Source organism: Aporhodopirellula aestuarii (assembly GCF_023701485.1).
Lineage (GTDB): Bacteria > Planctomycetota > Planctomycetia > Pirellulales > Pirellulaceae > Rhodopirellula > Rhodopirellula aestuarii.
On the sequence record NZ_JAMQBK010000065.1, the window covers coordinates 1 to 84,225 of the forward strand.

The following is an 84,225-nucleotide window of genomic DNA, read 5'->3' on the forward strand; positions in this document are numbered from 1 at the left end:
TCGCCGTTTTCTTCGATGGTCGCGTTTGGATCAAAATCCTCGTCTTCGACCACGGTGGCATGCGGATCGATACCGGGGTGTTCCTCAATGGTCGCGCCGGGATCGAAGTCGCGGATCTCTTCCACGGTCGCATTGGGATCGTCGCCGTTTTCTTCGATGGTTGCGTTTGGATCGAAGTCCTCGTCTTCAACCACGGTGGCATGCGGGTCGATACCGGGGTGTTCCTCGATGGTCGCGTCAGGATCGAAGTCGCGGTTTTCTTCTACTGTGGCGTTGGGATCGGATGCGAGCGGTTCTTCAATCGTGGCATCAAGTGCGAAGTCGCTGATGTCGTCAACAGTGGCATCCGGATCAGTCGCATGTAGCCCGTCAAGATGCGTTTGATCATCGTTTAGGGGCGCAGCGGGCAGCAACGAATCGGAATCGTTTGACGATTGCGGAGGTTCCTGCGGATGTTCGTCACCGGCGGGTTCTTGATCACGGTTCATGATCCACTCCGCTCGGTTGTGTCTCGGACAACGGGGCCTCGCTGAAATCTTCGCCCTCGATCAGTTCGAGTTCCATCGAACCGGTTTCAAGTTCCTCGCTCAGGATGACAGCGCGGCCTCCACGCAGATCCACTCGCAGAATCGTGCGTTGATCGCTTTCGCCGATGACGTACTGAATCTCATAACTGCCATCGGGCAATTCAGCGAACAGATCGCTCAACTGATCCTCCGACATGATGTTGTCTGGTAGTCGGATCGGTTCGATCTGATCATCGCCTTGTGGGTCAGGGGATAAGGTGCGGAGCTGAAAGTATTCTTCCCGAATACTCAGCGGTGACGCGGACGCTTCGGCGGTTTCAAAGGTGACGTTGGAAAGTTCGATCGTCGAGGTCAAGATGATCGGTGGTGGTGGATCGATGGGGTCGGGAATCACATTGCGAACTGCGAAGAACGCGGGGGGTAAATCGACACGAGGGATGACAAAGAAGGCACGCCCGCTTTCAAGATCAGGCACGTTCGCATCTTCAAAGTTCGTCGTTGTCCTCGGATCATCCGTGGATGAAATCAACTCGCCGGGAACATCTTCCCGCAGCGATGCTCCGCCCGCCGTGACAACTTCCCCCGGTGCAACGGTTTGTTGGATGGAATTACCATTGATCACAATCGAATCGTGATGTGAGACGGCAAAGCGGACGGCCAGGGGATCGGTGGCGCTGGGGCGGCCGTTGAGTCTTGAGTTGAGAATGTCCGACTCTAGATAGACGTGTGAGACGTCGACGCGGGTGTGATCGCCGGGAAGGTCCTCAAGCCGTTGGAACCGGTTGGACTGGCCACCCCAATCGATTGAGAGGGTCAATCCGTTCTCGCCGACAACGCCGATCTCAACGGAAAACACGCCTTTGGCATCGTTCGCGTTCGCCTGAGTCAGAATGTCGGTCATGATCGATTCGACATCGTAAAAAGCAGTTTCGATCTTTACGAAATCAGGATCGGTCGGGTCCGTGATGACACCCGGGGGCACTTCTTTGATAACCCCTGGCTCCACCACGATCAGTTCGGGGCGTGGCCCGAAGCGACGAGCGACGCCGATCCCGTTGCCGGTGTTGATTTCGAAGTCGTCCCCAAGCTCGACACTCGGTGCGTTGATTGTCACCGCTCCATCGGAAATCTGGCGGGCATGGATCTGAACGGAATCGCCCGCGATCCACGCTTGCCCGGCTGACATGGCGATGCGTCCCTGCTCGCCTCCGGCGATGATCTCGTGATTCGCGTCAACGTCCAGGTCGTTGTTGTTGGAAACGAAATCGCTGATCCGAATTTGGTCGCTCGCGTTAACGTTGATCTGGCCATTCGCCGTTGCGAGGACCGTGTCACTGGTGGGATCAGACGAGATGAGATCGACAGAACCTACGACGGTGATCGAGATATCACCCCGCACGTTGTCATTGAGCGTTTCAATGTCGTGGACGATCATCGTGTCGTTGGGCAGGCCGGTCGCGTCGCTATGCAGGACGACGTTTCCCTGGCTGGTGATTTCATCAACGACGGCGATCGAGTTAGTTGTTTGTGAAAGATTGATACCCGAGTCGGTGTGAACTTCCAATCGACCAACACTAATGTTCGTTCCGGGGGCCTGAGTGACGTTGCCGGTTAGCGGATCACCGCTTTCGCCGATTTGCAGTCCGCCCTGGGTGACGGATACGTCGCCGAGCGTTACCGCGTTTGCGTCCTCAATCACGATCGAACCATTGACGGCCGAAGAATTCAACGTACTGGTACTTAAGTCGATGGTGTCGTCGCCTCCATCGATGTTGATCGTCTCGGCGGAAATATTGAGGGTGTTGTCGGACACCTCCGCCGCGTCCGCGTTGAGCGAAATGTTCACGGAATCGTTGCCGAGATCGTCGACGACCGTGACGCTGAGATCGACGGGCACGTCAACGAGGAGGGTGTCGTCTCCCCCTCCAAGGTCGACGCTCAAGCGTCCGGTTACGATCTCGCTAGGGTCAAGGGAATCGACAAAGATTGGGGCGCCAGCATTATCGGTACCCACGCGGATGGGGATGACCGCGGCGTTGGCGTCAAAAATTTCAATCCGGCCCGACGCGTTGATAGACACATCCACAAAATCATCGGCGGCGTCGCCCGAAATGACCAAGTCGCCCAGGGCAGCAAGCTCCGCGGTCGCGTTAAGGACGATCCGGGGCTCCAGCGACCGCACCCGAGGCACCCACGGTCCTTGGACGCGATTGGGGACCCGCTGACCGTCACCACGCACCCATCGCCCCAACAAAGCGTCGAGAATCGATCGAAAATGTCGCGGTGATCCAATGTTCATAAGTGGCGGCGTGCCGATGGAGAAAGAAGGTGCTTTATTCTACTCAAGAGCATCGTCATGAGTGCTGTTTCCCGGGGACAAGCCCGTAATCGCTGTTCTGGGGAATGTGAAGATATCGGGGTCCTGCGGGTTGTTACGAAGATCCCGGTTGTGCGAATCAGCTTAGGAATGCGGACAAGACGAACGGGGCTCGCGGTCAACCGATTCGGGTAACGATATAAAGGATGCGTATGCACGCATCCAAATCTCTAGCCAATATTCGCAATGACTCGTTTGATCGTTTCTCTGAATCTGCTTGTCCTCGCAGCGTCGCTGTCGCCGGCGAGTGCGGATTCACCCCACGATCCTCGACTTTCGGCGGAAAACTCGGGTGTGCGGGTGGCCTTCGCGTCGCCAGATGACGGTGACGACTTACGATTGATGTTGATGGGCGATGACCCCGTCATCGATGGCAATCCCGCTGATGATGAGGAATCGGCCGACAACGGGGACCCGTCGTCCATTCCAAGCTTGGGAAGCGACCGCGAAGACGGATTTGATCCAGCGAACGAGCGACGTGATCGAAATCGGGTGGCCGAGCGCGAAAGCACCCGCGAGAAAGCGAACCAACTCCAAGCCGACGAGGCCCAGCGGTTGGCCCGGCGGATTGCGATTCTGAATAAATCGCCGCGTGAACTTCGCCTTGCCCCTCACCCAGCTGGCGAGAATGAGGTGCCGGTCAATCAAGCGGCGATCGTCTTGGACGACGACCCACAGTGGATCGTGGGCGGCAACCGCATGCCGCCGCGGGCCGCTCGCGTGCACATACGCTTTTGTCATCAGCCTACGTACTACCAGGAGATGAACCTCGAGCGTTGTGGCCAAGTCGACTGCGATCGATTCGGTTGCCTGCAGAACGGCTATTCGAGTTTCTGGTTTCTCGCTAATACGGCCATGCTGCCCTACCGGGTCGCGTCCGAGCCTCACTGCCGGTGTGTCACCGGTTATGGCGATTGCCCTACCTGCCAGCAATATGATTGCTCGATCGAGCCGTTGCACTGCGGCGAAACGTGCTGCCAGACGAGCGGTGGGCTGTTGAGCGAATCCGCCGCGATTGCTGGCTTCGCTTTTTTGTTGCTCTAGGAACCGGTCGCCGCGGCCGGCGACTCTGGTTTACCTCGATGCCCGCAGTTGTCCGCGTGCACGCAGGACTGCGGTTTCCTTAATTTGACTCTGCTCGGGCGTTTCGCTGGGCATCTCAAGTGCTTCGGCGAGCGACTTGGTCGCTTCGTCGGTATTGAGCAGATCAACGGGAATCGCACGTGCTGTTAGCACGTTGACCACGTCTGATTCGACCTGCGCGAACCCACCGTCAACGAAGAATCGTTGAGGGCCGGCCGTGGTCTGCAGACGTAGCACGCCATAACCGAGGCGGCCGATCATCGGAGCACGCCCGCCTTGGACCCCGAGTTCACCGTCGAACATCGGCAGCGCGACAAAGTCCGCTTCCTTATCCAGTTCGGTTCGCTCGGGCGTAACAACAACACATCGAATGGCCATCGTTTACTTCGACTCCATCTTCTTGGCTTGTGCTTCGGCTTGCTCAATCGCACCGACGTACATAAAGGCTTGCTCGGGCAGATGATCCCACTTGCCGTCGCAGATTTCTTCGAAGCTGCGAATCGTGTCTTCCAGCGACGTGATTTCACCGGGCTTACCGATGAAGACTTCCGCCACGAGGAACGGCTGCGACAGGAATCGCTCGATCCGACGTGCACGGTGCACGATCGTCTTGTCGTCTTCGCTGAGTTCGTCGACACCGAGAATCGCGATGATGTCTTGGAGTTCGCGGTAACGCTGAAGGATCGTTTGGACGCGACGGGCGATCGTGTAGTGACGGTCGCCGACGTACTGCGGGTCAAGAATCCGCGAGTTCGATGCCAGAGGATCGATCGCGGGATAGATCCCTTTTTCAGAAATCGAACGCTCGAGATAGATAAACGCATCGAGCTGGCCGAACGCCGTCGCGGGAGCAGGGTCAGTCGGGTCGTCAGCAGGGACGTAAACGGCTTGCACCGATGTAATAGCCCCTTGCTTGGTCGACGTAATCCGTTCTTGCAACGCACCCATTTCGGTTGCGAGTGTTGGCTGGTAACCCACCGCCGAAGGCATCCGGCCGAGGAGTGCCGACACTTCCGAACCGGCTTGCGAGAACCGGAAAATGTTGTCGACGAAGAGCAGCGTGTCAGCGCCAGTCGTGTCACGGAAGTATTCCGCCATGGTCAGAGCAGACAGTGCGACGCGAAGACGCGAGCCTGGTGGTTCGTTCATTTGGCCGAACACCATGCAGGTTTGTTCGATAACCTTGCGACCGGTGCTACCGATCTCGGTTTCTTGCATTTCCAACCAAAGGTCGGTGCCTTCACGGGTTCGCTCACCAACGCCGGCGAACACCGAGTAACCACCGTGGCTGCTCGCGATCCGGGCGATCAGTTCGGTCAAAATAACCGTTTTGCCCAGTCCAGCACCACCGAACAAGCCGGCTTTACCACCGCGGACGAAGGGGGTCAGCAGGTCGACCACTTTGATACCGGTTTCGAACAATTCGGTGTTCGTGGACAGTTCGTTGAGCGGTGGAGCTTGGCGGTGGATGGGCCAGTAGTCTTCGGCTTGAACGTCACCCCGTTTGTCGATCGGTTGACCGAGCACGTTGAACACACGGCCGAGGGTTTGCTGTCCGACAGGAACCGAAACCGGTTTGCCGGTATCAACGACTTCCATGCCTCGCATCATGCCCTCGGTGCTACCCAGCGCGATCGCCCGCACGCGGCTGCCACCGAGGTGCTGTTGGACTTCACCAACGAGGTTGATCGTCACACCCTTGTGCTCGCTCTGGATCGTCAGAGCGTTGTAGATTTTGGGCAGCTGGCCTTCAGGGAATTCGGCGTCGAAAGTCGATCCGATGATCTGAGAAACACGACCGACGGCATTGGTTGCGGTAGACATTGAATTAGCTCTTAGCTTCTAGCGACTAGCTTCTAGCTTGGTGGGAAGGTGTTGATGAATAGGTTGTAAAGGCAACGGCTGCTAGCTGGACGCTAGAAGCCACGTCTTGTCGGCGTTAGCCTCCAAGGGCTTCGACGCCACCGATGATTTCCATGATCTCGCCCGTGATCTGGCTTTGGCGAGCACGGTTGTAGGTCATCGAGAGCTGCTTGATCATGTCGCCCGCACTCTCAGTAGCGCCCTTCATCGCAATCATCCGAGCAACTTGTTCGGAGACGGCTGAATCCAGGAAGCACTTGAATAATTTGACTTTGAAACTCGTCGGAACGACTTCCTCAAGAATGCTTTCGGCGGAAGGCAAAAACTCGTATTGCGAGTTTTCATCGCTGCCGGCACCCGGGCCGCTGCCTTCGGCGTCGCCCCCGAGCGAACCGAGAGGCAACAGCGTCTCGATCATCGGGATTTGTTTCGAAGTGCTGATGAATTTGGTGTAGATCACATCGAGACGGTCGATCTTGCCGGTGATGTACTGAGCCAAATAGTCGTTGGCGATCTTTTCGACTTCGTCGTACGCCGGTTGATCTTCAAATTGCAGATACTTGTTGTCCGTGTTGATGCCACGGAACTTCAAGCCGTTGACGCCTCGTTTGCCCGATACGTCGACGGTCACGTTGGCGATTTCGTCTTTAACTTGCTTGATGTGAGGCATCGCGGTTCGCAAGATCGATGCGTTGTATCCGCCACACAGCCCTCGGTTACTCGCCAAAACGAGCACTCGAGACGAACGGATCTTTTCACGTTGCTCGAGCAGCGGATGTTGAACGTCGGTTCCCGCATCGGCCAATTGGCTGACGATCTTGGTGATTTGATCGGTGTACGCGGTCGCCGCCGCAGCCCGATCCATCGCCTTCTTGTAGCGAGCGGTTGCAATCAATTCCATCGTCCGCGTGATCTTGCGGATGTTTCGAATCGACTTGCGTCGTTTGTCGAGAGCACGTGCGTTGGCCATGGCTTATCTGAAGTAAAAGGTTGCAGGTAACGGAAGGGAGGAACGGAACTGTTACCCGTTTCCGATTACCTTTCGCCTCCCTTATAGACAGCTTTGAATTCGGTGACCGCTTTAACGATTCGCTCGACGATTTCGTCGGTCAGTTCAGGCTTGGCCGTCATGTCGCTGACCAACGACGAGTGCTTGTCATTCACGAACTGCAGCATTTCTTTTTCGAACTGTTGCACTTCTTTGACCGGCACGTCATCGAGCATGCCGTTGGTACCGGCGTAGATACTGATGACTTGTTCGGCGACCGACAGTGGTTGGTACTGGGGTTGTTTGAGCAACTCGACCATGCGGTAACCGCGGTCGAGTTCCTTTTGCGTGGCGGGGTCAAGGTCGGTACCGAGTTGCGCGAACGCTTCGAGGGCACGGAAGGCGGCGAGTTGCAGACGCAAACCACCGGAGACCTTCTTCATCGCCTTGGTTTGAGCGGCACCACCGACGCGGGAAACACTAATCCCGGGGTTCATCGCCGGGCGAACACCCGAGAAGAACAAGTCGGGTTGAACGTAAATCTGACCGTCGGTGATCGAAATCACGTTGGTTGGAATGTACGCGGAAACTTCGCCTTCGAGCGTCTCGATGATCGGCAGGCTCGTGATCGAACCACCACCAAGGTCGTCCGACAATTTCGACGAACGTTCGAGCAAACGGCTGTGACAGTAGAAAACGTCCCCAGGATAAGCTTCGCGGCCTGGTGGGCGACGCATCAACAAACTCATCTGACGATACGCAGTTGCTTGTTTTGACAAATCGTCATAAACGACCAGTGCGTGTCCGCCGTTGAACATGAAGTGTTCAGCCATCGCGGTACCGGCGTACGGAGCGATGTATTGCAGAGGTGCTGGTGACGATGCACCTGCGGCGATGACGGTCGTGTATTCCATCGCGCCGTATCGTTCGAGCACATCGATGATCGAGGCGACGGCGGAGTCTTTCTGACCGATGGCGACGTAGAAGCATTTTACGCCCTGACCTTTTTGGTTCAGGATCGCATCGATCGCAATTGCGGTCTTACCGGTCTTGCGGTCACCAATGATCAGTTCGCGTTGGCCGCGTCCGATCGGCGTCATCGCGTCGATGGCTTTGATACCCGTTTGCAGCGGTTCGGTAACCGGTTTGCGTTCAGCAACGCCGGTCGCGATGATTTCGACGGGGCGTGTCACGTCGGATTGAACCGGGCCTTTGCCGTCGAGCGGGTTGCCCAACGGGTCGAGCACGCGGCCCATGACGGCGTCGCCGGCGGGAACCGACAACAGGGTTCCGAGAGCTTTGACTTCGTCGCCTTCTTCGATCGTCAGGTAGTCACCGAGAATGATGACCCCGACGCTGTTTTCTTCGAGGTTAAACGCAAGGCCGATGGATCCGTTAGGAAACTCGACCATTTCGCCGGCCATGACGCCCGAGAGCCCGTAAACCCGAGCGATCCCGTCACCGACTTCCAAGACCGTACCGACTTCGCGGACATCGATCTTGCTATCAAACTGTTCGATCTCGGCTTGCAAGACCGATGCGATTTCATCGCTGTTGAATTTCACTGGACCGTACCGTTATTTCTTCAAAGAAAAGGCGTTGAATGGAATGTATTGTTGTGGGGCAATCGGCGACTAGGTGCCGATAAATTGGTCTGATTTTTCGATCAATCGGCGGGCAAAACCGGCCGCTGCGGCGCGTCCGACTTTGTCGAGTCGACTCGATACGGAAGAATCAAACACGGTGTCACCGACACGGATGACCATGCCGCCGATGACCGACGGGTCGACCGCTTCTCGCAATCGAACTTCTTTGCTGAAGTGCACGTTGAGCTGATGAGTGACTTTGCCACGCAGTTCGTCGGTCAACGGGACCGCGGTGCGAACTTCGACGAGCAAACGACCGGTCGCCTCGTCGTGGAGTTTGACCACCGCATCACGAACGGCACTGACGTACGCGAGTCGGTGACGTCCGGCCATGACCTTGAGGAATTTCAACAAGGTCGGATGGGCGGAGTCGCCGAGCAGTCGATCGAGTACTCGACATTTCTCGTTAGCGTCGATCCGCGGTGAGGCGAATGCCGCACGCAACTGCTCGCTGTTGGCGAGCGCGTCATCGCACAACTCGTCGAGTTGTTGGATGACTTGATCGGTCGAGCCCTCGGACTGCGTCGCACCCAACAAAGCTCGGGCATAAGTCTTGCCGAGTTGTTCGGCGCCGACGTCGAGCGCGGTTGGCTGGGAAACAGATTCGGACACTTCGGGGATCTCGGCGGGAGGACGGCGAAAAAATTGAGACTGCAAGGCCCTGAGGCCTGGTATCTTCAGCGGCACCGGCGATTCGCAATCAATCGAAGAATCACTTTGTCCGCCTCAGAAACACGGCTGAATCACGGCACGCATGATCGTGCCACGATCCGGTTAGTTCTGGCTGGGCAATCGCTGCATTGCTTGCTGTATCAAATCGGCATGATCGTCCGCGGACAGTTCACGACCGACGACACCGCGAGCAACTTGCATTGCCATTTCTGAGGTTCGCGAGGCGATTTCGGCCATCGCTACTTTCTTCGCATTTTCGATATCTGCGACCGCACGTTCTCGTTGGGCCGCAGCCTCAGTTTTGGCTTGTTCGACGATCTTTTGCCCGTTCGCTTCGGCGTCACGTCGAGCTTCCGCGAGCATGGCTTGCGTCTGCTTCGCCGCTTCGTCGAGTTTTGACTGATAGCCAGCCAAAATCGCTTGGGCTTCCGCGTTGGCTCGTTCAGCCGACTCTAGGTCTTCGCGAATCTTATCTTCGCGAGACTGCAAGCCGCCCAGAACGTTGGGCCAAACAAAGATCGACAGAACCGCCAGCACACAAACGAAAATCACCAAGTTCCAAAACGCCGATCCGAAGTCGAATGACAAAATCGGGGTCTTGGCTTCGTCTGAATGATCGCCGTGCTCCGACGACGCTTCTTCGTCGTGTAACGCGGCATCGTCATCATGCTCGTGATCGTTGAGGTCGTCAGCAAGTTCGACGTCGGCATAAGCCGTCGTCGGTGCCGAAACCATGGCAACCCCGGCGACGCCTGCCACAACCGGCAAAATTGCCGGCGCTGGAAGGCTCAAACAGGTCATCAGACAAAGGGCGAGAAGGCGTTTCATCTATCAGCTCGGTGACAAACTTCGTTGCGAAAAGCGAATCGGGAGTGAGAACATCACACGCGACACGGGGAGTATCAGCGTCGAGTCGCGACGATTAACCGGCACGACAGAGCAGGATGAACACGAGTGCGATAACGGTCGCACCTTCGATCAGTGCCGCCGCGATAATCATGGCGGTCTGGATGCGTCCACCGGCTTCCGGTTGACGTGACATCGCGTCAACGGCACTGCCGCCGATACGACCAATACCGAGTCCGGCACCGACGATGATCAAACCGATACCGATACCGAGACCCATGCGTCCGAAGTCGTTCGCGACAGCCTGGGCCAATAACATTGCCATTTCCAACATCTTCTAAGAGCTCCGTAAATTTTGAGCGGGTAAACAGGGGGTGAATGGTCAGGTAATCGATCGGAAAACATCCGTTGCCGACGAAGAATACGAAGGATACTTCGGTCGGCCTGAGGTGGAAGCCCCGCCCGAGATTCATGAGGGGGCAAAGCATAAGGAAATTCAGTGTGAATCGTCGATGGGGCAAGCCTCACTAAAATGGCAATAACGCACATTTTTTGGCTTGGAAAGGCCTGTCGCGACAAAATGCCACGCCTCAGGCCCAGAGTGTACCGGGTCGCCGAAGCCGTGTCAGATACCCAACCGGGTGTTAGAGCATTTTTTTGGCGATGCAAAGAAGGAATCACACGCTTCCGGAGCGATCGTAGGTCACCGGTAAGTGGAACGTGTGTGTTCCATTTCAACGAATGGGCCGATTCTCACGCGGCGGCCGTCGACTCGGCATCGACGTTCTCAGCGGATCCATGGTCGCGGATCACAGGCCACAGATTAGCGACCGCAGATTAACGGCTGGGGATCGAGCGGAAGGCACGGATCCGGGCGCGGGGTGCCAATCCACGCGTGTCGATCGGTTCTTCGAGCACATAACCACCGACGTTGCCCGCCTGATCGGTCGCGTCGATCCGCAGGTAGATTTGACGAGGCAGTTGCGGGTCGGCGGGCCACACATAATCTCCGATGTTGCGGAGTCCCGCGGCGATCGTGGTCCACGGACCAGTCGGAGAATCGCTGAACGCAAGCGTGATCGGGCGTGAGGTCAAGTATCGATCTTCGCAGTGATAGGCGATTACGAGGGAACCGGCCCGGTCGCCTTCGCCGTACTTTGCTCCCGAAATTCCAACTTCGGGCTCCGTCTGGTCAACGACCACCACGATATCGGGAACGTCGCCGGCGAGCGGTCGTGGGCTCATCAAGCCATTGGACGCGACCACGACGATTTGGAATCCGAAGATGCCTTCGCCATTGGTTTCGATATCGAATGGGCTCACCCTGTCGGGGTCACTGCCCCATTTTTTCCAGGTTTGGCCGCCATCGGTGGTTCCGTAGAGTTCGATTTCGTCCACTCCCCGACCGCCGATCGCTTCAATTTCGTAGTCCAAGCTGAATTGATTGCTGTTGCTGTGACGAACGACGGCCCGTTGCGCCAATCGCTCGAGGTCGAGCGGATCGGTTGAGGAGACCGGAACGCGGCGTTGCTCACGCGGGGCGGTGGACTCTCGCGATGCCAACGGCAGTTCGCCGGGGGTTACCGGACGCGGCGTCGGCTTGGTACTGAACTCGCGACTCGGGTTGCGTGTGCGGCTGGAGTCGATCGGTGACCAAGGCGAGGGAACGGGACCATTGTCCGGCTCGTTCTCGTCAATTTCGGGCAGCGCCGGTTGGTTGAGCTGGGTGGGTGCCGGCCGATGTCCTGAGGGTGCCGGAATCGCTTCGGTGACGAACGGCGTTTGCGGTGCGACGTTGTCGGTTGCGGTGGAGGTTACCGAGCGATCGACCGGTCGCTGAACCGATGTGGGTGCCGGTGGCACCGATCTTGGTGCCGGTGCGGGGGCAGTGTGCGTTGGGGTTCGAGGTTCGGCTGGGGGCTGAGGCTGCGACGGCAGCAGTGCGGAGGCGTCGAGCGGACGCATCGCTTCGGCGGGCGTTTGGGCGTCCGCAGCCGGCGCGGGCACCAGTTCGGTTCCGGAATCGCTCGAGTTGGGTAGCATCTCGATCGCGGGCATTTGCCGCCCGAAATCTTGGCTGATCTGGTCCGCCGTGGACGGAGGCGGCAATGCCGGTGAGTTGCCGGCGATGTTGATTGCGGCCGGGGATCCCGGTTGCATGCCCCCGTAGTTGGGCGTCGCGGCGGCGTTGCCGTAGTTCATTGGATTGCCGAAGCCGAGCGGTCCGGAGGCAAAACGGGTGGAACCGGCCACGGCGACGCGAGGTTTCTGCAAGCGTTTTGTGATGATGGATTCATTGCCGGCGCCGTCGAGCACACGCAGCCGCAGCGACAATTGCTGCCACTGATCGGTCGGTTCAAACGCGAACCGTCCGCCGTCCGCGGTGCGTTCCACCCGAGCCGTCTGCCACTGCTGGAGTGTGTCGGTCACGTAATGCACCGTGATCTGCGAGGCACCGGTCGCGTCGTCGACGGTGAAGTTCGCGGTGACTTTGCCGTCGGCGTCCGCGTCGGCAATGAGGTCAACGGCCGGCTGCGTCGTGTCGACGGTCACCTTCAGTTCCGGATCGATCGGACCCGGCGGATGAGGCCTGCCGCTGGCATCGATCGTTCGCGTGGCGAACCAAAACGTTCCGTCGGGCGTTTGTGAAACTTGAAATTGTCCGACGCTCGGTAATTGGCGATCGAGTAACCGCCACTCACCCGGAGCAATCGGGGGCGGACCCATGTCGTTCGAGGCATCGGCGCCGGTTGAGGCCACGTTGACCGCCGGAGCCATGTACAAATGGACTTCGCGCGGTTGCGACCCGCCGGCAGCGATGTTGAATGGGATTTGGAACGAACCGGAACCCAGCACCACGTCCGTCACACCTTGCGCCACGCCACACTGCGGTGCCATCGCCAGGGCAGCCGAGATTGCGTAGGCGACCAATCGTCTTCGACCGGTGACGGCGAAACCGCAATTTCGCTTTAGATTCACGGTCTCGGCACTTCGGTGCTGTTCAAATCGCATGGTTTGGTCAAAATCGAAGGTAGACGGACACCTGAACCGTTTCGGCGACGAAACGGCTTGTTACGGTTATCGGCACTTCCTCCTTGCGGACTTCAGCATTTGAATCGCGCTCATCCTCAAAATCGTTACGACTATGACGTTGTCGTCATCGGCGCAGGCCATGCCGGTACGGAAGCGGCTGCGGCCGCGGCTCGCCTCGGCGCCAAAACCGCCCTGCTGACGACGAATCTCGACACTGTCGGACAGATGTCGTGCAATCCTGCGATCGGCGGCGTCGCTAAAGGTCAAATCGTGCGCGAGGTCGATGCCCTCGGCGGATTGATGGGCGAAGCCATCGACGCCACCGGCATCCAGTTTCGAATGCTGAATCGTCGCAAGGGCCCGGCGATGCACAGCCCGCGGGCTCAAGCCGACAAGAAGGCCTACCAAAACCACATCAAATGGCAGATCGAGTCCCAGCCCAATCTCGATTTGCGCCAGGAAACCGTCGAGGACCTGATCACCGAATCCATCCCCGCCAGCGATTCCGATGGCTTGGCGACGCAGCGGATTGTGGGCGTCGCGGTTCGTGGGGACGCGGTGTATTACGCCAAGTCCGTCGTATTGACCACGGGCACGTTCTTGCAAGCGATCATGCACACCGGTGAAGCCAAGAGCGCCGGCGGACGGGCGGGCGAAGGCACGACGGCCGGTATCAGTGGCGCGTTACAGCGATTGAACTTCCAGCTCGATCGTTTCAAGACTGGCACCCCACCACGGCTCAACGCACGCACGATCGATTTCTCGGTGCTCGAAGAACAGCCGGGCGACGACAATCCGCAAGCGTTCAGTTACCTGACGCGGTCACTCCCCGGCGAGCAGTTGCCCTGCCATATCGCGCACACCAATGAAGCCGTTCACGAACTGATTCGGCAGAACCTCTCGCGTGCGCCGATGTACAGCGGCCAGATCGATTCGCGTGGACCTAGGTACTGCCCGTCGATCGAAGACAAAGTCGTGCGGTTTGCGGACAAGTCGAGCCATCAATTGTTCCTCGAACCCGAAGGCCGGCAAACACACGAGGTGTACGTCAACGGGATCTCAACCAGCCTGCCGCGAGACGTTCAGGACGGGATGTTCCGTTTGATCCCGGGGCTCGAGAACGCGTCGATCATGCGATACGGATACGCCGTCGAGTATGATTACTGTCCCCCTACTCAGTTGTGGCCTCACCTCGAGGCTAAGACTGTTTCGGGGTTGTTCTTCGCCGGCCAAATCAACGGCACGACGGGCTACGAAGAAGCGGCGGGTCAGGGATTGGTTGCTGGGTTGAATGCGGCACGCACCGTCGCCGGGCTTTCGACGTGGGTTCCCTCCCGTCAAGACGCGTATCTAGGCGTGCTCGTTGACGACCTCGTCACCGCTGGCACGGATGAGCCGTACCGCATGTTCACGAGCCGCGCCGAATACCGGCTGCTGCTGCGTCAAGACAACGCCGATCGTCGCCTGACACCGATGGCGGACGAGCTCGGTTTGATCTCTGCCGAGCGGCGTGAACGGTTTGCGAGCAAGCTCGAACAGATCCGTTTGGGCCGGGAAATGCTCGCCGCCGCACGCGTCGACCAGACACCCGCTGACGTTTATCTCCGTCGCCCGGAAGTCACGTGGGAAGTTATTCGGGAACTCGTTCCCCAATTGCAATCCATTGCACCGGAGGCGGCCGAGCAATGCTGTATCGACATCAAATACGCCGGTTATATCGACCGACAACAGATGGACGTCGACAAGCAGCAGCGGATGAGCGAGAAACGGATTCCGGTTTCGTTCGACTATGACCGGATCGGACCGCTGCGAAGTGAGGCACGTGAGAAATTCATGAAGGTTCGGCCGCTCAACTTGGCCCAAGCCAAACGAATCAGCGGAATCACCCCCGCGGACATCGCGCTGGTGTTAGCGCACCTGGAACGATAGTCCGCTGCGAAACACGGCATGTCGCTGGTAGCGGAAAACGTGGGGATTTCGACGATCCCTGAGCGTGCGATTGATTTCTAAGAGCACGGCACGCGATCGCGTGCGTGTCAGTTCATGGTCAAAGTTTCGAAACCCCTGTTCCGCCAGCGGGGTCGGTTTGATTGTTGCTTAGTTGCCACGCATGGTGTCGGCGAAAGTGTTCACGCTCAATCGCAAGGCTGACAGGCAACGGGAAAAGACGGGGTGGAAGTCGTCGGGTTCGGCGAGGAATAGGCTGACCATCGCCCACGTGTTCTTGTCGGTCAAAAAGACCTTCGCGACTTTGGTGTCTTTGGTCGCTTTGAGGGCAGCGACCTGGGCTCGTTGACGCTCGTCTTCGTTTTCGAGTGACCAGAAGTTCGGGTAGGCCAACCGCATCAGGTTGGGATCGTCTTCGGCGATGAGCAGGTAGTAGGTTCGTCCTTCGAACTTGAACGCCACGTCGCCGTCTTCATCGACCCGCGGTGAGTACCCTTCGCTCTTCAAGAACTCCATGTGGCTCTGTTGGAGTGCTTCCTTGGTCCAGGTGACCGGCTTTTCGCTGCTCAAGGCTGCTTTGTCTTGAGCACGGCAGGGACTTGCGATGAAGGCGAGGAGCATCGCGAACGTGACGGCTGTCATTGTGCAGGTTTTGAACATGGAAGGCATTTCGCTGTCCTCGCAATCGGGATTGGATCGGATCAATACCGCAGTGCACCGGAGCCCGCGGTCGGTTGTTTTCATCGTACCCCTTGCATGCAAAAGGATGGGGCGCAGCGGTCAGTTCCAGAGGAACTTTCTGCGAAAGCTTCACTTCGACGATTTTTTGCTCAGGATCCAATCGGCGAGTTTTGGCGAGACCGCGTTGATTGCCATCAAGAGTCTCGTTTTGCCGGGCATGATGATTTCGATTTCGCGTTTCTCGATGCATCGCAGGACCGCGTCAGCGACATCGACCGGATCGAGCAACTTCAGTTTCGCTCCGCCACCCGGTGCTGCCGCGTCGGCGGGCAGCTTGGATTTCGCGTCGACGCCGTAGCGATTGGGTGCGTGATCGCCCGCGATCGGCCCCGGGCAAACGAGCCCGACGTGGACACCGTCGGCTTCACATTCCATTCGCATTTGCCGGCTCATCCCGGCCAACGCGTGTTTGACGATCACGTATCCGCCGAGGAATCGGGGTGCGACTCGGGCGGCGAGTGAACCGATATTGACGATCGTTCCGCGTGTTTTTCGCAGAGCGGGCAAGCAAGCCTGGCTGCACTGCAATGCACTGATCACGTTGGCCTCGAACAATTCTCGCAGCGTTTGAGCGTCCAAGTCTTCGATCCGGCCTCGATCGCTGCGTCCGACCACATTCACGAGCACGTCGAGTCGCTCGAACGCGTTCAGGTGAGCTTCGACTGCTCGTTTGGCATCGTCCGGCGACGTCGCGTCGGCCGTGACCGCGATCAGATCGGCCGAATCGTTGTTGTCACCCGCGAGTTCAACGCGGGCATTTTCCAAGCGTCCGGCATCACGTCCTAGAATCGAGACGCAGTAGCCTCGGGCGAGCAATCGTCGCGCGATGACGAGTCCCAACCCTGACGAACCTCCGCTGACCATGGCGGCGGGTCGGTTTTTGGGGGCCGTCGCTGTCGGGGGTTTCTCGGGCGTCATTGTCGGTGATTCCTCTCTTGCTTAGCAAACAAAGCGGCATCGGCTACATTCCTGTCTTGGATGCCTTCATTCGGTGCCAGTGTTCGGCGCCTCATTTTTTGGAAAGCCTGTTGTATGCCACGCCCACGATTGAACGAAGCCCGTACGAAAATTGTGGCCACGGTTGGCCCCGCCTGTGACAGCGTCGAACAGCTCGCCGACCTGATCGAAGCCGGCGTCGATGTTTTCCGCATCAACAGCGCCCACGGCACGATCGAACAGCACGCGGAGAAACTCGCGAACATCCGCGAAGCGTCCAAGCGGACCGGATTTCCGGTCGGTGTGCTGATGGATTTGGCCGGTCCCAAGATTCGATTGGGCACGCTCCTCGAGGAGCCGATGGTTTGTTCGCTCGGCGAGAAAATCACCTTCGTCCGCGGTACGCAGATCGAAACCAAAGGTGAGCTGACAAGCACCTACGCACGTCTAATCGACGAACTTCAGCCGGGTGATCGCGTGATGTTGGCCGACGGCACGGTAGCTTTGCAGGTGCAATCGGTGACTTCCTCGCGGGCCGAATGTGTGGTGGTCGCCGCAGGCGAAATTCGCAGCCGCCAGGGCATCAACCTACCCGGTGTGAAATTGTCCGTCGCGGCGATGTTGCCGATCGATATCGAAACCGCAATCTGGGCGGCTCAAAACGAAATCGATTTCATCAGCCTCTCGTTCGTTCGCACGCACGAGGACGTTCGTAGCCTCAAAGATCTGCTCAACAGCTACGAATGCCGGGCACTCGTGATCGCCAAAATCGAAAAGCCCGAAGCCCTCAATAATCTCGACCGGATCGTGCAAGAAGCCGACGGCATCATGGTCGCCCGCGGAGACCTCGGCGTGGAAATCGATGTCGCCGAAACGCCCGTGGCACAAAAACGGATCATTGCCACGTGCAAACGATTTATGAAACCCGTCATCGTTGCGACCCAGATGCTCGAGTCGATGCATCACAGCCAACGTCCGACGCGTGCGGAGGCGTCGGATGTTGCCAACGCCGTGATCGACGGAACGGATGCCTGCATGCTCAGTGGCGAGACCGCCATCGGTGATTTCCCGCAAAAAAGCGTTGAGATGATGAATCGGATCATGCTCAAAACCGAAGAGGCATGTCTCAACGCACAGTCGACACCTTTTTGTAACGTGGATGAAACTTTCCGCGTTACCCAGGCCGCCACGCGAGCGGGGATCGAAGTCGCGGAGGCCATCGGCAGCAAACTGATCGCGATCGCGACGCACAGCGGTGGCACCGCGTGGGTCAAAAGTAACACACGTTCGCTGATCCCGACTGTCGCCATTAGTGATCATTTGGCTTCGGTTCGCCGCATGAATCTGTTTTGGGGGATCGAACCGATCTACTGCGAGGACATCGAGGAAACTTCACGGTTGATCGAACATGTGTCTCGCTGGGCACGCGACCAAACCGAGAATGGTGAAGCTTTGATTCGCCCCGGTGACACGATGGTCGTCGTCAGCGGAAACGATATCGTTGAAGGCGCCGACAATGTGATTTCGATACACACATTGTCGTAACCATCACGGGGCGGACACGCAAAATCGTTGTGATTGAAAACACCCGCGTGAGTCGCGTTCGTTTATGCCGTTCGTCGCCGTCTGCGGAACCATAACGCCGTGCCGACGCAGGCCAGTGGCAGACCGATGATGCCGATCGCTTGGGTCCAGGCGCTCATCAACACGATTTTGTGAACCAGCGAGTTGTGATCGTCAGCCGTGACGGGCATTTGCCCGGTGTACTGAGCCACGTGATGCAGCAGGCTTACCGCGAGCGATTGCGTCGGGATCTCTTGATGACAAGACAAGCAAGCCCCATGGCGACTCATTCTTGCCCGCTCGTCGTTGTTAAGCGGTCGAGAAAGCTTGAAGTGGTGGCCGATCGTTTGTAATTGATTGCCTTCTTCGTCAACGATGCGTGACCAATCGTTGGCGAGGTTTTCAATCGGTTCCATTTGCGGTTTGGTTCGCTCGGGAATGATTTCGCCATCAATCGTTTCGAGATCGACGATGACGCGTTCGTTCGGCGGTCTCGTCGACCGGCCACCATCGATGCCGTAGCCGAGGGCTTTTTCGGAGGTGTGGCACGATTCGCAACTGCGAGCATTCTTTGTCATCGTGTGCGGCTGTGTCGGGGACATGTCGATTGCGAGTTGTCCCCCTTCGCCGCCGCCTTCGGTGCCTTCGGGTGTCTTGAAAATATGGTTGGTCAGGATCGGTTTGCCGTCGGCTCCGATGATCGTGACGCTGGGTTGGCAACCGGGTGCCAGTGGCGTGACGCGGCCCTCGCCATTGACGCCGAGCATCGGTTGTTCCCATCTCAGGTAACTGCGTTGCTCGGTGATCTTTCCTGGGATCATCAGATCTTTGTAATCGGATTCACCGCGATCGGTGCGGTGTTCGGGATCCATGTGTCGGCGTCCTGCGGCGACCCAGTCAAAGTTTTCTTTTGACTCGTTGCACTCGGGGCATTTGTCTTTTTGACTGAAGTCGATTTTGACGTGGCAGCCATAACACTGCGGCGTCCAGGAGGCGTGGCAACTGTAGCACTCCATCTCCTGCAAGTGGCTGGCGATGCCACTCATCGCGACGAGACCGTTTTGGCTGAGTTTGCCTTCGTCCTTGAGTTTCTTAAGAGTCGGCGTGCGGAGGTCCTTGCCGTTAGCGGTGTGGACGATGATGTCATCGCCATCGCGAACGACGTTGCCATAGGGATTGCCGCGAACGGTGAGCAGGTATCCATCGCCAGGAGGATAAATCGTGCCTTGGAGGGTGTGCGATTCGAGTTGTGTGGTGAGGCCGCGAGGCTCGCCCGTGGCCGCTTCGTCTTCGAATTCGTCCATGAATCCGAGCGGCAGATCCCACGGGTAAACGTCAGGCGTGCCGTGGCAATCACTGCACTCGATCTGCACGGCCGCGAGGTTTGCCGCGGCAAGAAATCCATCGCCGTGCACATCGATCGACGTGTGACAGTCCTGGCAAGTCATCCCTTTTTGATAGTGGATGTCTTGCTCCATCGCGATGTAGTGTTTGGTGTGCAGTTTGGGTTGTCCGCTGCCATCGGCTGCGAACGGTGACTCGTAGGGTGTTTCCATCAGCCCTTGAAACGAGACACCAATGCGTTTGCCGCGGTCATGGCATGTTGTGCACGTTTCGACAGGAATGCCCGAGTATGTTTTGTCGTGCACGGTCACTTTGGCTTCGCGGGTTCCCTGGATGCTGTGGACGAGCATGTGTCCAGGGGCTTCGCGATCGATCGTTTGGTCATCGCCTTCGTAGAAACCTTCGTTGCCGTACGGGACGTGGCAAGAACTGCATCCCATGCCGCGGTAGTCGCCGCGAGTTTGTCGCCCTTTGACGGCGTGATGGCAGCGTTGGCATTCCTGACGGATGTACGTGAACGCGGCTAAGGTGGGATCTTCGTCGAGGCGATCGAGTTCATCAAACCCGAGAGCATCGGGCAGCGGTTCGTGACGATCGACGAAAACCTGTGGCTCCATTTTCTTGAGTCGCTGCATGTAGGCTTTGTATGCATCCGTACCGAGCCGATCGTCGGGGTTCTCAGGGTTTTCGACCGCGTAATTGCCGAACTTGTGTTCGTAGCCCGTCAATCCACCGAACGCCCAACACACGCCTTGGATCTTTCCCGCCTCGGTCATCATCAAACTCTTCCACTGCACCTCAACGTGTTTCGGGTGACAGGTGCCACAGGTTTGATCGTTGACCCAGGGTGAACCGGGGTCGAGGTAGAACGAATCAGGATCATCTCTACCATGCGCGACCTGCTTGTCCTTGGTTTCGCTGGGGTCGCCGCCATGGCAGACCACACAGCCGGCGGGGTCACCGAGCTCGGTGCCCAGAGCGATGATCTGCTGCATCATCTCGCTGCCCGATTCGCGGATCAGTTCGATTTCGCCGTGACAGGCCATGCACCCGCTCGACGCCGATTGCGGGAAGGCGTCGATCATCCGTTCGGCGGCGCCGAGTGATGCGGTTTCACCTAAAACGACGCAAAGAATGACCAGCACCGAGGCGAACGAGGTGATTCGGGCGGCTAGGTGCATGACGGAGCGACAATCGTGACGGCGTTGGACAAGGTGCGTGAACGAGGGCGTGCAGCTTACCCGCTTTTCCACTCCGTCCGGAGATTGATTGTGCTCGGTTGGCGGTTTCGCCAAAGAAAACCCGTGCAAACGCTCAGGAATCAGCCACCCGGCGAGGGGCTCGCGATTGAGCGAGTCCCACCGGGATGCGGTCGGTTTTCGTTCGCGGAACTCGCCGCGAACGAACCTTTTCTTGATCGCCAAACCTATTCGTCTGTGACGCAGCCTTCGGATGCGCTCTTCACACACTTGATGTATTTGAAGAGTGTTCCGCGAGTGGCTTTGAGTGGCGGTGCGGTCCAAGCCTTGCGGCGAGTTTCGAGTTCCGCAGCGTCGATATCGACATCGAGCGAATTGGTTTCCGCATCGATCGTCACGATGTCGCCATCGCGAATCAGGCCGACGGGGCCACCTTCCTGAGCTTCGGGGGTGATGTGTCCGACGATAAAACCGTGGCTGCCGCCGCTGAATCGTCCATCCGTCAACAAAGCCACGTCGCCGCCCAATCCTGCTCCCATGATGGCACTGGTTGGGGTCAACATTTCAGGCATGCCCGGTCCGCCTTTCGGGCCTTCGTAACGAATCACGACGACGTCGCCTTTTTGGATCTCGCTGCGTTCGAGTGCCGCGAGCATGTCCTCTTCGCTGTCGTAAACACGTGCCGGCCCCGAGAAACGGAGGCCTTCTTTGCCGGTGATTTTTGCCACCGCGCCCTCGGGTGCGAGCGAACCACGAAGGATTCGGATGTGACCGGATTTCTTGATCGGCGCATCGATCTTCGCAACAATCTTTTGTCCTTCTTTGAGCGAAGGCACTTCCTTCAAATTTTCAGCCAATGTCTTGCCGGTGACCGTCATGTGTCCGCCGCGAATCAATCCTTCTTCGAGCAGGTACTTCATGACCGCGGGGGTTCCGCCGACGCTGTGCAAGTCTTCTTGCACAAACTTACCGCTCGGCTTTAAGTCGGCGAGATAAGGCGTGCGGTCGCTGACGCTTTGGAAATCGTCGATGGTCAGCGGCACGTCGACGGCGCGGGCCATCGCGATTAGGTGCAGCACGGCGTTGGTGCTGCCACCGAGTGCCATTAACGTCACCATCGCGTCTTCAAAAGCTTCGCGAGTCATGATGTCGCGAGGTTTGATGTCTTTTTCGAGCAGGTGCAAGATCGCTTTGCCGGCGCGGTGGCACTCATCAATCTTCTCTTCATTTTCGGCCGGGATGCTAGCCGAATACGGCAGTGCCATGCCGAGGGCTTCGATCGCTGTGGCCATCGTGTTGGCCGTGTACATCCCGCCGCACGCACCCGCACCCGGACAACTGCGGCGGACGATTTCGGTTCGTTCTTCTTCGCTGATTTGTCCGGCGATGAATTGACCGTAACACTGGAACGCACTGACAATGTCGAGTTTTTCATTTTTGAATGAGCCGGGTTTGATCGTTCCGCCATAGACCATGATCGCGGGGCGGTTCAGCCGTCCCATCGCGATCAAACAGCCAGGCATGTTTTTGTCGCAGCCCGGTAGCGCGATCAATGCGTCGTACCACTGCGCGCCCATGATCGTTTCGATCGAGTCGGCGATCAGGTCACGGCTTTGCAGCGAGAAGCTCATACCGTCGGTCCCCATCGAGATGCCGTCGCTGACACCGATGGTGTTGAACCGCATGCCGACCATGCCCGCTTCGACGACACCCTTGCGCACTTCGGCGGCGAGGTCGAGCAGGTGCATGTTGCAACTGTTGCCCTCATACCACATGCTGCCGATACCGACTTGCGGTTTGTTCATGTCTTCGGGGGTCATGCCGGTTGCGTACAACATCGCCTGAGACGCACCTTGGCTCTTCGGCTGGGTCACTTGACGGCTGTATTTGTTCAGAACGCGCTGGTCGGTTTCGGTGGAGGTGCTCATGTCGAGATCGGCGGTTTCGTTTTTTCGAAATGGGGAAACGTTAGATAGGTAGCCCGAGAGTATGATCGGTAAATCGTTATCAACAAAGATGAGGCAAAAATGACGCGTTTCACTGGCCCGTTCGCCCTTCCCGCCGCAGTTTTCCTGACATTCGCCCCGGCGGTGTTTGCTCAGACGCCATCCGCCTCGATCGAAGAGACCGCTCCGGCGGCGAGATCCACGATCACGGATGTTTCCGACAAAGAATTCAATCTCAGGTCCCGTCCGCTGTTCGACGGCGTGGTTTTGGCGGGCTGGGAAGGCAACGCGTATTGGTTTCATACCGAAGGCAACGCCGTCGTAGCCGGACGTCTGGAAAAACGGATTCCTGAGAATCAATTCCTGTGTACGACGGAGACTTTTGATGACTTCGATTTGCGGATGGAGGTTCGCATGCGGGGCGCAAATCCCAACGCGGGCGTGCAGTTTCGCTCGCGTCGGCCGCTCAGCAGCGATAAGGTGCCTGCAAACGAAGTGATCGGGTACCAGGCCGACATGGGGAACGCGTGGGGCCGCTCGGTGTGGGGCGCCCTGTACGATGAATCCCGCCGCCGCAAAATGCTTGCCGAACCCGAGGTGCCGTTTGATGTCGAGTGGAAAAACGCCGGTTTAGGAAACGGTGATTCGGAGCCTGGTCAGGGTGGAGGCGAGGCGGCAGCGGAAACGTCCGATTCGGAAGTTTCTGTTCCCGAATCGGCTTGGGTGCGGATGCGGATCGTTTGCAAGGGCGACGACATCGAGATTTTTCTCAACGAGACGTTGACGGTCCGGTACACCGAAACCGATCCCGCGATTCCCCGCTCGGGTGTGATCGGGCTGCAAATCCACAGCGGTCCGCCCGCTGAAGCTTGGTACCGGAACATCCGTATCCTGTCGTTGTGATTGGGTATCGCATCAGCCGTGCATTTCGGCCGCGATTGAGCCGACATTCTGGAATTTCACGGAGGTTTTTGTCTCGTACAAGTAACTTTCGCCCCGACGAAGGGTTTCATTGCCTCGAGACCAACGTTTGACGATCGCACCAGCACGCTGAACACGGCACCGCCCTTTCTTCCCGGAACTCCTCGAGGCCCATTGATGCAAATCCGCTCCCCACGCCTGGCTCTCGGGCTTTTTCTCTCAGTCGCGATGTCGGCCTCTTCATTCGCAGATGATCTGTATCTGACGATTGGAGGTGGCTACGCACCGTCGGAAAACCAAGCCTCGCTTGAACGCAACGTCCTGTTTTCGCAGCGTGTTCTCGCCGAGAAAAAAATCTCGCCCAAATTGCAGAGCGTATTTTTTGCTGATGGCGATGCGTCGGGGGCCGACTTGCAGGTCATTGATCGTAAAGCGATCCCTACCGCGAACCAGTTGATGGCGGAATTCTTCGGTAGCCAAACGGATCTCGGGTTGTCGTATCGCAATCACCGCGTGCCTCACATTCAAGGCGGAACCAGCCTTTCGAACATTCGGCGATGGTTCAAAACGGTGGGACCGACGATGCAAAGCGGCGATCGACTGTTTCTGTATGTGACGTCACATGGCAGCGCCAGTAACTCCCGCAGCCAACCTTACAACACCTCGATTTCACTCTGGAATAACGAGCGTCTTGATGTCGTTGAGCTGGTCAAATTGCTCGACGGGTTACCCGAAGGTGTGAGCGTTGTTGCGGTGATGGTTCAGTGTCACGCCGGCGGGTTCGCGAGATTCATTTACAACGAAGGTAATCCCGAACGCGGACTTTCGACCCAGCCGCGTTGTGGTTTTTTCGCGACCGTACACGATCGACCGGCTGCAGGTTGCACGCCCGATGTGGATGAAGCGACGTATGTGGAATACAGCACTTATTTTTGGGAAGCGATCGCCGGGCACAACCGTTTGAATCAACCCGTCGAGTCGCCCGATTACAACGGCGACGGCAAAGTCTCGTTCGATGAAGCTCACGCGTACACGCTGCTTTCTAGCGATACGATCGATTTGCCGATCAGCACGTCGAGTGAATTCTTGTCGATCGAAAGTCGTTTTCAAAGCGATCAAGATCCTGAATTGCTGCCGCGAGATTTGGACTACGACGAAGTGCTTGAATTGGCAACGCCGTCGGATCGAGCGGTGCTCGAAGGGTTATCGGAACAACTCGATCTCAGCGGCCAAGAACGATTGGCACAGGCCGAGCGATTGAAGAATGACCGCCGTTCACAACGCCGAGGACGCTATCGGGGACGTCCGGAAGACCCGGCGTCACGATTGCGAAGACAAATCGCGGGTGACTTGAAGAAACGATGGCCCGAGCTAGCCAATTTGATGAATCCCGTGTCCATTGAATTATTGACCACGCGGAGTGAAGATTTCGTTCATGCCGTTGAAGTTCATCCCGAATATTCGCGGTACCGCGAACTCACCGAGTCGGAAACCAATGAACTCGACGCACGCGAACAACTGGTCAAGGTGGAAAGGTTTATCCTGGCAACGGAAAACGTTATTCTGCGTGAGAACCTTGTTCGAATCGGCGATGTCGACGCGATCTCTCATTTTCAGAGAATCGTCGAAAATGAAAGCTGCGTCCTCGGCAATTAGAAGCTCACGGATCACCCGTTCGAATTCCTCGGTGGAACGTTCATTTGTTGTCGGAACTGTTGATGGCCTCTCGGGCGAAGACCGCGATCGCTACGCCGCGACTAAGCCATGACGAAAAGCTGGCCACCGAGAATTTGGGTTCGCGCGGGTTGGAGACGCGGGAAGCGAAAGCGGACGAGGGCGGCGTCCCAGGTTGGTTTGCGTTTGTTCCCGCTTCGGTCGGCCGCTCACAATATGCGTTGCTGCTGTTTGGTGTCATCTGCCAACTCGTGACGATTGGGATCACGTGGCCGCTTTGGCAAATCCGCATTTCGCCGCCACACCTGCCGACATGGGATCTGCCGCAATGGCCGTTCGGTTGGCTCATGGTCGCATCGCTCGTCTTGGTAGCCGCCAAACCGCGTTGGGGAGTCCCGGTCCATTGGGGCGTTTTGATCGTCGCATGCGTTTGGGATCAGTTTCGCATGCAGCCTCAGTTCTTTTCGATTGCGGTCTTGATGACGGCGTGTGTTTGGGACGCCGGGCGGCGCGTCGCACGATGGACGCTCGTGTCGACGTGGTTGTGGGCGGGATTGCACAAGTTATTGTCGCCCGATTGGTTCGGGTACGCCTCACACTGGGTTGTTGCACGCAGCGGATTTGATGCGGACTCGACTTATTTCGGCTTCGCCCTCGGCGTGGCGGTTGTTGAACTTGCCGTAGGTTTGCTCGCGATCTTTCGACCGAAGTGGGCCGCGCCGGCGTGCCTGGTCATGCATGTCGGGATCGCGCTGATGATCTCACCCGTCGTACTGAACTGGAACGAGAGTGTCCTGCCATGGAATCTTTCGGTCGCGGTGATTGGTACGTGGGTGATGCGGACAACCGAAACGTGGCGACCGGATCAAGCATGGGAGAAAGTGGTCTGCACGATCTGTTTATTCGCACCGATCGGGTTCTATGGTGGTTATCTCGATCACGGGTTCTCGGGAGTATTGTACTCAGGCTCTCTTCCTCAAGGTCTGATCACTACCAAACGTGGCTTGCAGCCGATCGAGGGTTGGGGCGAGCTGGCGGTGCCGTTTCCGAGCGAGCGACGGACGCTGCGGATCTACTTCGAGCAGGTCGCCGAGCCGGGCGCCAAACTGCATCTCGCCGATCCACGCCCATGGCTGGATGATGCGTTCTACGTGCTCGACTCGGATCATCATGCTAGACCGATCGATTCGGATGCCTTCTTCGCGGGCGTCCCGGTTTTTGATGACAGTCCGGCCGATGGCTTTGATCAGATAGACTCATCCGCACCTTATGAGATCAGCGGCGTGGGGCTCGATAGCCGGCGATCGAAATTTGAGTTGCAGAGAGCGGGGGTGCGGATGGTTCGCCGAGCGGCGGATGAACCGATCTACGCGGTGGCGTTCACCAAAGATTCGTTTGATCGGGAGTTGCTCAACTACCTCCCAGGACTTCCCAACCTGATGCAAATCCAATTCGCAGGCACAGCGATCCAAGATGACGATTTGAGGAAGCTTCTCCGGTGCCGGTTGCTCACAGGCATCGGCCTCGATCACACCGCCATCACCGACGCCGGGCTTGGGCATCTCAAAACACTGCCGTACCTCCAGTACATCGAATGCGAAGGCACTGAGATTACGCCCGAAGGTTTGCAATCGGTCATCAATGACCCACTCGGATCGCTCGAGTAATAAAGCAATAAGAGGTGTGACCCCAAACGCCACTGCTCTGGGCGTTTCCCGCATCAAGCTCTTGCTGCTCGACAACACGACGAAGGCGACGTGAACTTCCGCCGGGGGCGTTATGCGGAACTAAAAAGACTAACGCTGCCCCTCTTTGGGTGGGTGTGTTGGGGCCGGCGCCACCACGACACGCGTCGACCACACCTTGGGTAGACGCGGGCCTGGCTCCCGAACCTCTCGCCGCCTCAAATCTCCGACCTGGAGGCAGCGATCGCCTGGAAGGCAGGGCAATCACGCCATTTGCGTGAATTTCATGCGTGAATTTCATGCGTGAATTCATCGGTCGTCCCTACGCGCAAATTTCTACCTAGCCCAGATTCCCCGCTCTTGAGTCCACTACGGCTACACTGTTGCAATATGTTTGGACCAAGGAAACGGATCGGGTTTCCTACCTGGGCATCATTTCGCATCCAAATTCGGTGAATCTGGATGCGTTTTCGTGGAGCGTCGGAATCGGGCGCGTTAAGTTCAATCATAAACACTAGCGAACCACTTCCATTTCCCAAGGAAACACGGCATGTCTGATCATGATTCAGCCAACGTGCATCACGACGATCCTCACTTCGAATCCGTCTCGGAAGGTGATGTATCGCCCGACTTGGTCGTACCCGAGCTGAATTCACCCGAATCGTTTGCAATCGCATTGATGGAGATCGCAGCGGGGCAGAAAGCGAGCGATATTTTTATTTCCGATGAGCAGGATTCAACGGTGATTCGATTTCGTCGCATGGGTCGGCTCAAAATCGTACGTCGATTGCCACGGACTTATGGTCGCCGCTTACTCAATCACTTTCGCGCTCTAGCGGGCATCGATATCGCTGACCTAATGCATCCTGCGGATGGCCGCGTGCGATTCAATCTTGAGAACAATCGCGAGGTTGATGTTCGTTTCGCCGTTTTGCCCACAACGTTTGGTCAAGATATGGCGATGCGCATGTTCGATCATAGTATTGGCATGATCAACATTGACGACATCGGATTCCTCGAAGATGAAAAGCAAGTTGTTCACCGAATGCTGACTTCGCCGAGCGGGTTGATTCTGGTTGCGGGCGCTACCGGCAGTGGCAAAACCAATTCTTTGTATGCGTTTTTGCATCAGCTCAACAATGGTCAGCGGAAGATTCACACGCTCGAAGAACCCATCGAATACACACTGCCTGGAATCCAACAATCTCAAGTGAACGTGCGGGCCGGATGCGACTTCGCCGATTTGCTTTACGGTTGCATGCGGCAAAGTCCTGACGTGATCATGGTGGGAGAAATTCGCGACCGACGAACGGCAGAAACAGCGATTCGGGCTGGCGTGAGCGGGCACTTGGTGCTCGCAACGGTGCACGCCCAAGCGGCGACGACGGCGGTGCAGAACATGCTGTCATTTGATGTCAACCGTCACTTCTTGGCCGACGCGTTGGTCGGAGTACTTAACCAAACCCTCGTGAGGCAACTGTGTACGAACTGCCGTGTTGAAGTCGAAGATCCAGATACTTCGCAACGCTACTTCATCGGAGGAAAGTGCGAGAAGTGTGACGAAGAAGGATTCACCAGAATGACCTGTCTGCCGGAGATTCTCGAAGCGACTCAACGAGTTGCCGCCGCAATTGCACGCGGAGATTCTGCAGACGAACTGGGGCGCATCGCGATGGAAGAGGGCATGATGACACTGGCCCAAGGGGCGCTCAAACGCATTGAATCGGGATTGATTACTCCGGAAGACGCAGCGATGGTGATGAGCGACCATCGCGTTCGTGAGTTGGCGACCCTCGCCATCAGCCATATGGAAGAACGCGATCGAGCCAGCGCCGCTTGATATCGAATTCACCACGTTGGTGATATTTCGACGATCACAGATTCCATTGCAAATCGAGATGGCAGGTCAAGTCGCTTAGAAACGTGACACCGAAAATGACGTGCAAATTGTCGATCCGTCGGCGTTTCCCAAATCAGGCCTTCATCGATCGGCGTCCCGGTACAGTTAAGCACATAGGCTGGAGTTTCTCGGTATATCGTCATTTGATGCTAATCATGGTTCCTACGTTTAACTAAGGCTATCGCTGGACTGCCAAGAATTCGTTCTGAACGGGATGTGTCGCTATCCCTTTTGTCTTTAGCTGCATTCAGTATTTCGCGAATGGTTAGTCGCGATATTGACGACATCCAAAAGCCGCTGACGCGAGTCCGTGGTTTGGGAAAACAAAGCGAAGCAAGTCGCAACGCGACGACACTCAACACGGTTGTGCGCACGAATGAACCACCGGGAGCGGCACCTGTCATCGCTTCGCGACTTGGTTTAGGCGGGGGCGACGTCGACCCCGGACTCGCGTCCGGGGCTTTCGCCTACCGTCGCTATCGCGACTAGGAATGGAAGCGATACTGGCGCGGCCTTGACTTCTCACGTCTCCACAACCATTTAGCAGTCCAGGACTTTAGTTGTCCAGGATAACGCCCAAATGGCCCATAGGGTTTTACCCAATTGTTCCAGCCTACCTGCTTAGAAAAGGGCGTTGCTTCCGGGCTTTTCATTTCGACCGCGTCAATGCTTGGAGCGGCAACGGTGACGACAAGCGGCGTCGTGATTACACGCCGAGTAATTCCTTCAGCACTTTGCGATCTCGACGGTAAGCGTCGACGGATGCCGTGAGAAGCGACGGATCGGTGTGTGAAATGTATTCCATGTGGAGTGATACCGGGCCGGGCGGTGGTTGCTGGCGAAGCGTTTTGAATAACTTGTCGCTAACATCACCTTCACCCAAAGGCACGTTTTGGATTTTGCCGTTCACCGCCTTGTAATCTTTGACGTATACGGCGGCGATACGGTCTCGAATGAATGCCAAGTCGATCGGCCACGAAAGATTGCCTTCAACGGTTGCATGTCGGACGTCATAGGCGATTCCAATGTCACTCGCGGGGATTTCACTGAGCATCTGATGCAGGTCCCATAGCGGAGCGCCTAAGTAATGGTTTCCCGCATGATTCTGATACAGCCCCGTGATTCCAAGGTCATGATTGAGTGCCGCGAGTTCTTGTGCCTGTTTGGCAAATCCTTCGAGCTGGGGCAGAATCGGCTTGTCCATGTCGTAGCGATAGTACGCCATGCGATAGTACTTCACACCGCACAAGGCACCGGTGCGTAATACTGCGGTTGCGTTTGGCGATTGAGGACTGACGATATCCGTCGTCATGATCACAACCCGTGAATCGGTTTGAGACATCGTTTCACAGAGTTCGGGCAATTTCTCGATCGCGTCAGCCGGGTTGACTTGCCCGCCGCGCCGGATCGTTGCTTCGATCCCGTCAACCTCGATGTCGCGGCAAAAGGCAGCAACTTCCTTCCAGGGCATCAATTGCAATTGTTTTGCGAAGATGCACACGGGTCTTGTATCGGAGTCACGCTCGGTATCTTGGCCAGTGGCTTGGTTTTGCAAATGTTCGCCGGTCACCCCGATTGCCGCAGCGGAGGCGGCCGCCTGTGTAAGAAAGGAACGCCTCGTTTGCCGTCCATCGTTCTTCTGATTCAGATTCACGGAGTTGTCCTTGGATTGATATGGGTTCATGCATCGGATTCGGAGTCCCGCTTGTTTGTCGTTGTCGTCGCAAGCGGTACGCAACACGGTATTGTATTCGTTCTTCACGTCGCCGTTGCGACATCAACGCGACGGAGGCTGGCTTCGGTCTCTCGTAAGAAGCTCGGCACTCTTGAAATCCGAATCTCGCGAAGACGGGAACGCGGTTTTTTAAAACAGGTGTGCAGGAGTGATGTAGATGTAATCAATCGGTCGTTTGAGCATTCGCCCTCCGGCGTGTAGGTACGAACCGGGGCTCACCCCATCGTCGATGTGCTCAACCTCGAATCGCTTCTATTCACACTCAAGCATCGTCGTGGTCGTCAACGTTTTACACGAAGCTAGGTCTGTCTGAGACCGAGAATTGCGAGCGTTACCCGCTCTCGAAGTCTCGGAGGGACTCAGCTACGTGAGAGGCGAAAACTCCAATATGTCCGCGAGAAAGTGGCGCTGTCCACCTAAGCTTCTCTCTGGCGTAAAATAGCGCGGAGCCAGTAAGTGGTATGAAGATTTGGCTTGCTTTGACAATGTCGTGCACGCGGAGCACGACTTGCGTTTTTTACCAATGGAACGTCGTCTCTCCATACCCGGTGACGATTGCCGTCATGCGACTGGAATCACATGGAGTTTTTGCCACTACTGAAGTCGCATCTGAAGTCGGATGTGATGCTTGATCTGTTAGAAACGTGGGACGCTCAAGTCGTCTACGAGTACGATCGCACACACGAGAACATGCCAGACGAGTACTGGGCATCGATCCATGGCGAGGGAGTTTGCTTCAAGTTCAACGAAGATCAAATACTCGATTGCATTTTTCTGCACCTGACCGATACCGACGGTTTTACACCGATCGATCTTTCATCAACGGACATTCCACAATTCGAATCGTTGGCTGACGCCGCTGCGTATGCCAACAAAAGCAAACTGCGTGTCTCCTCAGGCCAAGGCGAACTGTTCGGTCAATTGCGTGACTGGATACGACTTGAGTACGACGACCACTGGATTCATTACGAATTCCGTGATGGCAACTTGGGGCTTGTGACCCTGACCGGCATCTAGCATTCGCGTTGTCTCGGAGCCACAAACCGCCAAAGAATCAACAAGGATTTGACTTCGCCTGATAGCGTGGGCGGAGACGATGTTTGGTTTGCGAATCACGCTGAGTTTTTCGATCGATGTGTGGATCGGTTGGCAAGTTTTTGGGCGGTTTTGTGTCGTGATTTGTATTGATTGTGGGACTCAGGGCCGCGTCGGAGACCCTGCTAGTGGTCGTTGAAGTTGGTGGCGATGCGGTGGGGTAAACAGTGAGGCGGGCGGATTGATCGTCACAACCATCATTGTTGACCAGAAGACGCCAGTGATTTAGACGAGGGGAGATCCCTTGTCGGCGTGGGGGCGAAATCTGAGCTATTCGTTGGTTGAATGCCCGTCTTGTCTGTCATCCCAGTTTGTTTCGAAGGTTTTCCCCATTATGTGCCTGCGATCTCAATGGGTCAGTGCTCGCCGAACTCGTCATCGATGCTCACCGCACCGTGGTGCGACATCGGTGGAACTGGCTTTGGTTTCCGTACCGATGTTTTTATTCTTGTTCGCGTCGATTGAGTTTGGCAGGGTCCAGATGGCCATCGGTGCCCTGGAGGAAGCCGCCCGTTCAGGCTGTCGGGTGGCGACATTGAAGAACAACACAGCCGCCGACGTGAAAGCGGCCATCGCGCCCATCGCCGATGGGTATGGCATCTCGAAATACTCAGTTGAGATCAAGCCCACGGTTCTCGATTCGGTTCCCCAGTGGGATCCCATTACCGTTCGCGTTTCGGCAAGTCTGGCGGATGTGAGCTGGTTGCCAATCCCTGAGTACTTTGCCAAGAAAAAGTACACCGCTGCGTGTGTCTTCCCCCGCGAGGCCGACCTTGAATTATAAACCACCGACGACACATTCTTTTCCATTGAGAGACGCTCGCGAGTTGTCTAAGTCTTGGTCTCAGCGTCCACGACGCGGGGCTTCGATTGTGCTCATGACGGGAATGTTGGTCATCATGATCGGCATGGCCGCATTTGCGGTTGATTTAACGCGTATGCAATTGGTCCGCAGTCAGATGCAGTCTGCCGTGGATGCCGCAGCACTGGCGGGCAGTATGCAACTTCGCGACGATCCGAAGGACGTTGATGCCGCCAAGGCCGCGGCGGAAAAGTTCATCCATTTGAACAATGTAGGCTTCTTCGGCGATGTGGCGTCGGATGCGATTCAGGTCGAGACGGGGACTTGGGACAGCGACACGTCAACGTTTGTCGCAACCACCGAAGGTCCGTGCAGTGTCCGCGTATTTGCGACGAAGAGCAACGAACTCTTTTCGTTCGCGCAAATCTTCGGGCATCTGGCCTTTTCGATGCCTGGTCAGTCGATCGCGTCGGTACCCACAAGTCCGCTGGATATCATTATGGTTCTCGATCTATCAGGTTCGATGTCGTCAGACGGACGGATTGAAGCGCTCCGAGCGGCATCGCCTGAGTTTGTGACGACGATTGAGAATGCGGGCAAGGACGATCGAATCGGCGTGATGTGCTACGGTGCCGAGATCGGTAGTTATCCCTATGGGAATATCTATACCCAGTCACCAGCTTCCCTGTTTCCCGACCCTGACGAGGCGTCGACCGATTGGGCGGGGATTCTCGAGGCTGAAATGACAGACAATTTTGCGGCACTTCGTGGTGGTGCATTAAGCAGTTCGTCACTTCAGAGCAACAAGTATGGCGGTGGCACGCCAATCGGAGCCGCGATCCGTGATGGTGCTCACTATTTGGATGCCAACAATCGACAAGACGCCAAGGGGCGAGATTTGCAAAAATTGATGGTGTTGATGAGCGACGGATACGCCAACAAGCCAGAAGAAAAAAGTAACGACTATGCACTCCAAATGGCAAAGTATGCGGCCTCGCTCGAAATTCAAATCTACACCATCAGCCTCGGTGATGACGCCGACACGGAATTGATGTCATCAATCGCCTCCAAAACTGGTGGACGCTACTTCGAGGTAACGGGTAGTGACAGCGAGCTAACGGCGGGACTGAAGCGGGCCTATCGCGGCATCGCCAACGACATCAATCGTGTCATCTTGGTGAAATAATATGTGTCAAAACGATCGACATTGGAAAGAAGCTCCTCGACGTGGCGTTGCCGCAGTTGAGTTCGCCATCGTGCTGCCGATGCTTGTGTTGATCATCTTTGGGTCGATCGAGACCTCACGCGTGTTGTCTATTCACCACTCACTGCGTGAAGCGGCAATGAATGGTTGCCGAATCTATTCATTAAGTGACAAGACTCAAGTCGAGGCGGAAGCGATGGTGAATCACTCGCTCAACGAAGCGGGCATCAAAGGCTATACCGTCTCGTTTAGCCCTAGCGCCAAGTCGCAAATCACGGCGGACCTGCAACCTGTGACCGTTACCATTTCGGTCATGCACGACGAGGTGGGCTGTGATCTGGCTGGCTTCTTCACCGATGCCACTTTCACCGCTAGTGTCACGTTGCCTGCAGAGCTGCCGGGATCCTAGAGACACCTTCAGACCCGAGCGTCGATCTTCCAGATGTTCAAATCCAGTATCGTGTTCCCGTTGGCGATAGGTAGGATCACTGAGCAGGTAGGCAGGAATGATTGGGTGAAATCCTATGAGCCATTTCGGCGTTAGCCCGGACTGCTAAATCTCTAGACTGCTAAAGCGTTGCGAAGACGTGGAAATACAAGGCCGCGCCAGTATTGCTTCCATTCCTAGTCGCGATAGCGACGGCAGACGCCAGCCCCGGACGCGAGTCCGGGGGCGACGTCGCTCCCCACTTACACCAAGTCGCGATGCGATGACAGGTGCCGCTCGCGGTGGTTCATTCGTGCGCCACCCGTGTTTTGTGTCGTCGCGTTGCGACTTTCTTCGCATTGTTTTCCCAAACCACGGACTCACCTCCGTGGCTTTTGGATGTCGTCACGATCGTGACTAACCATTCGCGAAATACTGGATCCACCTAAACGCAAAAGGGATCGCGGCACGTCTTGTTTATGACGATTTTTTGGCAGTCAGGTGATAGCCTTGGTTGAACGTAGGAACCATGGTCAGCATCAAATGACCGATCTACCGAAAAACTCCAGCCTACGTGTTTAACACAGTCGCGACTGATTGTTCGCGGACGAGTAGAACGCATGTGGTGAACGCTTGAATGCCATTTGTGGACATGGCAGCGCGCTGCCTGGCGTCGCAGTAAGCAAGTTTCTGAGATGGTTGCGTCGCCGTTTAAGAAAAATGTTTATTTCTTGTGAACGTTTCTTGAAAAACGGGAATGGGTATTAGCGAACGAGAAGTTTCGCTTTCGATGAATATCCCCACGCAGAGGTGAAATCGGTGGTACGCACTGTCAGAGTTTTGGCTTGTTTTGTTGTGGTTCTTTGGCTCGGTTTGAGGCCGGTTGAGTTGAATGCCGCCAATCCATTAAGCGATTCGGTGGTTTCGGTTTCCGGTGAGCTGCAGCAGTGGCACAAAGTCACGTTGACGCTCGAGGGACCGCAAGCTTCAGAGGACGGTAATCCCAACCCGTTCCTTGACTATCGTTTGCAGGTCACGTTCACTCATCCCGCGTCGGGACTCACTTACGTGGTTCCTGGTTATTTTGCCGCTGACGGTGACGCCGCCAACACCTCGGCTACCTCGGGCAACAAATGGCGGGCTCACCTTTCGCCGGACCACGCAGGCGAATGGACCTATGCGGTTTCGTTCCGTGAAGGTGATGGCGTCGCGGTATCAGATGATCCCAAAGCGGGCACGTCGTTGTCGGGATTGGATGGACTCACGGGGGAAATCACGGTCGCGAAGACCGATAAAACCGGACGCGACCTGCGTTCGAAAGGGCGGTTGAATTACGTCGGAAAGCACCATCTGCACTTCGCCGGAACGGGAGAGTATTTTTTGAAATGCGGTGCCGACGCTCCAGAAAACTTCCTCGCCTACGCTGATTTCGATGGCGAATTCAAATCAGACGGCCACAAGGACGACCTCGTGAAAACTTGGCAACCGCACGTTCAAGATTGGAAGGCCGGCGATCCGACGTGGCAGGACGGTAAAGGCAAAGGGATCATCGGTGCGGTGAATTATCTGGCCTCGCAAGGGCTAAACGTGTTCTCGTTTATAACGATGAATATTAACGGCGACGATCAAAACGTGTTTCCGTATCTCGATTACGACGAGCGGACGCGGATCGACTGTTCACGCATGGATCAGTGGGCGGTTGTGTTGGAGCACGGGAACGACAACGGCATGTACCTGCACTTCAAAACGATGGAGACTGAAAACGAGTTGCTGCTCGATAAGGGTGACTTGGGGCCGCAACGCAAACTGTACTATCGTGAGTTGATCGCCCGCTTCGGTCATAACTTGGCCTTGAACTGGAACCTCGGCGAGGAAATCAATGACGCCACGCACGAGCAAAAAGTGGCATGGGGCAACTACTTTGCCACGCATGATCCGTATCGGCACCACATCGTGATCCATAACATGGGCGATCCGCACTACGATTTGTTGGGTGACGCGTCGCCGCTGACCGGGTTCTCATTGCAAACGAATCGGGCTGATTTTGGCAACGTCCATAAGCGAACGCTCGACTACATCGTGCGTTCGGTTGAGGCCGGGAAACCTTGGGTGGTTGCGTGTGATGAGCCGGGCGATGCGACGCACGCATTGATCACTGATGACGAGGATCCTGCGCACGACAACGCTCGCAAGAATGCGTTGTGGGGTAACATCATGGCGGGTGGCGCGGGCGTCGAATGGTATTTCGGTTACAAGCATCCGCACAGCGACCTGACGTGTCAGGATTACCGCTCACGTGAGAAAATGTGGGTTCAATGCCGGCATGCTCTTGAGTTCTTCAAAAACGAGAATGTCCCGTTTTGGGAGATGTCGAACTGCAACGGCAAAGTAGAAAGCTCGGATTCGTATGGCCTTTCGAAGCAAGGCGAGGTTTATCTCGTCTATCTGAAAAAAGGCGGCGAGGCGAAGCTCGATCTGACGGATGCCAGCGGGAAATTCAATGTGCGTTGGTTTAATCCTCGAACGGGCGGCAAGCTCGATACGGGTGCTGTTAGCACGGTTGATGGTGGTGGCAAGAGGTCGCTCGGTCAGCCTCCACGTGATGCCGATCAAGATTGGCTGGCCGTGGTGCGGGTCGCCGGTTCACGCCGCAACTAGTGTTTGGTCAAACCTTCGTTTGATGGTTTCTGGAACCGGAGGGCATGGGCCCTGCCGCTAGAAGGTTAGCGGAGCGGCGCGAGCCGTCCGGTGTTACTGGAGTTTTGAATGTCGACGAAACACACGTGTTTTATCTTGCCTTGACTTTTGGTTTCTGGAATCGGAGGGCTTGCGCCCTGCCGCTAGAAGGTTAGCGGAACGGCGCGAGCCGTCCGGTGTTACTGCAGTTTTGAATGCTGACGAAACACACGTGTTTTGTCTTGCCTTGACTTTTGGTTTCTGGAACCGGAGGGCTTGCGCCCTGCCGCTAGAAGGTTAGCGGAACGGCGCGAGCCGTCCGGTGTTACTGGAGTTTTGAATGCTGACGAAACACACGTGTTTTGTCTTGCCTCGAATTTAGGTTTCTGGAACCGGAGGGCTTGCGCCCTGCCGCTAAAAAGGTTAGCGGAACGGCGCGAGCCGTCCGGTGTTACTGGAGTTTTGAATGTCGACGAAACACACGTGTTTTGTCTTGCCTTGACTTTTGGTTTCTGGAACCGGAGAGCTTGCGCCCTGCCGCTAAAAAGTTAGCGGAACGGCGCGAGCCGTCCGGTGTTGCTCCAGGTCTGAATGCTGACGAAACACTCATGTTTTGTCTTGCCTCGAATTTAGGTTTCTGGAACCGGAGGGCATGGGCCCTGCCGCTAAAAGGTTAGCGGAACGGCGCGAGCCGTCCGGTGTTGCACCAGGTTTGAATGCTGACGAAGCCCTTGTTTGGCGATGACGCGTCATTTCGGATTCCTGACCTGGGCGCTGGGTTGGGGATGCGTGCTGTTCGGTTTTTGGTTTTTTGTTCTGTTCTCCGCTTACCCCAGAGCGTTTGATGAGTCGCTGTTTTATCAATCCGGTTTTGTGTCTGCATTTGTTCGTCGTGGCGAGCGGGTGTTTTTGTGCTTCTCCGCTTTTTGCAGCCGATCCGGCTCACGAAACGGAAGCGTGGAGTCCCGGACGTTTACTGACGTGGGCGACGCCCGGCGTAAGCGGGAAGATCGACGAGGCGTCGAATTGGATTGAGAACGGACGTCCTGCCGACAAGGCACCCGATCGCGAAACGGACGTCGTGTTGCCGGCCGCTGATGAGATTTACACCGTCACCGGTGGACGTAACCATCAGGTCCGGCACGTCACGATTAAGAAGAACGCGCGGCTCAAGGGCGGGCATCGCAACGAAGTCGAGATTTGGGGCAATGTCGATGTTCTGCCGGAAGGAATGATCCGGTACGTGTCGGTCGTTGGTGGGAAACACACCTATTTCCGAGTGGAAGGAAGTGAGTTTCCGAACCCCCAAAACGGCCATGCGTTCCAGCATCCGTCACGTCGTCTTCCCGAGGAGCAGCTTAGCCGCGCTCAACTGTCGCACAAGTTTCAGGTGTGTAAATACGGAACCGCATCGGTTGAGTTTTATGGCAACCTCGGTGTCAGTGATGAGGTCATGCTGCAGCACGGCAAGATGATCATCAGTGGCGATTTTCGCTTCAGCGGTGTGACCAATAAGGGCACGTTGGAAGTTTACGACGGCGGTATTCTCGAGATTCAAACGGGCGGCCGCGTCGGTCCGTTCATGCCGGAGAATAACAAGAACGTTTACAACATCAGTGTGTATCGAAACGGTGTAATCCAGGCTGGATCGCCAGAACGGCCGCTGACCGGTGATGCCTATTTGCTGCTCGGCTTTGGCGACAACGAGAAACTCGGTCACACCGGTCTCTATACCGCCGTTGGTTCGATGATGCGGGTCTACTCATCAGATCCGACCAAAGCTCGCTTGGTGGTTCAGGCGACTGCATCGGTGGCCGATTTTCGTGACGGGCTCGGTCAGTTGGTCGGAAATCCAGATGTGAAAGCCAATGGTAAGAACGGCATCGCGATGCAGCTCGGTGGTGACGTGGAATTGGATGGTGTGCACTTCGATTATGTTTGCGATGGTGGCATCGCGACGACGGACCCTGAGACACCAAAACAATGGAAGCATGTTACCTTCGGTGCGCATAATGCGGGCCCGGAAGACACGCTGTTCTCGCAAGTGGTTGCCGATACGAACTCGTATTACCACACCCGCAACGACCAGCAATCCGAATGGGGATTGACCGAAACCGCGATGGCGTCGATGCGGAGCTATCTCGAACAGTCCGATCCGTTCCGATTGCGAACGGTGCCTGAGAACACCGAAATGAAAACTGTTGGCAAGGGCAATAAATCGATTCAAACGCCGGTCGCGGTGGTTTTTGACGAGCCGGTTCTCGTCTCGATCGAAACTCGCGTTCCCGGGGCACGGATCCGTTACACCACCGACGGAACCGAGCCTACCAAGGAGTCGCCCGCTTATACCGGTCCCATTCGGTTGAGTAAGACAACGAAGCTGATGATGAAGGCATACAAAACCGGTGTGGGGTATAGCCCGACGACATCGACGACGTACGTGTTCCAGTAGTCGTCGCGTCGAGTTGGGTTTTGGATGACCGGTGTCGAGTCACCGGTGTTGCTTTTACGTCGTTTTATTGGTGATGGTTTACTCATGAATTCTCGTTTGACGCTGTCCGTTTTGATCCTGTTGGCGATGGCGTCGGCGGTGTTGCCCACCGTCTCGCACGCGGTGATTAACGCGGGGCTCCAGCCCGCTGATCTTTTTCACTCTCGTTACACCACGGTTTGCATTCTCGACATCCTCGCTGTTGACCCTGACGCGGGGACGGCGCAATGCAAAATCAGTCGTTCGTTGAAGGGCAAGTTGATTGAAGATGCCGAGGTGATGTTGAATTTCACCGGGTCGATGAAAGGGGCGGCAGCAGCGGCAATGGCGGAAGGCGACATCGTTGTGGGCGACAAAGTCGTTGCGTTCGCGGGACGCCGCCGTGGACCAAAGGATCTGATGCTATACGCCAACAGTTTCTATCTTGGTCAGATGAGTGAGCCGGGTTCATGGTCGCTCGACAAGAGCGGTGCGGCAATGGTGGGGCTCGACGGCGCCGCAATCAGCACATTGGCGGGAACGTGGAACGGGTCGAGCAGGCAACTTGCGGCTCTCGTTGAAGACATTGCCGCTGGACGCGATTTCTTTCCTCGCAAAGGTTATGCAAGATTTCAAACCGATCGGTTGCTAAAGCAGTTTGAGGCACCGGTGACGGGTGTTGCCGCTTATGATCTCGATGGCGATGGTGATCTCGACGTGGTCGCGTGTGCGGGGTCGGTTTCCGTCTTCATGCAGGGCGACGATCAGAAGTTCGCTGACGCAACGGAGGCTCTCGGGCTGAGTGGAGCTTCATCGCTTGGTTGTGGAGCGGCTGATATCAACGGCGATGGCCTGACAGACCTTTTATTGGGAACGACGATCTACAACGGAAGATTTGCGAACGGGCGATTGTCGTTCGTTAAGAATGATCACGCACTGTCCGGTGCCAGCGAGTTCTCGGCCTCGCTCAAGACATCTGCGTTCGTTGAACTCAATGGCGACGGTTATCCCGACATCGTGATGAGCGTTGTGGGAGGTGGCTTGCGAGCGTTCTTGAATCCCGGCGAAGCGGGCGGCAGTTTTACGGATGCGACCGCATCGTTGGGGCTCGACCGAGCGGAATGTGGCGGCGGCGGAAATGGTTTTGTCTCCCCAGGGCATTGGAACGATGACATGCGGACAGACTTGTTTTATGCATCCGAGCTTGGTTACTTTTTGGTTCAAAACGAGGCGGGCGTTTTTGAACCGGTTGCGCATGAGATTGATTTCAAATTCACGTCCAGCGCCACCGGAAACGTGGGCGAAACGGGAGCGGGGGTGTTCCTGCCGCTGTTTTCACCCGAACACATGGATCTTGTCGTGCCGCTCGAAGATGGCTGGATCGTCGTCGCCAATCAGGACGGTGTTCCGGTCGACGTGACACGATGGGGCAATGAAATCAGCGAAGGTTCGCAAGCTCACTTGGCGACGATCGCCGAAGATTTGAATTGCGATGGGCACGTCGATTTCTTCACGATCAGCAGTGCTGAGAACGGCCACAACCGTTATATCGTTAATCGTGGCTACGGTTCGTTCATGCTCGGTACGACTCACAAACACTACGAACACATGTTCGACGGGCCGTCCAGTGAATTGGGAGGTTTGGCGTGTGCGGCGGGCGATTTAAACAACGACGGGGCACCTGATCTCGTTGTCGGAAACGCTCACGGGCATCTGACGCTGATCTTTAACGACACGCTCGCGGCGCGAGCACCGGTGGCGCACCCTGCACCGGAGATTGCCGCGATCGAGAACGTGAAGCTATTGACCGTGCATGTGCTCGGTTCCAAAGGGATCGTCAACGCGAGGGTGATGTTGCATGACGCTTCCGGACGGCTTGTCGCTCGCCGCGATTTGACGAACAACGTTTCGGCGGGATCGTGTAGCGCGGCCAACGCGGTGATCTCGGTGCGGATGCCGGTCGACGGCCGATGCAAAGCAACTGTTCTTTATTCGGATGGCCTCACGCGAACAGCTGAGGTTGACCTTTCTTCAAGTCCCCATAATGTCGTGGTTGTTGACCGCGGTGAAGTTGGTCCAGATGATGAGTTTTAATTTTGTTGAGACGTTTACCTGTCCGCACGGGCCGCTCGCGGTAGTGCCGGTGGTGGTCAACGCGGGGGCTGCGTTGTTCCCTGTGATACTGGCTGCAATCACAACGTTTGTCGCCTTACTGTTCAAGCCGCGCGAGCTGATGCGTGTTTGTCGCGAGAAGCCTTTGGTGCCAATCGTGGTGATGGGGCTCGCCGGAGCTTTCGGTGCGTTGTTGATGTTTTGGCCAACTGGCGGAGGAGCCTCGGACGCCGCGCCGGCCGGTCGTCGGGGGGACGTCGCACGGACGCCCGCAAGCGGCACGAATAACGCTGGCGGTGGTGCCGTGTACGTCGACTGGACTCGCGTCGCGTTGGAACGCATCGCGGCGAGGGAGCGATTGGCGATGGCGGATGCCACACGAGAGACGACTCCGACAGCGTTTGTAGCGACGAAATCTGGGGGGGAGCTCGGTGGTGATCTGGAAAAAGAGACCGCATTCATTTTCCGTGGTGGAAATCAACGTTTGGGCGTGCTCGGTGACGTGCCGCCAGTCGGATTGCAACGAGTCTGGCACCACTATCCGACCTGGATTGATGAGTCGGGCGTGGAAAGCGAAGACACCGAGGCGATGATTCTGTCGAGCGCGGCGGTTTACGGTGATCGTGTTTATGGTGCTTCGTGTTTGCTCGATCCGCCGGATACTTATGGTGCGATCTTCTGTCTCGATGCGAAATCCGGCAAGCAGATTTGGTCGCTCGATCGGGACGGCGACGTTGACTTCAAAGGTTTCTTCAGTTCGCCCGCGATTAGCGCTGATGGACGTTATCTCGTCATCGGTCAGGGGCTGCATCCGGACAGTCATTGCACGTTGATCTGCGTGGACACCGAGGCGGGACGCGTGCACTGGACGTTGCCGACGACACTGCACTTGGAGAGTTCGCCGGTGATTGATGGCGATACGGTTTATATCGGTGCCGGCGCGATCGAGGACCCTGCGTCCCACAAGGCGCTCAGTCATTCTGGTTATGTGCTCGCTGCTCGGCTATCTGACGGTGAGCAGTTATGGCAACACGATGTTGCGGACCCCGAAAGTTCGCCTGTTGTCAGTGACGGGGTGCTCTATATCGGTAGCGGGTTTAACGGGAAGGCGATCGTTGCTCTGAGTACGGACCCGAACGTCGCGGCGGACGCACGCGAACTATGGAGGACGCCGACACCCTATCCGATCACCGGTGCGATCACCTTGCATGGTGATTTGGTGATTGCCGGCGGTGGTAACGGTGACTTTGTTTATCGTGATCCCAATCCGGCGGGCGTCGTGATGGCTCTCGATTCGAAAACAGGTGAAGTCGTTTGGCAATCGGAGATGCCAGACGCGGTGCTCGGCGCCGTTGCGGCGGGCAAGTATCTCGTTTGCGGCGTTGCCAATGGTGAAGTGATGGCTCTCGATCCCGACGGAGGCAAGCCGGTTTGGGCGTCCCGGATCAGCGGCGTGGCACCGGTGCTCGCGGCGCCTTCGGTGACGGATCGCGAAGTGTTCGCGGTAAGCCAAGACGGGTACCTCGCGAGGTTCAACTTGGAGACCGGTGAGGAAATCGAGAACCTCTACATCAACTCCGAAGAGAAACCAGGGTCGCAAGGACTCAGCATCAGTTCTCCGCTGGTGGTCGATGGACGTCTTTTCGTGGGCAGTGAAACGGGCGGACTGCGCGCGTATGCGGGAGGCTTGGCAAAGTGAGTGATTTCAACTCGCCACTGATCGTTCCGCTCGCCGACGCAACCAACGCGGCACTCGTGGGTGGCAAAGCCGTTAATCTCGCGGCGATGATTCGCGCGGGATTGCCGGTCCCAGATGGCTTTGTCGTGACGACGGCGGCGTATTTGGCGAGGCAGGATCGACGCGATGATATCGTCGCCCAAATTCGCGAGGCCCACCATTCGCTAGAGAGTGATCTCGTGGCGGCTCGTTCGTCGGCCACGGCTGAGGATTTGGCTGGCGCATCGATGGCGGGACAGTACGACACGTTCTTGAATTTGGCGACCGCTGACAGCGTCGTGGATGCGGTTGTCCGATGTTGGGAGAGTATCGGCAGCGATCGAGTTGCCGCGTATTTGAGTGAACAAGGGATCGATCCATCGGGTGTGGCCATGGCGGTGGTGGTGCAAAAGCTCGTACCCGCCGCGGTCGCCGGCGTCTTGTTCACCACCAATCCGCGAACGGGCTCGTCGAGCGAGATGCTGATGGAAGCATCGTGGGGATTGGGAGAGTCAGTCGTCTCGGGAGAAGTTCAACCGGACATTGTCCGTGTCGCGATTGATCCTTGTGAAGTGCTGCAGTACACGGTGGCTGATAAGACGGTGCGGTTGTTGCCGGGGGCGACGGAGAATGAGTCAACGCCGGATGGTCTAAGGCGACACGCCTGTCTGACGTTTCCAGCGATTCGAATGCTGTGTGATTTGGGACGTCGAGCGGCACGCCATTTTGACCATCCGCAAGACATCGAATGGGCAATCGATGATGAGGGACAAGTGCATTTGTTGCAGTCTCGCGCGATCACAACGCTCGACGATGCGGCGGCCTATCAGTCATTGCTTGCGAATACGATTGAACATCTCGGTAACGAAGTCGCAGACGGGCGGGGGCCTTGGGTGCGTCACAACCTCGATGAAACGCTCGTGAATCCGACCCCGTTGAGCTGGGATGTCGTTCGCCGGTTCATGTCCGGTGATGGTGGCTTTGGAGAAATGTATCGTCGTGTCGGGTTCGAACCATCCGACGTCGTCGCAAAAGACGGTTGCCTCGAACGGATAGGCAACGGCATCTACATGGATTGTTCGCGTATGCCAGAAATGTTCTTCGCAGACTATCCGTTTGAGTACGATCCGAAACGGTTGCGAGAGAACCCTGACGCCGCTCAAGAACCGCCGACGGTTCCACGAGGCGGCGTAAGAACGCAGGGGATGGCGGCACGGAAAGCGAGCGAGGTTACCAACACGCTTCGCCGCGAAGCCGAAACGCTCGACCATCGTTTCGATGGCGTCTTTGTCCCGGCAATCGATGGCTGGTTGCAGCGAGAGGCCGCACGCGATCTTTCATGTTTGGACAATGAGAATTTGGTCGAATTGTGGACCAAGCGTGAAAAGAAGGTGATGGATGAATTTGGGGCGGACGCGTTTCTGCCTAGCATGATCGAAGCTCTCGCTGTGGCGGAACTGCGGGGGTTTCTCGCCGGTCACTTTTGGGATGAGGACCCCGATGAACTCGTGCACGTACTGAGCGTCAGTCCGCAACCCGACCAAACGTCACTCGCCAACGCGGCACTTCGTGAGCTCGCGTTGGGGAGTCGGTCACTGGATGATTGGCTTGCCGACCACGGGCATCGCGGCCCTGGTGAGTTTGACCTCGCGACACCCCGATGGCGTGAACGACCCGACGACGTGCTGCGGATGGCCGAGCAATTAGGGAATAGTTCGGATCCGGCAGAGAAGCACCGCGCGAGGGTTGCCGATGCGGAAGCGACGCTCGCACGGTTGAAGAAGCTGTTGTCACTCCAGCATGCGGCGCAGTTGGAAACACACGTGCGACTGCTGCAGCGATACATTCGCTTCCGCGAAGATGGTAAGTATCACTTGATGCGAGCGTATGCCGTGCTTCGCGAAACTGCACTCGAATGCGGCCGTCGGCTCGGCATCGGTGACGACGTTTTCTACTTGACCGTCCACGAAATGAGCGACGCGTTGCGTGGTGGTTATCTTCCCGAGGATCAAGTTGCAAAAAGACGAGCAGAGCGACAGGCTGCCGCCCGATTGCACACGCCACGTGTGATCGAGGCCCAGGATATTGAAACGATCGGTCAGCATGAGGTTGCCGTCGATGCCGAACAATGGCCGTCGCATCCCGTGTCCAGCGGCACAGCGAGCGGTCCTGTTCGAGTCGTGCTGTCTCCCGAGAAAGCGTTGAATCTTGGCGCCGGGTACATTCTCGTTTGTCCCAGCACCGACCCTTCTTGGACTCCACTTTTTGCGAACGCCGCCGGTCTTGTGTTGGAGCGAGGTGGCACGCTTTCTCACGGCGCCATTGTGGCTCGTGAACTCGGATTGCCCGCGGTCGTGCTCGACGACGCGACCAAGCTATTGGCCGATGGTGAGATGATCAGCATTGACGCCAATCAAGGACGGGTGGCTCGTTCGTCGTCTGAGTCGATTGGTGCCAAAACCGACGATGCGGAAAGTATCGAGATCGAACGCACGATGCTGCCGCCTCCGGTTGGGCCTCGTGAAACCGGTGCAAATCAGCTCGCGATTGTCGCCGCGTGTGGATGGGGCGTGTTCCTCGCCGGGTTCTATTTGTTACCGGCGTCCTGGGTGAAAGAACCCTCCTTTGCATTGATCGATTGGTTCTTGTGGCCACTGGTGCGAAGCATCGGTATGGTTGGTACGGTGGCTTTGGTTGGTGGTCTGTTCTCGGCGTTCTTGCTCGTCGCCCAGCGTATTCTCACCGACAACGCACGACTCTTTGAAGCGAAACGTCGTTCAGCGGCGCTGCGTCGGGCGGCTACCAAACTGCCTGCTGATAGTGCTCGTCGCGCCGCGATGATGGACGCTGTCAAACCGGTCAGTGGACGTGTGCTGCGAGCCTCGATGGTGCCGCTGGCCTTTGTGCTCGGACCGATGATGATTGTGTTTCTCTGGTTTCCCGAGCGGGTCGATCCGGCGGTGTGGAATCCGGATCCCGGTCGTGGTGTGAGCATTGTGGCGGAAATTGATGGCGATACCACGCGGGCCGTTAAGCTCGAAGTTCCCACGACGCTTGCTCTGGAAACGGGTGTCCCGGCCGAACGCACGCTCCCGGCCATCCGTCATGAACTCGAAGAACTTCGCCGAGAATGGCAAAGCAGCGATCTGGTTGAGTATCCGTGGGAAATCCAAGCGGCCGGTGACCACGCCCGCGAGGCCCTCGTCGGTTCGCTCAACGCTTTTTTGCGAGAAGGGATTCCGCCACAGAAAATCAGTTGGCGTTTGAAGGTGCCCGATGATGCCGTCGGTCGTCACCTCGTTCGCTTGTATCCGCCGACCTTGGAGGAACCGCTGGAGATACCGATCACATTTGGGGACACTCATCCGCCGATGCACACTGAGATCGTCACTCCCGATGGGAGTGGCATTGTTTCGCTTGAGGTGATTCACCCGCGACCGCTGACCCAACAACTCTTTTGGACACCGCTCGCCACTCTGGGTGGACCGGCGTGGGACTTTGGTTGGCTCGGTGCCTACTTGGTCGCATACCTCGCGGTGATGATGCTCGGAAAGCGACTCTTGCGGATTCCCTGATTTGCCTGACGCGGATTCTCGTGGTGGGCGTACAGATGGCACGCATCGCAAAGGGTACGGTGTCGGCTTGGGAAGCGGTTTCAACGGTAGAGGGTCGTAGGTAGACTCTTCCCGGGGATCTCACGCCCGTTCTGCCCGTAACAACCGTTTGGCAATCGCATGACCATGAAATCGCTGCTCTTCTGTCCACTTCTTTGTCTGTTGGTCGCCTCGGGATTGTCTGCTGCCGAGGGTGATCCGATCGCGGTGCGATCGTGGCCAGGCGGAGTGGTTTCGATCGAAACTCAGTGGGGCCTTGGGCTCGCGGTCAAACCATCGACCAGCGACGAGTTGGTTGTGCCTGATGACGTAGGTCAGATTCTCGCGGTGGGTGGGGATCGACTGAACCATGTGCTGTCGCGTTTGCCCAACCAGGCCGATGTGCAGTGGAGTCCCGTTGGCGAGGCTTCCAAATGGGATCCGAACGCGATCGAGGTTCGGACGATCGATGATCACACGATCCGAATCGACGTCGACGGCGTGCGTGTGATTGTTGTGTCGGGTGACGGAACGGGGACCTTTATGGCGACGAAAGCCGATAAACAAAACGTTGATGTCTTGGTGCTGAGCAACATTGCGGTGGGACAGCTTGCCAGCGATCGGATCAAAATACTCGTGCGCTCATGGCGTCCGCAGTTTGTGCTGCCGTTGGCAATCCCTGCCGATGAAACGGACGCTTCGAAACGCGCGGCGGCGAACACATTTGCGGTGTCAGCTTCGGAGGCACCAAATCGGGAGCCGAAAACTGTACTGATCAGTCAAACACCGTGGGAAATGCCTGACGAACTCGCGGTGTTGTTTGGAAAGATGGAACAGGCATGCAGCGAATCGCAACAAGTGTTTGCAGAGCTCTCTGTTGAGCAATTGAATTTCAAGCCGGCCAATGGAACGCATACTCCACGATGGAACGTTGAGCACATGATGGGACGGCAGTTGCAGTTCTTCTCACAAATTTATCATGCGATTGATTCGTCTATTCCCGTGATGAATTTGAACCCGAAGCAAATGCCGGCTGACTATCAGTTCGCTCACCCGGATTGGGATGGAGCTGAAGAGGCTCGACAGATGCAGCGGGCGAGTGAGTTTTGTCGCCGGTTTGCTTACTTGCTCGACGGCATGTCGGTGAACGACAAAGCACCGGGCAGCCGTTGGCCCTCGCTGCGTGCATTGTTGGTGCAGATGCAGAAGCACTACCACGAGCACACGGAAAACACCGTCAAGAAATTCGAGTTGCCGGGATGGCCAAAGTCGTGAATCCGACGAGTGCTGTACTCAATCCAGAGGCAGCACGTCGACACTGACTCTCAAGAGCGGTTTGCCGCCGCCCATCACGATCCCACGCATGGGACTGATGTCGTCGTAGTCACGACCGATGCACATGGGAATGTGATCCGTGCCCGTGCGAACCGCATTGGTTGGATCGAAATCGACCCATCCGATTTCGGCTCCGGAATAAACGCTGATCCACGCGTGCGACTCGTCACTGCCGACGAGTCGTTCTTTGCCTTCCGGCGGATACGTTCTGAGGTAGCCGCTGATATAACGGGTGGGCAAACCGAGACTCCGCAGACACGCGATTTGTACGTGAGCAAAGTCTTGGCAGACGCCCGCCTTCAATACAAACGCGTCCTCGGTCGTCGTGTTGACGTCCGTCGCCTGGGTGTCGTAGCGGAAATCGGCGTGGATGTGCTTCGTTAACGCGTCCACCGCGTCGATGATGCTGACGTGAGGTTGCATAATCTGACGTGCATAGTCGGCAAATTTTTGATTCAGTGCGATTCGTTGCGAGGCGAAGACGAATTCGCGTGCCTTCCAATCGACGGGGGAATCGCCCCGGCGAACGGTCGAAATGAGATCAGTCCAGGCGGGAGCTCGAGACAGGTTTTCGGCATCGGGCGCCGAAACGCTGACCCGGCTGGTGACGCGAACCCGCAAGAATTGATGCAAAGATTCGATGGCAAACGAGTCGACGACGTTCCCGTAGTAATCGGGGTGTCGATCGATGGACGCGGGAGCGGGATCAATTTCGACTTCGCATGAATGGCAGACCAGGTGGGCTTGGTTGCGTGGCCGCATGCGCAATTGGTTTTGGCACAGCGCCACCGGCTCGCTATAGCGATACGACGTCTCGTGGACGATTCGGTAATTGGCGGTTTGCGTCATCAGGCGGGAGTTTTCGGTTAAATATTTTGAATGCGATCGGCTGCAAAAGCCCGGTTAGAGATCGTCTCGTTTGAAACGTACCAACCCGGCTCGGCCTTGCCCCAGCTAGGAAAGCTTAGCAGGTGGCTCCGGCAACGGCTTGGCCGGTTCGCCGGTCAGCGATTGCGATACCGAGGTGTGAATCAGGTACCTGGCTTCGATCGCGTTCGCGAGTTTGGGCATCCCGACACAGATCTTCTCGAGTAACTCCGCGAGAGCTTCGCGTTGTTGGTTTGTTTCACAACGGGTCAGTTTACCGACATCCGCGACGAGGAGTCGACGCATTAAATCAGCGGCAATGCGTTCGTCGGCTCCGAGACCGACCTGGGAAGCCGACGTTGGCAACTCCAGCAACACCTGTTCGATGTCCTGTAATTGAAAACGCAGCGAGCGAGGATTTGATTCATCGGTGACCAGCAAATCGATGGTGGGCGCGGGTTGAACCAACGACAGGTATCGCGACCGATACGTCATCAAACTATCAGTCGCATCGAGGATTGCTTCGCACAAACTGCCCTCGCGTTCGAGTGGCGATATCATGGTCGCGGCGAGGAGTTCGGCGGTTTGATGTGCCCGCTCGATGCGGCGGCCCAGCAACACGAATCTCCAACCGTGAGTTCGCGTGAGGCTTTCCGATGCCAACCCGCTGAACGCGAGCAGGAGGGTCACGCAATGGTTGAGCCGCTCGATCGCGGCAATCACGTTGGCGCCTCGAGGGCGACTTTGCACGACGACTTCGTTATGCAGGCTTCTCAGGATTCGATACGCGTCGAGCGAAATGCGGTCACGCACCGCAGACGCGTTTCGCAACGCACCCAGTGCCGCGGACTGGAATCCGCGTGATGTCCCACAATCAAAAACGCTCGCCGGAAGCATTAGGTCGAGTTGCGGCATCGCTCCATCGAGGCCCTCGATCGCGTAGTCCGGTTCCAATTGTCCCATCGCTGCGAGTGCCTTGACGAGACGCGGCATTTCGGACAATTCGTCGTACTCGTCTTCGCCGGCGAGTCGGGTAAGCGTGGTCCGAAGCAGGCGGGCGATCGACTCGCAACGTTCGGTATAACGACCGAGCCAGAACAAATGCTCGGCCACGCGACTGGGCAATTCCGCACCGCTGCGACGCAGCCGGATCGATTCCGATTCCGGTGACAGTAAGGTGGCTTCGTGATCGACCGGTTCGTCACTGACGACCCAGCAATCTTGGGTCATCTGGCCGCTCGTCGGTGATCGACCGAGCAGGTCTGGTTTGGGGCTCACGCGAGCGAGTCCGCCCGGCAGGACTTCGATTCCGTCGGCGGTCTGCAATTGGAACGATCGCAGGGTCAAGTGCCAGGGGCGGAGTTTGCCATCGACCCAGACTGGCGTCAGGCTGTGCGACAATCGCTCTTGGCCAACGAACCGATGCGGTTGGGCTTTGATCTCTCTGACCAAGTCGGCCTTCTGCTCGGCCGTCATGTATTCGGGGATGGACGGCTTCGCGTCGTTGACCGCGTAAGCGCTGCGGATGATCAGTTTGTCGAGGTTTTCGAGTACGAATCGACAGGGGCCTTCGTCGCCGCACCAGTACGTTGCGACGCTGGGAAGCAGCAATTCTTCGCCCAGCAGTTTTCTCGCCGAGGCGGCTAAGAAGGGCAGCAAAGCAGGCATTTCGACCAATGCCGCGCCGATCGCATTGAGGACGGCAACGTGACCGCCGCGGATCGTTTGCAACAGCCCGGTGCAACCTTCCAGCGATGACGGATTGAGTTCGAGCGGATCACATTTCCGATCGGACACGTGCCGCCACAACACTTCGATGGGAAGCAATCCGCCGAGCGTTTTCAGATTCAAACGTTCGCCCCGGACCGCTAAGTCGCGACCTTGGACGAGGGTGTAACCGAGATAGCGAGCCAAATAGGCGTCTTCGAATTCGCGGTAGCTGCCGGGGCCAGGCGTCAATAATGCGACCCGCGGGTTGTCGCGGGCACGTGGAGCGAGCGAGCGGAAATGCCCACGCAGGGCTTCGAAAAACGGGGCCAAGCGACGGACGTTTGCCCGGCGATGCAGGTGCGGCAACGCTCGGCTGAGCACGATTCGGTTTTCCAGGAGATAGCCGAGGCCGCTCGGTGCACGTGTTCGATCGCCGGTCACCCACCAACCGCCGTTGTCACCCCGGACGACATCAAACGCGGTCACGTGCAGTCGATGGGATTTGCCAGGGCTGTGCATGGCCGTGGCTTCGTCCGAGTTGGTTTTGTCGGTCCGCCCAAGTTTGTGGTACGCGCGATAAAAACGTGGGTTGCCCCATACCAGATCGGGAGGGATGATCCGATCGATGATCAGGTTTTGCGGCCCCAAAAGATCATCGAGAACGGCTTCGAGGATACGGACCCGCTGGGCCAGTCCGGCGGCCAGGACGCTCCAATCTTTCTGATTGAAGGCGACGGGCACGGTTGCCAGTTGCCAGGGGCGTGAAGGATCCACCGGCGTGATTTTGGATAAACCGCCCGATGCTCCGGAGGCATCATTTCCCGTGGTGAGCGGGTTGTTGACGCCCGTGGGGGGATTGAAGTTTTCGTCACCGGAGGACGGTTTTTGCTTGGCGTCGACCTGAAAAGTCAGTCCGTTCTCGCGGATGATGTGTTCGATCTGGATCGAGCGATCGTGCAGTCCAGTGGCCCCGATCCGGTTAAGAGTGCCCTCAATGGTTGCCCAATGAGGGCGCACGAGGCCATTTGCATCGCGGCATTCGTCAAAACGGCCGGCCAGCTTTTCATAGCTGGTCAACGACAAGGGGGCTGCGATGGTAGTCGACAATGTGGTCAGGGCTCCTGTGAAAATGCCGAAAGGAAACGGTAAATATTGGTATGTTCTACCCTTTCCTTTAATCGACTACCCGCCTTGAGCACGCCGATACGCGAACCCACATTTTAGAGCCGACGCAGATCCATGGTAACCGGGTACGGTTCGGATCCCACAACGGGGGGCAATTTAGGGACCTGAATTTCCCCGCCCGTCATCGTGAACGCGTCAAATCTCGCCGCACGGCGGGATTCGGCTTCTTTTGCATTGATCGGGAAATTGTCGCTGCACACCCCACCCGGATGGACGGCGTGGTAGGTGCACCCACCAACGCTTCGCCGAGCTTTGAGGTCGACCAAGTCAAATTGCAGCGGCGTGTGAATCCCGATGGTCGGGTGGAGGCAGCGGGGCGGTTGCCAGGCGCGGTATTTTACACCCGCGACCGCTTGCCCGGTTACGCCGGTTCGATGCAGCGGTACCTGATGGCCGAAACAGGTCACCGCATATCGTCCCGGATCCATGCCTTCGACCAAAATCTGCAGTCGTTCGAGCGACGAATCGACGAACCTCGCCGTGCCACCAGAACCGGGCTCCTCGCCCATGACGTACCACGGTTCGATCGCGCTGCGAAGTTCCATGCGGACGCCATCGATGACGAGTTCGCCCATCAACGGGAAGCGGAATTCATGATGCGGGGCATACCAATCGGCCTTCACCGGTGCGCCCCGGCGGTGCAATTCGCCGGTCAGTTTTTTCAAGTCTTTCCAAACGAAATACGGCAACAGGAATCGGTCATAGAGCATTGGCCCCCATTGTGTCAGCGGCTCGTCATACGGCCGATCCCAGAACGCGGCGACCACGGCGCGGATCAACAGTTGTTGAGACAGACTCATCTGAGCGTGCGGTGGCATTTCAAATCCACGCAGTTCGACGAGCCCCAATCGTCCCGTTGAACTGTCGGGAGAGTACATCTTGTCGATGCAAATTTCCGCCCGGTGGGTGTTGCCGGTCGTATCGACGAGCAAGTCGCGGAACAGGCGATCAACGATCCAAGGCGCAACGTCCGCACCCATAGGCGGCAGTTGAGCGAGGGCGATTTCCATTTCGTAGACCGAATCGCTGCGCGCCTCATCCATCCGCGGCGCTTGGCTCGTCGGCCCGATGAACTTGCCGCTGAACAGATACGACAACGCCGGGTGGTTGTGCCAGAACCGGATCAAGCTGCCGAGCAGATGAGGACGTCGCATGAACGGACTGTCAGCCGGTTTGGCTCCGCCCATCACGACGTGGTTTCCGCCGCCGGTCCCGGTGTGGTGTCCGTCGAGGTCGAATTTCTCGGTTCCCAAACGCGACAATCGGGCTTCTTCGTAGAGCGTTTCAGTCAATTTGACCAGCGATCGCCAAGTCGACGATGGTTGCGTGTTGACTTCGATGACACCCGGATCCGGAGTGACTTTGAAGTAGTCGATGCGTTCGTCCGGTGGAGGAAGGTAGCCTTCGATCACAACCGGCAGGTCGGTCAGAGCACAGGTTTCTTCAACCGCTGAAACGAGATCGAGATAATCTTCGAGCCGTTGAGCGGGCGGCATGAAGACGTGTAATCGGCCGAAGCGCGCTTCGACACAGAGTGCGGTGTGCACAATGTCATTGTGCGTTGGCAAATCATCTTCATCGAAGTCATCGAGAGTTTGTTCATTGACTGCCGCGGCGGCCGAATCGCTCGGTCCACCGAGTCGTCCACCGCCGCCGGTGGTGCCGCCTTGGCGAGCGGCAACATAGCTTTCCATCCCGCGAGGTGTACCGCCCGCTGCATCGGGGCCGCGATACGGCGCCGGCAAAGGATTGTGACTGATCGTCGGGTCCAAGGGCGTCGAGTAGAAGGGCGCCGTGCTAAACGAATCCGATGGCAGGGTGTCCAACGGCAATCGCAAACCGATGGGCGACTCGCCTGGAATCAGGTAGATCTTTTCACTGCGGACGGGCCACTTTCCGCCGATCCATCCCGGTTTGGCCTGCCACCAGGCGCGACGCAGTGGCAAGACGTATCCCACCGGTGTGCCGAGTCCGTTGCCGAAGGTCCGCATCAACATTGCCCGCTCGTTAGGATCCTTTACACGGGGATCTGCAGGGTCGATGTCGACGGGGAGTCGGTCTTCTTTCCACAGGTAGTGAAAGATGTCCTCGTGGACCGGGAAGGTCATCTTGGCGCTAATGTTGAGTTCTCTCGATAACGTGCGGATGAACCGCCGTGCGTCTTCGTGAGTGTGTTTGTAGTCGCGCCCTTCGTCGGCCAACCATTTTTCATCGTTCCAAATTGGTTGTCCGTCGCGTCGCCATAGGCAGGTCAGCGCCCAACGCGGCAATTGTTCGCCGGGATACCATTTGCCTTGACCGTAGTGCAGCAAACTGCCGCCGGCGACTTGCTCCGTTTCGGCGAGTTTATCGCGGAAGCGTTTGAGCAATACGTTGCTGAGGACGCGTTTGTCTTCGCCGACCGCTTCGGTGTTCCATTGCGGATGGTCCATGTCGTCGATGGACACAAACGTCGGTTCGCCACCCATCGTCAGGCGGACGTCGCCCTCTTCTAGTTTTTTGTCGATCTCGTCGCCACAGTCGAGGATCTCATTCCAGACTTTTTCGGTGTAGGGTTTGGTTACCCGTGGGTCTTCGTGAACGCGGGTAACCTTCATGACGTGTTCGAAGGTGACTTCGCATGGTTGGTGTCCGCCCGTGATCGGAGCCGCGCCGGTATACATCGGGGTGCATGCCAACGGAATGTGTCCTTCGCCGGCGAGCAGTCCGCTTGTCGGGTCGAGTCCGACCCAGCCTGCGCCAGGCAGATAAACCTCGGTCCACGCGTGCAGGTCGCAGAAGTCTTCGGTTGGCCCTGAAGGCCCGTCGAGCGATTCTTGATCGGCAGCGAGTTGGATCAGGTACCCGGAAACAAATCTCGCGGCGAGGCCCATGTGTCGAAACGTTTCAACGAGCATCCACGCCGAATCGCGACAGGATCCGCTGCAAAGTGTGAGCGTTTCTTCGGGAGACTGCACGCCCGGTTCGAGTCGTATTTTGTAGTCGATCTGCTTCTGTGCTGCACGATTGACGTCGACGATGAAGTCGATCGTTCGCTCGTTGGATTGTGGCAGGGTTTCCATCCACGCTTTGAGCGCAGGCGTTAATTCACCGGGCTGCAAATACGCAGACAGCTGTTTGCGGGTGTCTTCGTCATACTCGAATGGGAACGTGCCAGCCGCATCGTCGACAAAAAATTCGAACGGGTTAATCACCGTCATGTCGGCGACGAGATCGACGGTGACACACAGGTGATCGATGGGTTTTTCAAAAACCAATCGGGCGATCGGGTTGGCGAACGGGTCCTGTTGCCAGTTCACAAAGTGTTCGTCAGGGCTGACCGTCAATTGGTACGCAGGAATCGGTGTCCGGCCGTGATATGCCGGTCGCAATCGAACCAATTGTGGTCCGACCATGATAGGGCGGTCGTACTTGTAGGAAGTTTTGTGATGCAGCGCGACGCGAATCGTCATAAAGGAACCAGGTGTGGATCAGGGGAAAGGCAACAGCGTCCGTGGAAGCTTTTCTTACGCTGGGATCAGGGCTTGGAAATAGTCTTCGGCGAGGGTGTTGCCGATGTCATTGAGTTCTAGCTGTAGGAGATCCACAAATTCGTGCATGCCTCCGGCGAGGACTTCTTCGACTTGGGTGAATGCCAAACGGTGTTTCAACGCATCGACTTTTTTGCTCGACTGACTCGATGTTTGTTTCCGCGACGCTTGATCAATTTCTCCGAGTGACCAACCGGCCGATGCGACACATCGGTGGACGCTACGGGGGAAGGTGCGGTTGAACAAAAAGAATCCGACGACATTCGGAATTGAGACTTCGTGGTAGTCACGCCGGTAGGCTTCGAAGCCACTGATCGCGAGTAGAAGCGCCGACCACTGCATGTCGTCAACCGCCGTACCGACGTGTTCGACCGAGGGCAGCAAATTGAAGTATTTCACGTCGAGGATGCGCGAGGTTTTGTCGGCGCGTTCAAGCATCCGTCCGACGTTGGCGAAGTGCCACGCGGTGTCCTGCGCCATGGTGCTCTCGAGCACACCGCTCCAGAGCAGCGTTTGTTGACGAATCTGGTCAAAGAATTGGCTTGTGCGATCGAGAGACTCGTTCCGGGAGGCTTCGTTGACGAAAAGGTAGAACTCGTTGATTTGTTCGAACGCTTCTGACGAGAGTTTTTCGCGAACGCCGCGGGCGTTTTCACGAGCCGCACGGAGGCACGTCAGCATCGAGTTGGGATACTCTTCGTCAAATGCGAGAAAGTTAACCACATTCTCTTGGTTGGGATGGCCGTATTTCTTCTTGAAGAACTCCTCATCGCCGGTCACGCGGACCAACGGTTCCCACGGATCGACAAGGTTTTCAGGTTGATCCAGGATCAGGTGGAGGGTGACTTCGAGGAACCGAGCGAGGTTCTCGGCACGCTCGATCTGGCGGCTCATCCAGTAAACGGATTCGGCAACACGTGAAAGCATGTTTGGAAGTTCGAGATAAAGAGAAAGGAGTGTGGAGCCGTGTGTGGAAACACGCTGCTGCGAGAAAAAGGAACAGCCACCATAGGGGCGGCGTTCTAAGGTCGCGCGACCGTCTGTCCTGGGCTGGCAACAACCCAAGTGTCTTTACTGCCACCGCCTTGTGACGAGTTGACCACGAGTGAGCCTTTTTTCAATGCGACACGGGTCAGGCCACCGGGGAGCACCCACACGTCGTCAGCACTTTCGCAGAGGATATATGGACGCAGGTCGACGTGACGTCCCTCTAATGTTTCGCCGGTCATGGTCGGGACGCGTGACAGCTGCAGCGTGGGCTGAGCGACGTAGTTTCGGGGATTCTCGCGTATCTTTTCCGCAAACTCAGCTCGCTGTTCGTCCGTCGCGTGAGGCCCGATCAGGATGCCGTATCCGCCAGATTCACCGGCCGCTTTGACAACCAGTTCATCTAGGTGGGCGAGTACATAACTCCGGTCCTCCTCGCGTTCACAGAGATAGGTCGGAACGTTGTTGAGGATCGGTTCTTCACCGAGGTAGAACCGAATCATCTCGGGGACAAACGCGTACACGACTTTGTCGTCGGCGACGCCCGTTCCCGGTGCGTTTGCCAACGCGACGTTGCCGGCGCGATAGGCCCGCATCAACCCGGGCACGCCGAGGACGGAGTCCTTGTTAAACACTTCGGGATCCAGGAACGTGTCATCGACCCGGCGATAAATCACATCAACCTGTTGTCGGCCATCGGTCGTCAGCATGTAAACGTGATCGTTTTCGACAACCAAGTCGCGTCCCTCAACCAGTTCGACGCCCATTTGATGGGCTAGGAACGAGTGTTCGTAGTAGGCGCTGTTGTAGACGCCGGGGGTCAGAACGACCACGGTCGGGTTCGGCAAGTCGGGAGCCATCCGGCGGAGCATCTGGTAGAGCCGGGCGGGATAGTCGTTGACGGGGCGAACGCTCGAATCGGCGAAAGCGCGGGGAAAGTTCTTCTTCATGACCGCGCGGTTTTGCAGCACATACGACACGCCTGACGGACAGCGGAGGTTGTCTTCGAGAACAAAGACGGCGCCTTCGTTGTCACGAACCAAGTCGGTGCCGGTGATGTGACACCACACACCCGCTGGAGGTTTTAATCCCTTGCACTGCGGCAGATATTGCGGGCAAGAATCGACAATGCGCGCCGGGATAAGCCCTTCTTTGATGATTTGACGTTCGTTGTAAACGTCATCGAGGAATCGGTTCAGCGCCCGAATTCGCTGTTTCAATCCCAGTTCGACGTCAGACCACACCGACGCCGAGATGATCCGAGGAATGATGTCGAAAGGCATGATTTTCTCAGTGCCTTGTTCGTCGCTGTAGACCGTGAACGTGATGCCCATTTGGTACAGCGAGCGTTCGATTGCTCGTTGCCGGCGATTGAGTTCACCGACGGGAAGGCGATTGATGAGGTCCACCAACGCGACGGCGTCAGGGCGGGCGACGCTGTCGGCACAGACGACTTCGTCGTAAAAACCTTCGGCTAGATAACCTTCCAGCTTGGGATATTCAGAAGACGACACGGATGAGTCCGTCGATTGGGACTGTGACTGCGATTGCATAGAATGATCCATCTCTCGCGTGGTCAGTCCGCCTCTGACAACGTGGAAGTTTTCGTTTTAGGAAGAGCATTTAGTGTATCGCAAACGATCACGCGATACACGATTCGCAGCATAATGTTTGGCAATGCGGTCTCGTTTGCCGCAATTCCAGTTCTTCGGTAGTCAATGTCGCCACGGGTGGTCCGGCGCTGCCGGATGGCGATTGGTTGTTTTCCGATCATTCGGGCCGCTGGCGGCGGATTGGTCATCTTAGCGGGGGATCGAATCCCGGTTGGCTGGCACCGGTCCGCTCAGGAAGCGTTTTCGCCAGAAAACTTGTTGCCCTCGACGGGATATTTCACCGCGTTGCGGATCATTTTGGCGTGGAGCGTCGTGGCGAGGTCGATGTCGAGTTTATTTGCCATGGCGAGAAGGTAGGCCAGACAGTCGGCAACCTCTTCACTGACGGCCAACCGCGTGTCGGGATCGTCCATCACGTGGAGCGATTGTTCGGCAGTAAGCCACTGGAAGTGCTCCATCAATTCCGCGGTTTCAATGGCCAGCGACATCACCAAGTTTTTGGGGGTATGGAAGCGGTGCCAGTTGCGTTCGTCGACGAATTGTTCGACGACTTGTTTGAGCTCTCGAACCGAAGTCTGTTCGTCGGTCGAACTGTGTTGCAAGTCAGTCATGAAAGTTCATTTCGTAGGGGAGCGAGTTGGAAAGGTGTGAGGATTGGGTGCACGGTGGCGGTCATTCGAGTCGTGTTGGATGATCTGGTCGCGATCGGTTCGCGGGAATCCTTTGGCTGACATGGGTGGCGTGGTCGATGTCCTGACGATGTGGCCTGAGTCTTATTTACTCGATGGAACGAGCGAGGATGGTCACCGATAACGCTTTCATGGACGATTCCCAATGCTCACCCGACTTGTTGGATCACATCGCGCCCCCCGGCAATCGCTACGTCTGGCCGGATTGCCGTCTCTCGCCCTGTTGGTCGGCGGATTGCTTGTGGTGGCGTCGATCGGTTGCCAAACCCCGATCAGGGCGCTGGTCGGCGGCAAAATGAATCTCGGCGGGAAAATGGGGGTCGATGGTGATATCCGCATGAGCGGTGAGATGGTCACGGTCAGCCGTAGCGACAACACGGCAACGCCGATTCGCACCGTCCAGGTCGATGGGTACCAAAATGCAGGCGGTGGTCGGATCGCGATCGTCGATGTCGACGGCCTGATCGTCAATCGCAATTTCAGCGGCCTGAATTCGATGGGCGAAAACCCGGTCGCATTGTTCCGCGAGAAAATGCGCCGCATCGAATGCGACGGCTCCATTTCGGCCGTGGTGCTGAGGATCAATACGCCCGGTGGCGGCGTGACGGCGACGGATATCCTCGCCCACGACGTTGCGAACCTGAAGCAGTGCCGGAACATTCCGGTCGTTGCGTGTTTGATGACGACCGGATGCGGCGGCGGATATTATCTGGCAACGCACGCCGATCAGATCGTCGCGCACCCGACATCGGTCGTCGGCGGGATTGGCGTGATCCTCAATACCTACAACATGCAAGACACGCTGGCGCAGTACAACATCATTCCCGTGCCCGTGAAATCCGGTGAGAAGATCGACCTGGGATCACCCGAGCGGACGATGGAAAAACACGAGCGTGCGATTTTGCAAACGATGGCGAACCAATTTCATGATCGGTTCATCGCCCAAGTCCGTAGCGCACGCGGCCAACGATTGGTCGAAGGCGAAGAACTGCTTTCGCTCGGGTTGAGCGACAAGGAGAAAGACGTCGAGGAAGATGACTTCGACGACGAAGGGGCCCGCCGTGATCTCGGCGAGCTATTCGACGGACGCGTTTGGACGGGTGAGCAAGCCGTCGCGTTGGGCCTCGTCGACAGCACCGGGTATCTCGACGACGCGATCGAAATTGCCGGCCGGATGGCAGGTTTGCCGGAGAACGCGCCCGTCGTGCTGCTGCGTCGTGACAATGATCGCGCGTTGAGCGAATTCGACGTCACCCCGAACTCGCCGATGAGTTCGCTGTTGCCGTTGAGTATCCCGGGACTGGACCGGTCGAAGATGCCGACGTTCCTGTATCTGTGGCAACCCGAGCCGAGTTTTGTGACGGCTGGAGGTTGATACCTGATGCGAGCCCGGGGCGCACAAAAAACGGCGACCACCAAGTGATCGCCGTTTAAGGGTTTATCAGTCTCGCCGGGGCGAGTGCGTTTCAGGACGAGCTGCCTCGTCGGTGACGATTAGCTGCAGCCCATCGAATTACCACAGTTGTGGCAGAGGTAGCAGTTGCCGTTGCGGACGGTGATGCTGCCGCAGTTGTCACAACTCGGTGCGTCGGTTTGGAATCGCGAGAACTGATCGGCTTGGCCGCCAAGCTGAACTTCCGGTTTGGGTTCGGTGCGGCCGTTATGCGAACCGTTGCTACCCGAAATGCTGGCCATCATGATCGCCCGCTCGGCGATCGCGACGGCGGCACCGGCATCATTCTTGAGTTCTTGCATGACCGAGCTGGTTCCCTTGGCTGGCGAACCGGCCACGGCGACACCGTTTTCGACCGTCACGCCGCCCAGAATTTCGTTACCCGCTGCGGTTTCGGGGCCATTGCCCGGTGAGGCTTGCGGGGCGTGATCGTGTCCGGACATGAATGTGATTCCGAGCCAACGTGCGATGTAATCGACGACGCTTTTCGCGATCCGAATGTCTTTGTTTGACGTGTGACCCATCGGTTCAAACCGGGTGTGGCTGAACTTGTTGACAAGCACGTCCAACGGCACGCCGTACTGCAACGCGATCGAGAGTGCGGTGCCGAAGCTGTCCATGATACCGCCGATCGTGGAACCTTCTTTGGCCATCGTGATGAAGATTTCACCAGGTCGACCGTCCGGATACAGGCCCACGCACAGATAGCCTTCGTGGCCGGCGATCGTAAATTTGTGTGTCAGGCTTTGGCGGGTGTCGGGCAGTCGTTCACGGCTCGGTTTGTAGACGATCTTCTCGACGGTCTTGGTGACGACCTTGGTCGCACCGGCTTCGGCCGATTCGTCTTGTTTCGTATTGAGCGGTTGAGACTGCTTGCTGCCGTCGCGGTAGATCGCGATCGCTTTCAAGCCCAGTTCCCATCCCCAGAAGTAGGCGTCGGCGATGTCTTGTGGTGTGACATCGGTAGGCATGTTAACGGTCTTGGAGATCGCACCGGAGAGGAACGGCTGCGCGGCCGCCATCATTGTGATGTGAGCACGCCATCCGATGCTGCGGATACCGTTGGCCGGTTTGAAAGCACAGTCGAACACGGGGAGGTGTTCATCTTTGAGTCCCGGGGCACCCTCGATGGTGTCGTTTTCATCGACATACTTCAGGATCTCGTCGATCGTGACTTGGTTGTACCCGAGTGTCTTCAAACCGAGTTTGACGGTTTGGTTGACGATCTTAAGCATCCCGCCACCGGCGAGTTGTTTGTACTTCACCAACGCGATATCGGGCTCGATACCGGTGGTGTCGCAGTCCATCATGAAACTGATCGTTCCGGTCGGTGCGAGTACTGTGGCTTGAGCGTTGCGGAAACCGTACTTCTTGCCGATCTGCGTGACTTCGTCCCAGAGTTCTTGAGCGGCGGCTTTGAGTTCCGGCGGTCCGCCATCGCTGATTTCGTCGCAGGCGGCGCGGTGCATTTCCATCACGCGGTTCATCGGCTCTTCGTTGCCTTGGTAGCCTTCGAACGTTCCGACGACCGCAGCCATTTCGGCACTGGTCCGGTTGGCTTCGCCGTGCAGTAACGCCGTGAGCGATCCGCACAAACCACGAGCGGCGTCGCTGTCGTAAGGCAGTCCGGCGGTCATGACAACGCTGCCGAGGTTCGAGTAGCCGAGTCCGAGCGGGCGATACAGGTGGCTGTTGCGTGCGATCGGTTCGGTCGGGTAGCTCGCGTGGTCAACGAGGATTTCTTGAGCGATGAAGAAAATCCGAGCGGCAGCGCGGAATCGATCCACGTTGAAGCTGCCGTCTTTCTCGACGAACTTCATCAGGTTGATGCTCGACAGGTTGCACGCGGTGTCGTCGAGGAACATGTACTCGCTGCATGGGTTCGACGCGTTGATCGCACCGCTGTTCGGGCAGGTGTGCCATTTGTTGATGGTCGTGTCGTACTGCACGCCGGGGTCACCGCAGTGCCAGGCGCACTCGGCCATCTTGTTGAGCAATTCCTTGGCGTCGTACTTGGGCGCCGTTTCGGTCGGTTTGTCGGTGACCCAACGGGTTTGCCACTGTTCACCCTTGCGAACGGTTTCCATGAAGTCGTCGGTCAAACGGACCGAGAGGTTGGCGTTTTGGAAGCACACGCTGCTGTAGGCTTCGCCGTTGAAGTTCGATTCGTAACCTTCACGAATCAACGCGTGGGCTTTCTTCTCTTCGGCCCATTTGCACTCGATGAACTCGAGAATGTCTGGGTGCCAAACTTTGAGGGACTGCATCTTGGCGGCGCGGCGGGTCTTGCCGCCTGATTTCACGACGCCGGCGATCGAGTCATAAACCCGCATGAAGGAAAGTGGGCCCGAAGGGGTTCCGCCACCGGAGAGTTTTTCGCGTTGGCTGCGGATCGTCGACAGGTCGGTGCCGGTACCGCTGCCGAATTTGAACAACATCGCTTCGCTGCAGGCGAGTCGCATGATGTCTTCCATGTTGTCATCGACACTTTGGATGAAACAGGCCGACCCTTGCGGGAACTCGTAGGGGTTTTCTGGTTGCGCGGTGGTCTTGGTTTCGGCGTCCCAGTGCCAGTTGCACTTCGCACCCGTGACGCCGTATTGAGCGTGCAGGCCGACGTTAAACCAGACGGGGCTGTTGAAGGCACCGTGTTGGTGCAAGCACAACCAAGTCAGGTCGCGATAGAAACGCTCGCCGTCTTCGGCGGTATCGAAGTAGCCGTCAGACAACCCCCAGTCGGTGATTGTTCGGGTGACGCGATGGATCAGTTGGCGAACGCTCCGCTCACGCTCACCCTCGGTGCCCGGATCACCGTAAAAATACTTCGACACCACGACGTTGGTCGCCAATTGGCTCCAACTCGAAGGCACTTCGCAATCGTTTTGCTCGAACAGGACTTTGCCGCTCTCGTCCTTGATCGCCGCGCTACGCAAATCCCACTGAGTCGTCGCGAAAGGAGTACGACCGTCATCGGGACAGAACCGCGAATCGATCTTGAGTCCCTCGCGGTCACCCCGCGGTTGAGCGTTGAACTTCTGTTGAGCGTATTCAACCCCGTGTTCGGCGTCGACTTTCTCCAGGGCTGGATCGTTGTGTGGCGACCGTGACGATTCGGCGTGATCACCGAGACGATCCGATTTCGAGACGGTGTGTTTGGATTTGGTAGCGGTTTCAGTAGGCAAAACGGTGGACATAATTGGTTCACAGGCTCCGGAAAGAAGGCATCCTTGTGGCGGTCATCCTTGCGCAATTCTTTCAGAGAGAATCGAAAGTTGCAGCGGAATCAGAAAAGATCATTGGGTCAGGGATCAAAGCATTTTGCCTGTCCACATATCAGCTACTCACTCCCGAAAACCGGGAAGGGCGGGCCATTGGTATCGGTAATACGCGAACCGCAAATTCGTTCTAAAACGAATTGCTATCACTACCGGTAGTGGCTTCCATGCCTTCGAGGCACTACATGTGGACGACGAGGGGAATGTTAGGGAATTGTAAGGATGTGTCAACGAAAATTTTCGGACGGTCCTAAGTCGCTTCTCAGGCATGAGTTGCGGAAGGACTCACGGACGGCATGATGCGTGTTGTGTGTCCCCCTTTGTGACGTAACTTGCTTTGCGGTGATGGTTTAGTAAAAAGCCGCCTGGTGGCTCAAACCGCTGTGGAAAAAATGTCAGAAGTTTCTTTTTTTGCCGGCTCTTCGTGAAAGCCTCACAGGAATCGACAATCCGGCCGGCAAGATGGTTCGGTTAGGGCGATTTTCCGTGGGATTTCGGAATGTCCTAACTCTTTAGGGGGTGAGGCCCGGGAGGGAGCGAGTGTGGGGGAGAAAATTGAGCCATCCCGGCGTGATGGATTCTTTACGGGACATTTAGTCCGCTTTTCGAGGCGAAGTGGTTGTGCTGTCTCGCGTTGATCGCTTGAAGCGCGGGATTGTCTTCATCTCGCAGAGGTTGTCCGCCTCCATGGGGGTGGGGCTGTTGGTCGTCTCCTCTTGGATGGTCTGAGTCTCCGATGATTCGTGCAATCTGCTGCATGGTGAGTGTGCAAGAGATTGCATGAATGCGGTGAGCAATGGCGGCAGCCCGGATCGACGTGGCGATTCATTACGGCAGTTTGAAGTGGCGATTGACGTTGTCCGCCGCGTGGTGTCCCCGGAATCGGGTGACGGTGGTACGCGGTGTGCTTTCGGGCGCTGCCTGCACCGAGCAGGTGTCACTGCGAGCCTCTTCCGATTCCGCGGTCACCTCGTCATTGTTCCGTCTTCGCGCCTGGTCCCGGTGGACGCAAGACCGACGTGGTGTCAAATCTTGCTCGCCGCCCTGCCTCCATCGCATCCCAAAGATGCCGCACACAGCCACACCCTTCGAAGCCCTTTGATGCACACCCTGATCGTCGTCGTTTTCGTCCTCGGTTATCTCGCCATCGCGCTTGAGCACAAAATCAAAGTCAACAAGGCGGCCAGTGCTCTGTTGATCGGTGTCGTCTGCTGGGCGCTGTATGTGGTCAATCTCGATGCGTTCATTGTGCCGGATTCCATCCCATCGTGGTTTCAGATGGAGGCGATGGAAGAAGGCGTGAAGGAGCTGCCACTGCACTACGCGATCGACGTGCAGCACCTCAGTCAGACCGGTGAGATCGCGAGCATTCTGCTTTTCTTGATGGGGGCGATGACGATCGTCGAGTTGGTCGATTCGCACGAAGCGTTCGCGTTGATCACCGACCGCATTCGAACGACGAGTAAACGCACGCTGCTGTGGTTGGTCGCTTTCTTGACGTTTTCGATGTCGGCGATTTTGGACAATCTCACCACGACGATTGTCATGGTTTCATTGCTTAAGAAATTAGTGCGTGACCGCGAGGACCGATTGCGGTTCGTCGGTTTGGTGGTCATCGCTGCCAACGCGGGAGGGGCGTGGACGGTGATCGGAGACGTGACGACGACGATGTTGCGGATCCAACACAAGATCGGAACTGTCGAGGTGATGCAAGAATTGTTCGTGGGCAGTCTGGTGTGCGTGCTTGTCCCATTGATTGGATTCACGTTTTCGATGAGCGGCACGCTCGCACCGGTCCAATCCGAACGGGAAGTGAGGAGCGATATCCGTCCGTGGCATCAATGGGTGTTCTTGATTCTTGGGTTGGCTGCATTGTTGGGTGTCCCCGTTTTTAAGACGCTCACTCACCTGCCACCCTACATGGGCATGATGCTCAGCCTTTCGGTGCTTTGGATCGTATCGGAGCTCGTCGGTCACACCCTCAACGAAGAGACTCGCTCGACGACCGGTGTGCTCGCGGCGTTGAAGCGGGTGGACATGTCGAGCATTCTGTTTTTTCTCGGGATCCTGCTGGCGGTCGGGTGTCTCGGCGCGACGGGGACGCTTCAGTCAACGGCGTTGTGGCTCGATCAAGTTTTGCCCAACCGGGAAACCGTTGCGATCGTGATCGGGTTGGTATCGTCGGTGGTGGACAACGTGCCCTTGGTGGCCGCGGGGATGGAGATGTATTCCTTTCCGATGAACGATCCCTTTTGGATGTTGTTGGCCTACTGCGCCGGGACCGGCGGCAGTTCTTTGATCATCGGATCGGCGGCGGGCGTTGCGGCGATGGGGCTCGAGCACATCGATTTTCTGTGGTACCTGCGTCGCGTCGCGTTCTGGGCGGTGGTGGGATATTTGGCGGGGGCTGTTGTTGTGGTTGCGACGTTGTAGGCTACGAAGCTTGACGGCCGCGGAGGCTGAGATGTTTCCTGGTTGCTACTCTTCTAACGTTGCCACTGCTCAGTTTTCCTCGCCGAACTTCATCGGACCGGTTCCTTGTCCACATCTTCACTGTCGCAATCTTCTCCTCCCACATCGATCGCATCTCGTCGTCGCGTTCGATCGTTCCCCTCACCTCGTATCCTTACCGCGTTTCTGGTCACGACGCCACTGTTGGTTGCAGTCGGTTGTAGTGAGCCTCCCCCGTTGGCGACCGCGAAATCGCCGCGGCCGATAACTGTGATGACGTTACAGGAATCGGTCCCTGAGTCGACTTACCAAGCATCAGGGAGTGTGAAGTCGTGGAAGACCGAGGACATCGGTTTTGAAGTTTCCGGACGCGTCGAGTGGGTCCGGGAGCCGGGACAGGACGTCGATGGACGGATCGTTGATCCCGATGGCGTGTTGGTGCAGGAAGGCACTCCGTTGGCCCAAATCGAACCGGACCGGTACGATATTGCGGTCGAAGCCGCCGAGGCGAATTTAGAAGTCGCCCGATTGCGCAAAGAGAACATCCAAATCCGCATTGACGATGCCCTGCCCGCTGAACTGCGGTCGGCGGAGGCGAATTTGGAACTGGCAAAAATCGAATTCGGCCGTATGGAAAGGTTGAAAGACCAAAACGCGGCATCGAAATCCGAATACGACCAGGCGGAAAACGCTGTTCGAACACGCGACGCGTCGATCAAATCGATCGAGGCCAGCATGAAGCAGGCCGAGGCCGAATTACAGTCTGCCATAGCGGAGATCAAACGTGCTGATCAGTCGCTACGCGATGCCCGCCGCGATCTCGCCAACACGACGTTGTACGGTTCCTACCAAGGGCAGATCTCGGAAGTGATGGTCGTTCCCGGCAGTGTCGTGTCGGCGGGAACTCCGGTACTCACGCTCCAGATGACCAACCCGATCACGGTCGAAGTGGAGTTGTCTGCCGAACAATCCAGGAGCATTCGCAGTCGGCGAAGTTTGACCACAACGTTTCTCTTGCCCGATGGCACCGAGCGAACCGTGATGGCGTTGGTGTATAGCATCGACCCGAGTGCGGATCCGACGACGCGAACGTTCACCATGACGCTGCTACTACTCAACGAAAAGTTCCGCGACGATTTGCCGCCATCGATTTCATCCGACACCGTCGCTCGCAGTGAAAATGTTTGGCCGTTACAGCTGAACCGAATGATGGGAACGTCCGATGACGTGATCTTGGTGGAAGATGCCGCGATCGTGCACGATGACCGGGGTGCGTTTATTTATGTGATCACCAATGCCCAACTACAGGAGCCGATACCACCGGTGCTCAAGGTGCGACCGCAAAGGTTAATCGAAAAGGACTTGCGGATCCCGTTCCTCGGCAATTGGGTTTTTCGCTCGGTCGAATTTGTCGACGACGAACGCAGGCCGGCTGAGGTGCCACTCACGACGCTCTACGTCGGTGAAATTGAAACGGGAGAGAATGATGCACCGAATTGGGATGGCGAGTCGGTCGCACTCGATGCCGGCTCGGTTTGGATGCTCCGTCCGGGAGATTTGGTGACCGTCGACTTGGCGAGCAATGATGTCGCACCCGGGTTCTATGTTCCCATCGAAGCGATCTACCGCGAACTCGATGAGTCTTTTGTTTTTACGGTCGAAGAAGGCAAAGCAAAACGGATTGCCGTAACGATGCACACCAACGACAGCCAAGAAAAAAACTCTTTGGTTGAAATCGAAATCCCGCAGCTGACCTCAGGAATGACGATCATTGTCGGAGGCGTTCACTATTTAAGAGATGGGGAGGTGGTGCAAATCGTTAGGCAGCATCATGTCGAGAAACTGGCCTCCGGGGCGGAGTCGCTCTAATGGGACTACCTGCTGCTGCGGTGAAATATCGCACGATCGTTGCATCGTTGTCCTTATTGGCGATGGTATGGGGCGCGATCACTTTCGTGACGATCCCTCGCCGCGAAGATCCTCAATTCACGATTCGTGTTTGTGTCGTGTCCACGTCTTGGCCGGGCGCACCGGCGGAGACGGTTGAGGAATTGATTACCGACAAGATCGAGCAAGCTCTGATCAGCATCGAGGAAGTTGACATCACACGGTCAACGACTTTGACCGGCCAATCGACCGTTTTTGTTGAACTCGAAGATCGAATTCCACCGGCGGACATTCAAAACGTTTGGGATAAGGTTCGCGCGCGCGTCGATTTGGTTCCCATGCCTGCGTCCGATGTTCGTCCGGTCGTCAACGACGAGTTTGGCGACACGTCGGTGTTGCTGCTTGCGGTGCATCAGATTCCTTCTCACGGTCGTGAGGAGGTGCGAGAGGGCGACGAGTATTCCGCACGCCAACTCGAGTTATTCGCCGAGGATGTTCAAGACGCATTGCGATTGCTGCCGGGCATCGCAAAAGTTGAAATGTTTGGCGAGCGTGACGAAGCGATCTACATCGAAACGGATCTAGCGAATTGGGCGCAGCTCGGGCTTACCACGGCGCAATTGCAATCGCTCGCTCGAGAACGCAACATCATTCAGGCGGGCGGCGAGCTCGATACCGCCTCGGGTCATTACAGCGTCAAGACCGAGGGCGAGTTCAACGCGGTTCGAGAGATCGAGCAGATCGCCAGCACGGTGCGAACGGGCACCGGTGACAATAGCGTGCCTTTGAAGCAGCTCGGTTTGACGGTCACCCGCGGCGTGGAGGATCCGGCCGACTATTTGTGCCGCTTTGGTGATGAAACGAGTGCGGTGCCCGCGGTGATGTTGGGCATCACGATGAAATCGGGGGCGAGCATCATCGATGTCTGTGAGGCCGCGAAGCAGCGCGTCGACGAGATGTTGCACATCGAAAAACGGTTGCCGCCGGATGTGGCGGTGACGGCAGTCTCGGATCAGTCGACCAGCGTTGAAAAGAAAATCACAGACGTGATCGTCAATGTGATCGAAGCGGTTTTGATTGTCGTGATCGTGGTCTATGTCGTCGTAGGATTTCGTACTTCGTTCGTGATGGCGGCGAACATTCCGATCGTGGTCGTGGTTTCGATCGGGCTTATCTCATTGTTCGGGGTTGAACTCGAGCAGATCTCGCTCGCGGCGTTGATCATTTCGTTGGGTTTGTTGGTCGACAACGCGGTCCAGGTATGCGACCAAGCTCGTTCGAACCAGATCGCCGGAATGGAACCATTTCCCGCAGCGATTGAAGGCGCCAATACTTTGGCGATTCCGATGTTGGTTGGGACTTTGACGACGATGGCGGCCTTTGTTCCGATGCTGTTTTCGCTGGAGGGAGGCGGCAAGGAATACGTATATAGCCTGCCGGTGACCGTCTCGACGACATTAGCGTTGAGTTGGCTGTTGGCGATGACGTTGTGTGTGATTTTGGCGGGGATTTTTATTCGTGTTCCGCACCCCGAAGCTCCGAGTTCGCCGGTCGTTGCCGCGTTTGGTGCAACGCAAAGATGGGTGTCACGATTGTTTCGATCCAAGAATCGGACGCCTGCGGACGAACCATCGACGAAACGGCACCATGAGAATTTGGCGTATCGTGTTTATGGCGTGATCGGTCGTTGGGCGGTGAATCACGCATGGCTCACACTCATCATGACTCTTGCGTTAATCGTCGGGATTTTGATGCTGCCGGTCAGTTCCGAATTCTTCCCAGAGGCGGCGGGGACCCAGTTTGCGGTGAAGGTGATTTTGCCCGAGACGGCCACAATTGACCAAACCAGCCGGGCGGCTGCCGAAGTGGAAGCGATTATTCGGCGGTTAAGCCAGCAACAGCCCGAGGACAAACCTTGGCTGCGTTCCTACCGCACGCTCGTCGGTGGTGGCGGTTCGCGATGGCATTTGAGTTGGAGTCCGGAGCCAAAGAACCGTTCTTTCGCGGAAATCCTCGTTCGCACGACCGACACTTCGGTAACGCCGCTGTATGTCGAGCGGGTACGCGAGGTTGCCCAACGCGGTGACGCCGAGCTGGGGATTCCGCCCGTCGTTGGCGCACGCGTGGTCCCGATTCAGTTGGCTCTCGGTCCACCGGCGGATCCGTTGTTGTTTCGAATTTCGGGCAACGGCTTTGCCAACCCAGCGGTCTTGCGGAAGGCGGCGAAACGCCTCAAAGAGATTGTTGATGATCAACCCGAAACATGGGACGTGGCGGATTCATGGGGCATCGACGGTTACCAAATTCGTGTCGACGTCGATCCGGATCGGGCGACGCTCGCCGGCGTGACCAACTCGCAAGTCGCACAGACGCTCAACTCTTATTACTCGGGTTTGCAGTTGACGACATTCCGCGAAGGAGATCATCAAGTTCCTGTGTATTTCCGGTTGAAGCAAAGCCAGCGGAAATCGATCAGTGGGTTGCAGGAGTCGTTTGTCGAGGGTGACAACGGCAAGGTGCCGTTAGCGTCGATCGCGTCGCTCGAGCCGACGTTTGAGCTGGCAAAAATTGGACGTCGGAACATGAACCGAACCATCGAAGTGACGTCGCGAATGGAACCCGGCGTCACCGGAAACGATGTGGTCTCGCGGGTGCTGAAGTCAGATGAAATGCGAGCGCTTAAAGAGAGTTTGCCTGTCGGCTATTGGATCGAACCAGGTGGGGCCTATGAAGAAAGTGCCGAGTCGGGCGGGCAGATGATGAAATCATTTGCGATCTCGTTCGTGTTGATCGTGCTGTGTTTAGTCTTCCAGTACAACGGATGGCTGCGGCCGCTGATTATCATGTCGACGCTACCGATCGCGTTGGTGGGGGCGTGGCTGGGGCTGTATTTGTTCGACGAGTCGCTTGGTTTCATGCCTCAACTCGGGATTTTGGCCTTGTTCGGTATCGTGCTCAACACGGCGATCATCTTTATCGAGTTTGCTGACATCTTGATCAACGAAAAGCTTGCGGCGAAAATCAAAGCGGCGGGTGATGGCGGTAGTGAAGTCGAACTCACACCACGTCTCTCGTTTGAGGAAGTTCGAGAGTGCTTGATCGAGGCGGGCAAGCAACGAATGCTTCCGATCTTCTTGACAACCGCGACGACGGTGGGTGGTTTGGTGCCGTTGGCGCTCAGCGGTGGACCACTGTGGGAAGGACTTGCCTACTGCATGATCGTCGGGCTGAGTCTGACAACGGCGCTGACTCTCGTGGTCATTCCTGCTCTCTATGCTGTCACGCGACGTTGAAGGGCATGTCCTGGTTCGGATTTGGGTCAGGAGCTCTTTGCGGGATTACTTGCTGCGGGGGTGATTCCAGCGGCGTGTCGGCCGACTATGATCGGGGTTGCGGCTGATCCGCCCCCGCGCAGTCACGAATTTGGAGAGTTGAGATGGCCAATTCAAGCATCCGTCCGAGCCGTCAGGTCGCAGTGGCGTTCATGGCGCATCCGGATGATGCGGAGATTTTCTGCGCTGGGACTTTGTTGAGGCTGGCTCAGGCGGGTTGGGACATCCACATCGCCACGGTAACCGCCGGTGACTGCGGGGCACAAACGGGTGGACCGGAAGAGGTCGCTCGGATTCGAATCGCCGAGGGCACGCGTGCTGCCAAAATCGCCGGAGCGACCTTTCACTGCCTCGGTGAGCCCGACGGGCGAGTCGTGTTCGATCGGGTGGCGTTGCAAAAGTCGATCGATCTCTTTCGTCAGATCTCGCCGACGTTGGTCATTACCATGCCCATGTCGGATTATCACTCGGATCATGAAGTGACGGGGCGTCTCGGCCGAGCCGCTAGTTTTGTTTACGCGGCGCCCAATGCATCCGAAGTCCCTCTCACCGAAGGGGCAACCGTGCCGTATCTGTATTACTGCGACACGATCGGCGGCTGCGATCGTATGGGCGTGCCGATCGAGCCGACGACGTTTGTGGATATTAGCGAACAAATCGAACTCAAGTCGTCGATGTTGGCCTGCCACGAGAGTCAGCGCGAGTGGTTGCGGTCGCATAACGGCATTGATGACTACATCAACGCGATGCGGAGTCATTGCTCTGAGCGAGGCTCTCAATGCGGCGTCGACGCGGCAGAGGCTTTCGTCCAGCATCGAGGGCATGGACATCCCCAAGACGATCTCTTGATTGATCTCTTCGCCCCGATCAAACAATTGTCGTAGATTGACGCGGCCTCATATGGGCTGTTGTCAGATAGCAGAAGTCATCACGACTTTCGGATTCAACGAGGAATCTTGGAAGACCTTGTGATCTTCCAAGTCATGATTGCTTCCGCGACAGCTGATGCGCTGGACCCGCCGCGTTCGCGCGACATGAGCCAATTTAGCAAGCCATCTTGGCTTCGTATTCGCTGATCTTGTCTTCGTGTTGAAGCGTTTCGGCGATATCGTCGAGACCGTGCAGAAGTTTGTGGCGACGGCTCGGGTCGATCTCGAAGGATCGCTCGAATCCTTCGCCGTCCGACACGGTTTGGTCTTCGAGGTTAACCGTCAACTGGTACGGGTTGCCCTTCGCGGCACGTTGGAACAACTCTTCCACATCGGCTTCGCTGAGCACGATCGGCAGCAACCCGTTCTTGAACGAGTTGTTGTAGAAGATGTCCGCAAATGAAGGAGCGATGACGGCTCGGAAACCGTAATCGTCGAGCGCCCAAACGGCGTGTTCGCGGCTGCTGCCGCTGCCGAAGTTTTGGCGTGCGACCAAAATCGACGCACCTTTGACGTTGACGCGGTTGAGTTCGAAGTCCGGATTTTCGGTGGTCCCGTCGTCAAGAAACCGCCAATCGAAAAACAGGAACTGACCAAAGCCCGTTCGTTCGATTCGTTTGAGGAACTGTTTGGGAATGATCGCGTCGGTATCCACGTTGGCCCGGTCGAGTGTGGCAACGACGCCTTGATGAATCGTAAAGTTTTGCATGATGGGAGGGTGATGGGTTGAGCGGTTAACAGGTGGCAGGCGACTGGGGGCAGGAAGCCAGAGTCAGGTGCAGGAGGCGATTCCGTGCACCTGTGGCGGCAGGTTTTCCTACTTGTAATCCCATTCGCGGATATCGACGAAGTGGCCGGCGACCGCTGCTGCGGCGGCCATCGCGGGACTGACCAAGTGGGTCCGTCCGCCCTTGCCTTGTCGACCTTCGAAGTTGCGATTGCTGGTGCTGGCACATCGCTCGCCTGGTGCAAGTTTGTCGGGGTTCATGGCCAAGCACATGCTGCATCCGGCTTCCCGCCAATCCAAGCCTGCTTCGATGAAGATCTTGTGGAGGCCTTCTTTTTCCGCCTGAGCTTTCACCTGACCGCTGCCCGGGACAACCATGGCGCTCACGTCGCTGCTGCAACGATGGCCTTTGACCACCGCGGCGGCGGCCCGCAAGTCTTCGATGCGGGCGTTGGTGCAGGAGCCGATAAAGACACGGTTGATGTTGATGTCGGTGATCGGCGTGCCCGCTTTGAGATCCATGTACTGGAGTGACAAGGCGGTCGTTTTCTGTTCGGTCGGATCCGTCGAATCGCCGGGATCCGGAACGCATGCGTCGATACTGACGACTTGGCCAGGGTTCGTGCCCCAGGTGACCTGCGGCCGGATGTCGGCGCCTTGGTAGACATTGCTGCGATCGTACGAAGCCCCGGCATCGGTTGGGAGTTTCTTCCAACGTTCGACGGCGGCGTCGAAATCCTTGGGCGCTTCCGGGCGGCCGCGGAGATAGTTAAACGTGGTTTGGTCGGGGGCGATCATGCCGGCGCGGGCGCCCGCTTCGATCGACATGTTGCAGACCGTCATGCGTTCTTCCATCGACAACGCACGGACGCAATCGCCGGTGAATTCGAGCACGTAACCGGTGCCGCCCGCCGTTCCGATCTGTCCGATCAGGTACAGGATCATGTCCTTCGCGGTGACGCCACGAGGAAGTTCACCGTCGACGCGCAGTTCGAACGTTTTGGGTTTGTATTGCAGCAACGTCTGGGTCGCCAGGACGTGCTCGACTTCGCTGGTCCCGATCCCAAAGGCAAGGGCGCCGAACGCACCGTGGGTGGCGGTGTGCGAGTCGCCGCAGACGATCGTCATGCCGGGTTGGGTGTAGCCGTTTTCGGGGCCGATGACGTGAACGATGCCCTGACGCACGTCGTGGATGTCAAACAGGCGGACGTCGAATTCCTTGCAGTTTTCTCGCAGCGTTTCGATCTGCTTGCGACTGATCGGGTCAGCGATCGGCAGGCTGCGGTCGCTCGTCGGTACGTTGTGATCGGGCGTAGCGATGGTGCGTTCGGGACGACGCACACGGCGGTTATTGATCCGCAAGCCTTCAAACGCCTGGGGGCTGGTTACCTCGTGAACGAGGTGCAAGTCGATGTACAGAATCGACGCTTCGCCTTCAGGAGCGTACACGACATGCTCGTCCCAGATTTTGTCCAGCAACGTACGGTTGCCGGTCGAGACGGAAGAAGAGGCCGGTGCTTCCGCAGCGGCAGCAGTTGAATCAGACATCTAGCGGGCGGGTCAGATAACAGGGAAAGCGAGTGGCGAGAACCAATTCTCGCGGCATCATTCCCACTGTCGACACTCAGACGCGAAATGTCAAGCGAAGGCAGTTTTTGAGCCGTTCATACGGGCTCTTCGATGTACTCTTTCGCCTCTTCCACCTGGCTCGGGACGATCCGGGTGATGCTGACTTTGGTGCGGCGAAGTTCTTCGACTTCATTGAGCAATCGCGAGAGCAGGTCGGCGAGTTCGGACCCGGCGTTCTCGCCGATATTCACCATCAAAGCTTTGCGGGAATTATAGCTGAGGCCTCGATTTTCCATGGTATTGATGTCCGTCACTGAAGAAAGTAGGGAAATGATGAGAAACCCACGGGACAAACGTGCAGTGGTTTTGTTCCTTCAAGCCGCAGAAGAATCAGATTAGTCTCAATTCACTCTGCCGCAATGCGAAGTTTACTCAACCGTCACACTCTTAGCTAAGTTGCGTGGTTTATCTACGTCACAACCCCTCAAAACTGCAATATGGTACGAAAGTAACTGCAGCGGTATGACTGATACAATCGGCTGTAGGAACTCCGGAGCTTCGGGAATCATGATGACATCGTCCGCGATTTTGCGAATTTCTGTGTCATCGGAGCTCGCGATGGCGATCACGGGGCCGCCGCGGGCTTTGACCTCTTCCATATTGGAGAGCACTTTGTCGTAGGTCGTGCCCCGGGGCATGATGAAAATGCTGGGGGTGTCGGCGTCGACCAGCGCGATCGGGCCGTGTTTCATCTCCGCTGCAGGGTAGCCCTCGGCGTGGATATAGCTGATTTCCTTGAGTTTCAGGGCCCCTTCGAGTGCGGTCGGGAAGTTGTAGCGTCGGCCGAGGTAGAGCACGTTGGAGGCGGATTGGTATTTTTCGGCAACTTTGCGGACTTCAGCGTCGCAGGTCAGTGCCTGTTCGATCGTCGCGGGGAGTCTTCGTAAATCCTCGATGATCCGTCCGCCGGTTTCGAAGCTCATGTGGCGCATGCGTCCGAAATACAACGCGAGCATCGCCAACACGCAGCACTGGCTCGTGAACGCCTTTGTGCTCGCCACGCCGATTTCCGGCCCCGCGTGGAGGTAGACGCCGCCGTCAGAGGCCTGAGCGATGGAGCTGCCGACGACGTTGCAGATCGCCAGCGTGCGGTGGCCTTTGCGTTTGGTTTCGTTGAGAGCCGCGAGGGTGTCGGCGGTCTCACCACTTTGCGTGATGCCAAAGACGAGCGTGTTGTTCTCGATCGGCGGATTGCGATAGCGTAGTTCGCTAGCGTATTCCACCGTCACCGGAATCCGCGAGAGTTCCTCGATCATGTACTCGCCAACGAGGGCGGAGTGCCAGCTCGTACCGCAGCCGGTCAGGATGATTCGTTCGACGCTGCGCAGTTGTTGAGGGGTGAGGTTCAAACCTCCGAAAACCGCCGTCGCGTCTTGATCATTCAAACGTCCCCGCATGGCGTTTCGCAGGGCATCGGGCTGTTCGTAGATCTCCTTGAGCATGTAATGCTCGTAGCCGTTCATGCTGACTTCGCCGGAGTCCGCTTCAAACGGTTGGATGTTGACGCGGACCTTTCCGCTGTCGCGGTGTAGAACGGAGAACCCATCGGCGGTCAAAACCGCGAGTTGGTGATCGGCCAGATAAACGATCCGGTCGGTGCGGCCAGCAAGCGGCGACGCGTCGCTGGCGATAAAGTACTCGCCACGACCGACGCCGATGACGAGTGGGCTGCCGAACCGAGCGGCGATCATGAATCCCGGTTTGTCTCGGAAAATGATGGCTAGGCCGTAGGTGCCACGGAGTTGAGCGATAGCCCACTGGACCGCAGTGACGTATCGAGAGTGCGGTTGGTCTTCGACGACGGGTGTGTTTCTGAGACCTTCGGCGACCAAGTGGGCGATCACTTCGGAATCGGTCGCCGAATGGAACTCGTAGCCTTTCTCGATCAAGCCGTCTTTGAGAATTTGGTAGTTCTCGATCACACCGTTGTGCACCAGCACGACGTCGCCATCGCCGCCGACGTGCGGGTGTGCGTTCTCTTCGGTCGCCGGTCCGTGCGTGGCCCAGCGGGTGTGGCCGAGACCGAGGCTGCCCGCCGGCGGTGTTCCCAAGCGGTCGACGAGTGACTGAATCCGACCAACCGATCGCGTGACCGCGATATCGTCGTCGCATACGACCGCTACCCCGGCGCTGTCGTAGCCGCGATATTCGAGCCGGCGTAGTCCTTCGATAAGAAATTCGGCCGCGTCATCGCTGCCTACGTATCCAACAATTCCACACATCGTATTAGCTGGGCCTTCGGCAAACTGCCGTCGTCTGTGGGGGCATGTTGTTTCCCACTCGCGGCGGTTTTCGTAGTAATTAAATGATCAATGATTCGCGTCAACGCGATTGGCGATGGGGGAAACGCGAGTCTCAGAATTTCGCAGTTGAGGGTTACGCAACTGGGCATGCCCACGTCAAGAGCACGCGAGCTCGCAGCCCGTTCAGGGGGTATGTTAGCCCGTGTGCAGGCGTTTTGCAATTTACATTTTACCACGCCCCGTAGTACCGTTTTTTACGCCCTGATCTTGTCTATCATCCGCCCGGCATCTTCGTTCTGTCCTCTTCCGGATGTCTCCTATCGAAGAGACGGCGTCCGAGTTCGCTCGGTAAAGTCGGACGCTTCCTTCACCTTTCGCGGATCATCGTTGTGAAAAAACATGTCACCCGGCACCTGTCGTTTCTACGCGCTACGGCGATCGGTGGGATTTTCTTTCTACTGCCGTTTGTCGTTTTGTGCTTTTTCCTAGGCCAGATCGCACAGGTGGTGGTAGCCGTTGCGGTTGAGATCCAGCCTTTTTTGCGGGACCAACTCGGCATCAACGATGCTACCGGGTATGTGTTGATTTTTGGGATCGCATTGTTGGTAATTGTGCTGGTGTGTTTTGCCGCGGGGATTCTGGCCAGCCGGTCGGTAGCCCGGCAATTCACCGGTTGGGTCGAGAAATACCTTTTAATGATGTTCCCGCGTTACGCCATCTTCAAGGAGCAACTCAGCGGGAATATTGGTGGCGATATCGCAAAAAATCGTCTGAAACCGGTGCATGTACGGTTGGAGGGGTATTCCCGCTTGGCGTTCGAGGTCGAGCGATCGACGGATTCTGAGCAATTGACACACGCGGAACTGGTGACGTTGTACTTGCCCGGGGCCCCCGACCCCTGGAGCGGCACGGTGATCAATGTCACGCCGGATCGGATCGACCCGATCGAAGCACCCTTTCCGGACGTTCTCGGGGCGTTTGAGAAGCTCGGGCTCGATTCGCAAAAGATTCTGCGCGGGCAATCGGTTCACGAATAGTCCGGCTGAGGGCGCAAGAAGCGCAGCGGTGTCTGGGATATCCTGTTCGCCTCGCTCTGTTTATCCTAATAGGAAGCTGTTTTGATCTTTAGAGAACTCGTCATTCTCTCCGCTGAACGTTCACTCCGCTGGGCTGGCTCGACGCCAGATCCGGTTAGTCAGGTTCTATCGCGATGAGCGAATTCCTTCTCTACTACCGTCGACCTGATCCCACCACGTGGGTGTACTTGTCGTCGTTTTTGACGATCGGTCTGTTTTTCGTTTTTCGGCGATTTTGGAGCATTCGAAATCTCGACATCCTTCTGTTGATCCTGCTCGCACCAGGATTGCTGATGGTGAACGAGGGGTATCGTCGACAAACACGTTTGGACCGCGAGCTGGTGCAATCCCTCACTCTCAAACGGGCTGCCGAAGACCAACCAGCCGATTCGTCGGACGCGATGTCCTCGGAAGCAGTCCAGTCCGATGCGGTTCAGCGTGGGGCGTCATCGAATGGGAATCCGATAGGCGAACCGCCTCAGAGTCTGGAGAAATCGAGCGGCCCGATCCCGGGGGCTGCGACAGATCAAACGCTCGTTGCCGCGATTCAACCGGACGCGTTGTTGATCGATTCGCCAGGACCTGACGTTGACCCCGATGACCCTCGTACGCCAGCACAGATCGCCGCGTACGACTCCGCGATCGGTTTGCGACGTGGCGGTTTTATCTGGCTGTTTGTCATCGAGATGGGCCTCATGATTCGGATGCTGCTCGATCCGTTGATGGTTCGTCGTCCACTGCTCGATCCCAACCTGACGACGGGCGGTTTGAATTTTCTTGGCATTTCGTTGTTCATTTTCATGATGGCAAACGTCGTCGCCAGTACGCCGGAGATTCAGCGTGAACAGGGGCCGGAATTGGGGCCGGGTTATGCGTTGATGAACATGTTGCCGACGATTCCCGTGCGACCGATCAGTGACGTACTTGGTGGCGCTGAACCACCCACGCTCGATGAACTGTCACCGGCTCAACAAAGCCGTGCTGCGATCGCCAAGATCATTGCGATCATTAGCCAGTCGGCGATCCTGATCGGCATTCTGTTGATCGGTAACCGCCACTTCGGCAACCTTCGGTCCGGTGCCGGTTGTGCGACTTTGTATCTCCTGATGCCGTACACCGCTCAAATGACCGGGAGGGTCGATCACGTCGTCCCCGCAGCGTTATTGCTGTGGGCGATTTTGTTGTATCGGAAGCCGTTCTTTTCGGGTTTGTTTGTCGGAGCCGCGGCCGGATTGGTGTATTACCCGTTGTTCCTCTTGCCGCTCTGGTTCAGTTTTTATTGGCAGCGTGGGGCGCGGCGGTTTGCCATCGGCGTGTTGTCGATGTTATGCGTCTTGATGGCGCTGCTCGTACTCGGCGGGACGGAGCCATTCTTCGAGCACTTGCGCCAAATGTTCGGTCTGTTCTTCCCCACCCAAGATCCACGCGGGGTTTGGGAGTTGGGATGGAACCCTGTATGGCGTTTGCCGGTGATCGTGGCGTTTGTGATTTTGAGTGTGTTCTTGGCGGTTTGGCCGGCTCAGAAAAACCTGGGGATCCTCATCAGTTGTTCGGCGGCGTTGATGATCGCGGCTCAATTTTGGCACGGCTATGGCGGAGGTCTCTACATGGGATGGTTCCTGCCGTTGTTGTTGCTGACCATTTTCCGACCTAACTTGCAGGATCGCATCGCATTGAAAGTCATCGATGCTGCCAAAACCTCGCAACCCCGTGTGCCCGCGCGAATGGATGCAGCCTGATACGGATGTCGAATTCTTCTTCCCGCCCCGAGTCGACTCAAGCGGCCGAACTCGCTGGTGTCGCTGCCGAGGGGCAGCCCGTCGCCAATCCACTGGATAGCTGCGACGAAGCCCGTGCCCGATACCGTGATCGATTGGCGGGTATCGATTCGGAGCTCGAGCGGTTCACCGCAACCGACGCAAAACTCGGCACACTTCGGGTCGTGCTGTTTTTTGCACTGGTCGTTGGGATCGGTTTTTCGATCACTACCGAGCATCCGTTCTGGATTACGATCGCCATCGGCGCGTTGTTGGCGTTTCTCGTAACAGTCGTGCGAAACGAATCGGTGCGAACCGAAATGGAAATCCGACAAAATCAATCTCGCACGCTGAGCCGGTTAGCGAGACGATTGGATCGCGAGTGGAAATCGTTGGCGAGTGATTCGATCGGCAAGACTGCGGACGTCATCCGGCTCAATGATCGGCAGCGTTTTCTTGCCGATGATTTGGATTTGGTGGGCGACGCGTCGTTGTTCCAGCTTGTTTCGATGGCCGCAACGACGCCCGGACAACGCACGCTGGCCAATTGGTTGACCAGTCCGGTGGATCCCAACGTCGCGCAAGATCGGCATCATGCGGTCCGATCATTGGCGACCGCACGTGAGCCACGTTTGCGGTTCTATACCCTCGCCCGTGAAGTTGGAACTTCGACGGGCGATCCTGAATCGTTCGTCCAATGGGCGAGCAGTCCAGCATGGTTGCCGTCGAGACGTTGGCTGAATCCCTGGGCCAATTTGACCGCAATCGTATCGGTGGTTTGTCTCGCGGCATTGGTGTTGGCAACCGTGACCGAAAACCGTGATCTGACGAGACTGTCATTTTTCGCGTTGATTGCAATTGCCGTGGTGAATTTATTGATCGCGTCGATCATGCTCGGCCCGGTTGCCCAGATTTTTTCGATCGCGATTCAATCACGACGCAGCGTGGACGATTACGCCGAATTGTTTCAATCGGCGGAGTTGTTGCCTCACGATGCACCGGAGCATGACACCGAGAATCGCACCGCGCAGCGGATTCGTCGTGCACTATTGGGTGTCGGCGACGACCAGGGATCAGCCTCGGTCGCGATGAATCAACTTGCGTCCGTGGCCAAGGCCGGATCGCTCAAACATTCTGCGGGAACGTTTCTGATTTATTTGCCGTTGCAGGCGTTTGGTTTGTGGGATGTCCGGGTGTTGCGTCGACTCGAGGAATGGAAGGAACGTCATGCTTCCCGCGTCGAGGAATGGTTCGTGGCACTTGGCGAACTCGAGTCCCTGCTCTCGCTGGCCGCGCTGGCCGATGAGTACCCGCAATGGGCATCGCCGCAGTGGGTTACCGATGGTGCTCTCGACGGCAACTCGGGTGAGAATGCGATCGTCGCGTGTGAGCGTTTGGGGCATCCGTTGCTGCGTGATGAGATCCGTGTCCGCAACGACGTATCGATCGGTCCGGCGGGCACGCTGTTGTTGGTGACCGGCAGTAACATGTCGGGTAAAAGTACGATGCTGCGGAGCGTCGGTTTGAACGTCTCGCTGGCCATGGCAGGCGCGCCGGTTTGTTGTCGTCAGATGCGGTTACCGCCGATCGAAATGGCGACGAGCATCCGTGTCAGTGACGATCTCAGTCAGGGTGTGTCGTTCTACATGGCGGAACTGAATCGTTTGGCTGCCGTGGTGGAACACGCGCGAGAACTTCACGCGGCGGCAAAAAACGCCGAGGTTCCGGTGAGTGCATCGGACGCCGTGCCCGCTCGTCGGCGGTTGTTGTTCTTGCTCGACGAGATCTTGCAAGGTACGAACAGCCGCGAGCGACAAATCGCGGTGACCCGCGTATTGGGAATGCTCGTCGAAAGTGGAGCGATCGGTGCGATCACGACTCACGATCTCGAACTCGCCGACGAGCCCGAGTTGCAACGCATCGCGCACACGGTCCATTTCCGCGAGACGATCACGCCTCACGCTGATGGCGATGAGCGGATGACGTTCGATTACGTGATGCGATCGGGCGTCTCACCCACCACCAACGCGCTCCGCCTGCTCGAAATGGTCGGGCTAGGCGAAGACTGAACGTGGATGGCGCGCCGTGTTAGTTCGGCAATCGACTTGGCCGCGACTTAGATTTTGAGTTTCCGCCGGTACACCACGTCCCCGTTGGTGACGTACAGGTAGCTGTGATCAGGGCCCGCCAATGTGCAACTCGTCAGCGGTTTGGAGGGGTTTGGCGCCGGCAATACGCCACCCAGCCGACCTGTTGCGTCAAAAATTTGAACGCCCACCGCGCTGGTGATGTAATAGCGTCCCGATTTATCAACCGCCGATCCGTCTCCCCGTGACGCGGTGATGTACGGGGGCGGTTCGTTGAAAGCGAACTCGCCCTTGGGATCAATCGGCAGTCGCATCGTCATTGTTGGCATTTTGGCGTCAAGCGTTGCCCCCGCTCCGACTCGCATGGCCCACGCAAATTCGCCGCCGTGGTCGGACACGACGAGCGTGCTTCCGTCCGGCGAAAGCACAATCCCGTTGGGACGTGTGATTCCTGAATCGACGACCGACGTTTCGCCGGTTTTGGGATTGATCCGGGTAACGTGTTTGTCTTTGGTTTCCGTGATCAGGATAAAACCGTCGTCGGTAACCGCTAAGTCATTGGGTGTTACGTTTTCGGCCACCACGTTGACTTCGCCGCTATCGACGTTGATCGAGATCACGCGTTTCTTCGCACCTTGGCAGCCATAGAGCGTCCCGTCGGGACCGAACTCCAGGCCGCTGACTGCTTCGGTGGCGATCTTTTCTCGGGTTCCATCGCTGTTAACGCGGTAGATCGCGGGAGCACGCATGTCGCTGAAATAGAAGTTGCCATCGGCGTCGGTGCAGGGCGCGTCTGCGAATCCGAGGTCCTCGGCGACAACTTCCCACGACTCACCGGGCACGAGCAGGTTGAGTAGGGTCATGTCGCCACGCAGGTCATCGCTCGTGTCGATGGCGGGACGGCTCGTTTCGGTTCGCCACAACCATTTCATCGCGTCGGGTAATCGGGAGCTGCCATAGTCGGCGTTGTGGGCATATCCTTCGGCCCAGTCGAACCGAACGTCGTAACCCATGTATTGAAGGCTGGACGCCATCCGGCGGTTCGCCCACGGCCAACTGCCGAATGCATTGTCGACGTCACCGCTGGTGTCGGCCATGTAGATGCGAATCGGTTTGGGCTCGGTTTTGCGAACGAGTGCGGGGTACACGTTGCCGCCGCGCAGATTCGTAAAGCTGCCGACGCTGGAGTAGACCTTTGAAAACTGATCGGGACGCTCCCACGCGGCGGTGAAGGCGCAGATCGCTCCGGAACTCGAACCTCCGATCGCTCGCATCAGCGGATCCTTCGAGACGTTGTAACGCCGTTCGACTTCGGGAAGGATTTCTTCGAGCAGGAACTTTGTGTAGCGGTCGCCAAGACTGTCGTATTCGAAACTGCGATTGGAGAACTTGTTCTTGACCTGAGGTTTGGTCGTGTCCTGACCAGGGTTAAGGAACACCGCGATCGTCGGTGGCATCTCTCCTTTAGCGATCAGATTGTCAAACACGGTCGGAATGCGCCACCGGCCGTTAACGTCCGACATGCGTTTGCCGTCTTGGAAGACCATCAATGCCGCGGGTTTTTCGGCGTCGTACTGCGCCGGGACGTAAACCCACCAATCGCGGACTGTGTCGTTGAAGATCTTTGATTTCCACGCTGGCATTGCTTCGACTGTTCCGTGAGGCACCACAGGGTTTTTGACCGCGTCGGGGTGAGGTTGCCACGTCGGTTTCGTTTGATGGTTTTCGACTTGATCAGTCGGAGCGTTGTCGTCCCACAACCATCGCAGGGCTGAGGGAAGTACCGCACCGCCGTATTTTGCAGTGTGCCCCCCTTCGGTCATCACGAGTTTGCTTTGGTATCCCGCGAATCGCAGTGCCGCCGACATGTCTTGGTTTGCCAACGGCCAGTTGCCGTGCAGGTTATTGAGATCGTCTTGGCCTTCGTGAAGGTAAACCTTGATCGGTTTCGGATTGTCTTTCGTTTTGCGAATCAAGCCAGGGTAGGCCCACCCGCCGCGAATGTTGGTGAAGCTTCCGATGTGGCTGAGCACTTTGCCGAATTGATTTGGCATTTCCCATGCGGCCGTCCAAGCACAGATTCCGCCCGAGGAGATTCCGCAAACGGCGCGGTTTTTCGGATCGTCTGAGACACGAATTCCGTCCAGGGCCACGGGCAGAAATTCTTCGACGAGAAACCGTGCGTAGCGATCTGACAGGGAGTCGTATTCGAAGGAGCGGTTGCTGCGATTCGCCGCGTCTGGTTTCGTCGCCCGAATCACGCCTGGGTTGACGAACACCGCGACGGTGACGGGGATGTCTCCTTTGTGGATCAAGTTGTCCAGGACGACCGGCACCCGAAATGGGCCGGTGTCTTTGGCGTAGTTCAGCCCGTCCATGAACACCATCAGATTCGCCGGTTTCTCGGCATCGTATTGCGCGGGGACGTAGACGCGGTACTCACGCGTCGTGCCCGGGAAAATTTTGCTTTGGTCAAAAACACCCGACGTGATTTTGCCGAGCGGGATTCCGTCTTGATGCGTGCGATCGATGTCGGACTTGTTCTCACCAAATGCCTGGATCGGCATACCGAACAACAGAGAGAATAGGACAATTACCGGAAGGGATTTCATGGGCGGCAAACCTAAAGGCAGGAAGGTGGAGGTGGGGAGGGGCAAAGTTCGAGCGGGACAGCACCAATTTTCACGTAGCTCAGTCTCTCGGGACGTCGATTGTATTAGTGCCTTTTTTAGCGGAACGGC

Annotated in this window: 54 protein-coding genes; 27 read left to right on the forward strand and 27 right to left on the reverse strand. The window is 57.1% G+C overall.

The annotated features are described in order from the left end of the window. Both NB063_RS24080 and NB063_RS24085 read right to left on the reverse strand, forming a co-directional pair. The coding region (locus NB063_RS24080) for a hypothetical protein (RefSeq protein ID WP_250931517.1) at positions 1-488 on the reverse strand (488 nt) is incomplete at its 3' end. Continuing rightward, positions 478-2,826: an autotransporter outer membrane beta-barrel domain-containing protein gene (locus NB063_RS24085; RefSeq protein ID WP_250931519.1), complete on the reverse strand. Its 2,349-nt coding sequence runs from the start codon at positions 2,824-2,826 to the stop codon at positions 478-480. The genes NB063_RS24085 and NB063_RS24080, both read right to left, overlap by 11 nt. Positions 2,827-3,090: 264 nt before the next feature. Here NB063_RS24085 and NB063_RS24090 point away from each other — a divergent pair, with 264 nt between their 5' ends. Next, entirely contained in the window at positions 3,091-3,948 is an 858-nt protein-coding gene (locus NB063_RS24090) for a bZIP transcription factor (RefSeq protein ID WP_250931521.1), read from the forward strand. Between the two features lie 30 nt (positions 3,949-3,978). Here NB063_RS24090 and NB063_RS24095 read toward each other — a convergent pair whose 3' ends face one another. From NB063_RS24095 to NB063_RS24130, 8 genes are all read right to left on the reverse strand, one after another. Then, on the reverse strand, positions 3,979-4,365 hold the full coding sequence (locus NB063_RS24095; protein WP_250931523.1) for a F0F1 ATP synthase subunit epsilon: 387 nt from the start codon (positions 4,363-4,365) through the stop codon (positions 3,979-3,981). Between the two features lie 3 nt (positions 4,366-4,368). After that, complete coding sequence (gene atpD, locus NB063_RS24100; RefSeq protein ID WP_250931524.1) at positions 4,369-5,811, reverse strand: F0F1 ATP synthase subunit beta; 1,443 nt, start codon at positions 5,809-5,811, stop codon at positions 4,369-4,371. Between the two features lie 115 nt (positions 5,812-5,926). Further along, positions 5,927-6,820, reverse strand: coding sequence for an ATP synthase F1 subunit gamma (gene atpG, locus NB063_RS24105; RefSeq protein WP_250931526.1), 894 nt, complete (start codon positions 6,818-6,820; stop codon positions 5,927-5,929). Positions 6,821-6,885: 65 nt separating this feature from the next. After that, on the reverse strand, positions 6,886-8,403 hold the full coding sequence (gene atpA / locus NB063_RS24110; protein ID WP_250931528.1) for a F0F1 ATP synthase subunit alpha: 1,518 nt from the start codon (positions 8,401-8,403) through the stop codon (positions 6,886-6,888). 69 nt (positions 8,404-8,472) lie between these two features. Next, the gene (gene atpH / locus NB063_RS24115; RefSeq protein WP_250931529.1) at positions 8,473-9,141 is read right to left on the reverse strand and encodes an ATP synthase F1 subunit delta; all 669 of its coding nucleotides are present in this window, start codon (positions 9,139-9,141) and stop codon (positions 8,473-8,475) included. Positions 9,142-9,258: 117 nt separating this feature from the next. Continuing rightward, positions 9,259-9,984: a F0F1 ATP synthase subunit B gene (gene atpF / locus NB063_RS24120; protein ID WP_250931531.1), complete on the reverse strand. Its 726-nt coding sequence runs from the start codon at positions 9,982-9,984 to the stop codon at positions 9,259-9,261. Positions 9,985-10,078: 94 nt separating this feature from the next. Further along, complete coding sequence (locus NB063_RS24125) at positions 10,079-10,336, reverse strand: ATP synthase F0 subunit C (RefSeq protein WP_250931533.1); 258 nt, start codon at positions 10,334-10,336, stop codon at positions 10,079-10,081. 503 nt (positions 10,337-10,839) lie between these two features. Further along, positions 10,840-13,014 (reverse strand): hypothetical protein, encoded by a 2,175-nt coding sequence (locus NB063_RS24130; protein WP_250931535.1) that lies wholly within the window; start codon positions 13,012-13,014, stop codon positions 10,840-10,842. Positions 13,015-13,071: 57 nt separating this feature from the next. Here NB063_RS24130 and mnmG point away from each other — a divergent pair, with 57 nt between their 5' ends. Then, a complete protein-coding gene (gene mnmG / locus NB063_RS24135) occupies positions 13,072-14,964 on the forward strand; it encodes a tRNA uridine-5-carboxymethylaminomethyl(34) synthesis enzyme MnmG (RefSeq protein WP_322975289.1) in 1,893 nt (630 codons plus the stop codon). Between the two features lie 168 nt (positions 14,965-15,132). Here mnmG and NB063_RS24140 read toward each other — a convergent pair whose 3' ends face one another. Both NB063_RS24140 and NB063_RS24145 read right to left on the reverse strand, forming a co-directional pair. Next, positions 15,133-15,726, reverse strand: a complete 594-nt coding sequence (locus NB063_RS24140) for a hypothetical protein (RefSeq protein ID WP_250931544.1) — start codon at positions 15,724-15,726, stop codon at positions 15,133-15,135. A gap of 66 nt (positions 15,727-15,792) precedes the next feature. Beyond that, entirely contained in the window at positions 15,793-16,641 is an 849-nt protein-coding gene (locus NB063_RS24145; RefSeq protein WP_250931546.1) for an SDR family NAD(P)-dependent oxidoreductase, read from the reverse strand. A gap of 114 nt (positions 16,642-16,755) precedes the next feature. On the opposite strand from NB063_RS24145, the gene pyk reads away from it, so the two are divergent. Beyond that, entirely contained in the window at positions 16,756-18,204 is a 1,449-nt protein-coding gene (pyk, locus tag NB063_RS24150; protein WP_250931548.1) for a pyruvate kinase, read from the forward strand. Between the two features lie 62 nt (positions 18,205-18,266). Here pyk and NB063_RS24155 read toward each other — a convergent pair whose 3' ends face one another. Together NB063_RS24155 and ilvD are read right to left on the reverse strand one after the other, a co-directional pair. Continuing rightward, entirely contained in the window at positions 18,267-20,747 is a 2,481-nt protein-coding gene (locus NB063_RS24155) for a multiheme c-type cytochrome (protein ID WP_250931550.1), read from the reverse strand. A gap of 245 nt (positions 20,748-20,992) precedes the next feature. After that, positions 20,993-22,693 carry a dihydroxy-acid dehydratase gene (gene ilvD / locus NB063_RS24160; protein ID WP_250931552.1) on the reverse strand — a complete coding sequence of 567 codons (1,701 nt, stop codon included), beginning with the start codon at positions 22,691-22,693 and terminating at the stop codon, positions 20,993-20,995. A 99-nt stretch (positions 22,694-22,792) separates the two neighbouring features. Here ilvD and NB063_RS24165 point away from each other — a divergent pair, with 99 nt between their 5' ends. The 5 genes from NB063_RS24165 to NB063_RS24185 all read left to right on the forward strand — a co-directional run bounded on the left by NB063_RS24165 (position 22,793) and on the right by NB063_RS24185 (position 29,380). Beyond that, positions 22,793-23,614, forward strand: coding sequence for a 3-keto-disaccharide hydrolase (locus NB063_RS24165; protein ID WP_250931554.1), 822 nt, complete (start codon positions 22,793-22,795; stop codon positions 23,612-23,614). 246 nt (positions 23,615-23,860) lie between these two features. Further along, entirely contained in the window at positions 23,861-25,288 is a 1,428-nt protein-coding gene (locus NB063_RS24170) for a hypothetical protein (protein ID WP_407652705.1), read from the forward strand. Between the two features lie 62 nt (positions 25,289-25,350). Then, complete coding sequence (locus NB063_RS24175) at positions 25,351-26,973, forward strand: hypothetical protein (protein ID WP_250931557.1); 1,623 nt, start codon at positions 25,351-25,353, stop codon at positions 26,971-26,973. Positions 26,974-27,541: 568 nt separating this feature from the next. After that, positions 27,542-28,831, forward strand: coding sequence for a GspE/PulE family protein (locus NB063_RS24180; protein WP_250931559.1), 1,290 nt, complete (start codon positions 27,542-27,544; stop codon positions 28,829-28,831). A gap of 321 nt (positions 28,832-29,152) precedes the next feature. Continuing rightward, the gene (locus NB063_RS24185) at positions 29,153-29,380 is read left to right on the forward strand and encodes a hypothetical protein (RefSeq protein ID WP_250931561.1); all 228 of its coding nucleotides are present in this window, start codon (positions 29,153-29,155) and stop codon (positions 29,378-29,380) included. A gap of 217 nt (positions 29,381-29,597) precedes the next feature. Here the strand turns inward: NB063_RS24185 and NB063_RS24190 are convergent, their stop codons facing one another. Continuing rightward, entirely contained in the window at positions 29,598-30,653 is a 1,056-nt protein-coding gene (locus NB063_RS24190; protein ID WP_250931562.1) for a sugar phosphate isomerase/epimerase family protein, read from the reverse strand. 552 nt (positions 30,654-31,205) lie between these two features. Between NB063_RS24190 and NB063_RS24195 the strand changes: the two genes are divergently transcribed. The 10 genes from NB063_RS24195 to NB063_RS24240 all read left to right on the forward strand — a co-directional run bounded on the left by NB063_RS24195 (position 31,206) and on the right by NB063_RS24240 (position 47,997). Continuing rightward, positions 31,206-31,643: a hypothetical protein gene (locus NB063_RS24195; protein WP_250931564.1), complete on the forward strand. Its 438-nt coding sequence runs from the start codon at positions 31,206-31,208 to the stop codon at positions 31,641-31,643. A 412-nt stretch (positions 31,644-32,055) separates the two neighbouring features. Next, complete coding sequence (locus NB063_RS24200) at positions 32,056-32,505, forward strand: TadE/TadG family type IV pilus assembly protein (RefSeq protein ID WP_261367564.1); 450 nt, start codon at positions 32,056-32,058, stop codon at positions 32,503-32,505. An 88-nt stretch (positions 32,506-32,593) separates the two neighbouring features. Continuing rightward, entirely contained in the window at positions 32,594-33,709 is a 1,116-nt protein-coding gene (locus NB063_RS24205) for a VWA domain-containing protein (RefSeq protein ID WP_407652706.1), read from the forward strand. Position 33,710: 1 nt separating this feature from the next. Continuing rightward, positions 33,711-34,136: a TadE family protein gene (locus NB063_RS24210; RefSeq protein WP_250931570.1), complete on the forward strand. Its 426-nt coding sequence runs from the start codon at positions 33,711-33,713 to the stop codon at positions 34,134-34,136. Between the two features lie 906 nt (positions 34,137-35,042). Next, positions 35,043-36,812 (forward strand): DUF5060 domain-containing protein, encoded by a 1,770-nt coding sequence (locus NB063_RS24215; protein ID WP_250931572.1) that lies wholly within the window; start codon positions 35,043-35,045, stop codon positions 36,810-36,812. An 862-nt stretch (positions 36,813-37,674) separates the two neighbouring features. Further along, complete coding sequence (locus NB063_RS24220; protein ID WP_250931573.1) at positions 37,675-39,282, forward strand: chitobiase/beta-hexosaminidase C-terminal domain-containing protein; 1,608 nt, start codon at positions 37,675-37,677, stop codon at positions 39,280-39,282. Between the two features lie 84 nt (positions 39,283-39,366). Further along, complete coding sequence (locus tag NB063_RS24225) at positions 39,367-41,394, forward strand: FG-GAP repeat domain-containing protein (RefSeq protein WP_250931575.1); 2,028 nt, start codon at positions 39,367-39,369, stop codon at positions 41,392-41,394. Continuing rightward, positions 41,345-43,111 (forward strand): outer membrane protein assembly factor BamB family protein, encoded by a 1,767-nt coding sequence (locus NB063_RS24230; RefSeq protein WP_250931577.1) that lies wholly within the window; start codon positions 41,345-41,347, stop codon positions 43,109-43,111. The genes NB063_RS24225 and NB063_RS24230 overlap by 50 nt, the downstream gene beginning before the upstream one ends. Further along, the gene (locus tag NB063_RS24235) at positions 43,108-46,704 is read left to right on the forward strand and encodes a PEP/pyruvate-binding domain-containing protein (protein WP_250931579.1); all 3,597 of its coding nucleotides are present in this window, start codon (positions 43,108-43,110) and stop codon (positions 46,702-46,704) included. Before NB063_RS24230 ends, NB063_RS24235 begins: the two co-directional genes overlap by 4 nt. Positions 46,705-46,869: 165 nt before the next feature. Beyond that, a complete protein-coding gene (locus NB063_RS24240; protein ID WP_250931581.1) occupies positions 46,870-47,997 on the forward strand; it encodes a DinB family protein in 1,128 nt (375 codons plus the stop codon). A gap of 18 nt (positions 47,998-48,015) precedes the next feature. Here NB063_RS24240 and NB063_RS24245 read toward each other — a convergent pair whose 3' ends face one another. The 6 genes from NB063_RS24245 to NB063_RS24270 all read right to left on the reverse strand — a co-directional run bounded on the left by NB063_RS24245 (position 48,016) and on the right by NB063_RS24270 (position 58,560). Beyond that, the gene (locus tag NB063_RS24245) at positions 48,016-48,906 is read right to left on the reverse strand and encodes a transglutaminase family protein (protein WP_250931582.1); all 891 of its coding nucleotides are present in this window, start codon (positions 48,904-48,906) and stop codon (positions 48,016-48,018) included. A gap of 105 nt (positions 48,907-49,011) precedes the next feature. After that, positions 49,012-51,741 (reverse strand): circularly permuted type 2 ATP-grasp protein, encoded by a 2,730-nt coding sequence (locus NB063_RS24250; protein ID WP_250931584.1) that lies wholly within the window; start codon positions 51,739-51,741, stop codon positions 49,012-49,014. A 113-nt stretch (positions 51,742-51,854) separates the two neighbouring features. Further along, positions 51,855-55,271: a transglutaminase family protein gene (locus tag NB063_RS24255; protein WP_250931585.1), complete on the reverse strand. Its 3,417-nt coding sequence runs from the start codon at positions 55,269-55,271 to the stop codon at positions 51,855-51,857. 54 nt (positions 55,272-55,325) lie between these two features. Beyond that, positions 55,326-56,276 carry an alpha-E domain-containing protein gene (locus NB063_RS24260; RefSeq protein WP_250931587.1) on the reverse strand — a complete coding sequence of 317 codons (951 nt, stop codon included), beginning with the start codon at positions 56,274-56,276 and terminating at the stop codon, positions 55,326-55,328. Between the two features lie 95 nt (positions 56,277-56,371). Next, a complete protein-coding gene (locus tag NB063_RS24265) occupies positions 56,372-57,901 on the reverse strand; it encodes a circularly permuted type 2 ATP-grasp protein (protein ID WP_250931606.1) in 1,530 nt (509 codons plus the stop codon). A 278-nt stretch (positions 57,902-58,179) separates the two neighbouring features. After that, complete coding sequence (locus tag NB063_RS24270; protein ID WP_250931608.1) at positions 58,180-58,560, reverse strand: nucleotide pyrophosphohydrolase; 381 nt, start codon at positions 58,558-58,560, stop codon at positions 58,180-58,182. A gap of 79 nt (positions 58,561-58,639) precedes the next feature. On the opposite strand from NB063_RS24270, the gene NB063_RS32330 reads away from it, so the two are divergent. Both NB063_RS32330 and NB063_RS24275 read left to right on the forward strand, forming a co-directional pair. Further along, positions 58,640-58,762: a hypothetical protein gene (locus NB063_RS32330; protein WP_261367565.1), complete on the forward strand. Its 123-nt coding sequence runs from the start codon at positions 58,640-58,642 to the stop codon at positions 58,760-58,762. Positions 58,763-58,783: 21 nt separating this feature from the next. Then, on the forward strand, positions 58,784-60,013 hold the full coding sequence (locus NB063_RS24275) for a S49 family peptidase (protein WP_250931609.1): 1,230 nt from the start codon (positions 58,784-58,786) through the stop codon (positions 60,011-60,013). Positions 60,014-60,132: 119 nt separating this feature from the next. On the opposite strand, the gene NB063_RS24280 is transcribed toward NB063_RS24275, so the two are convergent. After that, a complete protein-coding gene (locus NB063_RS24280) occupies positions 60,133-63,285 on the reverse strand; it encodes a vitamin B12-dependent ribonucleotide reductase (protein WP_250931611.1) in 3,153 nt (1,050 codons plus the stop codon). 1,182 nt (positions 63,286-64,467) lie between these two features. Here NB063_RS24280 and nhaD point away from each other — a divergent pair. From nhaD to NB063_RS24300, 4 genes are all read left to right on the forward strand, one after another. Then, a complete protein-coding gene (gene nhaD, locus NB063_RS24285) occupies positions 64,468-65,799 on the forward strand; it encodes a sodium:proton antiporter NhaD (RefSeq protein WP_250931613.1) in 1,332 nt (443 codons plus the stop codon). 105 nt (positions 65,800-65,904) lie between these two features. Continuing rightward, a complete protein-coding gene (locus NB063_RS24290; RefSeq protein WP_407652703.1) occupies positions 65,905-67,686 on the forward strand; it encodes an efflux RND transporter periplasmic adaptor subunit in 1,782 nt (593 codons plus the stop codon). Beyond that, a complete protein-coding gene (locus NB063_RS24295) occupies positions 67,686-70,997 on the forward strand; it encodes an efflux RND transporter permease subunit (RefSeq protein ID WP_250931614.1) in 3,312 nt (1,103 codons plus the stop codon). Before NB063_RS24290 ends, NB063_RS24295 begins: the two co-directional genes overlap by 1 nt. A gap of 143 nt (positions 70,998-71,140) precedes the next feature. Next, a complete protein-coding gene (locus NB063_RS24300; RefSeq protein WP_250931616.1) occupies positions 71,141-71,920 on the forward strand; it encodes a PIG-L deacetylase family protein in 780 nt (259 codons plus the stop codon). A gap of 160 nt (positions 71,921-72,080) precedes the next feature. Here NB063_RS24300 and leuD read toward each other — a convergent pair whose 3' ends face one another. The 4 genes from leuD to glmS all read right to left on the reverse strand — a co-directional run bounded on the left by leuD (position 72,081) and on the right by glmS (position 76,543). Then, entirely contained in the window at positions 72,081-72,674 is a 594-nt protein-coding gene (gene leuD / locus NB063_RS24305; protein ID WP_250931618.1) for a 3-isopropylmalate dehydratase small subunit, read from the reverse strand. A gap of 108 nt (positions 72,675-72,782) precedes the next feature. Beyond that, positions 72,783-74,240, reverse strand: coding sequence for a 3-isopropylmalate dehydratase large subunit (gene leuC, locus NB063_RS24310; RefSeq protein WP_250931619.1), 1,458 nt, complete (start codon positions 74,238-74,240; stop codon positions 72,783-72,785). Between the two features lie 116 nt (positions 74,241-74,356). Continuing rightward, a complete protein-coding gene (locus NB063_RS24315) occupies positions 74,357-74,557 on the reverse strand; it encodes a hypothetical protein (RefSeq protein ID WP_250931621.1) in 201 nt (66 codons plus the stop codon). Between the two features lie 132 nt (positions 74,558-74,689). After that, complete coding sequence (gene glmS, locus NB063_RS24320) at positions 74,690-76,543, reverse strand: glutamine--fructose-6-phosphate transaminase (isomerizing) (RefSeq protein WP_250931623.1); 1,854 nt, start codon at positions 76,541-76,543, stop codon at positions 74,690-74,692. Between the two features lie 410 nt (positions 76,544-76,953). Between glmS and NB063_RS24325 the strand changes: the two genes are divergently transcribed. The 3 genes from NB063_RS24325 (at position 76,954) to NB063_RS24335 (ending at position 81,466) form a co-directional block, all read left to right on the forward strand. Beyond that, on the forward strand, positions 76,954-77,601 hold the full coding sequence (locus tag NB063_RS24325) for a DUF502 domain-containing protein (protein ID WP_250931625.1): 648 nt from the start codon (positions 76,954-76,956) through the stop codon (positions 77,599-77,601). Positions 77,602-77,774: 173 nt separating this feature from the next. Further along, positions 77,775-79,379 (forward strand): hypothetical protein, encoded by a 1,605-nt coding sequence (locus NB063_RS24330; protein WP_250931626.1) that lies wholly within the window; start codon positions 77,775-77,777, stop codon positions 79,377-79,379. A gap of 5 nt (positions 79,380-79,384) precedes the next feature. After that, positions 79,385-81,466 (forward strand): MutS family DNA mismatch repair protein, encoded by a 2,082-nt coding sequence (locus NB063_RS24335; protein ID WP_250931627.1) that lies wholly within the window; start codon positions 79,385-79,387, stop codon positions 81,464-81,466. A 47-nt stretch (positions 81,467-81,513) separates the two neighbouring features. Here the strand turns inward: NB063_RS24335 and NB063_RS24340 are convergent, their stop codons facing one another. Beyond that, positions 81,514-84,051, reverse strand: coding sequence for an alpha/beta hydrolase-fold protein (locus NB063_RS24340; RefSeq protein ID WP_250931665.1), 2,538 nt, complete (start codon positions 84,049-84,051; stop codon positions 81,514-81,516). Positions 84,052-84,225 lie beyond the last annotated feature (174 nt).

Bases quoted from the DNA above. Each gene is read 5' to 3' on its own strand.
- NB063_RS24085 (WP_250931519.1), bottom strand. From the start codon at position 2,826: ATGAACATTGGATCACCGCGACATTTTCGATCGATTCTCGACGCTTTG.
- NB063_RS24090 (WP_250931521.1), top strand. From the start codon at position 3,091: ATGACTCGTTTGATCGTTTCTCTGAATCTGCTTGTCCTCGCAGCGTCG.
- NB063_RS24095 (WP_250931523.1), bottom strand. From the start codon at position 4,365: ATGGCCATTCGATGTGTTGTTGTTACGCCCGAGCGAACCGAACTGGAT.
- atpD (WP_250931524.1), bottom strand. From the start codon at position 5,811: ATGTCTACCGCAACCAATGCCGTCGGTCGTGTTTCTCAGATCATCGGA.
- atpG (WP_250931526.1), bottom strand. From the start codon at position 6,820: ATGGCCAACGCACGTGCTCTCGACAAACGACGCAAGTCGATTCGAAAC.
- atpF (WP_250931531.1), bottom strand. From the start codon at position 9,984: ATGAAACGCCTTCTCGCCCTTTGTCTGATGACCTGTTTGAGCCTTCCA.
- NB063_RS24125 (WP_250931533.1), bottom strand. From the start codon at position 10,336: ATGTTGGAAATGGCAATGTTATTGGCCCAGGCTGTCGCGAACGACTTC.
- NB063_RS24130 (WP_250931535.1), bottom strand. From the start codon at position 13,014: ATGCGATTTGAACAGCACCGAAGTGCCGAGACCGTGAATCTAAAGCGA.
- NB063_RS24140 (WP_250931544.1), bottom strand. From the start codon at position 15,726: ATGAAAACAACCGACCGCGGGCTCCGGTGCACTGCGGTATTGATCCGA.
- NB063_RS24145 (WP_250931546.1), bottom strand. From the start codon at position 16,641: ATGACGCCCGAGAAACCCCCGACAGCGACGGCCCCCAAAAACCGACCC.
- pyk (WP_250931548.1), top strand. From the start codon at position 16,756: ATGCCACGCCCACGATTGAACGAAGCCCGTACGAAAATTGTGGCCACG.
- NB063_RS24155 (WP_250931550.1), bottom strand. From the start codon at position 20,747: ATGCACCTAGCCGCCCGAATCACCTCGTTCGCCTCGGTGCTGGTCATT.
- ilvD (WP_250931552.1), bottom strand. From the start codon at position 22,693: ATGAGCACCTCCACCGAAACCGACCAGCGCGTTCTGAACAAATACAGC.
- NB063_RS24165 (WP_250931554.1), top strand. From the start codon at position 22,793: ATGACGCGTTTCACTGGCCCGTTCGCCCTTCCCGCCGCAGTTTTCCTG.
- NB063_RS24170 (WP_407652705.1), top strand. From the start codon at position 23,861: ATGTCGGCCTCTTCATTCGCAGATGATCTGTATCTGACGATTGGAGGT.
- NB063_RS24175 (WP_250931557.1), top strand. From the start codon at position 25,351: ATGGCCTCTCGGGCGAAGACCGCGATCGCTACGCCGCGACTAAGCCAT.
- NB063_RS24180 (WP_250931559.1), top strand. From the start codon at position 27,542: ATGTCTGATCATGATTCAGCCAACGTGCATCACGACGATCCTCACTTC.
- NB063_RS24185 (WP_250931561.1), top strand. From the start codon at position 29,153: ATGGTTAGTCGCGATATTGACGACATCCAAAAGCCGCTGACGCGAGTC.
- NB063_RS24195 (WP_250931564.1), top strand. From the start codon at position 31,206: ATGGAGTTTTTGCCACTACTGAAGTCGCATCTGAAGTCGGATGTGATG.
- NB063_RS24200 (WP_261367564.1), top strand. From the start codon at position 32,056: ATGTGCCTGCGATCTCAATGGGTCAGTGCTCGCCGAACTCGTCATCGA.
- NB063_RS24210 (WP_250931570.1), top strand. From the start codon at position 33,711: ATGTGTCAAAACGATCGACATTGGAAAGAAGCTCCTCGACGTGGCGTT.
- NB063_RS24220 (WP_250931573.1), top strand. From the start codon at position 37,675: ATGAGTCGCTGTTTTATCAATCCGGTTTTGTGTCTGCATTTGTTCGTC.
- NB063_RS24225 (WP_250931575.1), top strand. From the start codon at position 39,367: ATGAATTCTCGTTTGACGCTGTCCGTTTTGATCCTGTTGGCGATGGCG.
- NB063_RS24230 (WP_250931577.1), top strand. From the start codon at position 41,345: ATGTCGTGGTTGTTGACCGCGGTGAAGTTGGTCCAGATGATGAGTTTT.
- NB063_RS24240 (WP_250931581.1), top strand. From the start codon at position 46,870: ATGAAATCGCTGCTCTTCTGTCCACTTCTTTGTCTGTTGGTCGCCTCG.
- NB063_RS24245 (WP_250931582.1), bottom strand. From the start codon at position 48,906: ATGACGCAAACCGCCAATTACCGAATCGTCCACGAGACGTCGTATCGC.
- NB063_RS24255 (WP_250931585.1), bottom strand. From the start codon at position 55,271: ATGACGATTCGCGTCGCGCTGCATCACAAAACTTCCTACAAGTACGAC.
- NB063_RS24260 (WP_250931587.1), bottom strand. From the start codon at position 56,276: ATGCTTTCACGTGTTGCCGAATCCGTTTACTGGATGAGCCGCCAGATC.
- NB063_RS24265 (WP_250931606.1), bottom strand. From the start codon at position 57,901: ATGGATCATTCTATGCAATCGCAGTCACAGTCCCAATCGACGGACTCA.
- NB063_RS24270 (WP_250931608.1), bottom strand. From the start codon at position 58,560: ATGACTGACTTGCAACACAGTTCGACCGACGAACAGACTTCGGTTCGA.
- NB063_RS32330 (WP_261367565.1), top strand. From the start codon at position 58,640: ATGATCTGGTCGCGATCGGTTCGCGGGAATCCTTTGGCTGACATGGGT.
- NB063_RS24275 (WP_250931609.1), top strand. From the start codon at position 58,784: ATGCTCACCCGACTTGTTGGATCACATCGCGCCCCCCGGCAATCGCTA.
- NB063_RS24280 (WP_250931611.1), bottom strand. From the start codon at position 63,285: ATGTCCACCGTTTTGCCTACTGAAACCGCTACCAAATCCAAACACACC.
- nhaD (WP_250931613.1), top strand. From the start codon at position 64,468: ATGCACACCCTGATCGTCGTCGTTTTCGTCCTCGGTTATCTCGCCATC.
- NB063_RS24295 (WP_250931614.1), top strand. From the start codon at position 67,686: ATGGGACTACCTGCTGCTGCGGTGAAATATCGCACGATCGTTGCATCG.
- NB063_RS24300 (WP_250931616.1), top strand. From the start codon at position 71,141: ATGGCCAATTCAAGCATCCGTCCGAGCCGTCAGGTCGCAGTGGCGTTC.
- leuD (WP_250931618.1), bottom strand. From the start codon at position 72,674: ATGCAAAACTTTACGATTCATCAAGGCGTCGTTGCCACACTCGACCGG.
- leuC (WP_250931619.1), bottom strand. From the start codon at position 74,240: ATGTCTGATTCAACTGCTGCCGCTGCGGAAGCACCGGCCTCTTCTTCC.
- NB063_RS24315 (WP_250931621.1), bottom strand. From the start codon at position 74,557: ATGGAAAATCGAGGCCTCAGCTATAATTCCCGCAAAGCTTTGATGGTG.
- glmS (WP_250931623.1), bottom strand. From the start codon at position 76,543: ATGTGTGGAATTGTTGGATACGTAGGCAGCGATGACGCGGCCGAATTT.
- NB063_RS24330 (WP_250931626.1), top strand. From the start codon at position 77,775: ATGAGCGAATTCCTTCTCTACTACCGTCGACCTGATCCCACCACGTGG.
- NB063_RS24335 (WP_250931627.1), top strand. From the start codon at position 79,385: ATGTCGAATTCTTCTTCCCGCCCCGAGTCGACTCAAGCGGCCGAACTC.
- NB063_RS24340 (WP_250931665.1), bottom strand. From the start codon at position 84,051: ATGCCGATCCAGGCATTTGGTGAGAACAAGTCCGACATCGATCGCACG.